The sequence below is a fragment of the Streptomyces sp. NPDC020780 genome (genome assembly GCF_044334475.1).
Taxonomy (GTDB): domain Bacteria; phylum Actinomycetota; class Actinomycetes; order Streptomycetales; family Streptomycetaceae; genus Streptomyces.
Genome location: NZ_JBIRTB010000004.1, coordinates 396,640 through 509,003, shown reverse-complemented (window position 1 = coordinate 509,003; position 112,364 = coordinate 396,640). Strand labels below are relative to the sequence as shown.

Annotated in this window: 103 protein-coding genes and 1 pseudogene (2 of these 104 only partly in view); 55 read left to right on the top strand and 49 right to left on the bottom strand. The window is 72.7% G+C overall.

Annotated features, from left to right (window positions below; genetic code table 11):
- Positions 1-234 carry the 5' portion of an NADPH-dependent 2,4-dienoyl-CoA reductase gene (locus tag ACH4VO_RS11005; protein ID WP_360990582.1) on the bottom strand. The gene continues 1,782 nt to the left of window position 1, outside the view, so only the first 234 of its 2,016 coding nucleotides appear in the window; the start codon lies at positions 232-234; its stop codon lies off the left edge, out of view.
- A 227-nt stretch (positions 235-461) separates the two neighbouring features.
- Here ACH4VO_RS11005 and ACH4VO_RS11000 point away from each other — a divergent pair, with 227 nt between their 5' ends.
- Both ACH4VO_RS11000 and ACH4VO_RS10995 read left to right on the top strand, forming a co-directional pair.
- Complete coding sequence (locus tag ACH4VO_RS11000; RefSeq protein WP_360990585.1) at positions 462-989, top strand: DoxX family protein; 528 nt, start codon at positions 462-464, stop codon at positions 987-989.
- Between the two features lie 79 nt (positions 990-1,068).
- Positions 1,069-1,911, top strand: a complete 843-nt coding sequence (locus ACH4VO_RS10995; protein ID WP_360990588.1) for a DUF1206 domain-containing protein — start codon at positions 1,069-1,071, stop codon at positions 1,909-1,911.
- A 144-nt stretch (positions 1,912-2,055) separates the two neighbouring features.
- On the opposite strand, the gene ACH4VO_RS10990 is transcribed toward ACH4VO_RS10995, so the two are convergent.
- Complete coding sequence (locus ACH4VO_RS10990) at positions 2,056-3,432, bottom strand: deoxyribodipyrimidine photo-lyase (protein ID WP_360990591.1); 1,377 nt, start codon at positions 3,430-3,432, stop codon at positions 2,056-2,058.
- On the bottom strand, positions 3,429-4,943 hold the full coding sequence (locus tag ACH4VO_RS10985; RefSeq protein ID WP_360990593.1) for an SDR family oxidoreductase: 1,515 nt from the start codon (positions 4,941-4,943) through the stop codon (positions 3,429-3,431). Before ACH4VO_RS10985 ends, ACH4VO_RS10990 begins: the two co-directional genes overlap by 4 nt.
- 205 nt (positions 4,944-5,148) lie before the next feature.
- Here ACH4VO_RS10985 and ACH4VO_RS10980 point away from each other — a divergent pair, with 205 nt between their 5' ends.
- Genes ACH4VO_RS10980 through ACH4VO_RS10965 form a run of 4 tightly spaced genes read left to right on the top strand, consistent with a single transcriptional unit; the run spans position 5,149 to position 10,140 of the window.
- Positions 5,149-6,621, top strand: a complete 1,473-nt coding sequence (locus ACH4VO_RS10980) for a polyprenyl synthetase family protein (protein WP_360990596.1) — start codon at positions 5,149-5,151, stop codon at positions 6,619-6,621.
- A complete protein-coding gene (gene crtI / locus ACH4VO_RS10975) occupies positions 6,615-8,138 on the top strand; it encodes a phytoene desaturase family protein (RefSeq protein ID WP_360990598.1) in 1,524 nt (507 codons plus the stop codon). The genes ACH4VO_RS10980 and crtI overlap by 7 nt, the downstream gene beginning before the upstream one ends.
- Positions 8,135-9,130, top strand: a complete 996-nt coding sequence (locus ACH4VO_RS10970) for a phytoene/squalene synthase family protein (protein WP_360990601.1) — start codon at positions 8,135-8,137, stop codon at positions 9,128-9,130. Before crtI ends, ACH4VO_RS10970 begins: the two co-directional genes overlap by 4 nt.
- Positions 9,127-10,140, top strand: a complete 1,014-nt coding sequence (locus ACH4VO_RS10965; RefSeq protein WP_360990604.1) for a DUF5914 domain-containing protein — start codon at positions 9,127-9,129, stop codon at positions 10,138-10,140. Before ACH4VO_RS10970 ends, ACH4VO_RS10965 begins: the two co-directional genes overlap by 4 nt.
- 230 nt (positions 10,141-10,370) lie before the next feature.
- Here the strand turns inward: ACH4VO_RS10965 and ACH4VO_RS10960 are convergent, their stop codons facing one another.
- The 3 genes from ACH4VO_RS10960 to ACH4VO_RS10950 are packed head-to-tail and all read right to left on the bottom strand — an operon-like array spanning position 10,371 to position 13,875.
- On the bottom strand, positions 10,371-11,915 hold the full coding sequence (locus ACH4VO_RS10960) for an FAD-dependent oxidoreductase (RefSeq protein WP_360990607.1): 1,545 nt from the start codon (positions 11,913-11,915) through the stop codon (positions 10,371-10,373).
- Positions 11,915-12,640 carry a methyltransferase gene (locus tag ACH4VO_RS10955; protein ID WP_360990609.1) on the bottom strand — a complete coding sequence of 242 codons (726 nt, stop codon included), beginning with the start codon at positions 12,638-12,640 and terminating at the stop codon, positions 11,915-11,917. Before ACH4VO_RS10955 ends, ACH4VO_RS10960 begins: the two co-directional genes overlap by 1 nt.
- Positions 12,637-13,875: a lycopene cyclase family protein gene (locus ACH4VO_RS10950; RefSeq protein WP_360990612.1), complete on the bottom strand. Its 1,239-nt coding sequence runs from the start codon at positions 13,873-13,875 to the stop codon at positions 12,637-12,639. The genes ACH4VO_RS10955 and ACH4VO_RS10950 overlap by 4 nt, the downstream gene beginning before the upstream one ends.
- A 193-nt stretch (positions 13,876-14,068) precedes the next feature.
- Here ACH4VO_RS10950 and ACH4VO_RS10945 point away from each other — a divergent pair, with 193 nt between their 5' ends.
- The 16 genes from ACH4VO_RS10945 to ACH4VO_RS10870 all read left to right on the top strand — a co-directional run bounded on the left by ACH4VO_RS10945 (position 14,069) and on the right by ACH4VO_RS10870 (position 33,050).
- On the top strand, positions 14,069-14,569 hold the full coding sequence (locus ACH4VO_RS10945; protein WP_360990615.1) for a MarR family winged helix-turn-helix transcriptional regulator: 501 nt from the start codon (positions 14,069-14,071) through the stop codon (positions 14,567-14,569).
- A 143-nt stretch (positions 14,570-14,712) separates the two neighbouring features.
- Positions 14,713-16,845, top strand: coding sequence for an MMPL family transporter (locus tag ACH4VO_RS10940; RefSeq protein ID WP_360990618.1), 2,133 nt, complete (start codon positions 14,713-14,715; stop codon positions 16,843-16,845).
- 324 nt (positions 16,846-17,169) lie between these two features.
- The gene (locus tag ACH4VO_RS10935) at positions 17,170-17,994 is read left to right on the top strand and encodes a SigB/SigF/SigG family RNA polymerase sigma factor (RefSeq protein ID WP_360991008.1); all 825 of its coding nucleotides are present in this window, start codon (positions 17,170-17,172) and stop codon (positions 17,992-17,994) included.
- Positions 17,995-18,301: 307 nt separating this feature from the next.
- Entirely contained in the window at positions 18,302-19,288 is a 987-nt protein-coding gene (locus ACH4VO_RS10930) for an NAD-dependent epimerase/dehydratase family protein (RefSeq protein WP_360990620.1), read from the top strand.
- 11 nt (positions 19,289-19,299) lie between these two features.
- On the top strand, positions 19,300-20,934 hold the full coding sequence (locus ACH4VO_RS10925; protein ID WP_360990622.1) for a carbamoyltransferase C-terminal domain-containing protein: 1,635 nt from the start codon (positions 19,300-19,302) through the stop codon (positions 20,932-20,934).
- Positions 20,931-21,923 (top strand): glycosyltransferase, encoded by a 993-nt coding sequence (locus ACH4VO_RS10920; RefSeq protein WP_360990625.1) that lies wholly within the window; start codon positions 20,931-20,933, stop codon positions 21,921-21,923. The genes ACH4VO_RS10925 and ACH4VO_RS10920 overlap by 4 nt, the downstream gene beginning before the upstream one ends.
- Positions 21,920-22,474 carry an HAD family hydrolase gene (locus ACH4VO_RS10915; protein WP_360990628.1) on the top strand — a complete coding sequence of 185 codons (555 nt, stop codon included), beginning with the start codon at positions 21,920-21,922 and terminating at the stop codon, positions 22,472-22,474. The genes ACH4VO_RS10920 and ACH4VO_RS10915 overlap by 4 nt, the downstream gene beginning before the upstream one ends.
- On the top strand, positions 22,471-23,478 hold the full coding sequence (locus tag ACH4VO_RS10910) for a glycosyltransferase family 9 protein (RefSeq protein ID WP_360990631.1): 1,008 nt from the start codon (positions 22,471-22,473) through the stop codon (positions 23,476-23,478). Before ACH4VO_RS10915 ends, ACH4VO_RS10910 begins: the two co-directional genes overlap by 4 nt.
- The gene (locus ACH4VO_RS10905; protein ID WP_360990634.1) at positions 23,475-24,437 is read left to right on the top strand and encodes a glycosyltransferase; all 963 of its coding nucleotides are present in this window, start codon (positions 23,475-23,477) and stop codon (positions 24,435-24,437) included. Before ACH4VO_RS10910 ends, ACH4VO_RS10905 begins: the two co-directional genes overlap by 4 nt.
- Positions 24,434-25,672, top strand: coding sequence for a glycosyltransferase (locus ACH4VO_RS10900; RefSeq protein WP_360990637.1), 1,239 nt, complete (start codon positions 24,434-24,436; stop codon positions 25,670-25,672). The genes ACH4VO_RS10905 and ACH4VO_RS10900 overlap by 4 nt, the downstream gene beginning before the upstream one ends.
- Positions 25,669-26,301 (top strand): SIS domain-containing protein, encoded by a 633-nt coding sequence (locus ACH4VO_RS10895; RefSeq protein ID WP_360990640.1) that lies wholly within the window; start codon positions 25,669-25,671, stop codon positions 26,299-26,301. The genes ACH4VO_RS10900 and ACH4VO_RS10895 overlap by 4 nt, the downstream gene beginning before the upstream one ends.
- A complete protein-coding gene (gene rfaE2, locus ACH4VO_RS10890; RefSeq protein WP_360990643.1) occupies positions 26,298-27,773 on the top strand; it encodes a D-glycero-beta-D-manno-heptose 1-phosphate adenylyltransferase in 1,476 nt (491 codons plus the stop codon). Before ACH4VO_RS10895 ends, rfaE2 begins: the two co-directional genes overlap by 4 nt.
- Positions 27,774-27,778: 5 nt before the next feature.
- On the top strand, positions 27,779-28,801 hold the full coding sequence (locus ACH4VO_RS10885; RefSeq protein WP_360990645.1) for a glycosyltransferase family 9 protein: 1,023 nt from the start codon (positions 27,779-27,781) through the stop codon (positions 28,799-28,801).
- Complete coding sequence (locus ACH4VO_RS10880) at positions 28,794-29,723, top strand: glycosyltransferase (protein ID WP_360990648.1); 930 nt, start codon at positions 28,794-28,796, stop codon at positions 29,721-29,723. The genes ACH4VO_RS10885 and ACH4VO_RS10880 overlap by 8 nt, the downstream gene beginning before the upstream one ends.
- A complete protein-coding gene (locus ACH4VO_RS10875; protein ID WP_360990650.1) occupies positions 29,720-30,616 on the top strand; it encodes a glycosyltransferase in 897 nt (298 codons plus the stop codon). The genes ACH4VO_RS10880 and ACH4VO_RS10875 overlap by 4 nt, the downstream gene beginning before the upstream one ends.
- Before the next feature lie 157 nt (positions 30,617-30,773).
- Entirely contained in the window at positions 30,774-33,050 is a 2,277-nt protein-coding gene (locus tag ACH4VO_RS10870) for a catalase (RefSeq protein WP_360990653.1), read from the top strand.
- A gap of 201 nt (positions 33,051-33,251) precedes the next feature.
- Here the strand turns inward: ACH4VO_RS10870 and ACH4VO_RS10865 are convergent, their stop codons facing one another.
- Complete coding sequence (locus ACH4VO_RS10865; protein WP_360990655.1) at positions 33,252-34,130, bottom strand: SDR family oxidoreductase; 879 nt, start codon at positions 34,128-34,130, stop codon at positions 33,252-33,254.
- A 69-nt stretch (positions 34,131-34,199) separates the two neighbouring features.
- On the bottom strand, positions 34,200-34,616 hold the full coding sequence (locus ACH4VO_RS10860; RefSeq protein ID WP_360990658.1) for a CBS domain-containing protein: 417 nt from the start codon (positions 34,614-34,616) through the stop codon (positions 34,200-34,202).
- Positions 34,617-34,807: 191 nt separating this feature from the next.
- On the opposite strand from ACH4VO_RS10860, the gene ACH4VO_RS10855 reads away from it, so the two are divergent.
- Positions 34,808-35,992: an alcohol dehydrogenase catalytic domain-containing protein gene (locus ACH4VO_RS10855; protein WP_360990661.1), complete on the top strand. Its 1,185-nt coding sequence runs from the start codon at positions 34,808-34,810 to the stop codon at positions 35,990-35,992.
- 105 nt (positions 35,993-36,097) lie between these two features.
- On the opposite strand, the pseudogene ACH4VO_RS10850 reads toward ACH4VO_RS10855, so the two are convergent.
- The 3 genes and pseudogenes from ACH4VO_RS10850 to ACH4VO_RS10840 form a co-directional block, all read right to left on the bottom strand.
- Positions 36,098-36,560 (bottom strand): annotated as a pseudogene (locus ACH4VO_RS10850) (NAD(P)/FAD-dependent oxidoreductase); the annotation flags it as partial.
- Positions 36,561-36,731: 171 nt separating this feature from the next.
- Positions 36,732-37,973, bottom strand: a complete 1,242-nt coding sequence (locus ACH4VO_RS10845; RefSeq protein WP_398440919.1) for an MFS transporter — start codon at positions 37,971-37,973, stop codon at positions 36,732-36,734.
- A 348-nt stretch (positions 37,974-38,321) separates the two neighbouring features.
- Entirely contained in the window at positions 38,322-38,891 is a 570-nt protein-coding gene (locus ACH4VO_RS10840) for a DJ-1/PfpI/YhbO family deglycase/protease (protein ID WP_360990664.1), read from the bottom strand.
- A 256-nt stretch (positions 38,892-39,147) separates the two neighbouring features.
- On the opposite strand from ACH4VO_RS10840, the gene ACH4VO_RS10835 reads away from it, so the two are divergent.
- Together ACH4VO_RS10835 and ACH4VO_RS10830 are read left to right on the top strand one after the other, a co-directional pair.
- Positions 39,148-40,191, top strand: coding sequence for an SDR family oxidoreductase (locus tag ACH4VO_RS10835; protein WP_360990667.1), 1,044 nt, complete (start codon positions 39,148-39,150; stop codon positions 40,189-40,191).
- On the top strand, positions 40,188-40,322 hold the full coding sequence (locus ACH4VO_RS10830) for a hypothetical protein (protein ID WP_360990670.1): 135 nt from the start codon (positions 40,188-40,190) through the stop codon (positions 40,320-40,322). Before ACH4VO_RS10835 ends, ACH4VO_RS10830 begins: the two co-directional genes overlap by 4 nt.
- Before the next feature lie 42 nt (positions 40,323-40,364).
- Here ACH4VO_RS10830 and ACH4VO_RS10825 read toward each other — a convergent pair whose 3' ends face one another.
- The 4 genes from ACH4VO_RS10825 to ACH4VO_RS10810 form a co-directional block, all read right to left on the bottom strand.
- Positions 40,365-40,751 (bottom strand): ANTAR domain-containing protein, encoded by a 387-nt coding sequence (locus tag ACH4VO_RS10825; RefSeq protein WP_360990672.1) that lies wholly within the window; start codon positions 40,749-40,751, stop codon positions 40,365-40,367.
- Between the two features lie 705 nt (positions 40,752-41,456).
- Complete coding sequence (locus ACH4VO_RS10820) at positions 41,457-42,530, bottom strand: YihY/virulence factor BrkB family protein (RefSeq protein WP_360990675.1); 1,074 nt, start codon at positions 42,528-42,530, stop codon at positions 41,457-41,459.
- 121 nt (positions 42,531-42,651) lie between these two features.
- Positions 42,652-43,086 carry a DUF2267 domain-containing protein gene (locus tag ACH4VO_RS10815; RefSeq protein WP_360990677.1) on the bottom strand — a complete coding sequence of 145 codons (435 nt, stop codon included), beginning with the start codon at positions 43,084-43,086 and terminating at the stop codon, positions 42,652-42,654.
- A gap of 401 nt (positions 43,087-43,487) precedes the next feature.
- Entirely contained in the window at positions 43,488-43,916 is a 429-nt protein-coding gene (locus ACH4VO_RS10810) for an Hsp20/alpha crystallin family protein (RefSeq protein ID WP_360991012.1), read from the bottom strand.
- Positions 43,917-44,044: 128 nt separating this feature from the next.
- Here ACH4VO_RS10810 and ACH4VO_RS10805 point away from each other — a divergent pair, with 128 nt between their 5' ends.
- Positions 44,045-44,683: a type III effector protein gene (locus ACH4VO_RS10805; RefSeq protein WP_360990680.1), complete on the top strand. Its 639-nt coding sequence runs from the start codon at positions 44,045-44,047 to the stop codon at positions 44,681-44,683.
- Between the two features lie 93 nt (positions 44,684-44,776).
- Complete coding sequence (locus ACH4VO_RS10800) at positions 44,777-45,178, top strand: DUF2267 domain-containing protein (protein WP_398440924.1); 402 nt, start codon at positions 44,777-44,779, stop codon at positions 45,176-45,178.
- A 34-nt stretch (positions 45,179-45,212) separates the two neighbouring features.
- Here ACH4VO_RS10800 and ACH4VO_RS10795 read toward each other — a convergent pair whose 3' ends face one another.
- Positions 45,213-45,629 (bottom strand): ATP-binding protein, encoded by a 417-nt coding sequence (locus ACH4VO_RS10795; protein WP_360990686.1) that lies wholly within the window; start codon positions 45,627-45,629, stop codon positions 45,213-45,215.
- A gap of 612 nt (positions 45,630-46,241) precedes the next feature.
- On the opposite strand from ACH4VO_RS10795, the gene ACH4VO_RS10790 reads away from it, so the two are divergent.
- Entirely contained in the window at positions 46,242-46,595 is a 354-nt protein-coding gene (locus ACH4VO_RS10790) for a MerR family transcriptional regulator (RefSeq protein ID WP_360990689.1), read from the top strand.
- A gap of 574 nt (positions 46,596-47,169) precedes the next feature.
- On the top strand, positions 47,170-48,270 hold the full coding sequence (locus ACH4VO_RS10785) for a glutamate--cysteine ligase (RefSeq protein ID WP_360990691.1): 1,101 nt from the start codon (positions 47,170-47,172) through the stop codon (positions 48,268-48,270).
- 298 nt (positions 48,271-48,568) lie between these two features.
- Here ACH4VO_RS10785 and ACH4VO_RS10780 read toward each other — a convergent pair whose 3' ends face one another.
- From ACH4VO_RS10780 to ACH4VO_RS10745, 8 genes are all read right to left on the bottom strand, one after another.
- Complete coding sequence (locus ACH4VO_RS10780) at positions 48,569-48,853, bottom strand: lipopolysaccharide assembly protein LapA domain-containing protein (RefSeq protein ID WP_360990694.1); 285 nt, start codon at positions 48,851-48,853, stop codon at positions 48,569-48,571.
- A gap of 520 nt (positions 48,854-49,373) precedes the next feature.
- Positions 49,374-49,913: a TetR/AcrR family transcriptional regulator gene (locus ACH4VO_RS10775; protein ID WP_360991015.1), complete on the bottom strand. Its 540-nt coding sequence runs from the start codon at positions 49,911-49,913 to the stop codon at positions 49,374-49,376.
- A 22-nt stretch (positions 49,914-49,935) separates the two neighbouring features.
- Positions 49,936-50,772: an alpha/beta hydrolase gene (locus tag ACH4VO_RS10770; protein ID WP_360990697.1), complete on the bottom strand. Its 837-nt coding sequence runs from the start codon at positions 50,770-50,772 to the stop codon at positions 49,936-49,938.
- A gap of 206 nt (positions 50,773-50,978) precedes the next feature.
- Entirely contained in the window at positions 50,979-51,947 is a 969-nt protein-coding gene (locus tag ACH4VO_RS10765; protein ID WP_360990700.1) for a hypothetical protein, read from the bottom strand.
- 268 nt (positions 51,948-52,215) lie between these two features.
- Positions 52,216-52,416 (bottom strand): hypothetical protein, encoded by a 201-nt coding sequence (locus ACH4VO_RS10760; protein ID WP_360990702.1) that lies wholly within the window; start codon positions 52,414-52,416, stop codon positions 52,216-52,218.
- Positions 52,331-52,696 carry an NAD(P)-dependent oxidoreductase gene (locus ACH4VO_RS10755; protein ID WP_398440918.1) on the bottom strand — a complete coding sequence of 122 codons (366 nt, stop codon included), beginning with the start codon at positions 52,694-52,696 and terminating at the stop codon, positions 52,331-52,333. The genes ACH4VO_RS10760 and ACH4VO_RS10755 overlap by 86 nt, the downstream gene beginning before the upstream one ends.
- A 91-nt stretch (positions 52,697-52,787) precedes the next feature.
- Positions 52,788-53,378: an HAAS signaling domain-containing protein gene (locus ACH4VO_RS10750; protein WP_360990705.1), complete on the bottom strand. Its 591-nt coding sequence runs from the start codon at positions 53,376-53,378 to the stop codon at positions 52,788-52,790.
- The gene (locus tag ACH4VO_RS10745; protein WP_360990707.1) at positions 53,375-53,749 is read right to left on the bottom strand and encodes a PadR family transcriptional regulator; all 375 of its coding nucleotides are present in this window, start codon (positions 53,747-53,749) and stop codon (positions 53,375-53,377) included. Before ACH4VO_RS10745 ends, ACH4VO_RS10750 begins: the two co-directional genes overlap by 4 nt.
- A 347-nt stretch (positions 53,750-54,096) precedes the next feature.
- On the opposite strand from ACH4VO_RS10745, the gene ACH4VO_RS10740 reads away from it, so the two are divergent.
- The 6 genes from ACH4VO_RS10740 to ACH4VO_RS10715 all read left to right on the top strand — a co-directional run bounded on the left by ACH4VO_RS10740 (position 54,097) and on the right by ACH4VO_RS10715 (position 63,333).
- Entirely contained in the window at positions 54,097-55,689 is a 1,593-nt protein-coding gene (locus ACH4VO_RS10740) for a DUF1254 domain-containing protein (protein WP_360990709.1), read from the top strand.
- 157 nt (positions 55,690-55,846) lie between these two features.
- A complete protein-coding gene (locus ACH4VO_RS10735; protein ID WP_360990712.1) occupies positions 55,847-56,035 on the top strand; it encodes a hypothetical protein in 189 nt (62 codons plus the stop codon).
- A complete protein-coding gene (locus ACH4VO_RS10730; RefSeq protein ID WP_360990715.1) occupies positions 56,019-57,452 on the top strand; it encodes a DUF1254 domain-containing protein in 1,434 nt (477 codons plus the stop codon). Before ACH4VO_RS10735 ends, ACH4VO_RS10730 begins: the two co-directional genes overlap by 17 nt.
- A gap of 11 nt (positions 57,453-57,463) precedes the next feature.
- Positions 57,464-58,141 (top strand): GAP family protein, encoded by a 678-nt coding sequence (locus ACH4VO_RS10725; RefSeq protein ID WP_360990718.1) that lies wholly within the window; start codon positions 57,464-57,466, stop codon positions 58,139-58,141.
- A 132-nt stretch (positions 58,142-58,273) separates the two neighbouring features.
- A complete protein-coding gene (locus ACH4VO_RS10720; RefSeq protein WP_360990720.1) occupies positions 58,274-59,821 on the top strand; it encodes a SulP family inorganic anion transporter in 1,548 nt (515 codons plus the stop codon).
- A 167-nt stretch (positions 59,822-59,988) separates the two neighbouring features.
- The gene (locus ACH4VO_RS10715; protein ID WP_360990723.1) at positions 59,989-63,333 is read left to right on the top strand and encodes a S8 family peptidase; all 3,345 of its coding nucleotides are present in this window, start codon (positions 59,989-59,991) and stop codon (positions 63,331-63,333) included.
- A gap of 209 nt (positions 63,334-63,542) precedes the next feature.
- On the opposite strand, the gene ACH4VO_RS10710 is transcribed toward ACH4VO_RS10715, so the two are convergent.
- The 7 genes from ACH4VO_RS10710 to ACH4VO_RS10680 form a co-directional block, all read right to left on the bottom strand.
- Positions 63,543-64,208, bottom strand: coding sequence for a hypothetical protein (locus ACH4VO_RS10710; RefSeq protein ID WP_360990726.1), 666 nt, complete (start codon positions 64,206-64,208; stop codon positions 63,543-63,545).
- Positions 64,205-65,722 (bottom strand): HAMP domain-containing sensor histidine kinase, encoded by a 1,518-nt coding sequence (locus ACH4VO_RS10705; RefSeq protein ID WP_360990728.1) that lies wholly within the window; start codon positions 65,720-65,722, stop codon positions 64,205-64,207. Before ACH4VO_RS10705 ends, ACH4VO_RS10710 begins: the two co-directional genes overlap by 4 nt.
- A 2-nt stretch (positions 65,723-65,724) precedes the next feature.
- Positions 65,725-66,408, bottom strand: coding sequence for a response regulator transcription factor (locus tag ACH4VO_RS10700; protein ID WP_360990730.1), 684 nt, complete (start codon positions 66,406-66,408; stop codon positions 65,725-65,727).
- A 555-nt stretch (positions 66,409-66,963) separates the two neighbouring features.
- Complete coding sequence (locus tag ACH4VO_RS10695; RefSeq protein ID WP_360990732.1) at positions 66,964-67,227, bottom strand: SHOCT domain-containing protein; 264 nt, start codon at positions 67,225-67,227, stop codon at positions 66,964-66,966.
- Positions 67,228-67,790: 563 nt separating this feature from the next.
- Complete coding sequence (locus tag ACH4VO_RS10690; protein WP_360990734.1) at positions 67,791-68,468, bottom strand: response regulator transcription factor; 678 nt, start codon at positions 68,466-68,468, stop codon at positions 67,791-67,793.
- On the bottom strand, positions 68,465-69,469 hold the full coding sequence (locus tag ACH4VO_RS10685) for a sensor histidine kinase (RefSeq protein WP_360990737.1): 1,005 nt from the start codon (positions 69,467-69,469) through the stop codon (positions 68,465-68,467). Before ACH4VO_RS10685 ends, ACH4VO_RS10690 begins: the two co-directional genes overlap by 4 nt.
- An 89-nt stretch (positions 69,470-69,558) precedes the next feature.
- On the bottom strand, positions 69,559-70,947 hold the full coding sequence (locus tag ACH4VO_RS10680) for a hypothetical protein (RefSeq protein ID WP_360990740.1): 1,389 nt from the start codon (positions 70,945-70,947) through the stop codon (positions 69,559-69,561).
- Positions 70,948-71,438: 491 nt separating this feature from the next.
- Between ACH4VO_RS10680 and panD the strand changes: the two genes are divergently transcribed.
- Both panD and ACH4VO_RS10670 read left to right on the top strand, forming a co-directional pair.
- Entirely contained in the window at positions 71,439-71,864 is a 426-nt protein-coding gene (gene panD / locus ACH4VO_RS10675) for an aspartate 1-decarboxylase (RefSeq protein WP_360990742.1), read from the top strand.
- Between the two features lie 45 nt (positions 71,865-71,909).
- Complete coding sequence (locus tag ACH4VO_RS10670; protein WP_360990745.1) at positions 71,910-72,266, top strand: GNAT family N-acetyltransferase; 357 nt, start codon at positions 71,910-71,912, stop codon at positions 72,264-72,266.
- Between the two features lie 546 nt (positions 72,267-72,812).
- Here ACH4VO_RS10670 and ACH4VO_RS10665 read toward each other — a convergent pair.
- The 4 genes from ACH4VO_RS10665 to ACH4VO_RS10650 form a co-directional block, all read right to left on the bottom strand.
- Entirely contained in the window at positions 72,813-74,201 is a 1,389-nt protein-coding gene (locus ACH4VO_RS10665) for a diaminopimelate decarboxylase (protein WP_360990748.1), read from the bottom strand.
- Between the two features lie 109 nt (positions 74,202-74,310).
- Positions 74,311-76,161, bottom strand: coding sequence for a helix-turn-helix domain-containing protein (locus ACH4VO_RS10660; protein ID WP_360990751.1), 1,851 nt, complete (start codon positions 76,159-76,161; stop codon positions 74,311-74,313).
- A gap of 26 nt (positions 76,162-76,187) precedes the next feature.
- Positions 76,188-77,630 carry an NADP-dependent phosphogluconate dehydrogenase gene (gndA, locus tag ACH4VO_RS10655; RefSeq protein WP_360990753.1) on the bottom strand — a complete coding sequence of 481 codons (1,443 nt, stop codon included), beginning with the start codon at positions 77,628-77,630 and terminating at the stop codon, positions 76,188-76,190.
- 239 nt (positions 77,631-77,869) lie between these two features.
- Positions 77,870-78,334 (bottom strand): DUF5709 domain-containing protein, encoded by a 465-nt coding sequence (locus tag ACH4VO_RS10650; RefSeq protein ID WP_360990756.1) that lies wholly within the window; start codon positions 78,332-78,334, stop codon positions 77,870-77,872.
- 378 nt (positions 78,335-78,712) lie between these two features.
- Here ACH4VO_RS10650 and ACH4VO_RS10645 point away from each other — a divergent pair, with 378 nt between their 5' ends.
- Entirely contained in the window at positions 78,713-79,843 is a 1,131-nt protein-coding gene (locus ACH4VO_RS10645) for a S1 family peptidase (protein WP_360991021.1), read from the top strand.
- 200 nt (positions 79,844-80,043) lie between these two features.
- On the opposite strand, the gene ACH4VO_RS10640 is transcribed toward ACH4VO_RS10645, so the two are convergent.
- Positions 80,044-80,433: a hypothetical protein gene (locus ACH4VO_RS10640; RefSeq protein ID WP_360990759.1), complete on the bottom strand. Its 390-nt coding sequence runs from the start codon at positions 80,431-80,433 to the stop codon at positions 80,044-80,046.
- Positions 80,434-80,804: 371 nt separating this feature from the next.
- On the opposite strand from ACH4VO_RS10640, the gene ACH4VO_RS10635 reads away from it, so the two are divergent.
- The gene (locus ACH4VO_RS10635; protein ID WP_360990762.1) at positions 80,805-82,217 is read left to right on the top strand and encodes a peptidoglycan DD-metalloendopeptidase family protein; all 1,413 of its coding nucleotides are present in this window, start codon (positions 80,805-80,807) and stop codon (positions 82,215-82,217) included.
- Here ACH4VO_RS10635 and ACH4VO_RS10630 read toward each other — a convergent pair.
- The 6 genes from ACH4VO_RS10630 to ACH4VO_RS10605 form a co-directional block, all read right to left on the bottom strand.
- Complete coding sequence (locus ACH4VO_RS10630; protein WP_360990764.1) at positions 82,187-83,395, bottom strand: DMT family transporter; 1,209 nt, start codon at positions 83,393-83,395, stop codon at positions 82,187-82,189. The genes ACH4VO_RS10635 and ACH4VO_RS10630 overlap by 31 nt on opposite strands.
- 614 nt (positions 83,396-84,009) lie before the next feature.
- Positions 84,010-84,465, bottom strand: a complete 456-nt coding sequence (locus tag ACH4VO_RS10625; protein ID WP_360990767.1) for an ATP-binding protein — start codon at positions 84,463-84,465, stop codon at positions 84,010-84,012.
- Positions 84,466-84,563: 98 nt separating this feature from the next.
- A complete protein-coding gene (locus tag ACH4VO_RS10620) occupies positions 84,564-85,007 on the bottom strand; it encodes a response regulator (RefSeq protein WP_360990770.1) in 444 nt (147 codons plus the stop codon).
- On the bottom strand, positions 85,004-86,641 hold the full coding sequence (locus ACH4VO_RS10615; RefSeq protein ID WP_398440923.1) for a CHASE3 domain-containing protein: 1,638 nt from the start codon (positions 86,639-86,641) through the stop codon (positions 85,004-85,006). Before ACH4VO_RS10615 ends, ACH4VO_RS10620 begins: the two co-directional genes overlap by 4 nt.
- Positions 86,642-86,676: 35 nt before the next feature.
- Positions 86,677-87,849, bottom strand: a complete 1,173-nt coding sequence (locus tag ACH4VO_RS10610) for a fused response regulator/phosphatase (RefSeq protein ID WP_360990773.1) — start codon at positions 87,847-87,849, stop codon at positions 86,677-86,679.
- 203 nt (positions 87,850-88,052) lie between these two features.
- Positions 88,053-88,949: an RNA polymerase sigma factor SigF gene (locus ACH4VO_RS10605; protein ID WP_360990776.1), complete on the bottom strand. Its 897-nt coding sequence runs from the start codon at positions 88,947-88,949 to the stop codon at positions 88,053-88,055.
- A gap of 246 nt (positions 88,950-89,195) precedes the next feature.
- On the opposite strand from ACH4VO_RS10605, the gene ACH4VO_RS10600 reads away from it, so the two are divergent.
- The 3 genes from ACH4VO_RS10600 to ACH4VO_RS10590 all read left to right on the top strand — a co-directional run bounded on the left by ACH4VO_RS10600 (position 89,196) and on the right by ACH4VO_RS10590 (position 92,871).
- Positions 89,196-90,647, top strand: coding sequence for an MFS transporter (locus tag ACH4VO_RS10600; protein ID WP_360990779.1), 1,452 nt, complete (start codon positions 89,196-89,198; stop codon positions 90,645-90,647).
- A gap of 171 nt (positions 90,648-90,818) precedes the next feature.
- Positions 90,819-92,306 carry an SDR family NAD(P)-dependent oxidoreductase gene (locus tag ACH4VO_RS10595; protein ID WP_360990781.1) on the top strand — a complete coding sequence of 496 codons (1,488 nt, stop codon included), beginning with the start codon at positions 90,819-90,821 and terminating at the stop codon, positions 92,304-92,306.
- A gap of 391 nt (positions 92,307-92,697) precedes the next feature.
- On the top strand, positions 92,698-92,871 hold the full coding sequence (locus ACH4VO_RS10590; RefSeq protein WP_360991034.1) for a hypothetical protein: 174 nt from the start codon (positions 92,698-92,700) through the stop codon (positions 92,869-92,871).
- Between the two features lie 105 nt (positions 92,872-92,976).
- On the opposite strand, the gene ACH4VO_RS10585 is transcribed toward ACH4VO_RS10590, so the two are convergent.
- Genes ACH4VO_RS10585 through ACH4VO_RS10575 form a run of 3 tightly spaced genes read right to left on the bottom strand, consistent with a single transcriptional unit; the run spans position 92,977 to position 95,785 of the window.
- Positions 92,977-94,413: a lipase maturation factor family protein gene (locus ACH4VO_RS10585; RefSeq protein WP_360990784.1), complete on the bottom strand. Its 1,437-nt coding sequence runs from the start codon at positions 94,411-94,413 to the stop codon at positions 92,977-92,979.
- Entirely contained in the window at positions 94,413-94,952 is a 540-nt protein-coding gene (locus ACH4VO_RS10580; protein WP_360990787.1) for a DUF1990 domain-containing protein, read from the bottom strand. The genes ACH4VO_RS10585 and ACH4VO_RS10580 overlap by 1 nt, the downstream gene beginning before the upstream one ends.
- Positions 94,949-95,785 carry a YndJ family protein gene (locus ACH4VO_RS10575; protein ID WP_360990789.1) on the bottom strand — a complete coding sequence of 279 codons (837 nt, stop codon included), beginning with the start codon at positions 95,783-95,785 and terminating at the stop codon, positions 94,949-94,951. Before ACH4VO_RS10575 ends, ACH4VO_RS10580 begins: the two co-directional genes overlap by 4 nt.
- 158 nt (positions 95,786-95,943) lie before the next feature.
- Between ACH4VO_RS10575 and ACH4VO_RS10570 the strand changes: the two genes are divergently transcribed.
- The 9 genes from ACH4VO_RS10570 to ACH4VO_RS10530 all read left to right on the top strand — a co-directional run bounded on the left by ACH4VO_RS10570 (position 95,944) and on the right by ACH4VO_RS10530 (position 106,484).
- Positions 95,944-98,010 (top strand): SpoIIE family protein phosphatase, encoded by a 2,067-nt coding sequence (locus ACH4VO_RS10570; protein WP_360990791.1) that lies wholly within the window; start codon positions 95,944-95,946, stop codon positions 98,008-98,010.
- Positions 98,011-98,177: 167 nt separating this feature from the next.
- The gene (locus tag ACH4VO_RS10565) at positions 98,178-99,533 is read left to right on the top strand and encodes a wax ester/triacylglycerol synthase family O-acyltransferase (protein ID WP_360990794.1); all 1,356 of its coding nucleotides are present in this window, start codon (positions 98,178-98,180) and stop codon (positions 99,531-99,533) included.
- Between the two features lie 140 nt (positions 99,534-99,673).
- Positions 99,674-100,690, top strand: a complete 1,017-nt coding sequence (locus ACH4VO_RS10560; RefSeq protein ID WP_360990797.1) for an aldo/keto reductase — start codon at positions 99,674-99,676, stop codon at positions 100,688-100,690.
- Positions 100,687-101,550, top strand: coding sequence for an amidohydrolase family protein (locus ACH4VO_RS10555; protein ID WP_360990800.1), 864 nt, complete (start codon positions 100,687-100,689; stop codon positions 101,548-101,550). The genes ACH4VO_RS10560 and ACH4VO_RS10555 overlap by 4 nt, the downstream gene beginning before the upstream one ends.
- Positions 101,551-101,608: 58 nt before the next feature.
- Entirely contained in the window at positions 101,609-102,469 is an 861-nt protein-coding gene (locus ACH4VO_RS10550; protein WP_360990803.1) for a DNA-formamidopyrimidine glycosylase family protein, read from the top strand.
- A 136-nt stretch (positions 102,470-102,605) separates the two neighbouring features.
- Complete coding sequence (locus ACH4VO_RS10545; protein ID WP_360990805.1) at positions 102,606-103,358, top strand: LytTR family DNA-binding domain-containing protein; 753 nt, start codon at positions 102,606-102,608, stop codon at positions 103,356-103,358.
- A gap of 63 nt (positions 103,359-103,421) precedes the next feature.
- Positions 103,422-103,784 (top strand): hypothetical protein, encoded by a 363-nt coding sequence (locus ACH4VO_RS10540; protein ID WP_360990808.1) that lies wholly within the window; start codon positions 103,422-103,424, stop codon positions 103,782-103,784.
- Positions 103,781-105,271: a cation acetate symporter gene (locus tag ACH4VO_RS10535; RefSeq protein WP_360990810.1), complete on the top strand. Its 1,491-nt coding sequence runs from the start codon at positions 103,781-103,783 to the stop codon at positions 105,269-105,271. The genes ACH4VO_RS10540 and ACH4VO_RS10535 overlap by 4 nt, the downstream gene beginning before the upstream one ends.
- Before the next feature lie 25 nt (positions 105,272-105,296).
- Entirely contained in the window at positions 105,297-106,484 is a 1,188-nt protein-coding gene (locus tag ACH4VO_RS10530; RefSeq protein WP_360990813.1) for a histidine kinase, read from the top strand.
- Positions 106,485-106,560: 76 nt separating this feature from the next.
- Here ACH4VO_RS10530 and ACH4VO_RS10525 read toward each other — a convergent pair whose 3' ends face one another.
- Entirely contained in the window at positions 106,561-107,085 is a 525-nt protein-coding gene (locus tag ACH4VO_RS10525) for a hypothetical protein (protein WP_360990815.1), read from the bottom strand.
- A gap of 112 nt (positions 107,086-107,197) precedes the next feature.
- Between ACH4VO_RS10525 and ACH4VO_RS10520 the strand changes: the two genes are divergently transcribed.
- The gene (locus ACH4VO_RS10520; protein ID WP_360990818.1) at positions 107,198-107,395 is read left to right on the top strand and encodes a zf-HC2 domain-containing protein; all 198 of its coding nucleotides are present in this window, start codon (positions 107,198-107,200) and stop codon (positions 107,393-107,395) included.
- Here ACH4VO_RS10520 and ACH4VO_RS10515 read toward each other — a convergent pair.
- Positions 107,329-107,898, bottom strand: a complete 570-nt coding sequence (locus ACH4VO_RS10515; RefSeq protein ID WP_360990821.1) for a sigma-70 family RNA polymerase sigma factor — start codon at positions 107,896-107,898, stop codon at positions 107,329-107,331. The two genes, ACH4VO_RS10520 and ACH4VO_RS10515, sit on opposite strands and share 67 nt — an antisense overlap.
- 256 nt (positions 107,899-108,154) lie before the next feature.
- On the opposite strand from ACH4VO_RS10515, the gene ACH4VO_RS10510 reads away from it, so the two are divergent.
- A complete protein-coding gene (locus tag ACH4VO_RS10510) occupies positions 108,155-109,354 on the top strand; it encodes a CapA family protein (protein ID WP_360990824.1) in 1,200 nt (399 codons plus the stop codon).
- Positions 109,355-109,387: 33 nt separating this feature from the next.
- Here ACH4VO_RS10510 and ACH4VO_RS10505 read toward each other — a convergent pair whose 3' ends face one another.
- The gene (locus tag ACH4VO_RS10505; RefSeq protein ID WP_360990827.1) at positions 109,388-109,849 is read right to left on the bottom strand and encodes a universal stress protein; all 462 of its coding nucleotides are present in this window, start codon (positions 109,847-109,849) and stop codon (positions 109,388-109,390) included.
- A gap of 164 nt (positions 109,850-110,013) precedes the next feature.
- On the opposite strand from ACH4VO_RS10505, the gene ACH4VO_RS10500 reads away from it, so the two are divergent.
- Positions 110,014-110,859 (top strand): polysaccharide deacetylase family protein, encoded by an 846-nt coding sequence (locus ACH4VO_RS10500; RefSeq protein WP_360990829.1) that lies wholly within the window; start codon positions 110,014-110,016, stop codon positions 110,857-110,859.
- A gap of 62 nt (positions 110,860-110,921) precedes the next feature.
- Here ACH4VO_RS10500 and ACH4VO_RS10495 read toward each other — a convergent pair whose 3' ends face one another.
- A complete protein-coding gene (locus ACH4VO_RS10495) occupies positions 110,922-111,584 on the bottom strand; it encodes a class F sortase (protein ID WP_360990832.1) in 663 nt (220 codons plus the stop codon).
- A gap of 326 nt (positions 111,585-111,910) precedes the next feature.
- Here ACH4VO_RS10495 and ACH4VO_RS10490 point away from each other — a divergent pair, with 326 nt between their 5' ends.
- Positions 111,911-112,364: the 5' portion of a hypothetical protein gene (locus ACH4VO_RS10490; RefSeq protein ID WP_360990835.1), read on the top strand. Its footprint extends 164 nt past the window's final position; only the first 454 of its 618 coding nucleotides appear in the window; the start codon lies at positions 111,911-111,913; the stop codon falls past the right edge of the window.

Here is a 112,364-nt window from a genome sequence, read left to right as displayed (position 1 = left end):
GGTGGTCATCTTGGCGCCGCCCGGGAAGGAGCAGCCCTGCTCGCAGGGCGCGATGCCCCCGGTGACCATGAGCCCCACCCCGCCACGCGCGCGGGCCGCGTAGAAGGCGGCCATCCGCTCGAAACCGCGCTCGACCTCCTCCAGGCCGATGTGCATCGATCCCATCAGCACCCGGTTGGGAAGGGTGGTGAAGCCGAGATCGAGCGGGCTCAGCAGAGTGGGGTACGGGCTCATGGGGGTCTCCTCGCGCGGTGTCGTCCTGCCAGTTGTAAACCACCGCTCCGAGTTTGTGCAACAAGTTGCACAATGACGTCGGTCGCACCCTAAGACCTGCTCGCGCAGTCGCCGCACGGGCGAGCCACGCATGGCGTAGCACCATCGCACCCCGCCGTCCCGGTCCGGCGAGAGTGGGTGCGTACGGCTGCGCACCGCCACCCGTCACTCGCCGACAGGAGACACCCATGAGGGCCCTCAACCGACGTGACCTCGGACTTCTCGTACTCAGGGTCGGTACAGGTGCCGTCCTCGCCGCCCACGGCAGCCAGAAACTGGCCGGCTGGTTCGGCGGCGGCGGTATCCAGGGCACCACCGCCGCGATGGAGGCCATGGGCTTCCACCCGCCCAGGCGCAGCGCCGTCGCGGCCGGGGTCGGCGAGGCCGGCAGCGGGATCCTGCTGGCTCTCGGCCTCGCCACGCCGACAGCGGGGGCCGCGGCCGCCGGCACGATGGCCGGTGCGGTGGCCGTGCACGCCCCGGCGGGATTCTTCGCGATGGGCGGCGGCTACGAGTACCCGGCGTTCCTCGGCTTCACCGCCGCCGCGATCGGCCTGACGGGTGCCGGCCGCTACTCCGTCGACCACGTCACGGGCCACCTCTTCGACAAGCCCTGGACCGTCGCCCTCGCGTTCACGGGCAGCGCCCTTGCCGCCGCCGCGGTCGTGGGCCGGCGCGCCAAGGGCCGGACCGCGGAGGACGCCGAGGAGGCCTGAGCCGACCTCGGAACGTCCGGATCGGTCCGGTCGGGGCCGGAGAGGGCATTGATCGCCCGTTCAGGGGAATCCGGCGTTCATGAATACGAACGCACTGACGGTGAACGGACGGAACCGGGCAAGAGGGGCGGCGAACAGCAGAGCCATGGAGGTGGGAGCCCGTGCGGGATTCGTCGCACGCGGGGTGATCTACCTCCTGGTCGGCGTGCTGGCCCTGCGTATCGCCTTCTCCGACGGCGGCGGGAAGCAGGCCGACCGCGGAGGAGCCATCGCGGAGATAGCCGACAAGCCCTTCGGCAGCGTCCTGTTGTGGGCGCTCGGTGCGGCCCTGGCCGCGATGTCACTGTGGCGCCTCTCCGAGGCGTGCTTCGGCCAGGCAGGCCCCGACGGCCGCAAGCCGGGCAAGCGGGCGGCGGCGGCCGGACGCGCCGTCTTCTACGCCTTCGTCGCGTACTCCGTGCTCTCCTACGCCGCCGGTGACCAGGGCAGTGGCAGCGGGTCGAGCGACCGGCAGACCGACGACGTCACCGCCCGGGTCCTGGGCTGGACCGGAGGCCAGTGGCTCGTCGGAGTCGCGGGCGCCGTCGTCACCGGTGCCGGGCTCTGGATGGCCTACCGGGCTGTCACCCGTGCGTTCCACAAGCGCCTGAAGCTCTCGGAGATGTCCAGGAAGGCCCGCCGCGGGGTCGACGTGCTCGGCGTGTTCGGCGGCACCGCCCGCGGTGTCCTCTTCGCGACGGCGGGCGGCTTCGCCGTTGCCGCAGCCGTCCGGCACGAACCGGGCAAGGCCAAGGGCATGGACGACACCCTGCGGTCGTTCACCGAGACCCCCGCCGGGCCCTGGCTGCTGGCCCTGATCGCGCTCGGCCTGGCCGCCTTCGGCGCCTTCTCCTGGGCCCAGGCCCGCTGGCGCAAGATCTGAACGGCGGACCGCCCTCCCCACGCCCCCGTCGACGGACCCGCCGACGAGCTCACCCCGACGACGGACCACGACGGGGCCACCGACGAGCCCGGCTCTACGGTGGACCGCCCATCGGCTCACCCGCCCCGTACGTGCGCGATCCGCTCAGTCGAGCCCTCGTGCGTCCCGGAACCGGGCCAGGCCCTCCGCCAGCCCGACCAGCGGTTCCGGGTAGCCCGCGCGGAGCCCGGCCGTGCGTACCTTCCACGGTTCGTGCACCGCGGCTCCCTCGATTCCCGCGAGCTCCGGGACCCAGCGGCGCACGTACACACCCTCCGGGTCGTAGCGCTTGGCCTGGACAAGGGGGTTCAGTACCCGGTTGGGCCGGCTGTCGGTGCCGGTGCCCGCCATCCACTGCCAGTTGAGCTGGTTGTTGGCGAGGTCGCCGTCCACCAGCAGATCCAGGAAGTGGCTGGCTCCGACGCGCCAGTCGACGTACAACGTCTTGACGAGGAAACTCGCCGTCAGCAGCCGCCCCCGGTTGTGCATCCACCCCTCGTGGCGCAGTTGGCGCAGCGCCGCGTCGACCAGCGGATATCCGGTGCGGCCCTCCTTCCACGCCTCGATGTCCTCCCGCGCCGACCGCTCGGTGCGCCAGCGGTCCCCCTTCGGGCGGTAGTCACTGTGGGCGGCCTGCGGCCGCGCGGCCAGGACCTGGTGGTGGAAGTCCCGCCAGCACAACTGCCGTACGAAGGCCTCCGCGCCCGGTCCGCCCGCAGCACGGGCCCGGTGGACCAGCTCCGTGGGGGAGAGCGTGCCGAAATGCAGATGCGGTGACAGACGTGAGGTGGCGTCACCCGCCAGGTCGTCCTGAAGGGCCTCGTACGCCCCGAGACCGTGACGGCACCAGCCGGCGAAACGTGCCCGGCCCGCCCGCTCCCCGCCCTCGGCGAGCCCCGCCGACACGCCCGCGACGCCCGCCCGGGCGGGCAGCGCCGCCGAAGCGGCCGCTTCCGGGACGCGTACGGAGCGGGGCGCGTCGAAGGGGGCCCGCAGCGGTGCCCCGGACCAGCGCCGGAAGTACGGGGTGAAGACGGCGAAGTGGTCCCTGCCCGCCCCCGAGGGCGTCACCTCGCCCGGTGGGACGGCGGTGATCACCGCGTCGTGCACGTACAGCCGGCATCCCCGTGCCCCGAGCGCCTCGCGCAGCCGCTCCTCACGGAGCCGGGCGTATGCGCTGACCCCGGCCGACATGTGCACGGCGTCCGCGCCGGCCGCGTCGACGACCCGGCAGACCTCGCCCGCCACGTCCCCCTGCCTGACGACGAGCCGGCCGCCGCGGTCGCGGAGCCCGGCGTCGAGATCCCGCAGGCAGTCGGCGAGGAACGCCCGCCGGTTCGGAACGGCGAATCCGGCACCCTCGACGGCGTCGTCCAGGACGAACAGGGGAACCACCTCGCCGGCCGACGCCAGGGCCGCGTGCAGAGGCGGATGGTCGTGCAGCCGCAGGTCCGACGTGAACAGGACGACCGCGGTGCTCACGACCGTGGCCGCGCGTCCTGCTCGCGGGCCGCCGCCCGGGCGATGTTGCGCGCCATCCCGCCGAAGACGACGGCGTGGAACGGCGACACGCTCCACCAGTAGGCGTGACCGAGCAGACCGGACGGATGGAACACCGCCCGCTGCCGGTAGTGCGACCGGCCGCCCGGCCCCTCCAGGGCGTACATCTCCAGCCAGGCGAGGCCGGGCAGCCGCATCTCGGCGCGCAGCCGGAGCAGACGGCCCGGTTCGATCTCCTCGACCCGCCAGAAGTCCAGCGAGTCCCCGACGCGGAGCCGCTCGGCGTCCCGTCGGCCCCGGCGCAGGCCGACCCCGCCCACCAGCCGGTCCAGCCACCCCCTGACCGCCCAGGCCAGCGGGAAGGAGTACCAGCCGTGGTCACCGCCGATGCCTTCGACGACCCGCCACAGGGCCTCGGGCGGGGCGTCCACGTCCAGCTCGCGCACATCCGTGTACAGGCTCCCGCCCGCCCAGTCCGGGTCGGTGGGCAGCGGATCGCTCGGAACGCCCGGGGTGGCCGCCGACGACCACCTCGTCGTCACCTTGGCCTCGCGGACCCGCTGCAGCGCGAGCGACATGGCCGTATCGAAGGAGGAGGGCTGCCCCGGGCCGTCCGGGACATAGCGCTCGATGTCGTGCTCGTGGCAGACGACCTCGTACCGCAAGGACTCCGCCAGCGGGCGCGCGATGGAGCGGGGGACGGGAGTGACGAGCCCGATCCAGTGACTGGACAGCCGTGGGGTCAGCACCGGCACCGGCAGGATCAGCCGGTGCGGCAGTCCCGCGATCCGCGCGTAGGCCTGCATCATGTCCCGGTACGTCGTGACGTCCGGCCCGCCGATGTCGAAGGCGCGGTTCACGTCCTCGGGCATGCGCGCACTGCCCACGAGGTAGCGCAGCACGTCCCGGACCGCGATCGGCTGGATCCGCGTCGACACCCAGCTCGGGGTCACCATGGCCGGCAGCCGCTCGGTGAGATACCGCAGCATCTCGAACGAGGCGGAACCGGAACCGATGATGACGGCCGCGCGGAGCACGGTCGTCGGCACGCCCGAAGCGAGGAGGATCCGGCCGACCTCGGCGCGCGAGCGCAGATGCGGTGAGAGCTCCTCCTCCGGCATACCGGCGGGGGTGAGCCCGCCCAGGTACACGATCCGGCGGACCCCGGCGGCACGTGCCTGCTCGCCGAAGATCCGGGCAGCCTTACGGTCCGTCTCCTCGAAACCGCGGCCCGCGCTCATCGCATGCACCAGGTAGTAGGCGACATCGATGTCCCGCATCGCCTCCCCGACGGACTCCGCGTCGGTCACGTCCCCCCGGACGATCTCGGCCTCGCCCGCCCACGGGTAGTCCCGCAGCTTCCCCGGGCTCCGCGCCAGACACCGCACCCGGTGACCGGCCTTCAGGAGCTCGGGCACCAGGCGGCCCCCGATGTACCCCGTCGCCCCGGTCACCAGGCACCGCAGACCCGCTTGCTCGCCGTCGTTTTCCATGGTCCTCCGCTCCGCCCCCAGGGGGAGCCCTCAGTTTTTCGCCCCCCACGCCCTCCAAGGGGCATTCCGCCCGGCGTGTCGCGCGCGTGCGCCGGGGTACGCGGAGGCTTCACACGATTGCGGGCCCGGTAACACCGGGGCGGAGCCGCCTGTTGTGGTCCCCTCGGATCACGCCCACCCACCGCTGCGACCCGAGGGACATGCGATGCGCCGTCACCCGACGGAGGACACCCCCTTCGCCGACGCCCGGCCGGGCCCGGAGAGCCGGGCCGTCACCGTGCCCGTACGCGCCGACGAGCAGGACGGCCACCCCGGGGACGGGCCGCACCCGGCGCCCCCGGCCGAGCACCTGGCGGCCGTGGACGCGGACGTAGCCGCGGCGGTACTGCGCACGGCCCGCACAGTCCTCGGGGAACGGCTGGGCAGGTCCGCCGCCGTCGACCCGGTCTTCGCGTGTGACGTCGCCGAACGGGTGGCGGAGTTCACGCTGGACGGCGGCAAGCGCCTGCGGCCCGCGTTCCTCTGGTGGGGCATGCGGGCCTGCGGCGGGCGGGCGGTGACGGCCGCGCTGCGACTCGGGGTCGCCCTCGAACTCATCCAGACCTGTGCGCTGGTCCACGACGACGTCATGGACGGCTCGGCACTGCGGCGGGGCCGGCCGGCCGTGCACGTGGGCCTCGCCGCACTGGCCCGTACGGCGGGGGACCCGGCGCGGGCCGAGGCGTTCGGCAGGTCCGCGGCGGTGCTCGTCGGTGACCTCGCCCTGGCCTGGGCCGACGACACCGTCGCAGACACCCCCATGGCCCCGGAGGTCCGCGGACGCGTGGGGGACGTCTGGCAGGCGATGCGCACCGAGATGGTGGCCGGCCAGTACCTCGACCTGCACGGTCAGATCACCCGCTCACGCTCACCGGAGCAGGCGCTGCGCGCGGCCTGCCTCAAGAGCGCGCTGTACACCGTGGAGCGCCCGCTGGCCCTCGGCGCGGCCCTGTCGGGCGCGGAGCGGGACACCGCCCGCGCTCTCTGCGCGGCCGGCCGCTGCGCGGGCATCGCCTTTCAGTTGCGTGACGACCTGACCGGGGTGTTCGGGGATCCGGCCGGCAGCGGCAAACCGTCGGGCGGCGACATCCGCGAGGGCAAGGCGACCTACCTGCTGGCCGTGGCCCGGGCACGCGCCGGGGAGGCCGGGGACCTGGAGGCCGTACGCCTCCTCGACGCGGTCGTGGGCGACCCGGGTCTCGCCGAGGACGAACTGGCACGGGTACGCGAGGTGCTGACGGCGACCGGCGCCCGCGCCGCCGTCGAGGACGAGGCGCGCCGGCTCGCGGAGCAGGCCGTACGGCACCTGGACGGGGCGGCGGTCGAACCCGACGCGGGCCGCGCGCTCGCCGCCCTGTTCGAGAACGTCGCCACGGGGCACCGGGAGAAGCGGCCCGCACCGCCGGGCCCAGTCCCGGGCGCCGGACCGACCGGAACGGGTGCGGCAGCCGCTGGAACAACCGGCACGTCCTCGGCAGCCGCTGGACCGACCGGCCCGGTGTCGAAAGCCGCCGGACCGACCGGAACGGCTGCGGCAGCCGCCGGACCGCCCCCCACGGCCCCCGCCGCCACCCGCCCGTCGTCCGGGCGCCGCGGGGATCCTGCCGTCCCGGCCGAAGGAGGGGAGCGCCGGTGCTGACCGTGAAAGGGAGAACAGACCACGTCGTGGTGATCGGCGCGGGCCTCGCGGGCCTCTCCGCGGCGCTCCACCTGCTCGGCGCCGGCCGCCGTGTGACGGTCGTCGAGCGGGACGACGCACCCGGCGGCCGGGCCGGGCGCCTGGATCTGGCCGGCTACCGCATCGACACCGGGCCCACCGTCCTGACCATGCCCACCCTGGTCGAGGACGCCTTCGCCGCGGTCGGCCACCACCTCGGCGACCGGCTGGAACTGGTGCCCCTCCACCCCGCCTACGGCGCACGGTTCGCCGACGGGACGCACCTGGACGTCCATACCGAGGCCGGCGCGATGGAAAGCGCGGTCGAACAGTTTGCCGGGCCCCGCGAAGCGGCCGGCTACCGCAGACTCCGGGCGTGGCTGGAGCGCCTCTACCACGTACAGATGCGCCGGTTCATCGACACCAACTTCGACTCGCCCCTCCAACTCCTCCACCCCGACCTCGCCCGCCTCGCCGCACTCGGCGGCTTCGGCCGGCTGGACGCGCGGATCGGGCACTTCGTCAAGGACGAGAGGCTGCGCCGGGTCTTCTCCTTCCAGGCCCTGTACGCCGGAGTGCCCCCGGCCCGGGCGCTGGCCGCCTACGCCGTCATCGCGTACATGGACACCGTGGCCGGCGTGTACTTCCCCCGCGGCGGCATGCACGCCCTGCCCCGCGCCATGGCGGCGTCGGCCGCCGAAGCCGGGGCGCGGTTCCTCCACGGACAGGCCGTCACCCGGCTGGAGCGCTCCGGCGACCGGGTCACCGCGGTCGTCACCGACCACGACCGCATCTCCTGCGACGCCGTCGTCCTCACCCCCGACCTGCCCGCCGCCTACCGGCTCCTGGGCCGCAGGCCCCGCCGCCCTCTCGCCCTGCGCCACTCCCCGTCGGCGGTCGTCCTGCACGCCGGCACGGACCGCACCTGGGCCGGACTGGGCCATCACACGCTCTCGTTCGGCTCCGCGTGGAAGCGCACCTTCCACGAACTCACCCGCGCGGGCACGCTCATGACCGACCCGTCCCTGCTCATCACCCGCCCCACCGCCACCGACCCCGGCCTCGCACCTGCGGGCCGACACCTCCACTACATCCTGGCGCCCTGTCCCAACACCGACATCGGCCCCGACGCGCGGGCATGGGGCGAACTGGCGCCCCGTTACCGCGACAGCCTGCTCACCGTGCTCGAGAAGCGGGGGCTGACCGGTATCGGCTCCGCCATCGAGGAGGAGTGCCTGGTCACCCCCGTCGACTGGACCGCCCAGGGACACGCGGCCGGGACCCCGTTCTCCGCCGCCCACACGTTCCCGCAGACGGGCCCCTTCCGCCCCCGCAACCTCGTACGAGGCGTCAGCAACGCCGTACTCGCCGGCTGCGGCACCACTCCGGGCGTCGGCGTGCCGACCGTGCTGATCTCGGGGAAGCTGGCGGCGGCGAGGATCACCGGACTCCGTCAGCACACCACACCCCGAGCCGCACAGAAAGGCACCTCCGCATGACCGCCCGCGAACTCGACGCGGCAGGCATCCGCGAACCGTCCCTGCGCGCCGCGTACACCGCCTGCCGCCGGCTCAACGCCCGCCACGGCAGGACGTACTTCCTCGCCACCCGGCTGCTCCCCGCCGACCGCCGCCCGGCCGTGCACGCCCTCTACGGCTTCGCCCGGTGGGCCGACGACATCGTGGACGACCTCCACAGCGGCGCCACCCCCCACGAGCGGGCGCTCGCCCTGACCCGCCTCCAGGAGCAGCTGGAGGCCGGGCTGCGCGGGGGCCCCACCCGGGAGCCGGTGATCCGGTCGCTCGCCCACACGGCCGCCACCCACGGCATCGAACACCGCCTCTTCACCGACTTCATGGCATCCATGCGCAGCGACCTCACGGTGACCGGATACGCCACCTACGAGGAACTGGGGCGGTACACGCACGGATCCGCCGCCGTCATCGGCCTCCAGATGCTGCCGGTGCTGGGCACGGTGGGCCCGCGCGCCGAGGCCGCGCCGTACGCGGCGGCACTCGGCGTCGCCTTCCAGCTCACCAACTTCCTCAGGGACGTGGGCGAGGACCTGGACCGAGGCCGCCTGTACCTCCCCGAGGACCTGCTCGCCGCGCACGGGGTCGAGCGGCAGCGCCTCGAACGGAGCAGAGCGACCGGGACCCGTGACCGGCGCGTCGACGACGTGCTGAGGGCCGCCGCCGCGCACAACCGCACCGTCTACCGGCAGGCCCTGCCCGGACTCGCCCTGCTCACCCCCGTGTCACGTCCCTGCATCCGCACCGCGTTCGTCCTCTACAGCGGCATCCTCGACGCGATCGAGGCGGACGGCTACGCGGTCCTCCACCGCCGGGCGGTCGTCCCGCGCCGGCGCCGTGCCGCTGTCGCCCTCGACGGACTCGTGCGTGCCCTGGCCGCCAGATCGGTCACCTCCGGGCCCGGCGGGCGGCGGCGTTCCGGCCCCCCGGTGCGGCGGGTGCACGGGGAGGCGGCGTGAGGCCGGAGGGCCGGAGGGGGCGCGGCCGCCTCCCCCTGCGGCTGCGCCCCGCGCCCGTCCCCTGGGAGAAGCAGCGCCCCACCTGGCAGGATGCCCGGCCCGCCCTGATCGCCGGGGCCCTCGCACGCGCCCAGGCCCGTCCCTCCGGGAACTGGTACGTCATCGGCGCCTCCCGGGCGGTCACCTCGGACCGTCCCTTCGGCCGCACCGTCGCGGGCGTCGAAGTGGTGGCCTGGCGCGATGCCGCGGGCAGGCTGCTCGCCGGCCCCGGCGTCTGCCCCCACCTCGGCGCCCCGCTGCGTGACAGCAGGGTCCGCTGCGGCACCCTCGTCTGCCACTGGCACGGACTGGCTCTGAACGGTGAGCCGTTCGCCGGCTGGGAGCCGCTGCCCGCCCACGACGACGGCGTACTGGCCTGGGTGCGGCTGGACTCCGTCGGCGGCGAGACACCCCTGGACCACCCGGTGGTCCCGCCGAGGCCGGAGGCGGCCGGCGCGGTCGACGCCGTGTACGGGGCGACCGGCGTCTGCGAACCCGAGGACGTCGTGGCCAACCGGCTGGACCCCTGGCACGGCGCCTGGTTCCACCCGTACTCCTTCGTCGACCTCACCGTGCTCGACCCGGACGCCGGCGACGACCCGGACGGCGAGGGCTTCGCCGTGGACGTGTCCTTCAAGCTGACCGGACGGGTCGTGGTCCCGGTGCGGGCCGTCTTCACCGCACCGGAGCCCCGCACGGTCGTCATGCGGATCGTCGAGGGGGAGGGACTGGGGTCGGTGGTCGAGACCCATGCCACCCCACTGGGAGACGACGGCACCGGCCGGCCGCGGACCCTGGTGACGGAGGCCGTCGTGGCCGCGTCCGACCGCCGCGGTTTCACCGTGGCCCGTGCGGCGGCGCCTGTGCTGCGCCCGCTGATGCGCGCCTGCGCGGGACGGCTCTGGCGGGACGACCTGGCCTATGCCGAACGGCGCTTCGAGCTCCGCAGCACGGGGCGCTTCCCGGGCTGAGCCGACGCCGCCGGCGGCGGCGACGGCGACGGCGGCCGACGTCGAGGGGGACACGGGTGAATCCGTGGAGAGCGGGGCGGAGGCCCCGGCGGAGGCGGCCGGCACCGAAAAGAGCGCGAGCCCGCCGAGACCCCCGGCGACCGAGACGGCCGCGCGTCTCGGCGGGCCGGCTGACCGGCCCCGGGATCGGCCCGTCGCCGCCCGCCGGTGCGTGGGCGCTCCCCGGCCGGTCAGTCCGTGCCCAGCCGGGCCAGCGCCCGCAGGGCGGCCGACCGTCCCGTCCGGGGAACCGTCCAGAGCGTCTGCCCCCGCACCCCCCAGCCCTCCAGAAGGGCGTTGGCGGCGAGGAATCCACTCGTCGCCGCCCGCTCCATCAACGCCACCGGAAGCCCCGTACGGACCAGATCGCCGGCCACCACCACCCGCGGGTCGGGCGTACGCACGGCGGGCCGGTCGGGATAGCCGCCCACCGGGAACAGCGGGCAGTCGGCCCGCCACTCGTGCCGTACGTCCACGAGGCGCGCCTCCCCGGTCTCCGGGTAGACCCGCCGCAGCTGGGCGACGACCTCCGCCTCGACGGCCGCGCGGTCCGCCCCCGGGTCCACGGCGTACGCGTGGAGTTCGACGACCGACCCGCCGCCGCGCCGCGACCACCGCGCCGCCTCGCCCTCCCACCGTTCCAGCACGCTCACGTTGTCCAGCGGGCCGTACCCGCTGGTGCCCAGGAAACCCGGCCGGTCCCGCGCCACCGGTCGGTCCAGCCAGAGACGGGACACCAGGAACGGCGGGGCCGTCCGCAGCCGCGCGATCCGCGCCCGCCAGCCCGCGTCGCCGAGCCCGGGAGAGGCGGCGACGACCTCGGTCAGCCCGCCGGTGTCCAGGGCGAGGACGACGGCGTCATGGCGCCGGGTCCGGCCGCCCGCGGTGACATCGAGTCCCGTGCCCGACACCGGGGCCACCCGCTCCACGGCGGTGCCGGTGCGCATCCGCACGCCGTGGCCTTCCAGATACCGCCCCAACGGCTCCCACAGCGCCTGCGGGAACGGCTCGTCCGGCACGTCGAACAGCAGGCCCTCGCTCGACCCGAGGAAGTAGATATGGAACATCAGGACGAGTTCGGCGGCGGACAGTTCCCGCGGGTCGGCGAAGAAGCTCCGCGAGAACACCTCGAAGGCCAGATGGTGCGCGGCCTCGGGGAAACGGATGCGGGTCAGGAAGTCGCGGGCGCTCGTCCGGTCGAGCCGGGCGTAGACCTCGGGGACCCGCACGTCCAGCAGGGGCAGCGCGGCCCGCGGATTCATCCGGAACAGGTCCCCCCAGCCGAAGGCAGGGCTGAGCGCGACGAAACCCAGCGCGCTCAGGGGCGGCGTACGCGGTACCCGGGCGAAGCTGTCGTACAGGCCGGAGCCGTGCCGCAGCGGATAGTCCGGCAGCGGTGTCAGCGTGGTGAGCCCCGGGTCCACCCGGCGCACCAGTCCGCGCAGGTTGTAGTACTGCCGGAAGAAGGCGTGGAAGCCCCGGCTCATGGTGGCTCCCGAGCCGTCGGCGAGCCGTACCGGCCATCCCGCGAGCCGCCCTCCCAGACCAGTTCCGCTCTCGTACAGCGTCACGCGCGCCCCGCGCTCGGCCAGGGCGGTGGCGGCCGACAGCCCGGCGATGCCGCCGCCGATCACGGCGACCCCGGGCGCGGCGCCCAGGAAGCGCGCCGCACCGCCCGGCGGCAGCAGGACCGCCGCCCGCCGGTCCCTGCCCCGTCGCGGCACCCCGCCCCTCATCAGAAGCCCGTGCCCGCGCCGGGCCCGCGCCCGACGAACGTATGGCAGATGCCCGTCTGCCAGCCAGGCAGCGGGAGCGCGCGGACCCCCGTGAAGCCCGCCCGGCGCAGCCGGCCGGCGAACGCCGGAGCCGTGTCGAACTCCAGGACGCTGCACCACAGATGGCGGTAGAGAGGACCGTCCCCGGCGAGTCGCCCGGCCGGCATCACGAGGGTCCGGCAGACCGCCGTCCGCAGGGCGCGGTGCGTCCTGCCGCCGGCGAGCGTGTACTCGTGCACGCCGATGCGGCCGCCCGGTGCGAGGAGGCGACGTACGCGGGCGAGGACACCGTCGGGGCCGCCGACGTTCCTGAAGAGGTATGCGGCGAACACCGTGTCGAAGGTGCCCCGCACCCCCTCGTCGGCCAGCCGCTCTGCCGGAGCATGCGCGAAGGACACGTTCTTGGGGCAGTCCTTGGCCGCCGCCCGCTCCAGCATCCCCGGGGAGGCGTCCACGGCCACGATGCCCGCGTGCGGGGTCGCTGCCAGCAGGGCCGCGGTCGAGGCGCCGGTCCCGCAGCCGAGGTCCAGCAGGCGCCTGCCCTGCCCGCCGTCCGCCAGGCCCAGCCGGCGTGCCGACCGGCGTACGGGGGAGTGAGAGCCCGTATTGACCGCGACGGGCCGGTCGCAGGAGACGGCGGCACGGTCGAAGGCGGTGGACAACTCGGCGTCGCGCAGGAGCGTCATCGGTCGGTCTCTTCCTGGTCGGACGTGCGGGGGAGGTGCGGGAACGGCACGGCGGGGCCGCGTCCTCGTGCGAGGAGAGGGAGTTCGGCGACGGTACGGAGCATGGGGAGTACGGGCGTCCGCACCCCGACGAGGAGGTCCTCGTGCAGGCGGCCGGTGCCGTCCAGGAAGCGCAGCAGCCGTTCCGCCGGGACCCTGCGGAAGAGACCCGGGAAGAAGTCGGCCCCGTGCACCCTGCCGCTGTCCAGTGCGCGCAGCATCACCGCGTCCATGGCCCGCGGCCACGCCTGGTACGGAGGCGGCACCCGTGGCGGGCGGCCGTCGCGCAGCCGCGCGGCGACGGTCCGGCTCTGCCGCTGCACGGCGGCGAAGGTGTAGCCCGTGGACGGCCGCGTCGCCCCGCCCGCCGTGCCGATGCGGAAGACCGACCGGCCCGCACGGTGCGGGAAGCGGCCGTCGGTCATGGGGATGACGCCGCGTTCGACGGCGGACACCGAGAAGGCACCCAGCCGGAGCACCTCGCCGGTGTAGTGCAGCAGGGCCCGCTCGTACTCCTCGGCACGCAGCACGCTGCGGGAGAACTCCGTGTACTCCACCAGGGCCTCGCTCGGCCCGAGCGGAAGCACGTAGCCGAACGACAGTCCGTGCGGCGGCTGCGGGGTCCGGAAGTCCATCAGATCGGCCACGGCGGGGTCGAACACCGGCCGTTCCGTACGGACGAACCAGCCCGTGAAGTGCTGGAGCAGCGTGGTGCGGGCCGGCGGGAGCCGCCCCGGAGGCCGCGAGTCGAAGACCCACGAGGCCCGCAGGACGAGCCTGTCGCCCCGGGCGTCGTGCGCGATCACCTCACCGCCGCCCGGCGCGTCGCGCACGCTCTCCACCGTCGCCTCGACCCTGCGGACGTTCGCCGCGGTGTCGAGCCGGGCGTTCACCAGTGCTTCGAAGGCGTCCGACCGCAGCATCTTGTAGCGCAGGCGCCCGGGTTCGGCCACCGTGGCCGCTCCCGACGCGTCCCGTACCCGCAGCCGCTCCCAGGAGGCCGACAGGACGGAGTCGTACTCCCCGCCCGGCGGCTCCCAGTAGCACCAGGTGCGCGGCGGTGGCCGCAGCGGGCCCGGGGGCGGGTCGACCAGGAGTACGGACGGCGACCCGGTGCCCGGCCCGGCACACAGCCGGTGGACGAGGCTCAGTCCGGCCGCACCGGCACCCACGACGACGATCTCCGCATGCGGCACGGCGCCCCCTTCTGTCCTGCGGACGGTGGCTCGGCGAGCGGGCCGTGGGGCCCGGGTGCTTACGGTGCCGATACTTCCCGAGCCGGGTGCCTCCCGGGTGCTCGCGACGCGCGGACAGAGAGAATTCGCCCGGCCGGTACGGTCGCGGCCGGCCGGGCCCGTGCGCCGGGGAGGGTGCGGGGCCCGCTCTACTATGGGTGCCGTGGACAGTGCTGACGCTCGCGGGGGAACCCACGCCGACCGATCCGCCGGAGCGGAGCTCCAGGCGCTCGCCGTCCAGCTGCGCCGGGTCAACGGCGAGGTCAACCGGCTGGTCCACGCCTTCGCCCACGCCCAGGGGCTGCACGCGACCGACGTACAGGCCCTCGCGGCCATCCTCGACGCCGACGCTCCATTGACACCCGGCCGGCTGCGTGAGCACCTCGGTCTGACGTCCGGTGCCGTCACGGCGTGCCTGGACCGCCTGGAGCGCTCCGGCCACGTCCGCCGCTCGCGCGAGAGCACCGACCGGCGCGTGGTGCACCTGTACTACGAGCCCACGGCCAAGGCGGCCGCGCGCTCGTTCTTCATGCCGCTGGCCGGCGCGGCTTCCCGGGCCCGGGAGGCCGCGGGACCCGGCGAGGTGGAGGCGGCGCTCCGCTTCCTGGGCCGCCTCAACGGCGAACTGTCCCGGATACAGGCCCCTCCCCGCTGAGGCCCCTTCAGGGCCCTCGCTGGACACCACCCCGCACAGCCACGCTAATCTATTTCAATCATTGAGATTCTTTGCTGTTGAAGGACCTCGTCGTCGAAGGATTCTTCGACGTCCGAAAGTCCCTCGGTCGACCTGGGAGCACAATGTCCACCGCACCGCGGTCGGTTCGCCGGCTGATCCCCGTACTTCTCGTCGTCGTCTGGCTCGCGCTCGGGGGCGCGTTCGGCTCCTACGCGGGCAAGCTCGGCGAGGTGGCCACCAACGACCAGGCCGCGTTCCTGCCGCAGAGCGCCGAGTCCACCCGGGTCATCGAGGAGCAGAAGGCCTTCAGCCGGCAGGAGAGCCTGCCGGCCATCGTCGTGTGGACCTCCCGGCAGGACGGCGGGAAGCTCGGAGCCGAGCAGCGGCAGGCGGCCACGGCCGCGCTCGCCTCGCTGGAGGGCGAGCCGGGCGTGACCGGCCGGGTGAGCCCCGCACTGCCGTCGAAGGACGGTCAGGCACTCGAAGGCGTCGTCCAGTTGCGGCCCGATCTCGGGGACGCGCTGCCGGACACCCTGGCGGCCGTCCGGGCGGCGGCCGACGAGGTGCCGGGGACGACGGCCCAGGTGGCCGGGCCTGCGGCCAGCCAGGCGGACCTCGCCGACGCCTTCAGCGGGATCGACAGCCTGCTGGTCGTGGTGGCGCTGGTGACCGTGCTGGTCATCCTGCTCCTGGTCTACCGCAGCGTGCTGCTGCCGTTGATCATCATCATCGGAGCCGTCTTCGCGCTCGGCGTGGCCTGCGCGATCGTGTACGTACTCGCCGAGCATGATGTCGTGCGTGTGGACGGACAGGTCCAGGGCATCCTGTCCATCCTGGTCATCGGCGCCGCCACGGACTACGCCCTGCTGCTCACGGCGCGGTTCCGCGAAGAGCTGATCCGCCACCGGGACCGCTGGACCGCCATGGGCGCGGCGCTCCGCGAGTCGGCGGGACCGATCGTCGCGAGCGCCGCCACCGTTGCCCTCGGCCTGCTCGCGCTCCTGCTCAGCGACCTCACCAACAACCGTGCTCTCGGCCCGGTGGGTGCCATCGGCATCGTCTGCTCCGTCCTGAGTGCCCTGACGTTCCTGCCCGCCGTCCTCGTACTGCTCGGCCGGACAGCGTACTGGCCTGCCAGGCCGAAGTCCGAGGAGGCGGGCTCCGGCTCCGCTTCCGGTCTCGGTTCCGCCGGCGTCTGGTCACGGATCGCCGCGATGGTCGACCGCGGGCCCCGGAAGGTCTGGGCCGTCACCCTCGTCGTGCTCGTGGCCTGCGCCGCGTTCGCACCGACGCTCAACTCGAAGGGCGTGCCCCTGAAGGAGATCTTCGTCAACGACGCACCGTCGGTCGCCGCGCAGGAGACGCTGAGCAAGCACTTCCCCGGCGGCTCGGGCACCCCGGCGGTCGTGATCGCCGACGCGGCCAGGTCCGCACAGGTGACGGAGGCGGTCCGCAGGACGCCCGGCGTTGCGGACGCCTTCCCGGTGACGGCTTCCGGCCGCCCCGGCCAGGGCGAACCGCTCGTCGTCGACGGCCGGGTCCGGATCGACGCCACCCTCTCGGACGCGGCCGACAGCGACGCCGCCAAGAAGACCGTCACGCGGCTGCGGGAAGCGGTCCACGCCGTGCCCGGCGCCCAGGCCCTGGTCGGCGGCTACACCGCGCAGCAGTACGACACCCAGACCACCGCCGAACACGACCGGAACATCATCGTGCCGGTGGTGCTCGTGATCATCCTGGTGATCCTCGTCGGCCTGCTCCGGTCCCTGCTCATGCCGGTGCTGCTCGTCGCCACCGTGGCACTCAACTTCCTCGCGACGCTCGGCATCTCGTCCCTGGTCTTCCGGCACGTCTTCGGCTTCAGCGGCACCGACTCCTCCGTCCCGCTCTACGGCTTCGTCTTCCTGGTGGCGCTCGGCGTCGACTACAACATCTTCCTGATGTCCCGGGTCCGGGAGGAGTCCCTGATCCACGGACCTCGCCAGGGTGTGCTCCGTGGACTGACGACGACCGGCGGCGTCATCACCTCCGCCGGTGTCGTCCTGGCGGCCACCTTCGCCGCCCTGGGCGTCATCCCCCTCGCCTTCCTGGTGCAGATCGCCTTCATCGTCGCCTTCGGCGTCCTGCTGGACACCTTGGTCGTCCGCTCGCTCCTGGTGCCCGCTCTCGTCAGGGACATCGGCCGGAAGGCCTGGTGGCCCGGGGCCCTCAGCCGTACCCCGGACGAGGGCGGGAAGGCGGAGAGTACGGCGTGAGAAGCCCACTGCGCCCCGTCCGTGACCCCGGGTCACGGACGGGGCGCAGTACCCGGGGCCGGTGCGGTGGCGTATGAGAGCCGCGCCGGCCCCGTCCGCGTCGACGCCCGGCCCCGCGCAGGTCTCCTCCGCCCTCCGTCCTCCGCCCTCCGCCCTCCGCCCTCCGCCGGCGAGCTCACCACACGCCGTGCACCCCATCGGCCGAGCGGACCCGCCGCGCCCGGCGCCATCCCGGCCGCCCGGCGAGCGGACACCGCCATCCTTTGTTTTCATCGCACTGGTGGTGGGGTGCGTCTGTGTACGGCGAGGAGTTGGGTGGCTCACATGTGTGCCGACGACCGGCGTGCCGACCCCGTCACCGCGGCGGCCTTCCAGCGCCTCGCCGCACTGTCCCCCGGTCCCGAGAGGGACCGGCTGCGGGACGACCTCATCCGGGCCTGGCTCCCCATGGCGTACCGCCTGGCCGGCCGCTTCCGCAACCGGGGCGAGTCCCTGGAGGACCTGCGGCAGGTCGCGGCGGTCGGGCTGGTCAACGCGGTCGACCGTTACGACCCCGGTCTGGGCAACGCGTTCGCCAGTTACGCCGTCCCCACGATCACGGGCGAGATCAAGAGGCACTTCAGGGACCGGGCCTGGTCGGTGCACGTGCCCCGCCGCGTCCAGGACCTGCGCAACGTCGTACGCGCCGCCCACGCCGAGTTGTCCGCGAAGGGCGGCACGGTGACGGACCGCAGGATCGCCGCGTACACCGGCCTGACCGATGAGGAGGTCCGCCAAGGCAGCGAGGCCCTCCACAGTTTCAGCACGCTCTCCACCGACGCGGACATCCCCGGCACCGACGGCGGTCGGTCCCTCGGCGAGAGCATGGGCCGGATCGACACCGGGTTCGATCTGGTGGTCGACCGTGAATCGGTGAAACCGGGCCTCCGGCGGCTCTCGGAGCGCGAACGCCACGTGCTCTACCTGCGCTTCTTCGTCGGTATAACGCAAAGCGCCATCGCCGCCGAACTGGGCATCTCCCAGATGCACGTCTCGCGCCTGATCAGCAAGTCCTGCCGCAGCCTGCGCGAGGGGGTCCTCAGGGAACGCGGGCCCGCCGAGGCCACGGGAGGCGCGCAGCGCCCCGTGCCGACCCGCGGGCGTCGCTGACCCGGCGCCGGAGCGACGAGTCCATTCGAGTGCAAACCGCTCACTCCCACCGCGTTCACCTGCGGTGATGCCCGCGATGGACGAAACAAGCAGAATGCGAGGTGTGAAGGCAACTGTCCTGGTTACCCGGCTGGCCGTGCCGTCGGGACCACGGCGGCCACGCGCTGAGCGGCACCCCGGACGGGTGCCGCCCTTCGCGGACCGATCCCGGAACACGAGCCGGTCACCCGGGCCGGGCAGGTCCCGCCGACCCCTCCGGGGGCGGGAGGCCCCCTCGCAGCGGACGAAAGGCCGTCCTATGACTTCCATGACGACACCGCCCCCGTGGCGCCGCGCCGTTGTCACCGGGGGCGCGGGTTTCCTCGGCTCCCACCTGTGCGAGCGGCTGCTGGATTCGGGAGTCGAAGTCGACTGCGCGGACAACCTGCTCTCCGGATCCAGCCGCAACATCGCCCATCTGGCCGGACGGCCCGGATTCCGCTTCGTGCAGTGCGACGTGTCCTCGGACACCCTGATCGCCGGACTGCCCGGCCCCTACGACCTGGTCCTGCACTTCGCGTGCCCGGCCTCGCCCGTGCACTACCTGCGCCACCCCCTGGAGACCATGGACGCCGGCAGTCTCGGCACCCGCAACTCCCTGGCGATCGCGCACCGCGACGGGGCGCGCTTCCTTCTCGCCTCCACCTCCGAGGTCTACGGCGACCCCCTCGTCCACCCGCAGCGCGAGGACTACTGGGGCAACGTCAACCCGGTCGGCCCCCGCAGCGTGTACGACGAGTCCAAACGGTTCGCCGAGGCCCTGGTCACCGCGCACGTCGGCGCCAAGGGGCTGGACGCCGGCATCGTACGGATGTTCAACACGTACGGGCCCCGGATGCGGGCCGACGACGGCCGGGCGGTCCCCACGTTCATCTCCCAGGCGCTGGCCGGGGAGCCGGTGACCGTGGCCGGTGACGGAAGCCAGACGAGGTCCCTCTGCTATGTGGACGACACGGTCGACGGCGTCCTGCTGGTGGCCGCGAGCCACGCGGTCCGGCCGGTCAACATCGGCGGCGGCGAGGAGGTCCCGGTCGCCGACATCGCCCGCCGGGTGATCGCCATGACCGGTTCCTCCTCCGCGCTCACCTTCGTCCAGCGCCCCGTCGACGACCCCGAACGGCGCAGGCCCGACACCACGCTGGCCCGCGAACTCCTCGGCTGGGAACCCCGGGTGAGCAGCGAGGAAGGCCTCAAACGCACCATCGCCTACTTCTCGTCCCTGCCCGAACCCACCGCGACGGCCCAGCGGCTCTGACGGAGGCTTCCATGCGCGTCCTCGGTATCAACGCACTCTTCCACGACCCCGCCGCCGCCCTCGTCGTGGACGGCAGGATCGTCGCGGCAGCGGAGGAGGAACGCTTCAGCAGGCGCAAGCACGGCAAGCGCCCCCTCCCGTTCTCCGCCTGGGAACTGCCCGAGCTGAGCGCCCGCTGGTGCCTGGAACAGGCCGGGCTGACCCCCGCCGATCTGGACGCGGTCGCCTACTCCTACGACGCGCACCTCTCCCGCCCGGCCGAGCAGCTGGGCCTCCACGACCCGTGGGACCACCTGCGTCAGGAGTACGCCCGGCGCGCCCCGGAGTTCCTCGCCGAGGCGCTGCCCGGACTCGACCCCGCGAAGGTCCGCTTCGTGGCCCACCACGTGGCGCACGCGGCGTCCGCAGGCCAGGCGTCCCCGTACCCCGACTGCGCGGTCCTCGTGCTCGACGGCCGGGGCGAGTGCGGATCCCACCTCGCGGGCCGCTACGTCAACCGCGAGCTGACCGTGCTGGCCTCCCAGGAGCTGCCGGACTCCGTCGGGCTGTTCTACGAGGACCTCACCCAGCATCTCGGATTCCTGCGCAGCAGCGACGAGTTCAAGGTCATGGCGCTCGCCTCCTACGGCAAGCCGCGTTTCAAGGACCGGCTGCGGGAGTACGTGCACGCCGACGGGGAGGGCGGCTTCCGGGCCCGGCCGGTCCCCTGGGCATCCCTCGTACCGGGCAGGGCGCCCGGCGCCCCCTGGACCCAGGAGCACGCCGATGTGGCCGCGAGCGCCCAGGAGTGCCTGGAGGACGTCATGCTCGACCTGGCCCGGTGGCTGCACGGCCGTACCGGCGAGGACGTCCTCACACTCGCCGGGGGAGTGGCACTCAACTGCGTGGCCAACACCCGCCTGTACCGGGAGAGCCCCTTCGGGCAGATCTGGGTCCAGCCGGCCGCCGGCGACGCCGGGACGGCCCTCGGCGCCGCCCTGCACGTCGCCAACGAGAAGGAGCCCGTCGCCCCGATGCCCACCGCGGCCCTCGGGCGCGGCTGGAGCGACGAGGAACTGCGCGGCCGGCTGGAGCGGGCGGCCGTGCCGTACGAGGAGCCCGAGGACATCGCCGAGACCGTCGCCGAGGAGCTCAGCCGCGACGGTGTCGTCGCCTGGTTCCAGGGCCGGTCCGAATTCGGCCCGCGTGCCCTCGGCCACCGCTCGCTGCTCGCCCACCCCGGCCGGGCCGAGAACCTGGAGCGGCTCAACGCGGTCAAGGGACGCGAGGAGTTCCGCCCGGTCGCGCCCATGGTGCTGGCCGACCGTGCGGCGGAACTCTTCGACGGCCCGCTGCCCAGCCCGTACATGCTCTTCGTCCACGAGGTCGCCGAGCAGTGGCGCGCCCGCATCCCGGCCGTCGTCCACGTCGACGGCACCGCCCGGATCCAGACGGTGGACGCCGCCTCGGAACCGCTCGTGGCCCGGATGCTCGATGCCTTCGAACGGCTTACCGGACTGCCCGTCGTCGTGAACACCAGTCTCAACACGGCGGGCCGGCCGATGGTCGACGACCCCCGGGACGCCCTGGAGTGCTTCGGCTCGGCCCCCGTCGACCTCCTGGCCCTCGGACCGTTCGCGGTCCGCCGGGCGAAGGCGTACGCATGAGCGCCCCGGAGTACGCGGTGGTCGTCCCCACCATCGGCCGCCCCTGCCTCGCCGACTGCCTGCGCGCGCTGGACTCCGCCGCCGGACCACGACCGGTCGAGGTCGTCGTGGTCGACGACCGTCCCGCGCCGGACGACGTCCTGCCCGTCGAGGCGGCCGGTGAACTCTGCGACCGCGTCCGCACCGTGGCCACCGGCGGCCGCGGTCCCGCCGCGGCGCGCAACGCCGGCCTGCGGGCCGTCACCGCGCCCTGGGTGGTCTTCCTCGACGACGACGTACAGGTGCTCCCCGACTGGGCGGACCGGCTCGTCGGCGACCTCGCGGCGGCGGACGCCCGTACCGGCGGCGTCCAGGGACGGCTCACCGTCCCCCTGCCCGGGGACCGCAGGCCCACCGACTGGGAGCGGGGCACGGCCGGCCTGGAGCAGGCCGCTTGGGCCACGGCCGACATGGCCTACCGGGCGACCGCCCTCAAGGAGGTGGGCGGCTTCGACGAACGGTTCCGCCGCGCCTTCCGGGAGGACGCCGACCTCGCGCTGCGCATGATGGACGCGGGCTGGACCCTGCGCCGGGGCGACCGCGTCACCCGCCACCCCGTCCGGCCCGTGGACCGCTGGGTCTCCCTCCGGGCACAGCGCGGCAACGCGGACGACGTCCTGATGAACCGCCTGCACGGCACCGACTGGTGGATACGGGCCCACGCTCCCCGGGGCCGGCTCCCCGCCCACCTGGCCGTCACCGGGCTGGCCCTGGCCGCCGCCGCCTGCGCGGCGGCCGGCCGCCGCCGCGCGTCCGCCGTCGCCGGAGCGCTGTGGGCGCTGGGCACGGCCGAGTTCGCCGCGGCCCGCATCGCCCCCGGGCCCCGTACCCGGGACGAGGTTCTCACCATGGCCGTCACCAGCGCCGCCATCCCGCCGCTCGCGGCCGGGCACTGGGCCACGGGCCTCGTACGGCACCGGAGGGTCCGGTCACGGGGAGGTGCCCGGTGAGCCCGACCGCACCACCGTACGGCCGGGTGTCCGCGGTCCTCTTCGACCGCGACGGCACCCTCGTCCAGGACGTCCCCTACAACGGCGACCCCGACCTGGTCAGGCTCCTGCCGGGGGCGCGCGAAGCGGTGGACCTCCTGCGCGCCGAAGGCATCGCCACGGGGGTGGTCAGCAACCAGTCCGGCATCGGCCGCGGACTGCTCCGCGAGGACGACGTGCTGCGGGTCAACGCACGGGCCGACGCCCTGCTCGGCACCCTCGGCACCTGGGTGTTCTGCCCGCACACCCCCGACGCGGGCTGCGCCTGCCGCAAACCGCGGCCGGGACTGGTCGTGGAGGCCGCCCGCAGGCTGGGCGTGCCACCGGCGGAGTGCGTGGTGATCGGCGACATCCGGGCCGACGTCCTCGCCGCCCGGGCCGCCGGAGCCCGCGGCATCCTCGTCCCCAACGACATCACCCTGCCCGCCGAGGTGGCGGCCGAACGGTGGACCGCGCCCGACCTCCTGACCGCCGTACGGCTGGTCCTGGACCGTCAGGAGGCCCGCGCATGAGGGCTCTGGTCACCCGGCTGGACAGCTTCGGCGACGTGCTCCTCGCCGGGCCCGCCGTCCGCGCGGTAGCGGCGCACGCCGCCCACGTCACCCTGCTGTGCGGCCCGCGGGGCGAACCCGCCGCCCGGCTGCTGCCCGGGGTCGACGACGTACTCGTGTGGGAAGCCCCCTGGGAAGGCGTACGGCCGCCGACGGTCGAGGAGGCCGGCATCGAGGCGCTGGCCCGGCGGCTGCGGGACGGCGCGTACGACACCGCGCTGATCCTCACCTCCTTCCACCAGAGCCCCCTGCCCACCGCGCTCCTGCTGAGGATGGCCGGAGTGGGCCGGATCGGGGCGGACAGCGTCGACCACCCGGGCACCCTGCTGGACGTCCGCCACCGGCGGCTCCCCGGACGGCACGAGGCGGAGGCCGCGCTGGACACCGCCGTCGCCATGGGTTTCGCGTCGCCCCGGGGCGACGACGGAAGGCTCCGGGTGCTGCCCTCGCCCGACACGGCCGCCCTCACCGGCAACGGCCCCTACGTCGTCGTCCACCCGGGAGCCAGCGCCCCGGCCCGCGCCTGGAGCCCAGGACGCTGCGCCGAGACAGTGCAGCTGCTCGCCGACGCCGGGCACCGCGTGGTGGTCACCGGCGGACCCCAGGAGACGTCGCTGACCCGGCGGGTGAGCGGATCGGCCGGTCTGGACCTCGGCGGCCGGACCGAGCCCCGCACCCTGGCCGGAGTCCTGCGCGGCGCCGACGCGCTCGTCAGCGGGAACACCGGCCCCGCCCACCTGGCCGCCGCGGTAAGCACACCCGTCGTCTCCCTCTTCGCCCCGGTCGTGCCCGCGGAACGCTGGGGCCCCTTCGGGGTGCCTGCCGTCCTGCTGGGCGACCAGTCCGCGAAGTGTGCCGACAGCCGCGCCCGGCACTGCCCCGTCCCCGGCCACCCCTGCCTCGACGAGGTCACGCCCCGGCGCGTGGTGCGGGCTGTCCGCGAACTCATCGAGGTGACCGCATGAACATCCTGATCTGGCACGTCCACGGCTCCTGGACCACCTCGTTCGTCCAGGGGCCGCACACCTGCCTCGTCCCTGTCACGCCGGACCGCGGACCCGACGGCCTGGGGCGGGCCCGCACCTGGCGGTGGCCGGACAGGGTGCGCGAGGTGAGCCCCGAGGACCTGCGGCGCAGCGACATCGACCTCATGGTCCTCCAACGGCCCCACGAGGTGGAACTCGCCCACGCCTGGACGGGCAGGCGTCCGGGCACCGACGTCCCGGCCGTGTACGTGGAGCACAACAGCCCGCACGGCCCGGCGGCGGACACCCGCCACCCACTGGCCGAGCGGGACGACATCCCCGTCGTCCACGTCACGCACTTCAACCGGCTGATGTGGGACACCGGGCGGGCCCCGGCCACGGTGATCGAGCACGGCATCGTCGACCCGGGCGCGCTGTGGACCGGCGAGGAGCCGAGGGCCGCGGTCGTGGTCAACGAGCCGGTACGCCGCGGGCGCACCACCGGGACGGACCTGCTGCCGGCCTTCTCGCGCGCCGCGCCCCTGGACGTCTTCGGCATGCGCACCGAGGGTCTCGCCGGGCACCTCGGGCTGCCCCCCGACCGCTGCCGGACGTGGGACCTGCCGCAGAGCGACCTCCATCCGGCCATGGCCCGCCGCAGGCTCTACCTGCACCCGGTGCGCTGGACGTCACTCGGCCTGTCACTCCTGGAGGCGATGTTCCTCGGGATGCCGGTCGTGGCCCTGGACACCACGGAGGTCCGCGAAGCGGTGCCGGACGGCACGGGAGTCGTCTCCAACCGGCCCGACGTCCTGGACGGGGCCATCCGCGCCTTCCTGGCCGACCACGGCCACGCCAGACGGGTCGGGGAGGGGGCCAGGGCCGCCGCGGTCGCCCGTTACGGGGTGCAGCGATTCCTGGACGACTGGGATCACCTGATGAAGGAGGTCACGCGATGAGGAACGCGACTCCAGCCCCCGCCCGCGTCGCCCTGGTCTCCGAGCACGCCAGCCCCCTGGCCGAGCTCGGCGGGCCGGACGCGGGCGGGCAGAACGTCTACGTGGCCCAACTCGCCGAACACCTCACGCGGCGCGGTCACGCGGTCACCGTCTACACCCGCCGCGACGACCCCGGCCTGCCCGGACAGGTCACCACGCCGGGCGGCTACCGGGTCGTCCACGTGCCCGCCGGACCGCCCACCCCGGTGCCCAAGGACGAACTCCTCTCCCACATGACGGAGTTCGGAGCCTTCCTCGCACGACTCTGGCGGTCCGGACCGCCGGACGTGGTGCACGCGCACTTCTGGATGTCGGGTACGGCGGCCCTGGCGGGCGTCCGGGGCCTGGGAGTCCCGGTCGTGCAGACCTACCACGCCCTCGGCACGGTCAAGAGGCGTCACCAAGGGCCCGACGACACCAGCCCGCCCCAGCGTCTGGCGCTGGAGGCGGCGATCGGGCAGGAGTGCAGACGGGTGCTGGCGACCTGCGCCGACGAGGTCGCCGAGCTGGCCGCCATGGGGGTGCCGCGCGAGCGGATCTCGGTCGTGCCGTGCGGCGTCGACCCCGTGCAGTTCTCGCCCGTCGGGGACGCCCGCCGTCCCGCGGCCGGACCCAGGCGCCTGCTGGCCGTCGGCCGGCTCGTACGGCGCAAGGGGTTCGACCGCGCGATCCGCGCGCTCGCCGAGGTGCCCGACGCCGAACTCGTCATCGCCGGCGGGCCCGAGGCCGCGCTGCTGTTCGCCGAACCGGAGGCCGAACGCCTGCGCAAGGTGGCCGAGGAGTACGGCGTCCAGGACCGCGTCACCCTGCTGGGCGCGGTGGCCCACGCCCACATGCCCCGCCTGATGTCCGGCGCCGACCTGGTGCTCTCGCTGCCCGACTACGAACCGTTCGGCATCGTGCCCATCGAGGCCATGGCCTGCCGCACCCCGGTGCTCGCCACCGCAGTCGGCGGCCACCTCGACACCGTGGACGACGGCGTCACCGGGGCCCTGGTCCCGCCCGACGACGACAGCCGCGCGCTCGCCGGCGTCATCAGAGGACTGATCGACGACCCGGAACGGCTGGCACGCCTCGGCGCGGCCGGCCGGGAAAGGGTCCTCGCCCACTACACCTGGGACCGGGTCACCGACGGCGTCGCCCGTGTCTACAGCGCCGTACGAGCCGCCCCCTCACTCTCGGGAGCAGTCCGATGAACGTCACCCCCGATGGTCAGCACTGCGACGACCTGATGGACGCCCTCGCCGCGTTCCGTGCCTCGTGCCCCGTGGTCCACCGCTGGGGCGCCGAACTCGCCCGGCGCCTCGGCGGCGGCGCCAGACTCCTCGTCGCCGGCAACGGCGGCAGCGCCGCCCAGGCCCAGCACCTGACGGCCGAACTGGTGGGGCGTTACCGCGACGACCGGCCGCCGTTCTCCGCGCTCGCCCTGCACGCCGACACCTCCTCCACGACGGCCATCGCCAACGACTACGGCGTGCAGGAGGTGTTCGCCCGTCAGACCTGTGCACACGGCCGGGCCGGCGACATCCTGATGCTGCTGTCGACCAGCGGCGCGAGCGCCAACCTGCTGGCGGCGGCGGCCGAGGCACACCGCATCGGCATGACGGTCTGGGCCCTCACCGGGCCCGCCCCCAACCCGCTCGAAGCGGCAGCCGACGAGGCCCTCTGCGTCGACGCCCCCGTCTCCGCGACGGTCCAGGAGCTCCACCTGGTGGCGGTGCACATGATCTGCGAGGCGTTCGACCAGGGCGTGGAACAGGCCGCCGGTGAGGCGGCGCGCAGACCCGCCCCCTCCCCCGCGCCGGTCGGGGAGGGCATCGCATGAACGGCCCCACGCCCCTGCTCGTCGTCGGGGACGCCCTGCTCGACCACGACCTGTCCGGCCACGCCGACCGGCTGGCCCCCGACGCCCCCGTGCCCGTGGTGAACGGCGCCCGCCGCACCACCCGGCCCGGTGGCGCGGCGCTCGCCGCCTGCCTCGGGGCGGCGGACGGCCGCGTGGTCACCCTCGTCACGGCGCTGGGCGACGACGAGGCGAGCCGGACGCTCCGGCGGCTGCTGGCGGGCCGCGTCCGGCTGATCGAGCTGCCGCTCACCGGCGAACTCCCCTGCAAGACCCGGGTCATGGCCCGCGGGGTGCCCCTGCTCAGGCTGGACGACGGCGACGGCCGTGCCGCCGCGGCCACCGAACAGGCGTACGCCGCTGTCGAGGAGGCCAGGGCCGTCCTCGTCGCCGACTACGGGCGCGGGGCGGCGGACGTCCTGCGCGACGCGCTCACCCGGGCCGCCGCGCGGGTGCCCGTCGTATGGGACCCCCACCCGCGCGGCGGACCGCCGGTGAAGGGGGTCCGGCTCGCCACCCCCTCGGCGGCGGAGGCCCGCGGCTTCGCCACCCCGGACGAGGCCCGGGGCCGTACGGTCCCGGACGGGACGCCGCAGGGCCCGCAGGCCGAGCTGCACCGCTCCGCCGCGGACGCCCGCCGGCTCATCCGCACCTGGGGCGTCACCTCCGTCGCGGTGACCCTGGGGGACCGCGGCGCGCTGCTGTCCCACGGGGAGGAACCCCTGCTGGTTCCCGCCCCCTGGACGGCCGACGGCGACGCCTGCGGCGCCGGCGACAGGTTCGCGGTGAGCGCGGCCGGACTCCTCGCCGACGACGCGCTGCCGGAGACCGCCGTCCAGGGGGCGGTGCGCGCCGCCACCCGGTACGTCTCCGACGGCGGCGCCCGGGCCCTGGCCTTCGGACCGGCCACCTCCGCACCGCAGCACACGGCCGGGCCGGACCCGGCGGGGGAGCCCCCCGCGCCCGACGCGGCAGGACTGGCCACCCGGGTCCGCGAGGACGGCGGCACGGTCGTCGCGGCGGGCGGCTGCTTCGACCTGCTGCACGCGGGCCACGTGGCCCTGCTGCAGGCGGCCCGGCGTACCGGCGACTGCCTCATCGTCTGCGTCAACTCCGACGCCTCGGTGCGGCGGCGCAAGGGCGGGACCCGGCCCCTCGTCCCCGTCGCCGACCGCGTCCGGGTGCTGCTGGCCCTCCAATGCGTCGACGCCGTCGCCGTGTTCGAGGAGGACACCCCCGAACGGCTGCTGGGCGAACTGCGCCCCCACATCTGGGCCAAGGGCGGCGACTACGCCCTGACCGAGCTCCCCGAGGCCACGCTGGTGCGGAGCTGGGGCGGACAGGTCGTGCTCCTGCCCTACCTCGACGGCCGCTCGACCACCGAACTCGCCGAACGGGCGGCCCTCGGCCCGGCCACCCGGCCCGCCGCACGGCCCCGCAGCGCCCGGAGTTGACCGCCATGCCCCCTCCGCGCACCCCGTCGCGCCCCCGTGTCCTCGTCCTGCGCGCCCTGGGCCTGGGCGACCTGCTCGCCGGAGTCCCGGCCCTGCGCGCGGTACGCCGCGCCTTCCCGGGCCACGAGACGGTCCTCGCGGTCCCGCAGGGGCTGCGGGCCGCCGCACTCGCCACCGGCGCCGTCGACACCGTCCTGCCCGCCTCGGCGCCCGGCCGCGGCGTGCCCGTGCTCACGGGCTGGACGGGTGAACCGCCGGACCTGGCGATCGATCTGCACGGCAACGGTCCCGAGAGCCACGACGCGCTGGCCGCGCTCCGGCCGCGCCGGCTGCTCTCGTACGCCCGTCCGGACCCGGCCGTCCCCGACCCGCCCCGCTGGCGCCCGGACGAGCACGAGCGGGAGCGCTGGTGCCGCTTCCTGCGGGCATACGGCATCGACGCCGAGGCGGACGACGTACGGCTGCCCCCGCCCTCCCACCCCTCGCCCGCCCCCGGGGCCGTCGTCGTCCACCCCGGGGCCGACGCGCCTGCCCGGTGCTGGCCCGCCGGCCGGTACGCCGCGGTGGTCCGGCGGCTGCGGACGGCCGGTCACCGGGTCGTGGTGACGGGGGGACCGGGCGAGGAGGCGCTGACCGCCATGGTGGCCGCCGGCGCGGGCCTCGGACCGGAGCACGTGCTGGCCGGCGGACTGCCGTTCGGTGACCTGTCCGCGCTCGTCGCGGGGGCCGCCTGCCTGCTCAGCGGGGATACCGGCCCCGCCCACCTCGCCGTCGCCCACGGGACACCCTCGGTGACCCTGTTCGGCCCGGTGCCCCCGCATCTGTGGGGGCCGCCGCCGGACCCGGCCCACACGGTCCTGTGGCACCCCGGGCCGCCCGGCGACCCGCACGGCACCACCACCGACCCCGCGCTCCTGCACATCGGCACCGACCAGGTGCTCACCGCCGTCCTGGAACACACCCGGCAGCCGCAACCGGACGCCCGCCCCGGGCAGGACGAGCGGGCGGAGGCGACCGGACATGTCTGAGGACACCGGAACGCCCGGCCGCCCCACCGGGGCCCGCACCACCGTCGCCATGATCACCCGGGACCGTGCGCACAGCGCCCTGCACACCCTGGACCGGCTGGCCGAACTGCCCGAGCGCCCGCCGGTGGTCGTCGTGGACAACGGCATCGACCCGGTGGTTACCGCGGCATTGCGGGCCCACCCCGTCGGTGCCGAGGTGCTCACGCCCGGGCACAACACCGGGGCTCTCGGCCGGAACCTGGCCGTGCGTCACGCGCGCACGCCGTATGTCGCCTTCAGCGACGACGACTCCTGGTGGGGCCCCGGAGCCCTCGGGCGCGCCGCCGCCCTGTTCGACGCCCACCCCCGCCTCGGACTGCTCGCGGCCCGCAGCCTGGTCGGCCCGGAGCAGGACGAGGACCCGGTCAACGCGCTGCTGGCCGGCTCCCCGCTCCCCGCCGAACCCGACCTGCCGGGCCGCCCCGTCCTGGGCTTCCTCGGCTGCGCGTGCGTCGTCCGCCGGCGCGCACACCTGGAGACCGGCGGCTATCACCCCCTGCTCTTCTTCGGCGCGGAGGAGACGCTGCTGGCCTACGACCTGGCCTCGGCCGGCTGGGGAGTGGTGTACGACCCCGCCGTCGTCGCCCACCACCACCCCGACCCCGGCGCTCGGCCCGGACGCTCCGCGCTCCTGCGCCGCAACGCGCTGCTCACCGACTGGCTGCGCAGGCCCGCGCACGTGGCCGTACGCCACACCGTGGGCCTGGCAGCCGCGGCGCTCCGGGGCGACCCGGGTGCGGCGACGGCACTGCGCGGAGCCGCCGTCAGGCTTCCCGCCGCGCTGCGGCAGCGGCACCGGCTGCCCGCCAGGGTCGAGCACGCGGTACGGCTCCTCGAACGGCAGGCGCACGCGGAACACGAACGGGAGGGTAGGGCCCGATGAGAGACAGCCGTACGACCGTCGTGGTGATCACCCGCGACCGCCGTCCCGAACTCCTGCGCACCCTCGGGCTGCTGCGCGCCCTTCCGGAACAACCCCGGGTGATCGTCACGGACAACGACTCGGCCGACGGCACGGCGGAGGCCGTCGCGCAGCTGTTCCCGGAACTCACCCTGCTGAGGCCGGGCCGCAACCTGGGCGCCGTCGGGCGCAACCTCGCCGTACGTCACGTGGACACCCCCTACGTGGCGTTCTGCGACGACGACACCTGGTGGGAGCCCGGATCCCTGCGGCACGCCGCCGACCTCCTCGACACGCGCCCGTGCCTGGCCGCCGTGACCGCCCGTATCGTCGTCGAACCGTCGGGGAAGGAGGACCCCGTCGTCGCCGAACTACGGGACTCCCCGCTCACCGGGCCCGACTGGCTCCCGGGCCCCGCCCTCGGATCCTTTCTCGCCGCCGCGACCGTGATCCGGACCGACGCCTTCCGTGCCGCCGGCGGCTTCCATCCCGGACTGTGGCTGGGCGGGGAGGAGGAACTGCTCGCCACCGACCTGCTCCGGCAGGGCTGGTGGCTCAGTTATGTGCCCGACCTGCTGATCCACCACGCGGCCTCCACGGTCCGGGACAGTACGGAGCGACGGACCCTGGGGCTGAGGAACACGCTCTGGTACACCTGGCTGCGCCGCCCGTGGGGGTCGGCCGTCCGGCGCACCGCCTACCTGCTGCGCACGGTGCCCCGGGACCGGGCGTCGATGCGGGCTTTCACACGTGCGGCGGCGGGCCTGCCCTGGGTGCTCAGACAGCGCCGGCCCGTGCCGCGCGAACTCGAAGCCCGGCTGATGCTCCTCGAGCGGGCCCAGCGCAGATCGGACGCGCGGAGGTATGTCGGGTGACGCTCCTTCCCTTCTGGCGTGATTCGTGTGATTTGTCGTGCGGAATGCGGGTACTGGGAGGCCTTCGGACCGACCGTGCCGCCGTACCCCTTGCCCCCTACTCCTGACGGGGCGTCACGGTCGCCAGGTACAGACGGCCCCCCACCTTTGGAGCGTCATGACCGAGAAGAACCCGCTGAAAGCCGCCGCCGAGAAAGCGGCTGACGCGCTGGGAGTCACCACCGGCCCCGAGGAGGGCATTCCCGGAAAGCCGGGCGCGCAGTCGCCCCCGGTCGACGAGCCGACCCGGCCGCGCGACCCGCTGCCGCCCAAGCCCGACCAGAGCGGACCGGAACCGGTGAGCCCCACCGGGCAGCGCACCGCCGCCACCCAGGCGGACATGGCCCAGTGCGGCCGGTACCTGACCACCGCACAGGGCGCCCGGCTGTACGACAGCGACCACTCGCTGAAGGCGGGCGCCAGGGGACCGGTCCTCATCCAGGACCACCACCTGCGCGAGAAGATCACCCACTTCGACCACGAGCGCATCCCCGAGCGGGTCGTCCACGCCCGGGGCGCCGCGGCGCACGGCGTCTTCCAGGGCTACGGAACGGCCGCGAGCGTGTGCAAGGCGGCCTTCCTCGGCAAGGGGGTCGAGACCCCCGTGTTCACCCGCTTCTCGACCGTCCTGGGATCGCGCGGCTCCTCCGACACGGTGCGCGACACCCGCGGCTTCGCGACGAAGTTCTACACCGACGAGGGCGTGTTCGACCTCGTCGGCAACAACATGCCGGTGTTCTTCATCCAGGACGCCATCAAGTTCCCCGACGTCATCCACGCCGGGAAGCCGCACCCGGACCGGGAGATCCCCCAGGCGCAGAGCGCCCACGACACCTTCTGGGATTTCGTCACGCTGCACACCGAGGCGACCCACCACACGCTGTGGAACATGTCCGACCGGGGCATCCCCCGCTCGTTCCGGACCATGGAGGGATTCGGCGTCCACACCTTCCGCCTGGTCGACGCGGACGGCGGCACCACACTGGCGAAGTTCCACTGGAAGCCCAAGCTCGGCGTGCACTCGCTCGTCTGGGAGGAGGCCCAGATCATCAACGGCGTGGACCCCGACTTCCACCGCAGGGACCTCGCCGACGCCATCGAGGCCGGCGCGTTCCCGCAGTGGGAACTGGGCATCCAGACGTTCCCGGACACCCCGGACCAGATGTTCGAAGGCATCGATCTGCTGGACCCGACGAAGATCGTGCCCGAGGAGATCGCCCCGGTCCAGCCGATCGGGCTGCTGACCCTCAACGCCAACCCGTCGAACTTCTTCGCCGAGACCGAACAGGTCGCCTTCCACGTGGGCCACCTCGTCCCGGGCATCGACGTCACCGACGACCCGCTGCTCGCCGGGCGCCTCTTCTCCTACCTCGACACCCAGATCACCCGGCTGGGCGGGCCCAACTTCGGCCAGCTGCCCATCAACCGCACCCACGCACCCGTCAACGACATGCTGCGGGACGGCATGCACCAGACGGCGGTGCACCGCGGGGTGGCGCCCTACCGGCCCAACTCGCTCGACGCGGGTTGCCCCTTCCTCGCCGGGGCCGACACCGGCGCGTTCGTCGAGACGCCGGTCACCGTGCCCGCGGCGAGCAAGGTCCGCGCCGCACCGGAGTCCTTCGCCGACCACTTCACCCAGCCGAGGCTGTTCTGGCTCAGCATGAGCGCGGTGGAGCGTGAACACATCGTCGACGCCTACACCTTCGAGCTCGGGAAGTGTTACGAGCAGGCGGTCAAGGAGCGGGGACTCAAGGTGCTCGCCAACATCGACCCCGAACTCTGCGCGCAGGTCGCCACCGGGCTGGGCCTCCCGGCCCCCGAGCCCACGGTGCCGCTCACGTCGCCGGACCCGAGCCCGGCGCTGTCCCAGGTCGGCAGGGTATGGCCGCGCGACGGCAGGATCATCGGGATCGTCGCGGGCGAGAACGGCGACCTGACCGGCGTGCGCACCGTACGCGCGGCGGTCCTGGACGCCGGGATGGTCCCTCTGGTCATCGCCCCGGCCGGCGGGGTGCTCGACGCGGACGGCGACCCGGTCACCGTCCAGCGCACCTTCGCGACCGCCCGTTCGGTGGAGTTCGACGCGGTTCTGCTCGCCGGTGCGCCCGGCCGGGGCAAGGACGCGTACGGCGCGCGGGACGCGAAGGCCGCGACGGCGGGCGCCGGGTCCTCGGCGACCGACCCCCGGGTACTTCTGCTGCTGCAGGAGGCGTTCCGGCACGGCAAGGCGGTGGGCGGCTGGGGCGGCGTCACAGCCGTCCTCGAGGCGGCCGGCGCGCCGGTCACCGCGCCGGGTGTGGTGACGGGCGACAGCGCGACCGCCGTACTCGACCAGACGGTCGAACTGCTCGGCGCGCACCGGGTCTGGGACCGTTTCCCGCCCGCTGTGTAGCGACGCCCGCTGTGTAGTCACGCCCGCGCTGGAGCCGCGTCCGCTGTGCGGCCGGCTCGGTCCCGCAGCCGGAACTACGGACCGCACGCGTGAGCCGCGTACCTCGGCGCCGGGAGCCAGTTCGGGCTTCCGGCGCCGAGGCCCTTCCGTGTCTCCTCGTGGGCCGGGTCCGCGGCGCGGCTGTCAGGCACCGGGCGGCGGTCACCGGGGCCCGCGGGCCCCGGACCGTTCCGCCGCTCTGCCGCCCGCGCCCAGCAGCCCCGTAGCCGAGAACTCCGAGCGCATCAGCTCCTGCCGGGCCAGCCGGGTGACGAGGCCGGGCAGCGCCCCGCGGACCGCCTGTACCCCCCGCATCCAGGCCGGGACGTAGACCGTGGGCGCACGTCGCTCGACCGCGCGCACCATACGGCCCGCCACCAGCCCGACCGGGTAGACCTTCCGGGCCGGCGGCGGCATGTGCGCGCGCAGTTCACGCAGCACCGCCTGCCTGTCGCCGCCGCGGATCATGTCGGTGTCGGTCCAGTTCAGATAGGCCGTTCCCACAGCGACCCCGCGCGGCGAGAGTTCGGCCCGCAGCGAGTGCGCGAAGAACTCCGCACCCGCCTTGGAAGCGCAGTAGGCGCTCATCAGCGGTGCCGAGCCGATGGCCGCCAGGGAAGCGACCTGGAGGTAGTAGCCGCAGGTGTCCAGCAGTTGAGGCAGGAACACCCGCGCGGTGACGGCACTGCCGATCAGGTTGACCTCGATGACGCGCCGCCAGGTGGCCGGGTCGGAGTCGACGAAGGGCCCGCCCTCCGCCACGCCCGCGTTGGCGACCACCACGGACGCCGGACCCAGCCGGCCGCGTACCTCTTCGGCGACCGCCGCCATCGCGGCGTCGTCCGTGACGTCCACACACCAGTGGTGCGAGGCCGTGGGGAGCGCGGCCGCGACTGCGGCGAGCCGTTCCTCCTCGAGTCCGAGCAGGGCCACGCGCGCGCCCCGGGCGGCCAGTTCCTCGGCGACGGCCGCCCCCACACCCCGGGCGGCACCTGTCACCACGGCCGTGCGGCCGCGCAGTACGTGTTCTCCAGCAGTCACGTGAACTCCTCGATGCCGGGGATGCTGCGGGACTCCGCGGACCCGGCCCAGGGGCGCGCGGACGGTGGATCAGCCGGAGGACAGCGCCTGCAGCAGGTCCCCGACCTGGGCGTCGGGCAGCGCGCGGGCCACATCCGCCTGGGCGACCATGCCGACGAGACGGTGTCCGTCGATCACGGGGAGCCTGCGGACCTTGTGGGCCGTCATGGTGCGCAGGATCTCGCCCGCGTCGTCGTCCGCACCGATGGTGACCGCCTCGCCCTGGGAGAGCTCACCGGCCCTCGTGTTCGCCGGGTCCTTGCCCTTGCCGAGCACCTTCACCACGATGTCGCGGTCGGTGAGTACGCCCTTGAGCTTGTCGTCCGTACCGCAGATGGGCAGCGCTCCGACGCCCAGATCGGTCATCCTGCGCGCCGCGTCGAGCACACTTTCCTGCTCGCCCACGCATTCCGCGCCCTCGGTCATGATCTCGCGTGCCGTTGTCACGATGACTCCCCTCACGGGTGCGGGCCCCCTTTCCGCCCAGGGCCCCGCGTGCCCACCGGGTACCCGGCAGCCCCGCCGCATAACGGCCCGGTCCGTCGGCGCACCCGGGGTTTGGGACAGGGCGCCGGGGGAACCCGGGACCCGTCCGCGGCGGCGCGGATCCCGGAACGACGTGGAAGGGGAGTTGCACCGTGCGCGCACTGACCTATCAGGGAAAGCGGGACGTCCGGGTCGAGACCGTGCCCGATCCCCGGATCCAGGATCCCGACGACATCGTCGTCAGGATCACCTCCACCGGCATCTGCGGCTCCGACCTGCACCTCTACGAGGTCCTCGGGCCCTTCCTCGACCCGGGGGACATCCTCGGCCACGAGTCGATGGGGATCGTCGAGGAGGTCGGTCCCGAGGTGACCGCCGTGGCCCCCGGGGACCGGGTCGTCATCCCGTTCAACGTCTCGTGCGGCCACTGCTTCATGTGCGATCAGGGGCTGCACTCCCAGTGCGAGACCACGCAGGTGCGCGAGCGGGGCACCGGTGCCTCCCTCTTCGGCTACACCAAGCTGTACGGGCAGGTGCCCGGCGGCCAGGCAGAGCTCCTTCGCGTCCCCTTCGGGAACCGGCTGCCGATCAAGGTCCCGCACGGCCCGGCCGACGACCGGTTCGTCTACCTGTCGGACGTGCTGCCGACCGCCTGGCAGGCCGTGGAGTACGCGGCGATCCCACCCGGCGGCACCGTGACCGTCCTGGGCCTCGGCCCCATCGGCGCCATGGCGGCCCGCATCGCACGGCACCGCGGCGCGAGCCTCGTCGTCGGCGTGGACCTGGTCCCGGAACGGCTGACCCGTGCCGCGGAGTACGGGGCGAAGTGCCTCGACCTGCGCAGGTACGGCAAGCACCTGGGCGACGCCGTACGCGACCTCACCGACGGCCGGGGCACGGACGCCGTGATCGACGCGGTCGGCATGGAGGCGCACGGCGCGCCCGTGGCCAAGGCCGCGCACTGGGCCGTCGGGCTGCTTCCCGACACCATCGGCGAACGTCTCATGGGCACCATGGGCGTCGACCGGCTCGCCGCCCTGCACGCGGCCATCGACATCGTGCGGCGCGGAGGCACGGTCTCGCTCTCCGGGGTGTACGGCGGAGCGGTCGACCCGTTGCCGATGCTCACCATGTTCGACAAGCAGATCCAGCTCCGGATGGGCCAGGCGAACGTGTGGCGCTGGGTGGAGGACATCCTCCCGCTGCTCACCGACGAGGACCCGCTCGGTGTCGACGACTTCGCCACTCACCGGCTGCCGCTGGAGGAGGGCCCCCAGGCCTACAAGACCTTCCAGGACAAGGCCGACGGCATGATCAAGACTCTGCTGATCCCCTGACGCCCAGGCCCGGCCCGTACGGCGGCCGACGGGCCGGGGCGGTTCTCAGGCGTCCTCGCCCAGCACGTCCACCTGCTCAAGGGGCTTGACCGCCGGCCCCTGGAGCACCGCCCCGTCGACGTCGGCGTGGGTCTCCGCCCGGAGTGCCTCGGCCGACGAGGGGGTGACGGCGTACGAGCAGGCGCGCACGTTCGAAGTCGCAGTCGATCCCCAGGTCGCCGACGATGCCGGCCACCCGCTCCACCGCGTCCTGCTGCGAGGCCGCGTACAGCCGGGCGCCCTCGGTGCCACGGGTCTCCCGCAGCCGCTCGTACACCAGTGAGTGCAGGGCCGACACCTTGGCGGTGGTGTAGCCGCTGACGCCCGCGGCGATGCGGTCGGCCTCCGGTACGGCCACGGTCCGGCCCGCACGGGCCGGCTCCCATGCGGTGCTCAGGCCGGCGATGCCGCCGCCCACCACCGCCACGTCCACCTCGATGTCCTCCGTCAGCGGAGGGTGTACAGGGGCGTCGGTGGTGTCCATCCAGAAGGATTCGTCGAATCCGGGCAGTCGGCGCGGGGCCGTCATGGGCTGCTCTCCCACCTCTCAGGTCGGCGAGCCTTGCGCCTGCCCGGCTCCGCGCCTGGAACACACCCCACGGTTCGCTGGGGGCCGTGGGACGCGTGCGGCCGTGTCCGGCAGCCGGCCCCGATGATCACACGCCCGGGCGACCGCGGCGGACCCCCGTCGCGTACCCGCTCACGAGGCCGGTACCAGCGTGCCGGCGGTCCGGGCGGCCAGGGCCGGCAACGGAACCGGTTCCAGGACGCGTCGGGTGGCCCGGCGGTGACGCAGCGCACCGCAGCCGACGGCGCCGGCTATCAGCAGTCCGCCGGAGACCAGGGCGCCCCGGGCGCCGGCGTACTCCAGCAGCAGACCCAGCAGGGGAGGGCCGGCCTGCCCCCACAGGGTGCTCGCGGTGCGCCACACCCCGAGCACCCGCCCCCGCATCTCGGGTGCGGGATCGGTCTGCAGCAGCGTGGCGCCCGCCGTGTCGGAGACGGACTCGACCACCGCCATGGGGACGACGAGCAGGATCAGCACGAACAGCCCGGGTGAGAGACCGGCCGCCACCTGCAGCAGCCCGCCGCACGCCGCCAGGACGGTGGAGACCGTCCCGAAATCGCTCTCGCTCGCGTGCAGCGGGCCGATGACCAGCACAGCGAGGGTCAGTTGGTAGTTCCGGCCGAACACGGAGCTCACGCCCGTGACGGCCGCGAGAGCGACGAGCCGGGGCCGCTTGAGGAAGTACGTCAGTCCGGCCCGCGCACCCGGCTCGTCCCCGGCCCGGGAACGGGCCACGCGCCGCTCGCCAGGCGAGGCCCCCGTGCGCGCGGCCTCCACGCCTGGCGGAACCGCCGCGGGTGCGGCGGCCCGGCCCTCGCGCCGCGCTCCGCGCACCGGACGCAGGAACGGGATGACGGCCGCGACGAAGAGGAACGAGAGCCCGTTCGCCACGTACGCCGACGCCGTACCCAGCGTTCCGACGGCGACGGCCGCCACCGCCGTACCGGCGAGCCGGCCCGAGCTGTGCACCACCGAGCCGAGGGCGATGGCTGACGGCACGTCGCGGGCGGGAACCAGGTCGTTGCCGAGGAGGGCCGTCGCGGGGCCGTCGATCGTGTTCACGATGCCCGTGACGGCCGCCAGCAGGAGCAGCAGCGGCATGCTGAGGAGATCACCGGCCATGAGCGCGGCCGTGGTGAAGGCGATCGCACCGAGCACCACCTGGCTGACCGCCGCCGTGAGCTTGCGGGGCCACCGGTCGACCGCCGCGCCACCGAGGACGCCGAGCAGCAGGCCGGGGCCCGCCTGTACGGCGAGCGACAGTCCCGTGGCCGCCGCGGAGCCCGTGATCTGCAGCACCAGGAGGTTCTGCACGGTGAGCTGCATCCAGGCGCCGGCGTTCGACACGAGGTTGGCCACGGACCACCAGCGCATGCTGGGGCTCCGCAGACACCGCCATGGGTTCCTGTCGGCGGAGTGGCCGGCAGCGGCCACCGGTTTCCGGAAGCGGGCAGCGGTCGGGAAGGAAGGAACAGGCACGGCACGAAATCTCCGACGAGGGCAGGGGAGAGACACACGTCGGGCTGTGAGAGCGGTGCAGTGGGTGCCTCGGTGCCGGGCAGGGGCCGTTCAGATACTCAGGCCGTCTGCCTTCCGGCACCACATCCTCCCAAACGCCTCCCTGCCGCGGGAGACGCCTGGAGCGGCGGGGCGCTCGGCCCCGCCGCTCCAGCCCTCAACTCCTTTGGGGCGAGGGCGTATACACCTCACAGGTGGTGTTCCTCACACGGCGGCGCGCTCGAGTGCCGCGTCCGTCTCGCGCAGGAAGTCGTCCAGGTCGCCCGGGTTCCGGGAGGTGATCAGCTTCCACCCGCCGCTGCCGTCCGTGACGACGGGCTCGTCGACCCAGTGGCCCCCCGCGTTCCTGATGTCGGTGCTCAGCGAGGAGTAGGAGGTCAGCTTCTTGTCCCGTACGAGATCGGCCTCGACCAGGGCCCACGGCCCGTGGCAGATGGCCGCCACCGGGCGCCCGGAACTCGCGAACGACCGGACGATCCGCACCGCGCTGTCCTGGCCGCGCAGGGTGTCGGCGTTCAAGGTGCCTCCCGGGATGAGCAGGAGGTCGTACGCGTCCACGTCCGCATCGCCGAGCGTGACGTCCGGCTTGACCTTCTCGCCGGGGTCCTTGTCACCGACGAGGGTCTCGATGTCGTCCGCCGAGACCGCCGCCACGTCCACGACGGCGCCCCAGCCGCGAAGGTGCTCCAAGGGCACCGTCAACTCGTCCTGCTCGACACCGTAGTTCGTGACGATCGCCAGTACCTTCCGCACACCCACTTCGTTGTCATCCATCACAGGCCCCTTTCCGGAAACAGTTCGGCCGCACACATCCGGCCGTATACGTCCTGACGTCGTGGGTTCCCGCAAATCCGCCGGGTATGCGACCGGCCGCCGCACGGGAGGCGACGCCGGGACGAAACCGGGCGCAGGTTTCTTCCCCCGCGCGCTGGATACCCGAGCGACACCACGTCGCGGCCGGCAGCACCCGCGTGCGGGGAGAACCGTCCCGGGCCGGCGGCCGGACCTTCACGGAGGAAGCGAGCTCAGCATGACCATCAATCCGTCTTCCGGTGCACGCGTCGTGGTGACCGGAGCGACCGGCAACGTGGGCACGAGCGTCGTCCGTGCCCTGGCGGCCGACCCCCGGGTCGGATCCGTCCTCGGCCTGGCCCGCAGGCGGCCACGGATGGCCCTCGCCGGTGTGGAGTGGGGCACGGCGGACCTCTCCCGCCCGGACAGCTCCGCCACGCTCGCCGGCCTGCTGCGCGAGGCGGACGCGGTGGTCCACCTGGCCTGGCGGTTCCAGCCGACACACGATCCGGTGGTCACCTGGCGGAGCAACGTCCTCGGCTCCCTCCGGCTCTTCTCCGCCGTGGCGGAGGCGGGCGTCCCCGCCCTCGTGCACGCCTCGTCCGTCGGCGCCTACTCACCGGGGCCGAAGGACGAGCCCGGAGTCGACGAGGAGTGGCCGACGCACGGCTGGCCGGACGCGGCGTACTGCCGGGAGAAGGCGTACCTGGAGCGGGTGCTCGACACCTTCGAGCTGCGGCATCCGGAGATCAGGGTGGTCAGGATGCGGCCCGGCTTCCTGTTCAAGGAGACTGCGGCCAGCGAACAGCGGCGCATCTTCGGGGGACGCTACCTCCCCGGCCCCCTGATCCGGCCGGACCTGCTGCCGTTCGTACCCGACCTGGACGGTCTCCGGTTCCAGGTGCTGCACACCGACGACGCGGCGCAGGCGTACCGGCTCGCCGCTCTGGGCGACGCGCGCGGGCCCTTCAACCTGGCGGCCGACTCCGTGACGGACGCCCGGCGCCTGGCCGGCCTGCTGGGCACCCGCGTCGTACGCGTGCCGAGGTCTCTGGTGCGTATCGCGCTGTCCGCAGCATGGCGGGCGCACGCCGTCCCGGCCTCCCCGCACCTGTTCGACGCCGTCCTGAGGCTGCCGGTACTCGACTCAGGCCGGGCCCGTACGGTCCTGGGCTGGCAGCCCGCGTACACCGCCGACGAGGCTCTGGCCGCCTTCCTCCGCGGTGTGCGACGCGCAGGCGGCGAGGACACGGCCCCACTGGCCGGGAAGCAGGTGGGATGACAGCCGACCCCGCCCCGGAAGCGCTCACCACGAACGCCGGCCCCTCGGCCGTCGTGGGGGCCACGGACCGTGACGAAGTCTTCCAGGAGCTCGCCGCGGGCCTGTGGTCCGCCGCACGGTTCCTCGGCTGAGCCGCCGTACGGGGTTTTCCCGCCCCGGCTCGGCGGGCCGGATCAGCCCGCGAGGGTGTGCTTCATCGCGGCTCGGAGCGCGTCACGGGTCGCCGGGGGGAGAGGCGTGCCGTGGAAGCTGTCGACGAGCTGATGCGCGAGGTCGCGCAGTTTGGTGTTGCTGTTCTGGGAAGCGTGGACGAGAGTCTGCCAGGCCTGTGGAGCCGTACACGGACCCACCGCCATGAGGATGCCCCGCGCGGTGTCGATGACCGGACGCGAGGCGATCGCGGTGCGCAGGCCTTCGACCTCGCTGCGCAGAGCCGCCACCTCTCCGTCCGGCGGCGGCTCCTCGGCATGCTGGTGGTCCGCCGGCGCGGGCCCGGCCCGCTCGGCGGCGGCCGGAGCCACGGGGGTGCGGGTGCCTTGCCCTTCGGTGTGCTCCGCCATGTCTGTTCCTCTCCCCCGTCCTCGCGTCGCTGCTGCGGTCGTGCCTGCGCTTACGGGTTCCGTCTGCCCACCAGTGTTCCGCTCAGTCGGGTCCGGGGCAGCTCGAGCGGCACCTGCGCAGATGGCGAGGGGGAAGCGTGGTGACGCGCCTGCCAGGGGACCGGCCGCGGCGCCATCGCACGGAGCATAGGGCGGGAGGCCTGTGGTGCCTCCACGACACGCCAGGACCGAACCGCCGGCGGGGCGCTCCGCCGGCGGACATCAGCGGTTCCGCCAGGTTGGCCCCGGGGCGCGTCAGGCGGCGCGGTCGGCGGTGCGGTCCGGCCGGCTCGCAGCGGCCCTGGCCGGTGCTCCGGACCGCGTCGGAGGCAGTACCAGGCGCAGGTGACGTTTCCGAGCGTGGCGGGGCGGGCCGGTGGGTCCCAGGAGACGCTCCTCGTAGCCGTCCAACAGCAGGAGGAGGACGAGCAGGAATGGCGGCATGAGCAGTGCTACGACCAACACGGCAGGTGCGTCCCCTCTGTCCCGGCGCTTTCTGTCCGGGTTGCCGGACGGAGCGGAGGTAGCGCGGTGCGAGGTGAAGATGGTGTGACCGTCCGGCGGAATCGACGGCCCGGCCGCGTTTTCTGGGCCGGACGATACGGCTGTGGCGGCTGTGCTTCCTGGGCCGTTGTGGCAGGGTGCCGTCGTCACCGCTCGACCTCGTCAGTCGAGCCGTCGCCGGTCCTCGTCGGTCCACTTGCGGGTGTCGCGCGGTCGGACGTACGGCTCGGACTCCTTCGGGTGGCCGCCGGCGATGGCCCGCTCCCGGGCGAGTTCGGCGTCGAGTTCGAGGCCGAGGAGGATGGCGAGATTGGTGATCCACAGCCACACCAGAAAGATGATCACCCCGGCGAGGGCTCCGTACGTCTTGTTGTAGGAGCCGAAGTTGGCCACGTAGACCGCGAAGCCGGCGGAGGCCACGAGCCAGATCACCACGGCGATGAAGCTGCCGGGAGTGACCCACCGGAAGCCGCGGCCCTCCACGTTCGGGGCGGCCCAGTACAGCAGGGCGATCATGAGGGTGACCAGGATGACCAGGACCGGCCATTTGGCGATCGACCAGACCGTCATAGCGGTGTCCCCGACACCGAGCGCCGTGCCGAGCTGCCGGGCGATTCCTCCCGAGAGGATGACGATGAGCGCGCTCACGCAGGCCATGACCATCAGGGCCACGGTCACCCCGACGCGGACGGGCAGCACCTTCCAGGCGGGGCGGCCCTCGGGCAGGTCGTAGACGGCGTTGGACGAGCGGATGAACGCGGCCACGTAGCCGGAGGCGGACCAGATCGCGCCCAGGAAGCCGACGATCGCCAGGGCCGTGCCGGTGCCGGAGCTGCCCTGGAGCTGGGTGACGGCGTTGGTGATGACGTCGCGGGCTGCCCCGGGGGCCAGCTTCTGGATGTTGTCGAGGACCGTCTTCGTCGCACTCTGCCCCGCGAGGCCCAGCAGCGAGACGAGCGCCAGCAGGGCGGGGAAGAACGCGAGCACGCCGTAGTACGTCAGAGCCGCGGCGCGATCGGTCAGCTCGTCGTCCTTGAACTCCTTGAGGGTGCGGCGGAGCACGTGGCCGAAGGACTTCTTCGGCAGGTCGGTCGGCTTGTCCGGGGCGGCCTCCTCCGTCCTCCGGCTGGGCCCGGCGCCGGCCCCGGGCGGCGGTTCGGTCCCGCCGCCCGCCCGGTGGCTCTCCGTGAGGGAGCCTTCCTCGTGCTTCCGTCGCTGCGCGTCGTCATGGTTCATGCAGTCCGGGTATCCCCTCGCGCCGAAAGAAACCCGCCGGTGCGGGGACGTGCACCGGACCGCGCCGGGTGCCGAGTCCCGGGCGTGACAGCGTCCGGGACACGGCACCCGGCACCGCGTATCAGGCCGCCTGGGTGAGCTCGGCGCGCCCGAAGAGGAGTGCGTAGCCCGGAGGGAGCCTGCGCAGGACACGTGTCATGAGTTCGGGGCCGGCGAGGTCGGCGACGGTGGCAAGGACGGACCCGGTGTCCCAGCGGGTGGTGGCCAGGGTGGCGCCCGAACGGGTGGCGAGGTCCTTGACGAAGCCCCATCCGGTGAGGGGCTCGAGGTCCGGGATCTCGGCCGTGAGGACGCGGGCCGCCTCCACGGGCAGGCGGGCGGCCAGGTCGACGCGTTCCTCGCCGGTCAGCTGCCGCCCCAGCCCGGCGAGAACCAGGCGGACCGCCTCTTCGGCCCGCTCCCTGGTGGGATAGGCGCCGTCGTAACGCACCTTCTCGAGCACCTGGTCGAACGTCATCGCGGGCACGGGCCGGACCGCCTCACGCTGGATGGACATCGCTGCGGTTGTCGCCTTTCTCGGAATGAGGGAAGTGGGCAGATGTGGGCCTGGCAAGGCCTTGCCGGGCACGGCAGGGGCTGGCTGCGGCAGGGTTGGGTGCGGCAGAGTCGGGTGCGGACGCGGCGTGCGGGACCCGGCCCTCGGATCCGCCGCCGGGGCCACGCGGGCCGGGGTGGCGGATCGGGGCGGCCGGGCTCCGTATCCCGGTCTCGCGGTGCGTCATCACCCCGTGCTTTCCGGTCGGCGGAGACCGGGAGCCGGCAGGAGAGCACGGCGGTCCGGCTGCGGAGTGGGGCCCCGGAGGCGGCGACGGACGGGGCAGGCCGCTCGCCGCCCCCGCCCCCGCCGCCGCCCCGCATCTGTGCGTCCGGACCGCCGTCCTGCGGCGGGGCTCCGGGTCAGCCGAAGATCTGCTTCTGGGAGGAGCCGCCGACGGTGATCTTCCGGGGCTTGGCGCGCTCGGCGATCGGAATGCGCAGGGTCAGGACGCCCGCGTCGTAATCCGCCGCGATGTGCTCGGTGTCCAGCGTGTCGGCCAGCACGATCTGGCGGGAGAAGACGCCCAGAGGCCTCTCCGAGAGCTCCATCTGCACGTCCTCCGCCTTCGGAGTCGGCCTGCGTTCGGCCTTGACCGTCAGCATGTTCCGCTCGACGTCGATGTCGATCGCGTCCGGGGGCACGCCCGGAAGGTCGAATGCCACGACGTACTCGTCGCCCTCGCGATAGGCGTCCATCGCCATCGCGGACGGCCGTGTCCACGTGCCGGAGCTGGTCAGCTGCTGGGCGAGCCGGTCGAGCTCACGGAAGGGGTCGGTGCGCATCAACATCATGAAACACCTCCAAAGGGTTCGGGCAGTTGCTGCCAATGCGCTTCACTGATTTCGTTGTAACATGTCATCCAATGGATGACAAGCGAGCAGTCATCGAATGGACGACAACACGGGGAGGGTGCGCCGTGACAGCAGCTGACCAGCCGATCTCCCGTACGGCGGAAGGGCAGGGACCGTCCCCCTTCCTGGCCGCCGCGGCAGCCCTGGAGGCCATCGAGGTCGCCGTCCGCGCCGCTGGGCGCGCTGACGCCGACGAGTCCGGCGGGCGCACGGGGGCGGAGCGGGCTCTGGCTTCCCTGCTGCTCCTGCGCGAGCTCCGCGAGCAGCTCGCGGGATGGGAGACGGGGCTCATCGAGACGGCCCGCCACGCGGGAGCCAGCTGGGCGGAGCTCGCGCACCCCCTCGGGGTCGCGAGCCGCCAGGCCGCCGAGCGCCGCTATCTGCGGAACCGCCCCGGTCCCGCCGGCACCACCGGCGAACAGCGCGTGCAAGCCACCAGAGAGCGCCGTGCGGCCGACCGGAGCCTCACCGCCCGGGCCCGGGACAACGCCGCCGGCCTGCGTCGGCTCGCCGGGCAGATCGCGACTCTCGCCGACCTCCCGGCGACCGCCAGGGGCCCTGTCGGCCACCTGGACGCGGCCCTCGCCCACGACGACCCGACGGTGCTCATCGGCCCGCTGCGGGCCACCCGCCCCTACCTGGCCGCATCACACCCCGACATCGTCGCCCAGCTCGACGCCCTCACGGGGGACTCTCACGGGTGACGGCCGGGAGGCGGGCGAGGAGTGCGACCTGAGCGTCGCCCCCGGCGGACCGCCGGGTCGCGGCGCGTGACCGAAGAGGAGGAAGCTGTGTCTGTGCAATGGGACGCGTTCCTGTCAGCAGTGCAGGACCGGGGTGCATACCGTTCCAAGGACGAGGCCGAACGGGCCTCCCGCGTCGTGCTCGCCCTGCTCGGGGCCCATCTGGTGGGACAGGTGCGGTCCGAGCTGGCGGCCCGGCTCCCCGAGACGTTCGCCCTGGTGCTGCTCAACCCCCTGCAGGCCCACGAACCGCTCCCGCCGGAACGGTTCGTCCGGGCCACCGCGGCGTGGATCGAAGGGGCGACCGAACAGACCGCCGCCTGGGACGTCAGCGCCGTGCTCAGTGTCGTCGCCGACACCGCCGGCGACGAGCTGACGAACGAGCTCCTGCTCCAGCTCCCCGGAGGCTACGACCTGCTCTTCGGGCGCCCGCAGGGGGCCGGTACCCGCCGGTGAGCGGGCGGGCGGCCCGTAGCCGTAGCCGTGGCCGTCAGCGCGGCAGACGGACGTGGATGGTCTTCCCGCCGTCGGGGCCCCCGGTGACGGCCACGCCGGAGGCGAGGCGGCGGATCATGTGCCAGCCGCAGCCACCGGTGCCGCCGTTGAGGTCCGGTGCCCGCTCGCGTGGCGCGAGGGGGCTCGGGTCGCTGACCGCGATGTGAACGGCGTCCGCGGTGGTGCCGAGCCGCAGGGTGAAGCGGCCTCCCCCGTGGCGCAGCGCGTTGGTGGTCAGTTCGGATACCAGCAGGGTGAGAGTCTGCGCCGTCTCGGCGGTCGGCCGCAGCTCGATACTCTCGGCGAAAGCCCGCGCCGCGTCCCGGGCGCGTGCGATACCCGCCGGTGTGTCGTCCCGGACGGCGACGCGGTATGAGGATGCGGCCGGGACCGTGGTCGTGGTCTCGATCATGCTTAACACCCCGTCCTTTTCGGTTATGGCCGTTCTCGGCGTGTGCCCGCCGGGACGGGGCATCACTCCCCGGGCTCGCTCTTCCGGGCGTCCATGAGGAAGAACCTCACCTCCTTGCCCCAGAGAAAATCTGTCGCGGTGAAGGTAGACATTGACGTCTGCGCGGACTAGCGTCTTCCTCGTAGCCAAGAAATCTTCAAGGCGCGGCAGACACGAACTGCCGTGTCGGCGGATCGAGTGACATGCGGAACGGCAGCGGAGCGGCGGGGCCGGAAACGGTGGGTCCCCTCACTGGCTGCCGGGCCGAGCGTCCCCAGGGGGCGCACCGGAAGTGCCGCCGGAACCACAAGCGCAACCGATCGAACAACGAGGTAAGGAGCACACGCCATCAGGATGGCCCGGGCAGCGCACAGACCGCCCGGGTACCGCAGGCCCCAGAACGGAAGGTGGTCCCCGGTCACGCATTCGCGATCCCCGCACTTCCGCCCCCGAGGCGGAGCAGCGGACAGAGAGTAAGCCGGTGAGAACCGCCGGCAGATGGTGTTGAAAGCTCGGGGCCCGGGTGCCGTTCGGCACTCGGGCCCCTCGATGCGTCCCCGGAAGAATAGGTCTGTGCCCCCTCGCAGTGCCCATCCCGCCCACCCCCTGGACGACGATCACTATCCCGCCTACACGATGGGCCGGGCCGCCGACATGCTCGGCACCGCCCCCGGCTTCCTCCGCGCCCTCGGCGACAACGGCCTGATCACGCCGCTGCGTTCCGAAGGCGGCCACCGCCGATACTCCCGCCACCAGCTGCGCATCGCCGCGCGGGCGCGGGAACTGGTGGACTCCGGCACGCAGATCGAAGCCGCCTGCCGCATCGTCCTTCTCGAGGAGCAGCTCGAGGAAGCCCACCGCATCAACGAGGAACTGCGCTCCCACCCCCGGTCGAACAGCACGTCCGGTGGCGTCCAGGCCCGGTGATTCCCGGGCCGTCGCGTGTGCCCCCGGGCAGCCGGTGCTCCACCGCCCCTCCGCGCCGAGGCGTGCCCTCGGCACGGAGCGTGCGTGTCGCGCGGCACCCGACGCTCGGGGCCCTGGTGAAGAAGGCGGCCGGCGCGTCGATGCCGGGCGGGTGACACCGCTGTGGCCGGCACCCCGCGCCGGAGCGTCACGGTGCCCGCGGTCGGCGTGCGGCATCCGTGCGGTCGGCACGTGCCGGCGGAGGGGCGCAGGCGACCCAGCGGCTGGTCGAGTCCGCGCCGGAGGAAGTCGAGGAACCCCTCGGGGTCCGGCCCCGCGTTCTGCATGACCAGCCTGTCGAAACCGGCGTCGGCGCACATACGGGCGGCCGTCACACACCGCTCCGGTTCGGGCCCGCAGGCGCGGTGGGGCGGCCTTGTCCGGTGGCGGGCGCGGTGGGTGGCCACCGTCACCCGGCTGCGGCGTGCCGGATCCTCGGCCGGACCAGCAGCGAGAACACCGGCCGCTCAGCGCACCCGCCCGGAACAGCCGTGTCGCGCGCCGATCCTGTGGGACGAGACCTGACACTGACCCGATGGAACCGGTCACCATCGGAGTGGAAGAGGAATACCTGCTGCTCGACGCCGAGACCGGGCTGCCGGTCGCCGCGGGGGAGCAGGTGCGGGCCGCCGCGGGAACGACGGCGATCCTCGGCGAGGACGAACTGCGGACGGAGCTCCTGCAGGTGCAGGTCGAGGCGGCCACGCCCGTCTGCGAGGAGCTGCAGGAGGTCGGAGGCCATCTGCTGCGCCTCCGGCTCGCCCTCGCTGCCGCGGCCGAAGCGCAGGGGTGCCGGCTCGCGGCCTGCGGCACCCCGCCCCTCAGAGGTGCCTCCTCCGCTCCCGTGACCGCGGAGGCGCGTTACCGGGCCATGCGGTCGCAGGCACCCCAGCTGGTGGCCGAGCAGTTGGTCAACGGCATGCACGTGCACGCGTCCGTACCGGACCGTGAGGTCGGTGTGGCCGTGCTGAACCGGCTGCGGGGCTGGCTCCCCGTCCTTGTCGCCATGTCGGCGAACTCGCCGCTGTGGGACGGGCAGGACACGGGGTTCGCCAGCTGGCGCACGGTGATCTTCGATCGTTGGCCCGTCAGCGGCCCGCCGCCCGCCTTCCGGGACGCCGCGGACGAAGCCGGGCGGATCGAGACGCTCCTGCGGAGCGGGATCATCGGCGACACGGGGCAGTTGTACTGGCAGGCCAGGCTCTCCGACCGCTACCCCACCGTCGAAGTACGGTGCTGCGACGTCCAGCTCAGGGCGGACGAAGCCGTCATGTTCGCCGGGATCGTGCGCGCACTCGTGGCCACGGCCGTCCAGGAGGCGGCGGCGGGAACGCCCGCGCCCGGCAGCCACCCGGAGGTGCTCCGGGCCGCGACCTGGCAGGCCGCGCGGCACGGGCTCAGTGGACACCTGATCACGGCGACGGGGGAGCGCATCAGTGCCGGAGACGCGGTCGCGCGCCTGATGGAGCACATCACGCCTTCCGTCGACGCGGCCGGTGACACCCGAGAAGTCACCGCACTCGTCCACCGGCTCCTCCGCCAGGGAACACCGGCCGACCGCCAGCGACGGGCACTGGTGGACGGCGGTCTCACGGCGGTGACCGACCTGATCACCGGCGAGACCACCGCGCAATGACCGCCGCCCCGGCCGGGTGAGCACACCGGTGGCGGTGTCGAGGTCGGCGAGGATGCCGGTGACCCATCGATCGGCGTGGTACTGCTCGATCAGTACTGCTCGATCGCGTCGCCGAGATCCGCCAACCCGGTCCCCACGGGCACCGCCTGCGCCGTCCCGACGCCACGGGCAGCGGGCGCGGCACCGACGGTCCCGAGTCGGGGATGACGACGGCCGGTGCGGGGACGGTCCCGCAGCACGCGGCGAGGTGCCGTGACTGCTGACCCCGCTCGCCTTGTCGGGAGGTGCGGGACAGCCCTCAGGCGCGCCTGCTCCGCCTGTTCCTCATGCTGTACAGCAGGAGAGCGCCGCACAGGCAGCCGAGCACGAACATGAGCAGGAGTGCCAGGTACTGGGGCATGGTGACGACGGGAATCACCAGCCGGATCCTGATCTCCTGGGTGTTCTCGGCGATGAGGACGATGGCCAGGGCCGCCAGCACCAGCGTGGTGATACGCGAGGGCGTCAGTACGGAACCGCGCTCGCCGCCCCTGCGGCCATGGGCCGGGTCGCTGGGACGCCGTGGGGTGTCTTTTCGGCTCATGGTGCCAGGATCAGCCGCTCGGACCTCCGGCACTTCCCCGAGCGCCGCCACTCGGGTGACGGCCCTCCGGCCGATCACCGGCACCATCCGGGTCCGTGAGCTGACCGGCGGGTACGGCACGGACCTGGCCCTGGAGGGGTCGGCCACCTGCCCGCCTGGCAGGTCCTCGGCGCCGTCCGCTCCTGGCGGCATCATCAGCCGCGCCGGCGGCCGTAGTACGACGGGGCCCCGATCGGCTTCGGCAGCTTCCTCCGTCACACCGTCCGGCCGGCGGACCGGTCCCGTGCAGATCTTCGACTTCGCTGACGGTCTGGACGGTGTGCCGGGCTGCCCACCAGCGCATGGCCGGCCGCATGAGTCCGAAGGTTCTCGTCAGGTCCTGGCCCGGGCGCCCGCTCCGCGCGCTCCGGGGGACCTCATTCCCCCTGGGTCAGCCCCACCGGGTCGTGACCCAGGTCTGCCACCTCTGTCCCACTCGCCCCGGGCGCCGACGGCACGACCGTCAGGGCTGAGACGACCGTCACGGCCGGACGGCGCGCAGGCCCCGGTCGGCGAAGTCGATCAGCCACTCGAAGCTCTCGTCGACATCGGCGCTCCACTGGAAGCCGTGGGCCGCCTGGAGCGTGGCGAATCCGTGGCAGAGGCTGCGCAGCATGCGCAGGGCGTGGTCCAGGTCGGGCTCCGCTACCTCGTAGCCACGCAGGACAGCCATGAACGCGTCGAGCAGCCGCCGGCCGGCGGTGGCCAGCGGATCGTCCGGGCCGGCCGGCTCCATGCCGATCGTCGCGGCGTACCGACCGGGGTGCTCCAGGACGAACGCGCGGAAGGCTCGGGCCGCAGCGGCCAGGGCGTCGCGGCCCGCGTATCCCTGGACCGCGCCGCCCACGGCGTCGGCGGCCTCGCCCAACGCCAGCGCGGCGATGCGCCGGTTCAGGTCCGCCTGGCCGGCCACGTGCTTGTACAGGGACGGGGTGCGCACGCCCAGCCGCTCGGCCAGCAGCCCCATCGTCAGCTGGGGGAGGCCCACCTCGTCGGCGAGGGCCGCGCCGGCGGCGACCACGGCCGCCGGGTCCAGACCGGCCCTAGGCACGAGCGGGCTCCGACCGGAGGAAGGCGAGCACCAGGGAAACCACCTGGTCGGGGAACTGGTCGTGAGGGTAGTGTCCGGCGCCCTCGATCATCTCGAGGCGTCCGCGGCCGGCCGGCAGGGCGTCGACGACCGCCGAACCCTCGGCGTGCGGGTCGGCCCAGTCGGGGTCGAGTGTGCCCATCACGACCAGGACCGGACAGCGGACGCTGCCCAGCTGCGCACCCGCGTCGGTCGGGGCGCTGCCTCCCATGCCCCGCATGGCCTTCATCCGGCCCGGCTCGCGCAGCAGGGAGTCGAAGCGGGCGAGCCGCTCCGCCCAGTCGGCGGGCTTCACACCGGGGTAGGCCAGGTCGAGGTAGGAGCGCCAGAGGCGAACGCTGCCGAACGCGGCGGTGCCGAGCAGCCGCAGCATCCCCTGCCGATAGCGTTTCACCCGCAGGTCGCCGAGGCGGACGGACTGCTTGCGGGTGAACGGCGCCAGCTCGACGACCGCGGAGACCAGGGAGGGCTCCTGCGCCGCAGCGATCGTGGCGGCGCCACCGGAGACCGAGTGACCGACGAGCACGGCCGGGCCGCCCAGGTGGCGGATCACGGCGAGCAGGTCGCCGGCGAGTGCGGTGCGGCTCCAGGTCTTCCAGTCGGCGTCGGACTCGCCGCATCCGCGCAGATCGACGGTGGCGACCCGATAGCCGGCCGCTGCCAGCGGCGGGACCACGGCACGGTACGCGGCGCGGCTGTCGCCCATGCCGTGCGCGAGAACGATCAGGGGGCCGGACCCCGTCACCTCGTAAGCGAGTGTGCCGCCGTCGACGGCAAGGTACTCGGTCATGGCATCCTCGATCTCGGTAGGTTAATCACGTTAGCTTCCAGCGAATCGCGTTAGCCAAAAGCTAATCTTATTAACCACGGGTGTCAATGCCGCCGAGTCCGCGTCGCGATGCGGGGTGAGATGGGGGCGCCTCAGGTGTCGCGTCTCCGGGTGCGCGGCGATGTCGTCCGGGCGCGGCGTTCGCAGCCGCAGCCGCACGCGTCCGGTCAGTGTCCGTGGCCGGCCTTCTCGTGTTCCTCCGCATCCTCGGCCGGCTCGGCGTTCACGGCCGCTTTTCCCGCCTCGACCGTGAACGCGGCGGTGTGGACCTTGCCCTCGTGCCGGAAGTCGAGGAAGAGCCGGTAGGTGCCCACGCTCGGCGCGGTCGCGGTGAAGGAGACGCGCGGGCCGGGCTTCGTGGTGCCGTCGCCGGGTTCGCCGTCGGGGTGGACGTGCAGGTAGGCGAGGTCGCCCGAGCGCAGGGCGACGAGGTGGCCGTACGCGCCGAGGTACGGTTCGAGGTCGGTGACGGGCTTGCCGCTCCTGGTGACCGTCAGTCCGAGCCGGCCGCTCCGTCCGGGACGCAGGCCTCCGGCCAGGGTGACCTCGTAGCCGTCCACCTTCGCGGTGGCGGCGGGGGCGGGCACCGCGGCGGGAGCGTAGGCCCCCGACACGGCGAGGTCGGCTCCGAGTGTCACGCTCTCGGCGTCCTTCACGGCGGGCTCGAAGTCGGCGAAGGCCCGGTAGGCCCCGGCGGTGGGCAGGTCCGCGGACGTGGTCCAGGTGCCGTCGGCGGCGCGCGCCGGGTGCAGGTGGCGGTAGACGGTCAGATCCCGCGAGGCGACGATGAAGTGCAACTCCTTGCCGTGCTCGCGCCGGTAAGCCGTGACCTTGCGTCCGTCGGCGTCCTGGATGGAGAAGCGGAGCCGCGTGGATTTCCCGCCGGTGACCCGGGAGGTTTCCAGCGCGAGCGTGTAGCCGCCTTCGGAGACTTGCAGCCCGCCGACCGGAGCGGCTTGATCCCCGTCCTGTCCGTGCCCTTCGGCGGGCGTCTCTTCGCCCGGCCCGTGACCCTCGTGTGCCGCGGTCTTCTCGCCCCCGACGAGGGGATCGACGCCCTTGCCGACGCCGTACGCCGTGCCGAACGTCGCGGCGAGCGCGGCGGCGAACGCCGTGATCTTCAGGCCCGTGTTCATGGCATGCCTTCCTGAGGACGCGAGCCGCTCGGGAAGCGGCGACTCCCGGAAAGTCAGCATACCCCCCTAGGGTATGGCGTCAACAGGGGAAACCATCACGCCGTCCGGCCTCAGGCACGGGAAGCGGCCGGACGGCGCCACGCCCTGCGGAGTACCGGTGTTGATGACGTCTCCGGGCTCCAGTAACCAGATACTGCGACAGATGGTGCACCGGGTGCGCCACGCTGAAGATCATGTCCGCGGTGTAGATGGTTCCGGCGGGCGCGGCTCAGTGCAGGCGGGTCGGCGCGTCCACGGTGACCGCGTGAACGGGGGGCCGCCCGGCCAGCAGGCGCAGCACCTCGCCGGCCGCACTGGCACCGAGCCGCTGCCGGCACTCGACGCTACCCGCCGCCTGATGGGGCGTCAGCAGCACGTTCGGCAGGGCACGGAACGGGTGGTCCCGCGGCAGCGGCTCCGCGTCGAACACGTCGATCGCCGCATCGAGCCGCCCGACCGCAGTTCGGCGAGCAGTGTGCCTCCTCGTCGACCAGCCACGACCTGGCCGTGTTCACCAAGCCCGCCCCGTCGGGCATCAGCGCCAGCTGTCCGGCGCCGATCATCCGGTGGGTCCGTTCGGTCACCGGCGCGTGCACGGCCACGATCCGGCTGCGCGACAGCGGTGTGTCCAGAGGGACGGACTCCACACCGAGCTCCGCGGCGTCCACCTCCGACAGGAACGGGTCGGTGACAGCGACCCGCGCCCCCATGGCCCGCAACATCGCGATGTACGCCCGCCCGGTACGGGGCGATCCGGCTGACAAGCCCCCGGCCCGGAACGGTGTGCCGCGACCAGGTCTCTCAGACGCGGCGGGTCCGCCAGAGCCACACCGCCGTGCCGGCCAGCAGGACCAGCGTGAGCAGGTTGGCCACGAGGGACGGAGTGCCGGCCGGGCCGCCCGCGAGGTTCCAGGTGGTGATGACGGCGGTCGGCAGGACGGCGGTCAGCAGTACACCGCTGGTCTTCTGGACGGTGGTCCAGTGGACCGAAGTGCACAGGAGTACCGCGCCGGTGACGCGGAACAGGACACCGAACAGCGGACCGGGGAGGTCGGGGAAGACCATCATGAAGGGCAGCGAGAGGGTGAGCATCAGGAGCGGGACCAAGGGGTGCACCTTGCCCCGCCGGGCCGGTGTGCCGGTATCGCCGGGGCCCGCAGCCGCGCCGGTGGTGCTCCCCGCCTCGGCCAGCGCCGTCGCCGCGATCGTGCGGGGGTCACCGAGCTCGGCGAGGATCTCGCCGATCGCCGCGTCGGGGCGTTCGGCGCGCGTCACCTCGATGTGTTCGGCGAGGTCGGCCAGTAGTTCCTGGCGGCGGTCGGCAGGCAGCGCGGATCCCTCGCGCTCGACCGCGGAGAGGTAGTCGCGTACGGGATCGGAAGAGGTCTTCATGCGAGGTCTCCGGGTGAGGGATGGGGAGTGGTCAGGAAGGCGTCGACGGCGTCGCGGAAGCCGGGCCAGACGCGGGCGAACTCGTCGAGCGCGGCACGCCCGCTGTCGGTGAGCGCGTAGTAGCGGCGGGGCGGCCCGGAGGTGGATTCCTGCCAGGTGGTGGTGACCAGGTCGTCGCGGCGGAGCCGGGAGAGCAGCGGGTACACCGTGCCCTGGCTGGTTGCCAGGGCACCGGAGTCCTCCAGAGCGTGGAGGAGTTCCACGCCGTACCGGGGACGGTCCCGCATCAGGGCGAGTACGCAGTACTCCAGCACGCCCTTGCGTAGCTGGGCCGCTGCCCTGGCCTGCTTGGTCGAGTCGCCTGGTTCCATGCGATACAAGATACCTGGTTGAGCAAGCACATGGGAACGGGGGAGTGGTTGCCGGTTCCTGGCTGGTTGCCGGGGTGTGCTTCCGGGGCCCTGGTCCTGGCCTTGGCCCCGGCCAGGAGAGCCCGCTGTCCGGCCTCCGCCAGGTCCGGGGCTCCGAGCTACGAACGCCGGGATCACGGCTTCTTCCTGGCGGGAACCGTGCGCGAGAGCCGGTGCGCGGGGCCGGTGCACGCCGAGCCACCGCCCGCCCGGCCTCGATGCCCTCCACCGGCCCACGTGCAGTGGTGGCCGCGAGGGGGTCGGCTCATAGTCCAATGGACGCGCTTTCCCGAGAACGGAGAGATTCCGTGCAGCGAGCCGAGCAGCTCTCCTCCCAGGTCCTGGAGTCGATCTCGACCCCCGAACAGGTCGAGACGCACCTGGGCACTCTGCGATTCCCGTTGGGTGTGCCCACCGACGAGACCGCCGACCGCCTCTACGACCATCTGGACCATCTGGACGGCGTTCGCGCGTTCCTCGACGCCTACTCCGGCGTCAACGTGTGGGCGGCCCGCAAGGGCTTCCTGGAGGCAGGGGTCGAGGACCACGACGTTCTGCTCTTCTCGGAGTTCATGGACTCCGCATCGCTGGTGCTGACCGGAAACGCCGACACCGTCTACTTCCTGAGCTTCCTCGACCTGACCGAGGGGCCGGTGGTGGTGGAGATGCCGCCCCTCACTCTCAGCTTCGTGAACGACCTGTGGTTCCGCTGGGTCGTCGACCCGGGCATGCCCGGACCTGACCGCGGAACCGGCGGCGCCTACCTCTTCGTACCGCCGGGCTACCAGGGCCCGCTCCCCGAAGGCGGGTTCTTCACCCACCGGGTCCTCACCACGCGGCTCATCCTGGCCGGGCGGGCGTTCCTGGAGGGCGGCGACCCGACACCCGCCGTCGAGCGCATCAAGGAGCGCCTGCGCATCCATCGCTACGTGCCGGGCCAGTACGGGACCAGCATCGGGGAGATCGTCACCGGCGGCACGGCCCCGCCGCTGCCGTGGACCGCGGAGACCTGGAGCGCCGCGTTGCACCGGCCCGATCCGCCGCGTTTCGTCGAGGCGTCCGGACTGCCGGTGAACATGGTCCCGCCCGCGGACGAGACGTACTTCGACCTCGCGAACGAGCTGGTGCAGGATCAGCCGGCCGAGGCACTCGATCCGGAGATCGCCGGTCCGCTGGCCGCGGTCGGGATCGTCAAGGGCAAGCCCTTCGAGCCGGACGAACGGATGCGGAAGATCCTCACCGAGGCGGCCGCGGTCGGCAACGCCACCGCCCGTACGCTCGCCTGCCGTCCGCGCCCGGCCGAGGGGGCGCACTTCTACGGGACCTCCTCCCAGTGGGTCAACGGCCTGCTCGCGTCCGGCTACGACTTCATGACCCCGCCCGCGGACGTCACCGAACGCGGCGTCGAGCCTCGTCCGGTCAGCGGCGCCCGGAAGCTGAACCTGCGGTCCTGGTGGTGGTACCTGGCCGTGGGCATCAGCCCGACGTTCGCCACGCGGCTGACCGGTGTCGGCTCGCAGTACCTGTTCTCGTTCGCGGACCGGGAGGACCGGCCCCTCGACGGCGCCAGGCGCTACCGGCTGGTGCTGCCGCCGGACATTCCCGCCGCCCGGTTCTGGTCGGTCACCGTCTACGACAACCAGACGCGGTCGATGCTCGACACGCCGCAACGGTTCCCACGGGCGGGAAGCCAGGGCTACCCGACCCCGGCGGCGGTCCCCCAGGGGGACGGCTCGACCACGGTGCACTTCGGGCCCGACCGGCCCGACGGCGTGCCGGAAGGCAACTGGATCCAGACCACACCGGGCAAGGGATGGTTCGTGGTCCTGCGGCTCTACAGTCCCCTGCAGCCCTTCTTCGACAAGACCTGGCGGCCGGGCGAGATCGAGTCGGTGGAGTGACCTCGCGCGGTGATCCCAGAGCGTCACGGTCCGGACATCCGAGGTGGCCATGGGCACGACCCCGCCAGGGAGTCGGAACGACGGTCCCGCGAAGCGGGCGATCGTCGAGTGCGTGACGTCCGCGGCGGCGGAAGGGTCTCCGGGCTACGTTCCGCCGATGGGCCGGGTCGCCGTGTTCGGCAACGACGGCATCCGGTGGGTCGAGAAGCCCGCGCCGGTGCAGACGGCGTTCGTCCTCGGCGGACTCACCGAGCGGAGCGGATCCATGGTCAGGGTCAAGAAGGACTGGAACGCGGTTCACACGGTACGACCCACTCAGGAGGAAGCCAGTGCCTCACGTCAGTGACGCCCCCAGCCCCGGCACATCGCCCGAGGCCCTCGCTTCGATCACCTGCCCGGACCGGCTCCAGACGGTCTTCGGAGCGATGGACTTCTTCGACGGCATGCCCCTGCCCGACTCGGTCACCCGAAGCTACGACACGCTGGACCTGCTGCGCGGGATCGAGGCGTTCCTCAACTGCGTACCCGGTGCCTCCATGGTGGCGATGCGACGCGGGCTGAGAAGCCTCGGCATCGACTCCCGCACGATCGGCTACACCGCCCCGCGATGCACCTCCGCACCGGTGCTGCTCACGGGCAACACGGAAACCACCTACGGGATGACCTTCCTGGCGCTCGACGAGGACGGGCCCACCGTGATCGAGGCGCCGGGGAACTCGCTGTGCATCGTCAACGACATGTGGCAGCGCTACGTCACCGACATGGGCATCGCCGGGCCCGACAAGGGAGAAGGAGGCAGGTACCTCTTCCTGCCTCCGGGCCACGAGGGCGACGTTCCCGACGGATACTTCGTCGTGCGGCCGGCGACGTACGCCTCCTGGGTGCTGCTGCGGGCGCTGGGGGGCACGGAGAGCCTGCTCACGGCGCGGATCTACCCGCTCGCGGACGCGGCGGACCCACCCGAGCAGCGTTTCGTCAACTGGGCGGAATCCGACTTCAACACCGTCCACCCGAACGACTTCTCCTTTTTCGAGGAGATCGACACCATCGTCCAGGCGGAGCCGCCCGAGTCGCTCGATCCCGAGCGTGCCGGTCAGCTCGCCGCACTCGGCATCCGGCCCGGCAAGCCCTTCCGGCCGGACGACCGCATGCGCGCCATCCTCGACGCCGCCGCCAGGACCGCCTCCGGGCTCGTACGGACACTGGCCTTCAAGCCACGCGACCCGGGCTTCTACCACTATCCGGACCGATCGTGGAAGACCCCTTTCCCTACGCACAGTTACGAGTTCCTGTCGGCGGAGGGCGCCCGCCTGCTGGACTCCCGGGCGGTGTTCTACTACTTCGCCGCCGCCGCCTCGCCCGCGATGGTGACGGCCGCCGTCGGCGCCGGGTCGCAGTACGCCTACACGGCGGAGGATTCCACGGGCGAGTGGCTCGACGGCGGAAGGAAGTACACGCTCACCCTGCCGAGCGGCATCCCGGTGAAGAACTTCTGGGCCGTCAACGTCTACGACCCCCAGACCCGGTCGCTGCTGCGCACGGACCACCCCTACCCCAGCGTCAACAGCCTCTCGGAAGACGTCCGGTCCGAGAGCAACGGCGACACGGTCATCCACTTCGGCCCGACCGCGCCGCAGGGCAAGGAGGCGAACTGGGTCCAAACCGTACCGGGCAAGGGATGGTTCGCGATGGTACGGCTCTACGGGCCCCTCGAAGGCTGGTTCGACAAGAGCTGGCGGCCCGGCGAGATCGAACCGGCGTGAGGCAGGCGGCCGTGGGTGAGGCGATCGGTCAGATTCTGCCCTACGGTGTCGCCGTGGCGCTGAGTGCGTTCCCGATCATCGGCGTGGTGCTGATGCTCGCCACCCCCAGGGCGCGCTCCAACGGGCCTGCGCTGCTCCTGGGCTGGGCCCTCGGCCTGGCCCTGGTCGGCACGATCGTGCTGCTGGTCTCCGGCGGCGCCGGCCCGGGCGACCAGGGCCGGCCGGCCGACTGGGTCAGCGCGCTCGACCTGGCACTCGGCGTCCTGCTGCTGTGGGTGGCAGTGAAGGAGTGGCGCGGCCGGCCGCGCGGCGACGAGGAGGTGACGTTGCCGAAGTGGATGAAGACGGTCGACTCGTTCACCCCGGTCAAGGCGCTGGCACTGGGGATGGCACTGTCCTCGATCAACCCGAAGAACCTGCTGCTCTCGATCGCTGCGGCGTCGGCGATCGCGCGCACGGACACCTCCGCCGGCGCACAGGCTGTGGCACTGGGGGTCTACGTGGTGCTCGGGGCGCTCGGGCCCGGAACGCCGGTCGTGCTCTACTTCGTCCTCAAGGAGCGCTCGAAGCACATCCTCGACGGTCTCAAGCTCTGGATGGAGCGGAACAACACGGCGATCATGGCCGTGATCTGCCTGCTCTTCGCCGCGAAGTTGGTGGGCGACGCCGTCAGTGATCTCTCCGCGTGAGGGTGGACATGCACTGGCTGTTCCCCTCACTGCGGGGTTACCGGCGGCGGTGGTTGGGCCGGGACGTGCTGGCAGGGATGACCGTGTGGGCGGTGCTCGTGCCCGAGGCGCTCGCCTACGCGACGATCGCCGGTGGTCGGCCTCTACGCCGCCCCCGCGGCTCTGCTCCTCTACGCCGCCCTCGGTAGTTCCAGGCATCTGGTCGTCGGGCCGATGGCGGCGACGGCGGCGCTCTCGGCGGCGGTCGTCGGAGGCGTCGCGGGCGGTTCGAGCGCCCACTTCACCGCGATGACGGCGGCGCTGGCCCTCACGGTGGGCCTGGCGGCGCTCCTGGCGGGACTGCTGCGCCTCGGATACCTCGCCAACTTCATCTCCGAGCCCGTGCTGAAGGGCTTCATCGTCGGCCTGGCACTGACGATCATCGCCGGTCAGTTGCCGAAGCTCTTCGGTGTCGAGGGCGGGTCCGGGAACGTCTTCGAGAAGATCCGGGCCCTGATCACACACCTCGGAGGAACCAGCGGCCTCACCGTCCTGGTCGGTGTCGGGAGCCTCGTACTCATCCTCGTCCTCAAGCGGGTCGCCCCGAGGACGCCCGCCTCCCTCATCGCGGTGGCGCTGGGAACCGCGGCGGCGGCGGTCTTCGGCCTGGAGAATCATGGTGTCCAGGTCGTCGGCTCCGTCGAGGCCGGCCTGCCCTCGTTCGGCTTTCCCGACGTCTCGCTCGACGAACTCGGCGACCTTGCCGCCGGGAGCGTCGGCGTGCTGCTCGTCGCCTTCGCCGAGGGGCTCGGAGCAGCGAGGAACTACGCCTCCCGCGGCCGGTACGAGGTCGACGCCGACAGCGAGTTGATCGGGCTCGGGGCCGCCGGCCTGGGCGCCGGTCTGTCCAGCGGCATGGTCGTCAACGGCAGCCTTTCCAAGACCGCCGTCAACTGGTCGGCGGGCGCGCGTACCCAGCTCTCGGGCATCTTCGCGGCCGCCCTGACCGTGGTCACCCTCCTCTTCCTCACCGGCCTCTTCGAGAAGCTCCCCGAGGCCGTACTCGCGGGCGTGGTGATCGCGGCGGTGGTCGAGCTGGTCGACATCCCCTCGCTGGTCTCTCTCCACCGCGTCTTCACCCGCAGGCTCGGCCAGGCCTACGGCGTCGCCGCGCGGCCCGATTTCCTCGCCGCGATCGCGGCGATGCTCGGCGTGATGGCGTTCGACACGTTGCCCGGCCTGTTCATCGGCATCGGGGTCTCCCTGCTCCTGCTGCTCTACCGCTCCTCGCGCCCGCACATCAGCGAGCTGGGCCGCATGCCCGGGGAGGGGCACTTCGCCGCGCTCGACAGACACCCCGGGAGCCACCGGATCCCGGGTGTGGCCGTGCTGCGCGTCGAGGCCGGCATCTACTTCGCCAACGCCGAGCGCATCCGGTCCGAGGTCCGAGGGGCTGCCGCGCGGAAGGAGGTGACGGCGGTCGTGCTCGACGCCGAGACGGTGCCCTTCATCGACGTCAGCGCGGTGCACATGCTCGACGACCTGGCCGAAGAACTCGAGACCCTCGGGGTCCGGCTCCTGCTCGCCCGCGACACGGGACAGGTGAGGGATGTGTTGCGCACGGCCGAAGCCAGGGCGGAGTTGAGGCGCGTGTATCCCACCGTACGGGCGGCGGTCGACGCGGCCGGAGCCCGCACCTGAGCTCGGCCGGCGGCGTCGCCGTTCCGCACGGCTGTTACACAACGATCATTGAGTGCGCCGGAACGGCCCCTGAATACTTCGGAGCCCGGGGTCGTACGCGTATCCGAACGCGTCCCCGTGCGGGCCGGGCCTTCGCCCGCCCGATCCACTCCTGAGCAGGGACAATCTTGCGTAGACGATCAAAGAAGGCGTACGCCGTCGCCGCTGCGGCCGCCGTCGCCCTGACCGCGGGCATGACCGGCCCGGTATCGGCGAAGACCGGCGTTCCGGACACGACGTCCCCCGTCATCGCCAAGGACGTGACGACGGACGGCAGGGTCGTGCACACCGTCACCCTGATCACCGGCGACCGGGTCCACGTGGACTCCCGTGGCCGGGTCGGTGGCATCGAGCGGGCGAAGGGCCGGGAGGACATTCCCTTCTTCACCGAGACCCACCAGGGCCGCACCTACGTCGTGCCGCGCGACGCCCGGCGGCTGATCGCCGACGGCACACTGGACCGGCGCCTGTTCGACATCACCGGACTCTCCCGTCCGGACAGCCGCAAGGCCAACCGGGCCGGACTCAAGGTGATCGTCGGTTACCGGGGTCCGGCGGCCGAGACCGCCCGCGCCGAGGTGCGGTCCGCCGACGGCACCACGGTCCGCCGGACTCTGTCGGCTCTCCACGCCGACGCCGTCACCAGTGCCGGGGTCACCGACAGCACGGGTTCTCTGTGGGACGCCCTGACCCGGCAGCAGGGCGACGGTTCGGCGGCCACGACCGCCGGTATCGCACGGATCTGGCTGGACGGCGTACGAAAGGCGACGCTGGACCGCAGCACCGGCCGGATCGGCGCCCCGGCGGCCTGGGCCCGCTCGTACGACGGCAAGGGCGTGAAGATCGCCGTCGTCGACACCGGAATCGACGCCACCCACCCGGACCTGGCGGGCCGGGTGGTGGCGGAGCGGAACTTCAGCGCCTCCCCCGACGCCCGTGACCGGGTCGGACACGGCACCCACGTGGCCTCGGTCGCGGCCGGTGCGGGGACCAAGGACACCCGGTTCAGGGGCGTGGCGCCCGGGGCCGAGCTGATCAACGCCAAGGTGCTGGACGACCGTGGCTCCGGTGACGACTCAAGCGTCCTCGCGGGTGTCGACTGGGCCGTCGCCCAGGGCGCCGATGTCATCAACATGAGCCTGGGCGGTCCCGACACCCTGGGGATCGACCCGCTGGAAGCCCAGGTCGACAAGGTCTCCGCAGAGAAGGGTGTCCTGTTCGCGATAGCAGCAGGCAACAGCGGGCCGGGCCGGGGCACGATCGCGTCGCCAGGCAGCGCCGACGCGGCCCTGACGGTCGGCGCCGTGGACGACGACGACCAAATCGCCGACTTCTCCGGCGTCGGGCCCCGCACCGGGGACGGCGCCGTCAAGCCCGACATGACCGCGCCGGGCGTGGACATCACGGCGGCTGCGGCGGCGGGCACCGGGGCACAGAACCCTCCCGGATACGTCAGCCTGAGCGGTACATCGATGGCGACCCCGCACGTCGCGGGCGCCGCCGCGATCCTCAAGCAGAAGAACCCCTCCTGGACGGGCGCACAGATCAAGTCCGTCCTGACGGGCTCGGCCAAGGGCGGCTCCCACTCGGTCTTCCAGCAGGGCTCGGGCCGGCTCGCCGTCGACCAGGCGATCGACCAGACACTCGTCTCCGAGCCGGGCTCGCTCAGCCTGGGCACCCAGCAGTGGCCCCACACCGACGACACACCGGTGACCAAGCAGGTGAAGTACCGGAACAACGGCACGGCCGACGTGACGCTCGACCTGTCACTGGCCGAGCCCACCGGCGGCGACGGGCAGCCCGCCCCGGCCGGGTTCTTCACCCTTGGGGCGCAGCGCATCACGGTCCCTGCGGGCGGTGAGGCCGCGGTGGACCTGACGGCCGACACCCGGCTCGGCGGGACGGTCGACGGGTCGTACTCCGCCACGGTCGTCGCGTCCGGAGGTGGCCGGAGCGTGCGCACCGCGGCAGCGGTGGACCGGGAGAGCGAGTCGTACGACGTCACGTTCAAGACGATCGGACGGGACGGTGCGGCCAGCACCTCCTGGCAGGCCGACCTGAAGGGCTACCGCGACTCCGCCGCGAACCAGCGGTTCTTCCCGGATCTGTCGTCGGGCTCCACCACGGTACGGCTGCCGCGCGGGACCTACAGCCTCGCCGCCGACATGCTGGTCGACCCCACGGCCCCGCGCAAGGGCGCCGATCTGATCCACAACCCGCAGCTCACGGTGACCGGTCCCACCACGGTCACTCTCGACGCCCGGACCACGCGGCCCGTGACCATCAAGGTGCCGGACGCCACCGCACGCTCCACGCGTGCCGGAATGATGTACACCCTGAACACGCCCGAGACCTTCATCATCGAAGGGGGGGAGTTCGGCAGCTTCGACAACCTGCGCACCGCGTACCAGGGCCCCACGATGGACGAGGGCTCCCTCACCCAGCAGTGGTCCGCGAACTGGGAGCGGGACACCACCGAGTACAACGTCCTCACCGGCGGCCCGGTCCGGGAGCTCGCCACCGGCTACAGCAAGACGTACACGGCCCAGGACATGGCCCTGGTGAAGGCGAGGATCGGGTCCTCCGTACCCGGCGTGGACGGCGCGCTCGCGGCGCACGGCATCCTGGACTTCGGCGGCGGCGTCGAAGCCCTCTACTCCGTGCAGTCGGCACCGGGAACCCGCAACGTGTACGTGTCCACGGCCGAAGGGGCCGCCTGGAACATCGTCGCCGGCGTACTGGGCGAGGCGGACGCCGGAGGCTACCGCGGCTTCGACTCGGCGTACGACCTCGGCGAGCCGCAGCGGTTCACCGCGGGGGTGACGTACACCGAGAACTTCAACGTCGGTGTCCTGGGCCCGCGGATGAACGCGAACGAAGGGATCGTGCGCGACGGCGACACGATCCGTGGAGCGTTTCCACTGGTCAGTGACGGGGCAGGCCATGCCGGGTTCGTCCGGTACGCGAGCGCGAGCACCACGATCCACCGCAACGGCGAGCTGTACACGAGGAAGGATGCGGCCCTCGACCAGGAGCCGTTCACACTGCCGCCGGAAGCCGCCACGTACAAGGTGGCGACCACGATCCACCGGAACGCCGCGTTCAACCGTGCCGGGACCCGGATCGACGCCTCGTGGACCTTCGACTCGGCCCACACCGAAGGCGCGACCGGACTCCCGGTCTCCACGGTCCGCTTCCTGCCGAAGCTCGCGTGGGACTCCACCGTCCCGGCAGGAGACGTCCAGACCGTCCCCGTCACGGTGCAGGGCGCGGCGGCCGGCGCCAACCTGAAGACGCTTCGGGTCCTCGTGTCGTACGACGGCACGAACTGGCTGTCCGTTCCGGTCGTGGCGGGCAGGATCACGGTACGCGCCCCGGAGAAGGGCAAGGCGATCTCACTGCAGGCCGTGGTCACCGACAGGAGTGACAACCGGTCGACGGTCACGATCCACAACGCCTTCTTCGGCAGGTGAGGCAACACCGGACCGGAACCCCCCTCGAGGGCACGGGGACGTGCGAGCGGATGACATTCCTACGTGCGGGACACGGCCCCGGGTAAGTTGACGAGTTGACGAGAGCGGCCCGCCGGAAACGAAAGGTTCCGGCGGGCCGCCGCATGGCCCTGCGGGTGCGCCGGAGCCCGATCCGGCCGGCGCAGCCCTCGTACGCCTTCCGGCACAGCTCACCGGGCCGGTACCGGAACCGGTCGGACGGGACACCCGGCCGGGGGGAGGCGCCCCTCCTGCCCGGCCAGGGTCACGGACACCGCCCCGTTCGCGTGTGCCGCGTACGCGGCCGTGCAGACGAGCTGGTCGCGGGCGGGAACGGACAGCCGGGTCACCCGCAGGCGCAGCACGACCTCGACGGTGAGCCCGCCGCTCACGACCCGGTCCGCGACGGATGCCGCACCGGGCAGGGAGGGGGCGTTGCGCAATCCGGCCCGGCGCTCGGCCTTGTCCGGCCCTGCCAGCAGGGCGGTGACGGCTGCCAGTGGCGAGACGGACCCGCTCATCTCCCCGCTCCCCAAAGGCGAACCACCGCCGCCGTCCCCTCCGCGCGACCCGTCGGATGAGGCCGACGAATCGTCCGGCCCCGAGGAGCCCGGGACACCGCTCCGCCACGCCGAATCGACGTTCCGGGGCACAGGCAGCAGTTCGTCGTCCGGGGAGAGGAAGAACAACAGCACACGTCCCTCGCGCGGGGGAAGCAGATCGGCGACAGCCGGTCTGCCGGCCTCCACCACGGCCGTCTCCTGGATACCGCACCCCACGAGCGGACCCACGCCCAGCACCAGCAGGGCGGCGCGCCGGAACGCCCGGCGCGTACCGCGGAACGCCGGCTTCCTCATGAAACGGCCTCCGATCGGTCGCGACTGTCCGCCGGCCACTCGCCCCCGTGCGCGGACGCCGGACCGTCCGCCGCCCCGCACCAGGACGCCGGCCCGTCGAAGGGCAGCTCGAGGGTGAACAGCGCGCCACCGCCGGGGGCGTTCTCCGCGCGGATCGTGCCGCCGTGCAGGTGTACGTTCTCCGCGGTGATCGCAAGCCCGAGCCCACTCCCCGACGACCGGGAACGAGCGGCGTCCGCCTTGTAGAAGCGGTCGAAGACGTGCGGCAGCGCCTCCGGTGCGATCCCGGGCCCGCTGTCGCGCACCTCGATGATCAGCACGCCGTCTCCTGCCGACAGCCGAACCGTGACCGGCTCGCCACCGTGGCGAAGGGCGTTGCCGACCAGGTTGGCCATGATGACGTCGAAGCGGCGCGGATCGAGGCGGATCCGGAGCCCGTCGGGCAGCTCCGCCCGGACCCGGCCCAGCCACTGCCTGCCGGACAGGGTGCTGCGCACGGCCTCGGCGGCGTCCACCTCGTCGGCGTTGAGTTCCGCCGCGCGGGCGTCGAAGCGGGAGATCTCCATCAGGTCCTCCACCAGTACGGCCAGCCTGCCGGTCTCGAAGCTGATCAGCCGCACCGCGCGGGCGGTCTCCGGGTCGAGTGTCCCGGCGTCCTCGTCCACGACGTCCGTCACCGCGAGCATCCCGGCGAGCGGGGTGCGCAACTCGTGCGACACATCGGAGGCGAAGCGCCGGGCCCGCACCCCCGCGTCCCGCAACTCCTGCACCGAGCGCTCGAGTCGGGCCGCCGAATCGTTGAACGTCCGTGCCAGGTCGGCCATCTCGTCCCGGCCGTGTACGGGGATACGGGTGTCGAGCCGCCCGCCGCCCATCGACTGTGCGGCGCGCCGTAGTTCACGGACGGGGCGCAGCACGCTCCGCGCCGCGAGCAGCGCGGGCACCAGGGCCACGGCAAGCCCCGGCAGCGCGCCGTCGCGGGCAGCGGTCACCAGGGCGTCGATGTCCACCTCCTCGTTCGTCATGGGCATCACCGCGAAGAGAACCAGGCCGCTCGGCACCGCGTCCCCGCCCGCGACGACGCGGGTCATCACCGGCATGGCGATCGTCAGATACGCGGTTCCGTCCTTGACGACCCGTTCGAAGCTGCCGTGCGGCGAGGTGAGCGCCGTGCGACGCAGCTCCGCTGTCACAACACCGGAGACGGGCCGGTCACCCGAGGAGGCGCGCAACGAGCCGTACTCGGCGAAGACGATCCACGGATGCGGTTTGGCGCGTGCCGCGATGTCGTAGAGGTCCCACCGCAGCGACTCCGGGTCCAAGGGCAGACCGGGGACGAACCGCTCGACCTCCTCCCGGAAGGAGGCGACGGCTGTGTCCTGCGCACGCACGAGGACGGCGCTGCGCGCCTCCCGGTAGGTCAGTGCGGCGGTCGTGACGGCGCTGACCGCGGCCACCAGCAGGAACGCGATCACCAGCCGGGTCCGTAGCCCGAACGCGGCGGTCGCAGGCATCCTCACAGCGGACCGAAGCGGTAGCCCGAACCCCGGACGGTCTGGATGTACCGAGGCGCGGGGGAGGGGTCTTCGATCTTGGCGCGTAAGCGGCGCACGCAGGCGTCCACCAGACGGACGTCACAGTGGTACTTGTGCTCCCATACCTCTTCCAGGAGCCTCTGCCTGCTGAAGACCTGTTCCGGCGCCGCCGACAGGTGCAGCAACAGCTTCAGTTCGGAGGGCGCGAGGGCGACGCAGTCGCCCGACTTGAGCACGGTGTGAGCGGCACGGTCGACGGCGAGTTCACCGTGGTACTCAACGGCCGGTCCCGCGTCGACCGACCTTTCCGCGCGGCGCAGCACGGCACGGAGGCGGGCCTCGATGACCTCGGTACGTGCGGGCTTGACGACGTAGTCGTCCGCACCCGCCTCCAGGCCGAGCACGATGTCGGTGTCGTCACCGCGCGCGGTCAGCATGATGATCGGCAACTGGCTCGTCCCGCGCACCCCTTCACACACCTGGACGCCGCTCATGGCGGGCAGCATCAGGTCGAGCAGGAGGAGGTCGGGGCGAAAGGCGCCCAGTGCCTCCAGTCCGGCCTCACCGGTCGCGACGGCGAGGACCTCGTGCCCGCGCCGCCGCAGCCCGAGCTCGACCCCCTCGCGCACCGAGGGGTCGTCTTCGATGAGGAGGACGCGTGGCATGGCGGGTCTCCAGGGTCGGGGGGATGGCGGAGTCGTGGGAGTTCGGCGACTGAGCTGCGCGGTGAGAGCCGAAGGCCGGATGCCCGCGTCGGCGATCCGCCCACGCGTACGCGCCTCCGCTCAACCGGCGCCCCGCGTCAGCGTGGACGGCGCGGACCTGTCCGCCCCGGCCCGTCGGAGAGCCGGCCTGGCGTCGCGTTGGCCGCGGTCAGCCGAGCGGAACCCGCGCCGACCGCGCCGACAGGAGGGCGGCTCCGTCCCGGCCCTGTGACGATCCACCCGGCGCGGGGCCGAGAGGGATGGAGGTGGGCACGGGGCATGGACGTACTCCAGGAGTGAGGCAGCGGCCCCCATACTCCCAGGCGTAGGTGAACTCCCTTCCTGCGGTGCGGTGCGGTGTGGTGCAGTGCGGTGCAGTGCGGAGCAGTGCGGGCAGGCGCAGGCCCGGGCGGACATCTTCGGCGCCGAGCGCGTACGTGCCGTCGGTGCGCTTGTCGTTCATCACGGGCCTTCTGCAGCGGAAGGCGTAGAGGCCGCAGCCGGGGCGGCCGGTTTCTACTTCGCGGGGAAAGGGTCGGCGCGCAGCGTACTCAGGCGGCGCCGGTACTCCTCTTCGTCGATCTCCCCGCGGGCGAACCGCTCGTCGAGGATCTGCTGCGGTGTCGGTGCGGCGGGGGTGTGGGTGTGTTCGTGGGGTTGATTGGCGGTGCGGAGGACCAGCACAAGGGCTGTGATGATCAGGGCCCAGAACAGGACCATGCCGACCGACATCCCGAACCAGGCCCATCCGTTCATGCCGTGGGCGTACCAGAACATCATCGCCACTCACCTGCTTCGGTCAGTCGGCGACCGGGCGCTGAATGGGCTCCCGGGACTTCTTGCCTTCCTCGACTCCATTGTCCCTCCGCCCGGTGCGACGGCCCGGGGCAGGGCGGTTCAGGACCGGTGGGCCCGTTCAGCCCCCTACCGCGCAGCAGGGGTGGTGGCGCAGGCCGGAGAGCGACCCGCGTCTGAGCCGGTCATCGCCGCCGCGGCCATGGCGCTCAGCTCGCTGTCGGCGGTCACCGACGCCTCCCGGCTGCACCGCCGGCACACCCAGCCGCTGCCTCAGGCCGAGCCCGCCCGCGTCCAGCCCCGTGTCGAGCCCGCCGCCGACCGAGCCCCGGCCCACGACAGGGCCATCACGGCAGGCCTTGGGCACCACCGCCCCGCCTCCCCCGACGGCGACAGCGTGGTCACGGACCCGGTCTGCGGGATGCAGGTGGACAAGGCGACCGCCGCGCACCGCCAGACCGAGCACGGCGCCCCTACTTCTGCCACCCACTGCGCCGCCACGCTTCACCCGGGGCGCGCCGTGGCGGTGAACGCGCCGGTTCTGCGCGTCAACCGTCGAGGTTCGGTCGCACAAGGCCGCTCTGGTAGGCGATCACGACCAGTTGGGCCCGGTCGCGGGCGTTGAGTTTGGTCATCGCGCGGGAGGTGTGGGTGCGTACGGTCAGGTGGCTGAGGACCAGCTGGTCGACGATCTCGTGGTTCGACTTGCCCAGCGCGGCCAGTGCCACGACTTCACGTTCGCGCTCGGTGAGCAGGGTGAGACGTTCCGGTGCGGTGAGAGGCACGCTGTCGGCCGGGGAGGCCAAGAAGCGGGTGATCAGTGCCCGGGTGGCCGTAGGGGAGAGGAGGGCGTCTCCCGCTGCCACGGTGCGGATGCCCGTCAGTAGGACGTCGGGGCCGACGTCCTTGCCAAGGACGCCGCTCGCCCCGGACCGCAGGGCGATGGCGACGTTCTCGTCGTTCTCGAACGTGGTGAGGATCAGGACCCGGGTGCTCGACAGCCCGGTCCGGGCGCAGATGTCGGCCGTGGCCGCCAGCCCGTCGGTGCCGGGCATGCGGATGTCCATGAGGGCGACGTCGGGACGGTGCTCGAGGGTCAGGTCCACAGCCTGCTGCCCGTCGGCTGCCTCCGCCACGACCGTCATGTCCGGGTCGGAGTCGATGAGGATGCGGAAGGTGGCGTGGAGTAGCGCCTGGTCGTCGGCGAGCAGGACGCGGATGGTCATGAGGTGCTCTCCTCGGAGCCGGGAAGGGGAAGCGCGCAGGCGACTTCGAAACCGCCTTCGGGCCGCGGCCCGGCGTGGAACGTCCCGCCTGCCGCCAAGGCACGTTCGCGCATGCCCAGCAGCCCGAAGCCACGGGCGTCGGCAGCAACCGAGGAAGGCTCTCCGGCTTCGTTGGTGATGGTGAGTGTCAGGTAGGGGGCGGTGTAGTCCAGCCGGACCCGTGCGGAGGGTGTGGCGGCGTGCTTGGTGACATTGGTCAGGGCTTCCTGGACGATCCGGTAGGCCGTGAGGTCCATGCCGGGCGTGAGTGCTTGTGGCTGGCCCTCGCGGGTGACGGAGACGTCCAGGCCCGCTGAAGCGCAGGTCTCGACGAGTTGTGGCAGCTGGTCCAGACCCGGTGCGGGAGCCAGCTCCTGGGAGTCGGTGTCCTGACGCAGCAGGCCGACGGTGGCCTTGAGCTCGCGCAGGGCCGAGGCGGTCACTTCCGGCAACTTCTCGATCATGGCGATGGCCTGGTCGGGACGGGTCCGGGCCAGATGGGCGGCGGTGCCGGCCTGGGCGTTGGCGAGCGCGAGATGGTGGGCGACCACGTCGTGCAGTTCGCGTGCGATGCGCATGCGCTCCTGGATCACCCGCCGGCGGGCCTCCTCGTCCCGCTCCTGGCCGGCGTGCTCGGCGCGGGCGATGGCGTACTCGCGGCGCACGCGCACGTAGCTGCCGAAGGAGGCGACCATCAGGACCCAGGCCGCCGGATTGACCAAGCCGATGATCCACTCGTGCGGAGAGTCCGTGATGAAGCCGGTGAGCGCGATTCCGGCCGCGGCCGCGAGGGCGCTGCACCAGGTGGTCCCGCGATCAGGACGCAGACTCACGGTGTACTGCGCGACCAGCATCGGCCCCATGAGCAGCGGCGTCTCTCGTTCGCCACCTCCAACGGCGGACTTCTTCGAGCGGGCCGGGCTGGTCCGGCGGTCGACCAGGTTCTCCAGGGCTCCGGTCACCGCGAGTCGAGGCCCACGCTCTTGGCCGTCATGTGATTTGGGCGTCCGCCCAGAGGCCGTACGGACGGAGCTGTCGTCTCAGAGGCGCGTCAGCGAGACGAGCACGCGCAGGGTTCCTCGTTCTGCCCCGGCAGCAGTCGCAGGGCGAAGACGGAGCCGTCGGCGTGGACGGAGACGGGGCCGCCCCAGTCCTTGTCGAAGGTGAGGCGGGGGCGGACGCCGCGGCTCGCGTGGACAAGGGCGCGGTACTTGTCGACGTAGCCTCTGGCGAGAAGTCTGAAGACCTCCTCCTCCACGCCGGAGAACGCCTCGACACGGGGGCCGTTGAGGCGGAAGACGTGGTCGGTGCCGACGTACTCGTTGCGGAAGATGGTGTGGGCGGCGTCCTGGATGCTCATGCCGGCCGCGTGTTCGAGGCCGGTGAAGCGTTTGCGGCCCTGCCGGTCGGTCAGGTGGCGGGCGGTGGCGTGGCCGGAGCCGGTGAAGGCCATGAGGCCCGCCGCAGTGGTGTGGGCCAGGGACTCCTGGAACCAGGCGTAGTCCTTCGGCTGCACGTGGCAGCCCCGTACGGGCTCCGGTGCTACCAGGCCCCCGGCTGGCGGATGAATGTCCGGCATCACGTTCGCCTGGAACGGTGGGGCGTTCCGGTCCGCTTCCCGGCCCGCTGCCGGGGACAGCCGCCCACCACTGCCCGGTGACTGGAGGGCGTGGACGGTCATCGTGCCGCTGTCCGTCGGGAGCTGCGTGCTGAACAGCAGGCTGGGGGTCTCGTTCCACGCGCCGATGTGGACCGCTTCGGCGTGGGCCGAGGCGGAGGCCAGTTGCTCGGCGGAGGTGGCCGAGTCGCTGTGGTTGCCCTTGCAGGCGAGGGGGATGACGAGGGGCGGCTCGCCCGGCCGCCAGACCTCGGCGAAGTACTGGGGCCGGTAGCGGTACTTCACCTTCTCGCCCTTGTCCCGGCTGGTGAGGGCCCAGCCCGCGCGTAACGCCGTGTCGGCGGGGACGATTGTCACCGAATGGTCGGGGAAGCGGCTGCGCAGCATGTGCTCGGTGAGCGTGAGTGCGAAGCCGATGCCGAGCTCGCCGGACTGCAGCGACTTGTAGTGGTCCGCGATGCGGTGGCCTTCGTCGGTGAGGCCGAGGAAGGAGTCACGACCGCCGGCCAAGGCCTGGGTGTACTTGAGTGCGCCCCAGTGCTCCGCCAGCCCCCGGCCCGCCCCTCGCCACGACAGTGCAGTGGCCCGGGCGAGGGTGTGGAGCACGTCCCAGAGGGTCACTTCGAACTGCCGGGGCAGCTCCGTCGGCAGGATCGGGACGAGGGCGGGCTTCCGGCGGAGCGGCTCGTCCTCATTCTCCTTGCGCCTCTCGTTGTCCGCCGCGATAGCGGCCTTCACCTTCCCGACGAGCGCGTCGTCGGAGTGGACGGAGACGCTTGAGGGTTGGGTCAGGTTCTGGAGCACTTCCTCGGTCGGCTTCAACAGCTCTCCTTAACGGTCTGCAACGGCGGTTCGCCATCGGCTGGACCGTACGGAAGGGAGGAGTAGCGCACGCAAGTGCGCAGGGGCGCGTGACCTGGACTTCGCCTCGGGCGGGAGGCGGGCAGCGAACCGGCGTGCGGGGCGGTCGAGCGCCGACGGGCCGAGGGCAGAAGGGACCGTGTTCCACGAACCGGAGCGATCACGGTGCCCGACAGGTCGGTGCGTGGAGCACGTCGTCCGTGGGCAGAGTGGCCTCCCGCATCTTTGATGGCGCATCAGGTAAGTCAGCATGCGGTCAGCATGAGTCGCCGGACTTTCCTGGAGGATTGCGTGAACAGACGCCGGTGCGGCGCGAAAGCCCAGGCGTGAAGCCGTCTCGCCCGAGCGGAGCGATGTTCCTCACAATGCTCGACCGGCGTGTCCCGGTGTACAGTCGACACCGCCCTTGACCTGCAGAAAGCTGGCAGGGAGCCGTCTCCTGGGAGTCCAAAGTGCTGCGTACTCTGTTCAAGTCCAAGATCCACCGGGCCACCGTCACCCAGGCCGACCTGCACTATGTCGGTTCCGTGACGGTCGACGCGGATCTGATGGACGCGGCCGACCTGCTGCCCGGCGAGCTTGTCCATATCGTGGATATCGACAACGGTGCCCGGCTCGAGACGTACGTCATCGAGGGGGAGCGGGGCTCCGGCGTCATCGGGATCAACGGAGCCGCCGCCCACCTCGTGCACCCCGGTGATCTGGTGATCCTCATCAGTTACGCCCAGGTGGAGGACGCCGAAGCCCGCACCTTCACGCCGAGCGTCGTGCACGTCGACGCGGACAATCGCATCGTGGCCCTGGGTGCCGACGCGTCGGCACCCGTGCCGGGTTCCCGTACGGAGCGCAGTCCGCACGCGGTGCCGACACAGGGCTGACCCGGCCGTTTCCCCATCCGCGTCCACCCACCAAGGGAGCACACCATGGCAGCAGAGAACATGTCGGTGGAGATCCGCGACGACCGCGAACACGGCAAACTGGTGGCGTACGAGGACGGTACGGCCGCCGGAACCATCGCGTACTTCGTGATGTACCCGGAGCCCGGCGCCCTGGTGGCCGTCCACACCGTCGTCAAGCCGGCGTACGAGGGGAAGGGCATCGCGGGCGCCCTCGCCCGGGAGTTCTACACCATGGCGGCCCGCGAGGGGGTACCCGTCGTTCCGCTGTGCCCGTACGTCGCGAAGTGGGCCACCCGTCACCCCGAGCAGGCCCCCGAGGCTCCGGAGGAACTGGTCCGGGGCGCGCAGCGGCAGCTCGAGTCGCACCCTGAGCTGCTCTGATACCGGTCAGGGGCACGGGGCCGGGCGGGAGTGACCGCGTACGGGACCGGGCACGGTCTCACGTATGGACTCGGCAGGCGCGGGCAGCCGCATCGGGAGACGGTGGAGATGCGACCATCTCGATCCGCTCGTACCTTTGTCTGCTGTTGGAGGCCCGAGATGACCCATCCGATTCCCGACCCGGTACCGCCCCCGCCGGCCCCGCCCGTGCCCGGCCCGCCGTCGCCGGTGCCGACGCCGCCCGCGCCGGAGCCGGCACCCGTGCCCTCCCCGCCGCCCGGCCCGCCGCAGCCGGTGCCGCCCGGCCCGGCACCGGATCCGATTCCGCAGCCGCCGAGCCCGAACCCGGAGCCCGTACCGGAGCCGGAACCCTCGCCGCAGCCTGCGGGCTGAGCCCTCCGCAGACTGTCTGACGGCCGGAGCCGGGTGTTCCCGCCCCCGCGCCGGTCCAGTCGTGCGCCCGGCCGGGCCTTCCGCCGAGCCGCGCGGGCCGCCGGTGCCCAGGTCCCTCCCGGCCCGGGAAGGGACGGCCAGGAGCGCCCGGCCTCAGGGAGCGGGCCGGCGGCCCGCCAGCGCCGTCAGCGCGTCCGCGTGGTCCAGCCCGCTCTCTGTCGCCACGGAGTCCAGGGACTGCGCGTCGCGCACCGGCGCGAAGCGCAGTCCCTCTCCGTCCGGACCGCACGAGAAGCCGTACACGGCGGGCCGCGGAAGGCTGTTGTAGGCCCACGGGGTGGAGAAGTAGTACGCGCCGGTGTCGTACAGGACGACGAAGTCGCCCTCCCGGATCTCGGGCAGTTCCCGGCCGTGAGCGACCACGTCCCCGGCGAAACAGCAGGGCCCCGCGACGTCCTGGACCATCGGCGGCCCGCTCCTGGGGCGTCCGTCCCCGTCGAACACACCGACCCGGAGCGGCCAGGCGTCGGGCATGAAGACCGTACGGGTGGCGATCTGTGCTCCGGCGTGGGTGAGCGCGATGCGCCGGCCACCGGCGTCCTTCGTGTACTCCACGCGCGCCCCGATGAATCCGTTCTTCGCCAGCAGGGACCTGCCGAACTCGGTGACCAGGTGGTAGCGGCCGTCGAAGAGGCCGGGAGCCGCCGTCCGGAGCGCGGCCACGTAGTCCGCGAAGGCGGGACGCACCTCGTCGTCGGCGAAGTTGACCGGCAGCCCGCCGCCGATGTCGATACCTGTGACCTGCTGGGCACCCATCGCCGCGTTGATCTCCTCGGCCAGCCCGTACGTCTCGGCGATGCCCTCGGCGATGAGTTCCGGCGGGCAGCCCTGGGACCCCACGTGGGTATGGAGCCGGGTCAGCCAGGGACGCTCCGCGAAGGCCTGGACGACCTGTTCCCGGGCGCCCGGATCGCGCAGGGCCACACCGAACTTGGAAGTCGCCGTCGCGGTGCTCATCGCCCCGATGGAGCCGCTTCCCACCTGCGGATTGACGCGCAACCCGAGTACGGACGCCGAGCCCGGCGAGCGCAGTTCCCCGATCCGGCGGAGCTCGCCCGGACTGTCGGCGTTCACCGCCACACCGAGCGCCAGCGCCAGCCGCAACTCCTCCCGGGTCTTCGCGGGCGAGTCGAGCACGATCCGCTCCGGGGCGAACCCCGCCTCGACGGCGAGCCGCAGCTCGCCCGGGCTCGCCACCTCGCAGCCCATGCCGCAGTCGGCGAGTAGCCGCAGCACCGGGACGAGGGAAGCGGCCTTCGCCGCGAAGGTGTGCAGGACGGGTACACCCGGAACCGGGGCGAAGGCCTCGTGCAGCGCGGTGACGGAGTCCCGGACACCGTCCACGTCGAGGAAGCCGGCCACGGGCTGCCGCTCGCCGAGCAGTCCGTCCGCCACGGCCCGGCGGACCGCCTCGGCGAACCGGCCCGCGCGCGGGCCGGACGGGGGATGTGCCGCGCCTGCGGCACCGGTCGTCGATGTCATACGGCGAGAGTCGGTGATGGGAGCCCCCCGGGTCTTTGTCGCGAAGGACAAGACTGGCGGCAATCTCCGTCCGGACGCACAACTCCCGGACGAACGTGCCGCCCGGCGGTCACACGTCACCCGTCAGGCGCACCGCGAGCGTGAGCAGCAGCCGGGTGTCCGGGTCGTCCAGATCGACGCCGAACCGCTCCCGGGCACGACGCAGGCGGTACCGCAGCGTATTGGGGTGGACGACGAGCCGCCGTGCCGCCCGCACCACGTCACCCGAGGCGTCGAGATACGCGGCCAGCGACCGCACCAGCACACCGCCGGCCGCGAGATCGGTGCGTACGAGATCGTGTACCGGGCCCGTGCCCGAGTCCCACAGCGGCCTCACCGCGTCCAGGGCGCGCAGGACGTCGAGCCCCGGCCCGGCCTCCGCGGGCCCCGCGTGCGACAGCGCGGGGCTTGGCCCGCCCCGCCGTTCCCGCTCGCGCAGCACGCGCACCACCAGACCGGCCTCCTCCCGGGAGACGGCGGCTTCGGCGGGGGACGGGACCACGCGCCCGGCCCCGGCCCGGACGGGCACCCCGCCGGGCAGGGCGGACGCCAGGCCGGCCAGTTCCCGGGCGAGGCCGAGCACCTCGCGTTCCTGACCGCCGCCACGCAGGGGGAACAGCACGAGCAGCCGCTCGGCCTCACGCAGCACCAGGACACCGGAGCGGTACGAAGAGGCCTGTAGGGCCAGCACGTCCAGCGTGCGCCGGATCCCCGACCCCGCACCACCTGCCGGCGTCTGCGGGCCCTCGGGAGGCGGTGGCGCGTCGGGCGGCCGCGATGCGCAGGACAGGGAGAGTCCCGCGCAGGCCGACTGCGGGTCCTGGGACGGTGGCGCACCACCGTCCGGCGGCGACGCACCACCGGTGGGCGGCTGCGTGCCTCCGGCCGGTTCCGGCCCTACGCCTCGCGCCGGATCCTGCCCCGAGGCCCCGGCCGGCTCCGCGATCACCACCGCGCACGGGGTCTCGGGCGCCAGCCCCAGCGACCACGCGTGCGTGCGCCCGTCACCCTGTCCGTACAGCAGGCCGCGCAAGGCGTCGTCCCGGCGGCGTACGGCTCCGCTCTCCCGCAGCCGGTGCCGGATCAGGAGCGGGGCGGCGGCCGCGGCGGCCCGCCGCAGCGCGTCCCCGGCATGCGGCGAGAGGCTGCGGCCGTCCGCCGCCGCCCAGATCGAGCCCAGTACCTCGGGGCCGTTGCGGACGGCGACGACCAGACGCTCGGGGCTGTCGCCGTCGGCGGGCCGGCGGATCACGTCCCGGGAAGTCCACAGCGCCCGCAGCACCCCGCTGCGCCGCAGTTCCGCGATCCGCCACTCGGGCACCCGGCCGCCCAGGATCGTGGACCGGCGTACGCCGTCGGCCTCCGGAAGGGTCGCCGAGTGGGCCAGCACCCGGAACGAGGTGTCCTCGATGGTGATCGAACCCCCCGTACGCGCGGCGATGGCGGCGGCCAGCTCGTCCAGACCGTCGCCGTAGGGGTGGGCGTCCCCTCCGGCGTCCGGGGTGCCCGCCGCGGCGAGGGCCAGGGCGGAGCGCAGCAACGCGGCGGTGTCGCTCCAGTCCGTCCACGCCGCCCTGGCCAGCAACGCGATCCCCGACTCGGCGGCCGCGGCCAGGACTTCCGGAGCCGCGGGTGCCCCCTCCGTTTCCCGCAGCACCACGGCGCAGGCACCGCTGCGGGCCGCCTCCCGCACGGCCGGCGCCGCGTCCGCGCAGGCGGCGGGCGGACCGACCGCCAGCACCACCTGCGCACCGGCGGCGTGCCCCGCCGCCGCCTCGTCGCCGAAGACCACGCCCCGTACCGCCACGTCCCGCCCGGCGGGAGCAACGAGCAGCCGCAGCGTGCCCGCGTCGTCGTGGGCGAGGAGCCGGCGGAGCGTGGTCCTGGGAGCCGGTTCGCCGGGAGGCGGGCTGCTGGTCACCGGCCGAGCATACGAGGACCGGCCGATCAGCCGGCGGCGACCTCCGACCTGTCGCCGCCCCACAGCGTGTGGAACGAGCCGTCCCGGTCGGTGCGCCGGTAGGTGTGGGCGCCGAAGAAGTCGCGCTGGCCCTGGGTGAGCGCCGCGGGCAGCCGGTCGGCGCGCAGCCCGTCGTAGTACGAGAGCGCCGCCGCGAAGCCGGGGGTCGGCACCCCCTGCCGTACGGCTTCGGCGATCACCGTGCGCCAGTCGTCCTGCGCCGCACCGATCTCCTCGGCGAACCGCTGGTCGGAGAGGAGGCTCAGCAGGTCGGGCCGGCTGTCGTACGCCGCCCGGATGCGGTCCAGGAAGGCCGCGCGGATGATGCACCCGGCCCGCCAGATCGATGCGACCGCCCCGAGGTCGATGTCCCAGTGGTACGCCTCGCTGCCTGCCCTGATCTGGTGGAACCCCTGCGTGTAGGACACGATCTTGGAGGCGTACAGGGCCTGCTCGACCCGATCGGCGAAGGCCGCCGCCTCCTCCTTGCCCAGCGGGGTGGTCGACGGGCCGGGCAGGCCGCGTGCCGCCTCCCGCAGGTCGGCGTGCCCGGACAGGGAGCGGGCGAAGACCGCCTCGGCGATGCCGGACACGGGCACGCCCAGGTCGAGGGCGATCTGCACGGTCCAGCGTCCGGTGCCCTTCTGCTCCGCCCGGTCCTGCACGACGTCCACGAACGGGGAGCCGGTCCCGGCGTCCGTGTGGGCGAGCACCTCGGCGGTGATCTCGATGAGGTAGGAGTCCAGCCGCCCGGTGTTCCAGCTGCGGAAGGTGTCCGCGATCTGCGCGGGGGAGTAGCCCGCGACGGCGCGCAGCAGGTGGTAGGCCTCCGCGATGAGCTGCATGTCGGCGTACTCGATGCCGTTGTGGACCATCTTCACGAAGTGACCGGCGGCGTCCGGCCCGATGTGGGTGGTGCAGGGCGTCCCGTCCTTCGCCTCGGCCGCGATCTTCTCCAGCATCGGACCCAGCGACGCGTAGGACTCCGCCGAGCCGCCCGGCATGATGCTCGGCCCGTTCAGCGCCCCCTCCTCGCCTCCGGAGATGCCCACGCCGACGAAGTGGATCCCGCGCTCACGCAGTTCCCTCTCGCGGCGCCGGGTGTCCTCGAAGTGGGCGTTGCCGCCGTCGATGATGACGTCACCCTCCTCCATGAGCGGGGCGAACTCCTTGATCACGGCGTCGGTCGGCGCCCCGGCCTTCACCATGATCATGAGGCGCCGGGGGCGTTCCAGAGCGGCCACGAACTCCTCGGGGGTGTGCGCGGGGACGAACGCGCCCTCGTCGCCGAACTCCTCGACCAGGGCGTCGGTCTTCGCGGTGGTGCGGTTGTGCACGGCCACGGTGAAGCCGTTGCGGGCGAAGTTACGGGCGAGGTTGCGGCCCATGACCGCCAGGCCTGTGACGCCGATCTGCGCTGTGCCGCTCATCTGTGTGCTCCTGCTGTCCGGGGCGGGGTGAAAGGGGGAGGGGTGTGACGGAAAAGAGGCGTGAGGGACGGATGGGAAAGGGGGAGTGGCCGGAGAGGCGGTGGGAGGACGTGTGGCCGGAAGGAAGGGCCGGTCAGGGGTACGTCGTGGCGGGAGCCGTGCGCTCGGTACCTCCTCCGCGCGTCCTCTGCGGCGCACAGCGGTTGCGTACCTGCGCTTGCCCTCGCCTCGGGGACCGGTCAGTACCTCTGCTCATCCCCTTCCTCGGGGATCACATGCATGGCCGCCTCCTCCGCCGAGGCCGCGGCACCGTCGATGCCGACGTCCTGTGCGGTGAGCGTGGCCTCGACGTGGCCGTCGCCCTGCTGGGTGAGCCGCCCGGCGCGGTCCGTGCCCACTTCCGTGTCGTAGAGCTCGCCGTCACCGCCCGCGAGATCCCCCAGACCGTCGCCCGGGGAGCCGGCGCTCTCGGGGACCTCCCTGGTCAGACGGGTGGCGAGTGATTCGCGGGCGTGCTGCTCCGACGCGGTGGTGCCCTCGTCGTCGACCGCCCACGGCCGTTCGGGCGGTGAGTATCCCTCGTCGAGGACGTCGGTGACCCCGGACGTGTCCAGGGTGTCCTCCAGGTCGAGCAGGTCGTCCCGGTCGAAGGCCTCCGGTTCCTGGGGCTGGTAGACGTCGTCCCCTCGGTCGGTGTCGGTCATGGTGCGTCCTTTCCGGTCCGGTGCGGACGGCGTGCCGCCGTGTCGCGGGGCGCCGTGGTCGCTCACGCCCCTTTCCGTGTCCCTGTACGCAATTCCACTCCGGTCCCGGGAGGGACGCAACGGAAGCCCCGTCCCACGGCCCGCCGGCACCGAACCGGGACGGTGTCACCGGGATCACGACGCACATGTCCGGTACGTCCTGGGTCCGGTGGCGGCCCGGCGATCCGTCCTGTCATTGGCATGGACCTGCCTAGCCTGACTCCACTACAGTCCCTGGGAGCAGCCTGAGAGCGCTCTCAGAGCGATCTCAGGTGCTTTCTGTTCCACCCCCACGAAGCTGGAACAACAGAAGGGGCACTCCCCGTGAGACACACGACGATGGTGCGGACCGGTCTGTCCGCCCTGCTCATCCTCGGCACCTGGGCCGCCGCCGGCCTCACCCAGGCCTCCGCCGCGGACGCTCCCCCCGCCGGACCGCAGGCGTCCGCCGGCCTGATCTCCGCGATGCAGCGGGACCTGGGACTGACGCAAGGCCAGGCGGAGGCGCGGCTGACCGCCGAGAAGGCGGCGACCGCCCTACAGGGCCCCGCGCGGAAGGCGGCCGGTTCCTCCTTCGGAGGCTCGTGGTTCGACTCCGGCAGTGGGAAGCTCACGGTCGCCGTCACGGACCACGAGGCCGCCCGTTCCGTGCGCGCGACCGGTGCCGAGGCCCGGCTGGTCGACCACACCGCCCGGCAGCTGGACGCGGCGAAGAGCCGGCTGGACGCACTCACCGCGCCCAGCGGCGTCAGCAGCTGGCACGTCGATCCGCAGGCGAACACCGTCGTGGTGAACGTCGTCGCGTCGGAGCGCCGTGACAACGATGTCCGTGCCTTCGTCGCTAAGGCCCGGCAGGCCGGCCCGGTCACCGTGAAGCAGACCGCCGAGGCCCCGCAGACGTTCGCCGCGGGGACGGTCGGCGGTGACCCGTACTACACGGGCAACGTCCGCTGCTCCATCGGCTTCTCCGTCCACGGCGGCTTCGTCACGGCCGGGCACTGCGGCCAGGCGGGCGGGGCGGTCAGAGGATGGGACGGCTCGGCCATAGGCAACTTCCAGGGCTCGTCCTTCCCCGACAACGACTACGCCTGGGTCAACGTGGGCAGCGGCTGGTGGACCGTTCCGGTCGTCCTGGGCTGGGGTACCGTCTCCGACCAGCTGGTACGCGGATCCAACGAGGCCCCGATCGGCGCCTCGATCTGCCGGTCCGGCTCCACCACCCACTGGCACTGCGGCAAGGTCCTGGCGAAGAACGAGACCGTGAACTACAGCCAGGGCGCGGTCCATCAGATGACGAAGACCAGTGTGTGCGCCGAACCGGGCGACTCGGGCGGCTCGTTCATCAGCGGTGACCAGGCGCAGGGAGTCACCTCGGGCGGCTGGGGCAACTGCAGCGGCGGCGGCGAGACCTGGCACCAGCCCGTCAACGAGATCCTCAACCGCTACGGACTCACGCTGCACACCGCCTGAACCGCCACCGCCGGGACCCGGTGACCCCGACGGTGCGTGACCGGTCTGCTGCGGTACCGGGGCCCCGGTACCGCAGCAGACCTCCGGGGCCTTGCGGAGGACGCGTACGCCCCCGCCCGGGTGGAGTGCCCGGCCCGGCCTCTCGGCCCGGTGCCTCCCGGCTCCCGACCCCGGCACGCTCCGCCTCGGAGCTGGCTGAGCTAGAGCGAACCCTCGGGGCCCTCCTCCTCGCCGTCGTCGTCGGAGCTGAGCTCCTCGGCGCGCAGTGCGAGGTCCTGGAGCACGTCGGCGGAGGTCACGTCCTGCTGGCCGGAGTCGTGGATCTGGGCGAGCGCGATGAAAGCCAGGGTGAACGCTCCGACCAACTGCTCGACGGCTCCGCCGACTTCACGGCCTACCAGGGCGGCCATCTCCTCGACACTGGCATCGGCGGGAATGGCGATGTGCGGCATCGTCTCGTTGAGGAGGGTGGTCACGATACTGCCGCCCGCCTCCGGATCGCCCCCGTTCATGTCCTCGGCCTGGCGCTGCATCTCGCCCGCCTCGGTCAGGATGCCGATTACTCGCTTGAGGACTTCGCTCTGCTCCATACGGTGAGCATATGTGTACCTGCCGCCCGCACCGGATCGGCTGCCCGCACCGTTCACGTGCTCGATCGCTCAGGCCGTCAGGTGACGCCCGGCCGACGCACGGCGCCGGGCCGGAGCCCTGCACCAGCTCCTGGTACCGCCGCTCCCTAGGTGGACGAAGGTGGACGAAAGCAGGCCGCGCGTGCGAGCGGAGCCGGGCGGGCCGCGTGCGCCCGGCGCGAGCGGGGCGCGGATCGAGCGCGCGAGAGGCGCGCGAGGAGCGCCGGACGCACCCGCAGTGCGGGATCGGGGCGGCCCACTTGTCACATCCCTTTGCCTCCCCATAAGTTGACGCCTGCGACGTGTCCTAGAGCCAGTGGGGGAGCCAAGTCATGGCCGCGAACGGACGGCACCGCAGATATCAGCCCAGCCTGATCAACCGTGCCTCGCTCACGGTGACGGCGGGCGGCGCGGGTCTCGCGCTCCCGCTCCTCGCGGCCGCCCCGGCGGGCGCCGCCTCAGCCGACGTGTGGGAGAAGGTCGCCGCCTGCGAGTCGACCGGTAACTGGCACATCAACACGGGTAACGGCCACTACGGCGGCCTGCAGTTCACCGGCTCGACCTGGGCCGCCTACGGGGGCACCGCCTTCGCCGCCCGCGCCGATCTGGCGACCCAGGAGCAGCAGATCGCCGTCGCCGAGAAAGTGCTGGACGGGCAGGGGCCGGGGGCGTGGCCCACGTGTTCGGTGCGGGCGGGCCTGACCCGCGGAGGTGACGCGCCGGACCTCGCTCCGCAGTCACAGCGCAGTACGCCGGCCGGCGAGGCGAAGGCCCAAGGGGCGAGGGACAGGGCCGCCGCGGACAGAGTCGCCGAGGCCGGGGCCGCGTCCGCGCCTTCGGAGGCCACGCGGGGCCGTACCGGTCAGGCGGCCGCGCCGGCGAAGTCCGTACCCGGCGAGCGGGACGCGTACACCGTGGAGCGCGGCGACTCCCTGTCCGGCATCGCGTCCGCCGAGCGGGTACAGGGCGGCTGGCAGCGCCTGTACGCCGCGAACCGCTCCGTGGTCGGCACGGACCCCGACCTCATCCTCCCGGGGCAGCGTCTCAGCCTCGACGTCGCCAAGGCGCCGAGCACGGCAACAGGAGCCCCGAAGCGGAAAGAGGCCTCCGGGCCCGCCGCGCGGCCCGAGACCAAGCCGGCGCACCAGACGGAGCGCACGCGCGAAACCGCCCCGGAGCGCACCGCGAGGCCCGCTCCCGAGCGCACGCGCGAAGCATCCCGGGAGCGCACGCGCGAAGCCGCCCCGGAGCATACCGCGAGGCCCGCTCCCGAGCGCACCGCGAAGCCCGTCCCGAAGCAGGCCTCGAAGCCCTCGGCCAAGCCCAAGGAAGCCAGACAGCACTCGGGCTACACCGCACCCGTACAGGCGAGCACCGGCACCCCGTACCACCAGGCGGGTTCCTGGTCGAGTGGCTACCACACGGGCGTCGACTTCCCCGTCCCCACCGGCACCTCGGTGAGGGCCGTGGCTTCCGGGACGGTCGTCTCGGCCGGCTGGGCGGGGGCGTACGGCTACGAGATCGTCATTCGGCACAGCGACGGCAAGTACAGCCAGTACGCGCACCTCTCCGCGCTCAACGTGCGCGAAGGCCAGCAGGTGAGCAGCGGTCGGCGGATCGCGCGCTCGGGCTCCACGGGAAACAGCACCGGCCCGCACCTGCACTTCGAGATCCGGACCGGCCCCGGATACGGCTCCGACATCGACCCCCTGACCTACCTGAGGGCCGGCGGCGTCAATGTCTGAACGGCCCCGCCGGTTTCGGTGACCCCGCCGTTGTCGGTGCTCCGGTCACCTAAGTCGCCCCGGCGCCCCGATCCCGTGGTGGAAGGCCTCTCGCCGAACTCCACCCGCCCACCACCGTGCCCCCGCGTCAGGGGCAGGGACACTCCCGTCGGCGCGGGAAACGGCGCCGGCTTCTCCGTCTTCCGTCGGGACGGCGGCTGTTTCCCGGGTTCGGGCAGCGCCCTCGCGGCCGGACCACCGGCCGTGCTGTCCACGGTCCGCACCAGGGTTGCCGCCCCCGGGGAGCGCGTCTCCGCGTCCGTGTCGGCGGGGACGCGCCTCTCCGAGCCGGCCTGCTCCGCCGCGCGGCGCTCGGCCCCCACCCGCTCCGTGGTCAGCAGGACCAGCCCGGCCGCCGCCAGCGCACCGCAGGCCGACGCGAGCAGGGTCCCCGTCACGCCGTAGCGGAACTGCTCCCCGAACAGGGTGATACCCACCCCCGCGGCCACCACCGGATTCACCACGGTGACGGTCGCCAGCGGAGCCGTCAGCCCCGCTCCGCGGTAGGCGGCCTGGGAGAGCAGCAGGCCGGCAGCGGCCAGGGCCGCGATCACCAGCAGGGTCGGCAGACCCGAAGTCACCGAACCGGACGTCCACTCGACCGCCACCGTCTTGGTGAACACCGAGGCGATACCGAACGCGATGCCCGCGCCGGTGGCCAGCACCACGCTGCGCAGCATCGGACGGTGCAGGCTCCGCGCGAGCACCAGCACGACGGCGACCGCACCGGCCGTCGCGGTCGCCAGCATCAGCTGCTCGGGACCCGCCAGTGTGCGCGAGCCCGGGTTCCCCGTGAGAGCCAGCAGCCCGGCCAGTCCGACCGTCGCCATGACCGCGCCGCGCCAGGCCGTCCGGCCCGCCCTGCGGCGGACGAACAGCGCCGCCATCGGCAACGCGAACACGATTGTCAGTGCGCCCAGCGGCTGGACGAGGCTGAGCGGACCGTAGGCCAGAGCGACGACGTGCAGCAGTGCGCCCCCACCGTTCAGCGCGACCGCCCCCCACCAGACGGCGTTGCGCAGCGGTGCGTACGGACGGCCGTCGCCGGCCGCGGCCACGCGCTCCTGGACGATCGCCCCGGCCGCGTAGGCGACCGCGGAGACCAGTGACAGGAGCACGGAGAGCGCGAGAGAACTCATGTAGACCACGATGTCCTGTCGAGGCCGCCGAGTCGTCGTCCCTGAGACGGCGATCCGGCGTACTGCTCCGGTAGTACGTACGTCACTCCCGGGTCCTCCTACCGACGGTAGTCCCGCATCCGCCGGACGTCAGAAGATGCGGTGCCCCGGCGTACGGGGAGCCGCCGGACGACTGCTCCCCGTGACCCGCGGACCGGCCGGACGGGGCCTTGCGTGCAGGTCATGCACCGGCACGCCGGGCCCCGGCCGTTCTGTCACGCCGGGCCCGGCGACCCGTACACGGCCCCGGAGGATCGGCCACCCTCCGGTACGCGCCCTGCCGGCGCGATGCCCGGGCAGAGGGCCGCCGTTCCGGGCCACGACGCCGGCGGCCGGCGGTTCCGCGAGCGGGCGTGATACCACCACCGGATCCTCGACGCCTGGACCGGCTCCCCACTGATCCCGCGACGACCGTGGGCGAGGGACGGGCCGACGACCGTACCCCTCCTGGGACGCCGACACCTGCCACCCGCAGCACCCGCCCGGCCTCATCGCCCCGTACGCCTGCCGGGAACGCGGCGGCGCCCGCCGTCGGACCAGATGTCCGGGGACGGGCGCAGGGGGCACGCGTGCGTTCAGGTACTGAGCTGGAACTCCGCCCGGATGCGCTTGCCGACGGGCACCCGTTCGGCCGTGACCCGGTCGCAGAGCGCGACCACGATCTCCATGCCGTGGCCACCGAGGCGGTCCGGGTCGGGTGAGTAGAGGACGGGCAGGGCCGTGCTGCTGTCGTACACCGTGACGCTGATGCGCTCGGCGTTGCCCTCCAGCTCGAGCATGTACGGTCCGTGGCTGTACCGGTCGGCGTTGGTGATCAGTTCGCTGACCGCCAGCATCAGATCGCTGCGGGTGTGCTCGCCGAGCACCGCCAGCCACTCCGCCGCCAGCCGCACCAGAAAGCGGTCGGCCAGCGCGCGTGCCTGTGCGATGCATCCGGGCTCGCCGTCGAACACCTCGGCGGTGAGCAGAACATCCGTGGACGCCAGCCCCCGGCAGGGGTCGTCCGGCCGTGAGGTGGCCTGATCGTTCATGTGCTCCAGCCAAGGCGCCGCAGGGTGGTCGTACCGACCTTTTCTCGCCGATCGTCTACCCGCGTCGAAAGATCCCACTCCAGGAGACCTGGATGATTTTACGCACGCCCGGGCAGCCGGACCACGCTGACGAAGAAGTCGTCGATCTGGCGCACCGCCCCGATGAACTGCTCCAGGTCCACGGGCTTGGTGACATAGGCGTTGGCGTGCAGTTTGTAGCTGCGCAGGATGTCCTCCTCCGCGGAGGACGTGGTGAGGACCACCACCGGGATGAGGGCCAGTTCCGGGTCCGTCTTGATGCGTTCCAGCACCTGCCGGCCGTCGTACTTGGGCAGGTTGAGGTCGAGCAGGACGAGATCGGGGCGCGGTGCGTCGGCGTACTCGCCCCGGCGGTAGAGGAAGTCCAGCGCCTCCTGCCCGTCGCGGACGACGTGCAGGGTGTTGCGGATCTTGTTGTCCTCGAACGCCTCACGGGTCATCAGCTCGTCGCCGGGGTCGTCCTCGACGAGCAGGACCTCGATGGGTTTGACCGGGTCGTTCACGCGGGCTCTCCGGAACTGGAGTTGAGCACGGCGGGCGCGAGCAGCTCGGCCGTGGTGTGGGTGGGTGCCTCGGGGAGTACGGGCAGGGTGAAGTGGATCAGCGTACCCTCGGCGGGTTCCGGGTCCAGCCAGATCCGGCCACCGTGGAACTCGATGATCTTACGGCAGAGGGAGAGCCCGATGCCCGTACCCTCGTACTCGTCCCGGGCGTGCAGGCGCTGGAAGATGACGAAGACCTTGTCGGAGAACTCCGGCGCGATCCCGATGCCGTTGTCCGCGACCGTCAGATGCCAGTCGTCGCCCTCCCGGACGCAGCCGACGGTGATCCTGCACGGCACGTCGGGTCGGCGGAACTTGACCGCGTTCCCGATGAGGTTCTGCCAGATCATGGTCAGCGATGTCGAGTCGCCGAGCAGCTCCGGCAGCGGGTCCTCGCGGACGACGGTGGCGCCGGCCTCCTCGACGGCCAGGGTGAGATTGGACAGTGCCCGGTCGAGCGAGCGTTCCAGATCGACCGGCTTCCAGCTCTCGTGGACCCGCCCCACCCGGGAGAAGGTCAGCAGGTCATTGATGAGTACCTGCATCCGCTTGGCGCCGTCGACCGCGAAGTCGATGTACTGCTTCCCGCGTTCGTCGAGCTCCGTGCCGTACCGCTTCTCCAGCAGCTGGCAGAAGGAAGCCACCTTGCGCAACGGCTCCTGGAGGTCGTGCGAGGCCACGTACGCGAACTGCTCCAGCTCCGCGTTGGAGCGCCGTAGCTCCCCGGTCTGTTCGGCCAGCAGCGTCTCCCGCTCCTGGGACTCCGCGAGCTCCGCGACGAGCCGACGGCGCATGTCCTCCACCGCCGAGGCCACCGCTCTGACGTCCGAGGGGCCGTGGACCTCGATCCTGCGGTCGAACGCGCCCGAGCGCACCCCGCTCGATGCCGTGGCCAGCCGGCTCAGCGGCCGGCCCACCACGCGGTGCAGCAGCAGACTGAGCGAGACGACCGTCAGCACGAAACCGATCAGGAGCGCGACGAGCACCCGGTCGCGGGTGGTACGGGCGTCGTCGAGCTCGGCACGGACCTGGTCGCGTGCGGTGCTCAGGTCCTGCTGCTGGACGGTGTAGAGCGCGCGCAGCGTGTCGAACTCCGCCTTGCTCCGCCGGACGGGGAGAGACGCCTCACCGGCCGGTCCGCCCTCACGCCCCGCGGCGATCAGCGGCTCCGCCCACCGGGTGCGCCACTGCCGGGAGGCCTCCTCGATCCGGTCCAGGTCCCCGGCGAACGGCTGCTCGTCCCCGACCAGCGCGCGCACACGGGCCAGGTGCAGCCGCTCGGCCCGCATCCCGGCCTCGTAGGGTTCCAGGAACGAGGTGTCACCGGTGAGGGCGAAACCGCGCACGCCGGTCTCCTGGTCGAGCAGCGCGTTCTGCAACTGGAACGACGACGAGCGGGCGGGCTGGATCCGGTCCACCAACTCCGTGGTCCGGTCGGAGATGCGGGAGAGGACCAGCCCGCCGACGACGAGGCACCCGCAGACCACCAGGACGAAGCCCGCCAGGATCAGGTGGACCCAGTTCTGCACCGACAGCCGGGCGAACACGCCCGGCCGGCCGGCGGAGCCGTCGACGGCCCCCTCGGGCCCTGCCACGACCGGGTCCGGCCGCGCCGCGGCCTCGGTGGCGCTCACGAGTCCGCCCGCCAGCCGAGGTGGAGGACGGCGACGTCGTCGGCCAGTCCTCCGTACGGGGCGGCGCTCTCCGTGGCACCCGCGACCAGCGCGTCCACGAAGGCGCGGGGTCCCAGATCGGCGTACCTCTCGGCCATCGCCAACAGTCCCTCTTCGCCGAGCCGCTCCTGCGGGCCCGTACGGCCTTCGAACAGGCCGTCCGTGAACAGGACGAGTTCACTGCCCGGAGGCAGCTCCAGCTGCGTGAGCGTCCAGCGTCCGACACCCGGCATCAGGCCCAGGGCCATGCCCACGTCGGGCTCCACCCAGCTGACGTCCGTGCCGCGCCGAAGAAGCAGCCCGGGGTGCCCGGCCCGCGCGATGTTGACCCGGTCCCTGCTCGCCGGGAAGACGAGGGTGGTCACCGTGGCGAAGACGTGGGGGTCCGACCGCTCGGCCGCGAGTATCCCCTCCAGGAGGCGGATCTTCTCCAGCTGGGAGACCCCGGTCAGTACGGCCGTGCGCCAGGCCACCCGCAGACAGACGCCCAGGGCGGCCTCGGCCGCACCGTGCCCGGACACGTCGCCGATCACGGCGTGCACCACACCGTCGTCCGTCTGCACGACGTCGTAGAAGTCACCGCTCAGCAGCCCGTGCGCCCGGCCGGCCTCGTAGCGTGCGGCGACCTGGAAACTGTCGTCCTGCAGCAGCGGGATGGGCAGCAGCGCTCGCTCCAGGCGCGCGTTCTCCTGAGCTATGAGCTGGCTGGCCCGGATCGCGGCGGCCGACCGTTCGGCGTGCTTGCGCTGCAGTGCGTAGCGCACCGCGCGGCCCAGCGCCTCAGGGTCGAGCCGGCCCTTGACGAGGTAGTCCTGTGCGCCGTGCGCGACCGCCGACAGACCGGTCTCGGACTCGGCGAGGCCCGTCAGGACGACGATGGCTGCGTCCGGGGCGGACTCGACCAGCTGACGTACCGCGTCGAGGCCGTGCACATCGGGCAGGTGGAGGTCGAGCAGCACACAGACCGGGGTGGGGCAGGTCTGCAGGAACCGCCGCGCCTCCGCCAGCGTCTTGCACCACGTGAGCGCGGACTCCAGCTCGCTGTCGCTGAGCATCTCCTCGACGAGCAGGGCGTCGCCCGCGTCGTCCTCGACCAGGAGCAGGGAAGCGTCGACGTCCCAGAAGGACATGTCGCCAGCGGCTTGCTGTTCCGGAATCCCCACGGGCTCCAGAAGCCGCGCAGAAGCGCCCGGCGGCAATTCGACCACGCTCCACACTCCCTCGGACGGACGACGCGTGCCACCCCGCGCCGTAACGCCGTGAAGCATATGTGACCGAGGCCCGGCGCTCCGCCGGGCCTCGGTCGATCTGTTCTGGGACAAGGTGTGCAAGCTCAGGCTTCGACGCACATGCCTGCGCGCAGACGCTGCACGATCCTGCTGAGCAGCCGCGACACGTGCATCTGAGACACACCGAGCTCCGCGCCGATCTGGGCCTGCGTCATCTCCTGGCCGAAGCGCATGCGGACGATCTTCCGCTCGCGGTCGTCCAGCTGGCGCAGCAGCGGAGCCAGGGCGTGCAGGTTCTCCACACTCTCCATGCCGGGGTCCTCCTCACCCAGCACGTCGGCGTACGCCCGCTGGTCGCCGCCGGAGTCGCTGTCGGCGCTCGGGGTGTCCAACGAGCCCGCGGAGTATCCGTTGGCCGCGACCAGGCCCTCGATGATCTCCTCCTCGGGGAGATCCAGATGCGCGGCGAGCTCCGCGACCGTGGGGTCGCGGTCGAGCTCGGACGACAGCTGCTCCTTGGCCTTCGCGAGCTCGACCCGCAGCTCCTGCAGCCGGCGGGGGACGTGCACGGACCAGGTCGTGTCGCGGAAGAACCGCTTGATCTCACCGACGATGTACGGCACGGCGAATGTGGCGAATTCCACCTCTCGCGAGAGGTCGAACCGGTCGATGGCCTTGATCAGGCCGATCGTTCCCACCTGGATGATGTCCTCGGCGTCGTCACCGCCGCGGTTGCGGAAACGCGAGGCGGCGAACCGCACCAGCGAGAGGTTCATCTCGATCAGGGTGTTGCGCGCGTACTGGTACTCGTGGGTTCCCTCTTCGAGGACCTGCAGCCGGTCGAAGAACAGCTTCGACAGGGCGCGGGCGTCCTGCGGGGCAACCTTGCCCGCGTCCTCGATCCACGGAAGCGCGGCCTCGTCCGAACCGGTACCCACCTCGTCGCACTGCGCAGCCGCGGTGCCGATCGTTTCGGTGGTTCGCACTGACATGGCCGTCATGGTGTCGCCCTCCCTGAATCCGGTGTACGCACCGGCACCTGCCCGTCCTTTCGGAAGTCATGCCTCCTCATCGCGGAACTTCTTCTTCTGTGTTGCCCGGACCGACTGCTTTTCCCCGGGCCGACCCCTTCGACAGAGTGCTTTCGTAGCTTTCGTGGGCATTTGTCCACCCTATTTCACGGTCGGTGTGTGAGGAGCGCCTCATTCCGGGCACGTGTGGGGTTCCCGGGAACGGAAGGAGAGGACATGAGCGACAGCGGCGCGGCGGGACTGCACACCGTCACCACCCGGATCCCCGCGCGACTTGACCGGCTGCCCTGGTCCCGATGGCACTGGATGATCGTCATCGGACTCGGCACCGTCTGGATCCTGGACGGCCTCGAAGTCACCGTCGTGGGCAACATCGCCAGCAGGCTCTCCGAGGACGGCAGCGGACTCGCCATCAGTGACGCCCAGGTGACCGGCATCGCGGCCGCGCTGTACGTCGCCGGGGCCTGCTCCGGCGCGCTGGTCTTCGGCTGGCTGACCGACCGCTTCGGGCGCAAGAAACTCTTCCTCATCACCCTCGCCGTCTACCTGGCGGCTACCGCCCTCACCGCGATCTCCTTCTCGGCCTGGTGGTTCTTCCTCTTCCGCTTCCTCACCGGCTTCGGCATCGGCGGGGAGTACGCGGCGATCAACTCCGCCATCGACGAGCTGATCCCCAGTAAGTACCGGGGCCGGGTCGACCTCGTCATCAACGGCAGCTTCTGGCTCGGAGCCGTGGCGGGCTCCCTCCTCTCCGTGGTCGCCCTGAACACCGGCATCTTCCCCAAGGATCTCGGCTGGCGGCTCACCTTCGCCCTCGGTGTGGTCCTCGGGCTCGTGATCCTGCTGGTGCGCCGCCACGTACCGGAGAGCCCACGCTGGATGGTCATCCACGGCCGGGACCGGGTAGCGGAGGAACTCGTCGACGGGGTGGAGCGTGAGGTGGAGTCGGAGACGGGCGGGAGCCTGCCTCCGGCCGGGTCCTCCATCACCGTCCGGCAGCGCAAGAGCATCGGCTTCGGGCTCATCGCCCGTACCGTCTTCCGCTCCTATCCCAAGCGGGCGGTCCTCGGGCTCGCGCTCTTCATCGGGCAGGCCTTCCTCTACAACGCCATCACCTTCGGCTTCGGCTCGATCCTCGTGAAGTTCTTCGACGTCCCCAGCGGCGCCACCGGCTACTACTTCGCCGTCATCGCGTTCTGCAACTTCCTGGGACCGCTCCTCCTCGGCCGCCTCTTCGACACCGTCGGACGCAGGCCGATGATCGCGGGGACGTACATCCTCTCCGGCCTGCTGCTCTTCGGTACCGCGGGGCTGTTCGGTGCCGGGGCTCTGACCGCCGTCACGATGACGGGCTGCTGGTGCCTGGTCCTCTTCGTCGCCTCGGCCGGCGCCAGCTCCGCCTACCTGACCGTGAGTGAGATCTTCCCCATGGAGACCCGGGCGATGGCCATCGCCTTCTTCTACGCGGTGGGCACCGCGGCGGGAGGGATCACCGGCCCCCTGGTCTTCGCGGACCTGACGCAGAGCGGAGTGGTCGGCGACACCGTCCTGGCGTTCTGCGTCGGGGCGGGCCTCATGGTGGCCGCCGGACTGGTCGCCCTCTTCTTCGCGGTGGCAGCCGAGCAGAAATCCCTGGAGGAGATCGCCACCCCGCTGTCGGCGACCTGACGGCGCGGCGCGGAGCGAGGCGGGCCCGGCGGCCGAACGGAGCAGCTCCGGAGTCGTGGCAGACTTGACCGGGGCACTCGGCCCATGGCGCGCCGGCCCTCGCCGGCTCCCGGCCGGACCTCCTCCCCACGCCCGGCGGCGGCGCGAGTGACGAGTGACAGAGGAACGGCAATGACGGTGACACAGGACAGCCCTGAGCGCGCTCCCGGAATCGACGAGTTCGGTCCCGGAATCGACCCGGAGCGGCTTGCCGTCTGCCTCAGTGTGCTCGACGAACTGGACACCATCGAGGTCGACCACCCGGACGCCATCGCCGTGCGCCGGGCCACCGCGGGCATCTACCGCACGGTGAAGCAGCGCCGCCGACAGGAGCGCCGCGCCGCGAAGACCGCCCACGACAAGGCGGTCACCGAGGCGACCGCGACCGGCTCCGCCGAGCGCATCGACGACGAGACCCAGGGTGTGCTGCCCTCGTCCTCGGCCACCGCCGAGATCGCGGGCGTACTCCAGCGCCCCAGGTCCTGCTACATCTGCAAGACCCGGTACGTAGAGGTCGACGCCTTCTACCACCAGCTCTGCCAGCCGTGCGCCCAGGAGAACCGCGCCCGCCGCGACGCCCGCACCGACCTCACCGGGCGCAGGGCGCTGCTCACCGGCGGCCGGGCCAAGATCGGCATGTACATCGCGCTGCGGCTGCTCCGCGACGGAGCTCACACGACGATCACCACCCGCTTCCCCAACGACGCCATCCGCCGTTTCAAGGCGATGCCGGACAGCGACGAGTGGATCCACCGGCTGAAGATCGTCGGGATCGACCTGCGCGACCCCGCCCAGGTGGTGGCGCTGGCCGACTCGGTCGCCGCCGAGGGGCCGCTGGACATCCTGATCAACAACGCCGCCCAGACGGTCCGCCGCTCCGCGCAGGCCTACAGCGAGCTGCTGAACGCCGAATCCGCCCCGCTGCCCGCGGGTGCGCTGCCGGCCGCCGAGGTCATCGGGACGTTCGGCAGCGGCACCGTTGACCGGGTCGCCGCCCTGCCGGCCGCCCGCAAGGAGGGTCAGGGGCTCAGCGCCCAGGAGGTCACCGACCTGGCGCTGGTCACGGGTTCCGCCTCACCGGCCCGCATCGCCGCCGGCACGGCGATCGACGCGGGCGGACTGGTGCCGGACCTGCACGACACGAACAGCTGGATCCAGACCGTCGAGGAGGTCGAGCCGATCGAGCTCCTCGAGGTCCAGCTCTGCAACTCCACGGCCCCCTTCATCCTGATCAGCCGGCTCCGCCCGGCGATGGCGCGGGCTGCCGAGCGCGCCTATGTCGTGAACGTCTCCGCCATGGAGGGTGTGTTCAGCCGCGGGTACAAGGGCGCGGGCCACCCGCACACCAACATGGCCAAGGCCGCGCTGAACATGCTGACCCGCACCAGCGCCCAGGAGATGTTCGAGAAGGACCGCATCCTCATGACGGCCGTCGACACCGGCTGGATCACGGACGAGCGCCCTCACCCGGACAAGATCCGCCTCGCCGAGGAGGGTTTCCACGCCCCGCTCGACCTCGTCGACGGCGCCGCCCGCGTCTACGACCCGATCGTGCGCGGTGAAGCGGGCGAGGAACTGTACGGCTGCTTCCTCAAGGACTACGCGCCTGCCGGCTGGTGACCTCCGGCCGCCGGCCGTGGCGGCGGCCCGTCCCCACGGGCCGGCGCCACGGCCGTGGGATCCGGTGATCCGGGGCCGCCGGGATCCGGGGGGCAGGTGATCAAGCGGTGGCACGTGAGCCCATTGGCTGAAAGTGACCCAGGCCACACGTTCTGTCGAGCAGGATGCCGCTCATTTGGTTACTCTGAAGTGAACGGACGCCACCAAGGGATCCACGAAACTTCCTCGGCCGTCCTGGGACAGGTCTGTAAGCAGGCCGCCGTCCCGCCCCGTACCGGCGCCACCGCGACCGAACTGTTTCTGCCCCTGCCCCGTAAGGGTGGGCGATACACGGTTCTCACCGCCGCAGCGTCGCCAAGCCCCGGGGTTACGCGACACAAAGGAGTCCGCGGTGACACCTGAGATGACACAGAGCGAGCAGCGCCCGGCCGAACTGACCGTGGAGCGGGCCCGCAGACCCGAGAAGCTCCGCAACATCGAGGTGTGGGCACGGTCGGCGCCGATCAGGCTCGCCGGCTACGAGGACGATCTGGCCGAGCCGCACATCCTGCCCGGCATCGACTGACCGTTCCCGCCCCGAGGCGCCAGACCGAGTTCCGGCCCCGCATCGGCGGGGGCCGGAGCCGTCGTCCTGCTTGAGGGCCGAGCCGTGGTCACGCCCGCGGTGTCGTCAGGGCGGCCCCGGCCGCCGGAGCGGGGCCGGCAGGGACGCGGGCCGCATGAAGTCCCGCACATAGGTCCGGTTCCACCAACGTCCGGTGGCCCGCATCTCCCGCAGGTCCGTGAACGTGTAGTGGAAGACCCTGGCCCGGACATGGACCGGCGGGGCGTCCGGGAACGGGTTGTGGCGCAGCAGCCGCAGGGTGTCCCGGTCGCCCCGGAGCAGCCGTTCGGTGAAGGGCCCGAACCAGGAGCGGGCGTACGCGGGGGAGAGCGCCGCGAACCACATCATCCAGTCGAGCCGCAGGTGGTACGGGGCGAACTGGCGGGGCAGCCTGCGTGGATCTCCGGGTTTACCGCGGAAGCCGTACTCGCGCCACCGGGTGCCCGCGTGGACGACCGGTTCGTCGGTGCCCTCGACCACGACCTCCAGGCGCACCCGGCTGACGCTCCCGAACGCTCCGTAGGTGTTGACCAGGTGCAGCGGATCGAACGACCGGTTCATCACCTGCCGGCGGGAGAGGAGGTTGCGGGCGGGCCGGTAGCTCAGGACCAGGACGAGGACGGTCACCCCGACGACCACCACCTCGTACCAGACCGGCGGGGCGGCCCCCGTGGGCGCGGGGCCGGCCAGAGGGGACCAGTCGATCACCGAGAGGGCGATGACGATGGTCAGCCAGTTCAGCCAGGCGAAGTTCCCCGACAGCACCAGCCAGAGCTGGGTGACCACCATCAGCCCCGCCGCCGCGCTCGCCAGCGGTTGCGGGGTGAACAGCAGGAAGGGCACCGCGAGCTGGGTCACGTGATTCGCGGCCACCTCGACCCGGTGCGCCGGTTTCGGCAGCCGGTGGAAGAACCAGCTGAGCGGTCCCGGCATCGGCTGGGTCTCGTGGTGGAAATCGAGGCAGGTGAGCCGCCGCCAGCACGCGTCCCCGCGGATCTTGATGAGCCCGGCGCCGAACTCCAGCCGGAAGAGCAGCCACCGCAGGAGCCACAGCACCAGGACCGGGGCGGCCGTCTTCCCGTTGCCGAGGAAGACCGCGAGGAAGCCGGTCTCCAGGAGCAGGGACTCCCAGCCGAAGCCGTACCAGACCTGGCCCACCTGGACGATCGAGAGGTACAGCACCCACGGCACCGCCCACAGCGCCATCGCCCCCCAGAGCGGCAGGTAGCCGTCGAGGCCGGCGACGAGGGCGACCGAGACGGCCGCGCCCGTCCAGGCCACCCCGGCGAAGAAGCGGTCGGAGTAGTGCAGACGGAACAGGCCGGGAGCCGCCTGCCAGGGTGTGCGGCTCAGCAGCTCGGGCACGGGCAGCATGCCCCGGGCGCCGATCAGGGCCCGGAACTGCAGGGCCGCGGAGAGGAACGCGACCAGATAGATGACGGCGAGCGAGCGCTGGAAGACCAGCCTGCTCAGCCAGTAGCCGTCCGCGGTGAACCAGTCCATCACCGACCAGTATCAGCCCGGCCCGTCGCCTGCGCCGCCGACACGGCCCCGCGCAGCACCCTGCCGAGCCGGCGGGCGTACCAGCGCTGGACCAGCGGCACCACGGGACCGGCCAGGCGCGTGTACCAGGCGTGGGGGCGGGAGAACGCCATGACCGTGAACCACACCGTCCCGTCGTCCGCGAGATCCACGACGAAGCTCTCCTCGCCGCACTCGGGATGCCGCGCCCGGGTGCCGTAGGCGAAGCCGGTGCGGTTGTGCTCGTACGCGGTCCAGACGACTTCGCAGGCGGCGGTGAAGCGCAGCGGACCGACGCCGATCGACACCTCGACCGTGCCGCCGGCCGAGGCCCGCTCGGCCGACGCGTTCACCCGCGCCCCGGCGGCGCGGTGCATGCGCCACTCGGTGACGGCGGCGCCCGCGGTCTCGAAGGCCGCCCGGCCGCGGCCGACCGCGGTCCGGTGGTGCAGGTGGTGGTAGCCCTCGGGCAGCGGCCCAAGACGGGTCGCGCCGACTTCCGGGTAGGTCAGGTTGCTCATGCGGTCCTGCTTTCCGAGGGGGCGGGGTGGTGGAGGCGGCGCCACGCGAACAGTGAGCAGAGCGCGAAGCCCAGCGCGTTGCCCAGTCCGTGGGTGGCGGCCATCCAGGTCAGGGTGGGGTGCGGAAGTCCGGTGGCTTCGCCGAGTGCCCAGCTCAGCGCCAGCACCATGGTGACCACGAGGACGGCGGCGGAGACAACGAGCAACGCCCGGGTGGCGCGGTCCCGGCCGTCGGCGCGTGCCGTGCGCCAGGTCAGCAGGGCGACCGCCCACATCCCCGCGGTGAGCACGCCGGCGCCCGCCAGTTCGGCCCAGTCCCCGACGAAGTAACCGCCGAGGACCAGCAGGGTGCCCAGCGGCACGCTCAGGGCCGCGAACCGGCCCCCGGCCCCGTCCCCGGCGCGGCAGACGAGACCCGCGACGAGTGCGGCGGCGAAGCCGGCGAAGTGGAAGTGCGGCACGGTCAGCGCGAGGATGCCCAGCTCGAAGCCGAGGAGTTCGTGGCCCGAGCGTTCGGCGACGAGGGCGAGCGCGGCGACCGACGGGGTGGCCAGGGCCGTCAGGAGCGCGATCTCCGCGGGGCGCACGCTGCGGGTCCTCGCCACGCGGAGCGGTGCGTGCGCGGCCAGGAGGACCGTACCCAGGGCGTAACACAGGGCGAGTGCGGTGGCGGCGCCTCCGCGCGGCAGCCAGAGCGAGGCGGCACCCGGCACCGCGAAGTACGGCCACAGGCGCCGTATCCGGTCGAGTGCGGGATCGCCGACGAGCCCGAGGCCCGTCGGTACGACCACCAGCATGCCGAGCATCACGATCAGTCCGACCAGTACGGACACCGTGCCCCCATCCCCACGTCGTCCCGCGTCGGTCCATGACCGTACGGGAAACTGAACGCGTTCAATTGTTGCCGCCCCAAGACTAGAGGCTTACTTGAACGCGTTCAAGGCGGGTCGTTCGGTCGAGGAATGGGGCAAATGGTGGCAGAGTTGCGCACATGGATGATCGGGTAGCGGGTGCCCTGTCGCTGCCGGACGACTGGCCCGCCCACCCGGACCTCAGCCTGGCCCTCAACCGCATGGGCAGCTTCGACTGGGATCTGGACAGCGGCCTCCTGCACATGGACCAGCCCGCCCTCGAGGTGTTCGACCTGCGCCCCGACGAGTACGACAACCGCCCCACGTCGCTCGCCCTGCGGGTCCCGGCCGACGAGGCCGTGCGGCTGGACCACATGGTCTCCGAGGCACTCAAGGGCGGTCGCAGCAACTATGGCGCCTACTTCCGCAGGACCCGGAGCGACGGGACCCTGTGCTGGACCCATACCCAGGGCTTCATCCGCCGGGACGGCACCGGCAGGCCCCGTCGCATCATCGGTATCGTCCGCGACGCGACCCAGGAACTCGCCGACTCCACAGCCCGCCGGACCGTGGACCAGGAACGCCGGCGCCGTACCAGCCTGGTCGAGGGCACCACGGCCGCCCTGGCCCACGCGCGCACCGTCCAGGACGTCACCGACGTGCTGAAGAACTCCCAGGGGCTGGCACACCTCGGCGCCACCAGTCTCGTCATGGGCCTCCTGGAGTCCGGGCGCATCCACCTGGTGGCGGACGGCCCCGAGGGGGCCTACGTACCCGGCACCCGGTTCACCCGCACGGACGAGGACTACCCGATGAGCGAGGTGATCCGCACCCTCACGCCCCGCTTCATCGAGTCGGCCGAGGACTTCGCGACCTCGTACCCCATCCTGTGGCCCCACATCAGCCATCTCGGCATCACGGCCGCCGCCTATCTGCCGCTCATCGCCCAGGCCCGTCCGATCGGCGCGCTCGGCCTGCTCTACGGCAACAAGGCGGGCTTCACGGCCGACGAGCGCAACCTCCTGGTGGCGCTCGGCAGTTCTATCGCCCAGAGCCTGCAGCGGGCCATGCTCTACGAGCAGGAACACGATCTCGCCGAAGGCCTCCAGCAGGCGATGCTCCCGCGCCGGATCCCCGAGGTGGCCGGCGCCCAGGTCGCCGTCCGCTACCGCTCGGCGCGACTGGGGCGGGACATCGGCGGCGACTGGTACGACATCATCCCGCTGCCCAACGGCCGCGTCGGGGCCGTCATCGGTGACGTGCAGGGCCACGACACGCACGCCGCAGCCGTCATGGGACAGCTGCGCATCGTGCTGCGCGCCTACGCCGCCGAGGGGCACAATCCCGCCACGGTCATGGCCAGGGCCTCCGTCTTCCTCCATGAACTCGACACCGACCGCTTCGCCACCTGCACCTATGCCGAGGTGGACCCGACCACCGGGGTACTGCAGCTGGTACGGGCCGGGCACGTCGAACCGCTCGTACGGGAGACCGGCGGAAGCTGCCACAAGCTGACCACCGAAGGGGGGCTGCCGCTGGGACTGTCCGCCGAGTTCGGTCAGCTCGAATACCCCGTCAACACCGTGGACCTCGACCCCGGCCAGACCATCGTCCTGTACACCGACGGGCTGGTGGAACTCCCGGGCGAGGACTTCGACGAGGGCATGCGGCTGCTGACGGCGATGGTGAGCGACGGGCCGCACGACCTCCAACGGCTGGCCGACCGGCTCTGCGAGGTCGTCGACGAGCGCGGCGGCGACGACGACGTCGCGGTGCTGCTGCTACGCCGCAGTTCCGCCTACCCGCCCCACCCGGGCGGCCGCCTCCAGCAGCACGTGGCGCAGAACGACCCGGAGGCCCTGACGTCGTCCCGCCACATGATCCGGGCGGCGGTGCGCGCCTGGGGTGCGAAGGACCGCGCGGACGAGGTCGAGCTGGCGGCGGACGAGCTGATCACCAACGCGCTGATCCACACCGACGGCGGCGCGATCGTCACCATCCGGATGCTCACCGGCGCCGGGCGGCGCCTGCGGGTCGACGTCGAGGACCGGTCCAGTGCCCTGCCGCGCCGCAGGGACGCGGGCGAGTCCGGCGTCTCGGGCCGGGGCCTCATGCTCGTCGACCTCCTGGCCGACATCTGGGGAGTGGAGTCACGCGGCAACGGCAAGTGCGTGTGGTGCGAGTTCGTCATCCAGGACCACGTCTGAGCGGGCCGCGGGCCCGCCGTGCCGCATGCGGCCGGGGGAGGCCGACAGGGTCCTCGCTTGCGCGCCTGAGATTTTAACAGTACGTAACATGTCCATGCTTGTCCGTAACCGACCATCAGGGATTGACTGCGATCCCGCAGTTCTCCTGTTGATGACGCGAGGCCCCATTGAGTACCGAGCTACTGGCACCCCTTGATCTGGCTTTCTGGCACCTCGAATCCGACACCCACCCGATGCACCTCGGTGCGCTCGCGGTCTTCTCCCCGGTGCCCTCGGTCGCCCCGCAGGACCTGCTGGACCTGCTCGGCGCCCGCGCCGCCGCCATTCCGCGCCTGCGGATGCGGGTGCGCGACGTGCTGCTGCCGGTGGGCGGCGCGGCCTGGTTCGCCGACAAGGACTTCGACGTGCACCAGCACGTCAAGCGGGTGGTGCTCGACGGCGGCGACTTCATGACCGAGGCCACCCGGCTCGCCGGTGAACTCATGGAGCAGCCCCTCGGACGGGGCCGGCCGCCGTGGCAGATGTATCTGCTCGACAGTTCCGGGGACGGGCCGTTCGCGGTGCTCGTCAAACTCCACCACGCCCTCGCGGACGGGATGCGGGCCGTCGCCATCGGTGCCGGCATCTTCGACCAGATCGCCTCGGCGGGTGCAGGCCGCCCGGCGCGGCGCCGGGCACCGCTACCCCCGCGCCCCTGGCCACCCGGCCCGTACGAGGTGGCGGGCATGGCGCTGGACCGGATCGGGGACGTCGGCCGGGCGCTCGGCGTGGGCGCCTCCGTCGTCCGGGCCAGCCGCCTCGACCTGCGCGGTACGACCGCCCTGACCGCGAGCTCCAGCGGCACCCGGCGCCTGGCCACCGCGGACCTCGACGCCGGAACGGTTCAGCGGATCCGGCGGGCCGAGGGCGGCACCGGCAACGACGTGCTGCTCGCGGTGGTCGCCGGAGCGCTGCGCCGCTGGATGCTCGAACGGGGCGAGCGGCTCCCCGGTGCAGACCCTCGCGCGCTGGTCCCCGTCTCCCGGCGCAGACCGGGCGGCGCGACCACCGGCAACCGGCTCTCCGCCTACCTGCTCGGCCTCCCGGTGGGCGAGCCCGACGCCCGGGAGCGGCTGCGGCGGGTACGCACGGCCATGGACCGCAACAAAGCCGCGGGCCCGATGCGCGGCGCGGGCGCCGTCGCCGTACTGGCCGACCAGCTGCCCGCGCTGGCCCACCGGTTCGGCGCGCCGCTGGCCGGGAACGCGGCCCGGATGCTCTTCGACATCCTGGTCACCAGCGTGCCCCTGCCACGCTCGGCGCTCTCGCTCGGCGGCTGCCCGCTGCGGGCCGTCTACCCGATGGCGCCGCTCGCCCGGGGGCAGGCGCTGGCGATCGCCCTGTCCTCGTACGGCGGGCAGGTGCAGGTCGGTCTCGTGGCCGACGGCAAGGCCCTGCCGGATCTCGGCCGGTTGGCGGCCGCGGTCCACGACGAGCTGCGTGCCCTTGGCGCACTCGTCCCCTCGGTGCCCGCTCCGGCCTGAGGGCGTTCCGCCGGCAGAGGTCGGACTGATCGCCGCACGTTTCCCTGACACCGCCCTGCCGACGGGCTTGACGGCCCGGAGTGATCCGATGAATATTCTGTCCCGACGATGAACGACCACCTGGCGAGGGCGGCACTGGCATGGAGCGCAACAGGCTCGGGCGCAGCGCGGTGGAGATCACCGAGCTGTCCTTCGGCGCGTCGGCCATAGGCAACCTCTTCACCCGGGTCTCACCCGGGCAGGCCGCCGCCGCCGTAGACGCGGCGTGGGAGGAGGGCGTTCGCCACTTCGACACGGCCCCGCACTACGGGACCGGGTTGTCCGAACGCCGCCTGGGCGAGGCCCTGCGCGCCCACTCCAGGGACACCTACACGGTGTCGACGAAGGCCGGCCGGCTGCTCGAGCCGCTGACGGCCGCCGAGGCGGCGGCGTCCGGCGGGCTCTCGGAAGGGTTCGACGTACCCCACACCCACCGCCGCCGCTGGGATTTCAGCGGGGACGGCATCCGCCGGAGCATCGAGGAGAGCCTCGAACGGCTCGGCCTCGACCGCGTCGACGTCGTGTACCTCCACGACCCCGACGACCACGAGGAATCCGCCTTCCGGGAGGGTTACCCGGCGCTGGAGAAGCTCCGCGCCGAAGGCACGGTCGGCGCCATCGGCGCCGGCATGAACCGGACCGCGATGCTCACCCGCTTCGTGCGCGACACCGATGTCGACGTCGTCCTCTGCGCCGGCCGCTTCACGCTCCTGGACGGGAGCGCCCTGGACACCCTGCTGCCCGAGGCCGCCACGCGGGGGCGCAGCGTCGTCGTCGGAGGCGTCTTCAACTCCGGGCTGCTCGCCGACCCGCGGCCCGGAGCGACGTACGACTACGCCGCGGCCCCCGACTCCCTGCTCGACCGGGCCCTGCGCGTCAAGGCCGTGACGGAGAGGCACGGCGTCCCGCTCCGGGCCGCCGCGCTCCACTATCCGCTGCGCCACCCGGCCGTCGCGGGTGTCCTGGTCGGCCTCCGCTCCGCCGACGAGGTGCGCGACGCCGCCACCCTGCTCCGCACGCCCGTGCCCGAGGCGCTCTGGGACGACCTGCGCGCCGAGGGGCTGCTGGACGAACGGTCCCTCCCGGCGGCGGACGACCGCCCGGGAGCCGGCACATGACGGAGCCCCTGCCGGTCGTCGACGCCCACCACCACGTCTGGGACCTCGCCGTACGCGACCAGGACTGGATCAGGGGCGCACAACTCGCCCCCATCCGCCGTACCTTCACCCTCGCCGACCTGGAACCCGAGGCCCGCGCCGCCGGTGTGGGAGCCACCGTTCTCGTGCAGACCGTCACCGTCCCCGAGGAGACCCCCGAGCTCCTCGCCCTCGCCGCGGCCCACGACCTCGTCGCCGGCGTCGTCGGCTGGACCGATCTCACCGCTGCGGACATCGCCGACACCCTCGCCGGCCTGCGGGCCCTGCCCGGCGGCGACCGGCTCGCCGGTATCCGCCACCAGGTCCAGAGCGAACCGGACCCCGAGTGGCTGCTGCGGCCCGACGTCCTGCGCGGTCTCCGGGCCGTCGCGGCCGCCGGCCTCGCCTACGACCTGGTCGTCCGCCCGCCCCAACTTCCCGCCGCTGCCCGTGCCGCGGCGCTCGTGCCAGGGCTCACGTTCGTACTCGACCACGCGGGCAAACCGCCGGTGGCCCGGCAGCGCACGCAGCCGTGGGCCGCCGGACTGCGGGCCCTGGCCGCACTGCCCAACACCGTCTGCAAACTCTCCGGCCTGGTCACCGAGGCCGACCCGCGCTCCTGGACCGTCGACGACCTGCGCCCGTATGCCGACACCGTGATCGACGCCTTCGGCCCCGGACGGCTGATGTTTGGGTCCGACTGGCCGGTGTGCCTGCTCGCCGCTCCGTACGCAGGTGTCCTGGAGGCGGCGCGGGCGCTCACCGGCCGCCTCGGCGAGGAGGAACTGCGGTCCGTCTTCGCGGGCACCGCCCGCCGTGTCTACGGCCTGGGGACGACCTGACCTCGCGCAGTACGCCGTCCGGCAGGCATCCGGCGGGCCGCTGCGGCAGGCTGGTGTCATGCCCGAACTGCCGGAAGTCGAAGCCCTGCGGGACTTCCTCGACGACCACCTCGTCGGCAAGGAGATCGCCCGCGTCCTGCCCCTCGCGATCAGCGTCCTCAAGACGTACGACCCGCCGCTCACCGCCCTGGAGGGCGCGACCGTCACCTCCGTGGCCCGCCACGGCAAGTTCCTGGACATCGGGGCCGGAGACCTCCACCTGCTCGTCCACCTGGCCCGGGCCGGCTGGCTGCAGTGGAAGGACGGCTTCCCCGCGACCCCGCCACGGCCGGGCAAGGGCCCTCTCGCCCTGCGTACGGTCCTCGCGGGCGGCGACGGCTTCGACCTGACCGAGCGGGGTACCACCAAGCGCCTCGCCGTGCACCTGGTGCGCGACCCGGCCGAGGTGCCCGGCGTCGCGCGCCTCGGGCCCGACCCCCTGGCCGACTCGTTCGACCGGGAGGCATTCGCCCGGCTGCTCGGCGGGGTGAACCGGCAGATCAAGGGTGCCCTGCGGGACCAGTCGCTGATCGCGGGCATCGGCAACGCCTACAGCGACGAGATCCTGCACGTCGCGAAGATGTCGCCCTTCAAGCTGACCACCCGTCTCGGCGACGACGACATCGCCCACCTGTACACGGCCCTGCGCACCACACTCCAGGACGCCGTGGAACGCTCCCGGGGTATCGCGGCCGGACAGCTCAAGGCCGAGAAGAAGAGCGGCATGCGCGTCCACGGCCGCGCCGGACAGCCCTGCCCCGTCTGCGGCGACACCGTCCTGGAGGTCTCGTTCAGCGACTCCTCCCTGCAGTACTGCCCCACGTGCCAGACCGGCGGCAAGCCCCTCGCCGACCGCCGTCTCTCCCGCCTGCTCAAGTAGCCGACCGGGTCCTCGCCGCCGGCCGGCGGTGGCTCCGGCGCCCTGGCGGGATCCTGAGAGGGCATGCCCCGGGTACGCGGCGGCCCCGTGGACCACCGAGGCCACCGTGCTCCGGTAAGCCCTAAACTCCGGCCTCATGCTGCGCGTACTGGCCGTCGACGACGAAGAGCCCGCCCTGGAGGAACTCCTCTACCTCCTGCGTGCCGACCCCCGCATCCGGAGCGCGGAAGGGGCCACCGGGGCCACCGAGGCGCTGCGCCGCATCGGTGGCGCCGTCGACGCCGGGCCACAGGATCCTGCGGCCATCGACGTCGTCTTCCTGGACATCCACATGGCCGGCCTCACCGGACTCGACGTGGCGCAGCTCCTGGCCGGGTTCGCCGCGCCGCCGCTCATCGTGTTCGTCACCGCCCACGAGGGCTTCGCCGTACACGCGTTCGACCTCAAGGCCGTGGACTACGTGCTCAAACCCGTCCGCCGCGAGCGCCTGGCCGAAGCCGTACGCCGCGTCGCGGAACAGGTCGGCGAACGCTCCGCGCCCGTCCACGACGCGGCGGCCGACCAGATCGCGGTCGAGCTCGCCGGGGTGATCCGGTTCGTCCCGGTCGAGGACATCGCGTACGCCGAGGCGCAGGGCGACTACGCCCGGCTGCACACCGCCACCGGCAGCCACCTCGTCCGGATTGCGCTCACCACCCTGGAGGAGCGCTGGCGCTCCCGGGGGTTCGTACGCATCCACCGCCGCCACCTCGTCGCGCTGAACCGCATCGACGAGCTACGGCTCGACGCGGGCAGCATGAGCGTCCGCATCGGGGAGGCGCACCTCGCGGTCAGCCGTCGCCACACCCGCGCCCTGCGCGACCTCCTGATGCGGCAGACCGGCCGCTGACCTGCGCCTACCCCGCCGCCGCCCCTTCCCAGGCGGCCCTCGCGCCGCCTACACTCCGAGCCCATGTCCGCAGAGAGCACGCCCCGGCGTGAAGTGGTCACGGGGGAGCCGCGACGGGTGCGTCCGCTGCCCCGCTACCGTGCCCAGTCGGAGATCGACGAGCAGACGGCACTGGGCGGCGCCTACGTGCGCTCGCTGATGCGCAGTCAGCTCCGCGTCGGACTTACCGCCTTCACCGTGCTGGCCCTCGTGGCCGGCACCCTGCCCCTCGTCTTCGAGGCCCTGCACAGCAACGCCGTCGTCTGGGCGGTGCTCGGCTTCGCCACCTATCCGCCGCTCACCCTCACCGCCTTGTGGTACGTACGCCGGGCGGAACGTAACGAGCGCGACTTCGCCAGACTCGTGGAAGGCCGACCCGCACCGTGAGCAGCCCCGCCCACCCGGCACCGGTGGTGGCGGTCGCCCTCGTCGTCCTCGCCACCGTCCTCGTCGGCGGCTTCGGGTTGCGGATCTCCCGCACCACCTCCGACTTCTACGTCGCCTCCCGCACCGTGCGGCCCCGGCTCAACGCCGCGGCGATCAGCGGCGAGTACCTCTCCGCGGCCTCCTTCCTCGGCATCGCGGGCCTCGTCCTCGTGCACGGCCCCGACATGCTCTGGTACCCGGTCGGCTACACCGCCGGATACCTCGTGCTGCTGGTGTTCGTCGCCGCCCCGCTGCGCCGCTCGGGGGCGTACACCCTGCCCGACTTCGCCGAAGGGCGGCTGGAGTCGCGGCAGGTGCGCCGGCTGGTCAGCGTGTTCGTGGTCGGCGCGGGCTGGCTCTATCTCGTCCCGCAGCTCCAGGGCGCCGGGCTCACCCTGAAGATCCTCACCGGAGCGCCGGGGTGGCTCGGCGACGCCCTCGTCGCCTCGGTCGTGGTGCTCGCCGTCGCGGCGGGCGGGATGCGCTCGATCACCTTCGTCCAGGTCTTCCAGTACTGGCTGAAACTCACCGCGCTCCTCGTCCCGGCGATCTTCCTGGTGCTGGCCTGGCGCGGTGACGGACAGCCCCGCGTCAGCTTCGACGACCAGGTGTCCGCCTTCCGCGCCGACCACCCGCTGTACGCGACGTACGGCCTGATCGTGGCCACCTTCCTCGGCACGATGGGCCTGCCCCATGTCGTGGTGCGCTTCTACACGAGCCCCAACGGCCGCGACGCCCGCCGGACGACCGTCGCGGTCCTCGCCCTGGTCGGCACGTTCTACCTGCTGCCGCCGGTGTACGGGGCGCTGGGCAGGCTCTACGCCCCCGAACTCATCCACGGGGGCGACTCCGACGCCGCCGTCCTGCTGCTGCCCGCCCGGGTGATCGGCGGCCTCGGCGGGGACCTGCTCGGCGCGCTCGTCGCGGGCGGCGCGTTCGCCGCGTTCCTGTCCACGGCGTCCGGGCTCACCATGGCCGTCGCCGGAGTGATCACCCAGGACGTCCTGCCCTCGCGAGGCGTACGGCACTTCCGGCTGGCCACCGTCCTCGCCGTCGCCGTGCCGCTGGCAGGTTCGCTGCTGGTCGGCCGGGTGCCGGTGGCCGACGCGGTCGGCATGGCGTTCGCGGTCTCCGCCTCGTCGTTCTGCCCGCTCCTCCTCCTTGGTATCTGGTGGCGGCGGCTCACTCCGCCCGGGGCGATCGCCGGACTGCTGCTGGGTGGCGGCTCCGCGCTGCTGGCCGTGGCGATCACCGTCAGCGGCGCGGTGCGGCCGCCGGGCTGGCCGCACGCCCTGCTGGCCTGGCCCGCCGTCTGGTCCGTACCGGTCGGTTTCCTCGCGATGATCCTGGTCTCGCTGGCCACCCCGGGGCGGATACCGCCGGGCACCAACGCCGCCATGTCCCGCTTCCACCTACCGGAAGCACTGACCTCGGGGAGAGGGCGATGACCGACTTCCCTGCCGGAGGCGGGCGATGACCGGGGCCGGGATCGCCGCCGTAGCCGTGCTCACCCTGCTCCTCTTCGGTACCGGCTTCCTGCTGGGCCGCACGGCCCGGCCGGTGCGCACCAGCGACGTGGGCACCCCCGTCGAACACGCCACGTTCGAGACCCTGCACACCGCCTCCCTGGCCGCCCCGCCGCTGCGCGCCGGGCTGACCGAGGAGAGTGCCCGCAGATCGGCCCGCAGGCTCCGCTCGCTGCTCGGCACCGACGCTCTCTGCCTCACCGACCGCGACCGGGTGCTCGTGTGGGACGGCGAGGGCGACCACCACGGCAAGGACGTGATGCAGCAGGTCCGGGCACTGCTCTCCAGCGGCCGGGACACCGCGTTCCACAGCGACTGCGGGGACCTGGACTGTCCGCTCCGCTGGGCGGTCGCCGTCCCGCTCACAGTCGACCACCGGGTGCTCGGGACGCTCGTGGCGTACGCCCCCCGGGAATCGGCCGTGCTCGCCAGGGCTGCCGGGGAGGTGGCCCGATGGGTCTGCGTACAGCTGGAACTCGCCGAACTCGACCGTTCCCGCACCCGGCTCATCGAGGCCGAGATCAAGGCGCTGCGGGCCCAGATCTCGCCGCACTTCATCTTCAACTCGCTGGCCGCCATCGCGTCCTTCGTACGTACCGACCCCGAGCAGGCACGGGAACTGCTGCTGGAGTTCGCCGACTTCACCCGCTACTCGTTCCGCCGGCACGGCGAGTTCACCACGCTGGCCGACGAACTCCACTCCATCGACCAGTACCTGGCGCTCGTCCGGGCCCGGTTCGGCGAACGGCTGTCCGTGACCCTGCAGGTCGCCCCCGAGGTGCTGCCGGTCTCCCTGCCGTTCCTCTGCCTCCAGCCCCTGGTCGAGAACGCGGTCAAGCACGGGCTGGAAGGCGCGGTGCGCCACAGCCGCATCACCATCAGCGCACTGGACGCCGGGGCCGAGGCCGAGGTCGTCATCGAGGACGACGGCACCGGGATGGAACCGGGGCGGTTGCGGCAGATCCTGCGCGGCGAGGGCGGTGCCTCCACCGGGATCGGCCTGCTCAACGTGGACGAGCGGCTGCGGCAGGTGTACGGGGACGACTACGGGCTCGTCATCGAGACGGGGGCCGGAGCCGGCATGAAGATCACCCTGAGGCTGCCCAAGTACCGTGCGGGCGTCCACGGGTCATGACGCGGCGGGCGGCCGGGCGGAGAGGAACGCCCGGTGCCCCGGCGGCTCGGGCCCGAACCGCGGGGCACCGGGAGGCTCAGTACAGATGGACCGCCAGATGCCCCAGCGGCAGTCCGAGCTGCCAGGCGGGTGTCCACACCTGCACCTCGCCGTCCTGCTCCTCCGCCACGTGCTCCCGGCGCGGCGCACCGATCGCCTCCAGGTCCGCCGCCAGCAGTTCGGTCTCCTCCAGCCACCGCCACGCCGCACGCGCCAGGGCCAGATCGGGGTCCGGCTCCCCGTCCCGGGCCCCGGGCAGGGCCCGTGCGTCCAGTTGCTCGCACACCCACTGCCGCCAGGGCGTGCCGGATGCGGTGAGCAGCCGCAGCTCGTCCACCCCGGCCGCAGCCAGCGCGCCCGGGGCCGCCGTACCGGGGAGGGGGGCCGCCCCGGCGAGGAAGACCGTCAGGGCGAGGGCGTCACGTCCCGCGCGGTACTCCGGCGTCGCCGGCTCCATCAGGTCACCGGTCATGAGTACCTCGTCCGCGACGTACTCGGCGTACAACCAGGCCATCGGGACCAGCAGCCCGCCTCCGGTGGTGTCGTGATGTTCGGGACGCATCCCGTCTCGCCTCTTTCCTCGACTCGGCCCGGGGGGTTCACGCAGCATTGAACCGGGGGCGCGTCCCCCGCGTGGGCAGAAGGGCAGGATCCGTCGGGAGATACGAGGTGTGATGACCGCCGACCGCGGTGACGACCCCCACGTCGTGCGGCTGCTGGGCGCGTACGTGCTCGATGCCCTGACCTCGGACGAGACCGGTCCCGTAGCCCGGCACCTCCAGCGGTGCGACCCCTGCGCCGCCGCCTACGTGGAGGTCGCGGACGCCGTGTGCCTGCTCCCGCTGCTGGACGAGGAGGACCTGCTGGAGTAGCCGGGCAGGTTGCGCGAGAGCAGCCGCAGCGCATAGTACGAGCGGGACTTGACGGTGCCCGCCGGTATGCCGAGGACCCGGGCCGTCTCGCCGACGCTCAGCCCGCGGAAGTAGATCTGCACCAGCACCGCACGGTGTTCCGGGCTCAGCGTCCTGACGGCCTCGCGCACGTCGAGCGCGCGCACCGCCGCCTCGGCGGTGTTCTCCCGGGCGGGGGCGCTCTCCAGGACCGCGTCGCTGACCTCCGGGGGCCGGGCCTGACGGGACCTGCGGGCGTCGATGGCCAGGCGCCTGGCCACGGTGAAGAGCCAGGGGCGCATCGAGTCGTACGGGGCGTCGAAAGCCTCCGGGTGCTGCCAGGCACGGACCAGGGTCTCCTGCAGCAGGTCCTCCGCCCGCTGGCGGTCACCGAAGGTCAGCCCGAGGAGGAAGTGGAACAGGGCCGGCCCGTGCTCCCGCTGCAACTCCGCGAGGGCCCGTTCATCGGTTGTCGCCGTGGTCATCGTGCACGTCCTTTCCCGAGGAGGCCCCAGCCGCCTCGCTCCACCTGGCGTATACGAACGCATCGGGTGGCCGGGGAACAGGCGGTGCACCGAGGTGTGCGGCGAGCGGTCGCACGGAGCGGCGAATGGTGCGGTGAACGGTCGGGAGACAGCGATACGACCGATTCAGGTACTTGAGCACCTTTGTCCTTGACTCGCCGGTATGTATATATGTCTATTCGGATGGCCGAAATCATCCCAACCAGGAGTCGCGCAGATGATGCAACACATCCGACCCGCCACGGTGCTCGCCGCCGCCGCACTGCTCGCCGCAACAGCCTGTACCGGCCAGGCCTCCGCACCGCCGGGGTTCGCGGGGCGGCAGGCATCCGCTGATCGCGGAGCGGGCGGCGGGGGAGCGGACGATGCGCGTGCCTTCACCCTGCTGGCCTCGGGCGACGTCCTCCCGCACTCCTCGGTCATCGACCGCGCGGCCGCCGACGCCGGCGGAAAGGGCTACGACTTCCGCCCCATGCTCAAGGGCGCCGCCCCCCTGGTCCGCGGTGCGGATCTGGCCATCTGTCACATGGAGACGGTCTACGGGAAGAAGGGGGGCCCTTACACGGGCTACCCGTCCTTCCGCTCGCCGCCCGAGGTGGCGACGGCCCTGCGTGCCACCGGATTCGACTCCTGCTCCACCGCCTCCAACCACACCCTGGACGACGGGGCCGAAGGCATCGGACGCACGCTCGACGCGCTGGACCGGGCGGGCGTCGCCCACGCCGGCTCCGCCCGCTCCGCGGCCGAGGCCCGCCGTCCGGCCGTGCTCACGGCCGGCACGGGCAAGAAGGCGGCGAAGGTCGCCCACCTCGCGTACACCTACGGCACCAACGACATCCCGCTCCCCGACGGGCAGCCCTGGGCCGTCAACCTGCTCGACAAGGACCGGATCCTCGCCGACGCCCGCGCGGCCCGGCGTGCGGGCGCCGACGTCGTCGTCCTCTCCCTGCACTGGGGCACGGAGTGGCAGGAGGCCCCCGACGACACACAACGGGATCTCGGCCGCGAGCTGACGGCCTCCGCCACCGCGGGACGCCCGGACATCGACCTGATCGTAGGCACCCACGCGCACGTTCCCCAGGCGTACGAGAAGGTCAACGGCACCTGGATCGTCTACGGCATGGGCGACCAGATTGCCGGCGCCATGATCGACGACGAGGGAGCACCCGCCCCGCGCGGCAACGAGAGCTCCATGGGCCGGTTCACCTTCGCCCCGCCCGACGCACCCGGTGGGCGCTGGAAGGTCACGAAGGCCGAGTTCCTTCCCCAGTGGTTCGACCCCGAGGCCGGGCGCGTCACCGACCTCGACGACCCGGCGGACGACGGCAGGGACCGCCGCCGGGAGATCCTCGACCGCATCAGCGCCGTCGTGCTCAGCCGGGGCGCCGCGCAGGACGGTCTCGTCAGGGGGAAGTGACCCGGGGCGAGACGGGCCCGGGGGTGCCGGGCATCACGGCACGACGGTGACCGGCCACCGTCCGGCCTTCACCAGCCGTACCGCCACCGATCCGATGAACCGGTGCCCGGCCGACTCCGACGCGCCGACCACCACCGCGTCCGCCTTCAGTTCGTCCGCCGCCGTCACGAGTCCGTTGTAGGGGTCGCCGCGGAAGGTGTGGAACTCCCATCGGACGTTCCACGTGTCCTTCAGTCGCTCGGCCGACGTCCTGATCTCGTTCACCAGCCCCTCGGCGACCTCCCCGGTCGCCTCGGCCACCGGGGCTCCCAGAGCGGCGCCGGCTGAAAGCACCGGCTGCACGTAGACGAGGGTGAGCATCGCGTTCTGGCGGCGGGCGAGGCCCGCCGCGTACGCGGCTGCGCGCATCGAGGAGTCGGACCCGTCGATGCCGGCGACGATCACCTTGGGCCCGTCCGTGCCGCGCTCGAACCGGTGTTGTTGCTGGTCTGTCACGGCCACGAGGTTAGCCGCTCGCGTCGGCCGCTTGCGTCCCGGGCCGCCTGCCCGCCCGGAAGGCCCCGCCGGACACCGCGCGGCACTCGCCCCATCGGGTGCACCTCGCCCCTTCCCCGGTGTGGTCGGCGGGCCCGCGGCCGACTCCGTGCGAGCAGTTGGTCATGAAATATGATCAGTTCCCCGTCGGGCGCCGCCCCCTTCTGCGTCTCGCCCTCGCGCTCGGGGCCGCCACCGCTGTCCGCGTGGTCGCCGCCGACCCGGCCCGTACCCCCGTCCGACCCGGCGGCGAGCCGCTTGCCGCGGCCGCCGGCCCCCCGGCGCGTACGCGGGCCGGAGGCGCGGCCTACCGGCTGAGACCCATGACCGGGCACGCCGCCCCCCGTTTCCGGCCCGCGGCGCCACCGGTGCGCACCCGCCCCTTCGAGGAACTGCCCGAACTCGGGCACGACGCCATGGTGCTCAGTTTCGACGACGGTCCCGACCCCCGGTACACGCCGGACATCCTGGCCACGCTGCGCAGGTACGGCGTCCGGGCGATGTTCTTCGTCTGCGGCTGGATGGCCACCGGCCACCGTGACCTGCTGCGCGAGATGGCGGACGACGGGCACGTGGTCGGCAACCACTCGTGGTCCCATCCGCTGATCCCCGGGCTCTCCCGGCGCGCGATCCGTGACGAGCTGGGCCGCACCAGCGACGTGATCGAGCGGACGCTCGGCGCCCCACCCCTGTGGTACCGCGCTCCGTACGGTGCCTGGAACCGGCACTCCTTCGAGATCGGCGCGGCGATGGGCATGGAGCCGATGGCCTGGACCGTCGACACCTTGGACTGGACGCGGCCGGGAACCGGCACGATCGTCCGCAGGGTCGAGCGGGGCGCCGCGCCCGGCGTCGTGGTCCTCTCGCACGACGCGGGTGGCGACCGGTCCCAGAGCGTGGAGGCGCTGCGCCGGTATCTGCCCTCGCTGATCGCGGACGGCTACCGGCTGACCGTCCCGCACCGCAGCTGACGACGGGCGCAGGGGGCGCCGGCCCGCACGGCCGGCGCCCCCTGGAGTGCCGTGGGCCGCGGTTACCGCGTGTCGACAAGCCGGGCGAAGACCACCACGTTCCCGTCGTACCCGCCGGCCTTCGTGTAGCCGCCGCCGCAGGTGATGACCCGCAGCTCGGCGTACCCGGTGTCGCCGTAGACCCGGGCGCCGGGGAAGTCGTCCTTGTGGAAGACCTCGACGCCGTAGATCTCGAACACCGCCACCCTGCCGTCGTAGCGCTCCACCTCTACCTGCCGGCCTTTGCTCAGAGAGCCCAGACCGTAGAAGACGGCGGGGCCCGCCAGGTTGTCGACGTGGCCGACCACCACGGCCGTCCCACGCTGCCCCGGAGCGATGCCGTTCTGGTACCAGCCCACGAGATTCGGGTCCTGAGCGGGAGGGGCCTCGATCCAGCCGGCCGGGTCCAGGTTCACGTCGACCACGGGCGCGTCGACCTGGATCGACGGGATCTGCACGCGCGAGGCCGGGGCGTACGGGAGCGGCTGGACCGGATCGCCGGCGGCGGGGGCGGCCGTGGCCGGGTCCTGCGGGCCGGCCACGGAGGCCGCGGCGGCGGGCTGCGGCGGCCCGGCAGAGGTGTCCACGCCGTTGCGCATCAGGGCGACGCCCGTGAGCAACACCAGGGCGATCGCGCCCCAGGGTGTACGTCTTCTGCGCTCGCCGCCCCACTGGTCCCGGCCCATGGTTCTCCCTTCGTCGCGACATCGCACAGGCTAGGTGCGCTCGGCAGGGGCGGCGATCGGGGACGGGCGAACGGGTGGCGGGCCGGGCGCCTGCGGAAGAGGGCTCTGCTCTTCGGAGTAATGAGCGGATAAAAGTTCTGACGGTCCGTGACCTGCAGATCCGTCAGATCGACGACACGAAAGACGGCGTGTCGGCTCACCGGGGTGGAGCAGTACCGACGTGCGACGGTCGCCGTCTGTGGTGAGGGTTCGTCATGGGATGCGTTCTCGTCCAATGATCCCGGAGAACAAGACTCCGGGGCGCGCTTCCCGCTGGAGGTTCAACGATGCGTGCTTCACGCGCTCTCGCGGCGACCGCGACCGCATGCGCGGCGGTCGGGCTCGCTGCCCCGCTGGCCGCTGCGGGCGGCGGCCCGGGCAGCAATCCGAGCAACATTCCGACCAATGTCACCGTCCACCCGTCCTCGGTCCACCAGGGTGCCACCATGCAGGTGAGCGCCGAGGGCTGCGGCCGCTCCGGCGGCAAGGTGTGGTCGAACGCGTTCCCGACGGTGAACCTGTCCCCGGGCCGGGTCGGCTACGCCACGGCGCACATCCGGCACAACGCGACCCCAGGCCACTACAGCCTGTCCGTGAAGTGCAACGAGAGCGACAACAACTTCGGGAACGGCGGTGACGGCGGCGCAGGCGGCGACGGCGGTGACCGGGGCGAGGCCGGAGACCGGGGCAACGGTGGTGACCGCGGCAACCGCGGGCATGAGACCGACCTGGTGGCGACGG

What these genes read in the sequence shown, in the direction of transcription:
- ACH4VO_RS10875 (WP_360990650.1), top strand. Translation starts at nt 29,720, where the DNA reads ATGAGAGACAGCCGTACGACCGTCGTGGTGATCACCCGCGACCGCCGT.
- ACH4VO_RS10840 (WP_360990664.1), bottom strand. Translation starts at nt 38,891, where the DNA reads ATGGATGACAACGAAGTGGGTGTGCGGAAGGTACTGGCGATCGTCACG.
- ACH4VO_RS10900 (WP_360990637.1), top strand. Translation starts at nt 24,434, where the DNA reads ATGAGGAACGCGACTCCAGCCCCCGCCCGCGTCGCCCTGGTCTCCGAG.
- ACH4VO_RS10985 (WP_360990593.1), bottom strand. Translation starts at nt 4,943, where the DNA reads ATGGAAAACGACGGCGAGCAAGCGGGTCTGCGGTGCCTGGTGACCGGG.
- ACH4VO_RS10785 (WP_360990691.1), top strand. Translation starts at nt 47,170, where the DNA reads ATGGAACCGGTCACCATCGGAGTGGAAGAGGAATACCTGCTGCTCGAC.
- ACH4VO_RS10545 (WP_360990805.1), top strand. Translation starts at nt 102,606, where the DNA reads ATGCTGCGCGTACTGGCCGTCGACGACGAAGAGCCCGCCCTGGAGGAA.
- ACH4VO_RS10605 (WP_360990776.1), bottom strand. Translation starts at nt 88,949, where the DNA reads ATGACGGCCATGTCAGTGCGAACCACCGAAACGATCGGCACCGCGGCT.
- ACH4VO_RS10995 (WP_360990588.1), top strand. Translation starts at nt 1,069, where the DNA reads ATGAATACGAACGCACTGACGGTGAACGGACGGAACCGGGCAAGAGGG.
- ACH4VO_RS10845 (WP_398440919.1), bottom strand. Translation starts at nt 37,973, where the DNA reads ATGCGCTGGTGGTCCGTGGCCAACCTCGTGTCGAACGCCGGCGCCTGG.
- ACH4VO_RS10665 (WP_360990748.1), bottom strand. Translation starts at nt 74,201, where the DNA reads ATGACATCGACGACCGGTGCCGCAGGCGCGGCACATCCCCCGTCCGGC.
- ACH4VO_RS10650 (WP_360990756.1), bottom strand. Translation starts at nt 78,334, where the DNA reads ATGACCGACACCGACCGAGGGGACGACGTCTACCAGCCCCAGGAACCG.
- ACH4VO_RS10710 (WP_360990726.1), bottom strand. Translation starts at nt 64,208, where the DNA reads ATGAGGAAGCCGGCGTTCCGCGGTACGCGCCGGGCGTTCCGGCGCGCC.
- ACH4VO_RS10815 (WP_360990677.1), bottom strand. Translation starts at nt 43,086, where the DNA reads ATGTCCATCCAGCGTGAGGCGGTCCGGCCCGTGCCCGCGATGACGTTC.
- ACH4VO_RS10750 (WP_360990705.1), bottom strand. Translation starts at nt 53,378, where the DNA reads ATGAAGACCTCTTCCGATCCCGTACGCGACTACCTCTCCGCGGTCGAG.
- ACH4VO_RS10895 (WP_360990640.1), top strand. Translation starts at nt 25,669, where the DNA reads ATGAACGTCACCCCCGATGGTCAGCACTGCGACGACCTGATGGACGCC.
- rfaE2 (WP_360990643.1), top strand. Translation starts at nt 26,298, where the DNA reads ATGAACGGCCCCACGCCCCTGCTCGTCGTCGGGGACGCCCTGCTCGAC.
- ACH4VO_RS10630 (WP_360990764.1), bottom strand. Translation starts at nt 83,395, where the DNA reads ATGAGTTCTCTCGCGCTCTCCGTGCTCCTGTCACTGGTCTCCGCGGTC.
- ACH4VO_RS10585 (WP_360990784.1), bottom strand. Translation starts at nt 94,413, where the DNA reads ATGGACTGGTTCACCGCGGACGGCTACTGGCTGAGCAGGCTGGTCTTC.
- ACH4VO_RS10640 (WP_360990759.1), bottom strand. Translation starts at nt 80,433, where the DNA reads ATGGAGCAGAGCGAAGTCCTCAAGCGAGTAATCGGCATCCTGACCGAG.
- ACH4VO_RS10520 (WP_360990818.1), top strand. Translation starts at nt 107,198, where the DNA reads ATGACCGCCGACCGCGGTGACGACCCCCACGTCGTGCGGCTGCTGGGC.
- ACH4VO_RS10610 (WP_360990773.1), bottom strand. Translation starts at nt 87,849, where the DNA reads ATGTCCTTCTGGGACGTCGACGCTTCCCTGCTCCTGGTCGAGGACGAC.
- ACH4VO_RS10670 (WP_360990745.1), top strand. Translation starts at nt 71,910, where the DNA reads ATGGCAGCAGAGAACATGTCGGTGGAGATCCGCGACGACCGCGAACAC.
- ACH4VO_RS10635 (WP_360990762.1), top strand. Translation starts at nt 80,805, where the DNA reads ATGGCCGCGAACGGACGGCACCGCAGATATCAGCCCAGCCTGATCAAC.
- ACH4VO_RS10755 (WP_398440918.1), bottom strand. Translation starts at nt 52,696, where the DNA reads ATGGGGGCGCGGGTCGCTGTCACCGACCCGTTCCTGTCGGAGGTGGAC.
- ACH4VO_RS10885 (WP_360990645.1), top strand. Translation starts at nt 27,779, where the DNA reads ATGCCCCCTCCGCGCACCCCGTCGCGCCCCCGTGTCCTCGTCCTGCGC.
- ACH4VO_RS10870 (WP_360990653.1), top strand. Translation starts at nt 30,774, where the DNA reads ATGACCGAGAAGAACCCGCTGAAAGCCGCCGCCGAGAAAGCGGCTGAC.
- ACH4VO_RS10745 (WP_360990707.1), bottom strand. Translation starts at nt 53,749, where the DNA reads ATGGAACCAGGCGACTCGACCAAGCAGGCCAGGGCAGCGGCCCAGCTA.
- ACH4VO_RS10955 (WP_360990609.1), bottom strand. Translation starts at nt 12,640, where the DNA reads ATGACGCTCCTGCGCGACGCCGAGTTGTCCACCGCCTTCGACCGTGCC.
- ACH4VO_RS10795 (WP_360990686.1), bottom strand. Translation starts at nt 45,629, where the DNA reads ATGATCGAGACCACGACCACGGTCCCGGCCGCATCCTCATACCGCGTC.
- ACH4VO_RS10515 (WP_360990821.1), bottom strand. Translation starts at nt 107,898, where the DNA reads ATGACCACGGCGACAACCGATGAACGGGCCCTCGCGGAGTTGCAGCGG.
- ACH4VO_RS10920 (WP_360990625.1), top strand. Translation starts at nt 20,931, where the DNA reads ATGAGCGCCCCGGAGTACGCGGTGGTCGTCCCCACCATCGGCCGCCCC.
- ACH4VO_RS10780 (WP_360990694.1), bottom strand. Translation starts at nt 48,853, where the DNA reads ATGAGCCGAAAAGACACCCCACGGCGTCCCAGCGACCCGGCCCATGGC.
- ACH4VO_RS10880 (WP_360990648.1), top strand. Translation starts at nt 28,794, where the DNA reads ATGTCTGAGGACACCGGAACGCCCGGCCGCCCCACCGGGGCCCGCACC.
- ACH4VO_RS10940 (WP_360990618.1), top strand. Translation starts at nt 14,713, where the DNA reads ATGTCCACCGCACCGCGGTCGGTTCGCCGGCTGATCCCCGTACTTCTC.
- ACH4VO_RS10770 (WP_360990697.1), bottom strand. Translation starts at nt 50,772, where the DNA reads ATGACCGAGTACCTTGCCGTCGACGGCGGCACACTCGCTTACGAGGTG.
- ACH4VO_RS10580 (WP_360990787.1), bottom strand. Translation starts at nt 94,952, where the DNA reads ATGAGCAACCTGACCTACCCGGAAGTCGGCGCGACCCGTCTTGGGCCG.
- ACH4VO_RS10825 (WP_360990672.1), bottom strand. Translation starts at nt 40,751, where the DNA reads ATGGCGGAGCACACCGAAGGGCAAGGCACCCGCACCCCCGTGGCTCCG.
- ACH4VO_RS10980 (WP_360990596.1), top strand. Translation starts at nt 5,149, where the DNA reads ATGCGCCGTCACCCGACGGAGGACACCCCCTTCGCCGACGCCCGGCCG.
- ACH4VO_RS10645 (WP_360991021.1), top strand. Translation starts at nt 78,713, where the DNA reads ATGGTGCGGACCGGTCTGTCCGCCCTGCTCATCCTCGGCACCTGGGCC.
- ACH4VO_RS10530 (WP_360990813.1), top strand. Translation starts at nt 105,297, where the DNA reads ATGACCGGGGCCGGGATCGCCGCCGTAGCCGTGCTCACCCTGCTCCTC.
- ACH4VO_RS10495 (WP_360990832.1), bottom strand. Translation starts at nt 111,584, where the DNA reads ATGGGCCGGGACCAGTGGGGCGGCGAGCGCAGAAGACGTACACCCTGG.
- ACH4VO_RS10925 (WP_360990622.1), top strand. Translation starts at nt 19,300, where the DNA reads ATGCGCGTCCTCGGTATCAACGCACTCTTCCACGACCCCGCCGCCGCC.
- ACH4VO_RS10690 (WP_360990734.1), bottom strand. Translation starts at nt 68,468, where the DNA reads ATGACCATCCGCGTCCTGCTCGCCGACGACCAGGCGCTACTCCACGCC.
- ACH4VO_RS10625 (WP_360990767.1), bottom strand. Translation starts at nt 84,465, where the DNA reads ATGAACGATCAGGCCACCTCACGGCCGGACGACCCCTGCCGGGGGCTG.
- ACH4VO_RS10595 (WP_360990781.1), top strand. Translation starts at nt 90,819, where the DNA reads ATGACGGTGACACAGGACAGCCCTGAGCGCGCTCCCGGAATCGACGAG.
- ACH4VO_RS10500 (WP_360990829.1), top strand. Translation starts at nt 110,014, where the DNA reads ATGAAATATGATCAGTTCCCCGTCGGGCGCCGCCCCCTTCTGCGTCTC.
- ACH4VO_RS10835 (WP_360990667.1), top strand. Translation starts at nt 39,148, where the DNA reads ATGACCATCAATCCGTCTTCCGGTGCACGCGTCGTGGTGACCGGAGCG.
- ACH4VO_RS10935 (WP_360991008.1), top strand. Translation starts at nt 17,170, where the DNA reads ATGTGTGCCGACGACCGGCGTGCCGACCCCGTCACCGCGGCGGCCTTC.
- ACH4VO_RS10560 (WP_360990797.1), top strand. Translation starts at nt 99,674, where the DNA reads ATGGAGCGCAACAGGCTCGGGCGCAGCGCGGTGGAGATCACCGAGCTG.
- ACH4VO_RS10960 (WP_360990607.1), bottom strand. Translation starts at nt 11,915, where the DNA reads ATGAGGGGCGGGGTGCCGCGACGGGGCAGGGACCGGCGGGCGGCGGTC.
- ACH4VO_RS10945 (WP_360990615.1), top strand. Translation starts at nt 14,069, where the DNA reads ATGGGTGCCGTGGACAGTGCTGACGCTCGCGGGGGAACCCACGCCGAC.
- ACH4VO_RS10700 (WP_360990730.1), bottom strand. Translation starts at nt 66,408, where the DNA reads ATGCCACGCGTCCTCCTCATCGAAGACGACCCCTCGGTGCGCGAGGGG.
- ACH4VO_RS10820 (WP_360990675.1), bottom strand. Translation starts at nt 42,530, where the DNA reads ATGAACCATGACGACGCGCAGCGACGGAAGCACGAGGAAGGCTCCCTC.
- ACH4VO_RS10830 (WP_360990670.1), top strand. Translation starts at nt 40,188, where the DNA reads ATGACAGCCGACCCCGCCCCGGAAGCGCTCACCACGAACGCCGGCCCC.
- ACH4VO_RS11000 (WP_360990585.1), top strand. Translation starts at nt 462, where the DNA reads ATGAGGGCCCTCAACCGACGTGACCTCGGACTTCTCGTACTCAGGGTC.
- ACH4VO_RS10910 (WP_360990631.1), top strand. Translation starts at nt 22,471, where the DNA reads ATGAGGGCTCTGGTCACCCGGCTGGACAGCTTCGGCGACGTGCTCCTC.
- ACH4VO_RS10735 (WP_360990712.1), top strand. Translation starts at nt 55,847, where the DNA reads ATGGGCCGGGTCGCCGTGTTCGGCAACGACGGCATCCGGTGGGTCGAG.
- ACH4VO_RS10525 (WP_360990815.1), bottom strand. Translation starts at nt 107,085, where the DNA reads ATGCGTCCCGAACATCACGACACCACCGGAGGCGGGCTGCTGGTCCCG.
- ACH4VO_RS10555 (WP_360990800.1), top strand. Translation starts at nt 100,687, where the DNA reads ATGACGGAGCCCCTGCCGGTCGTCGACGCCCACCACCACGTCTGGGAC.
- ACH4VO_RS10930 (WP_360990620.1), top strand. Translation starts at nt 18,302, where the DNA reads ATGACGACACCGCCCCCGTGGCGCCGCGCCGTTGTCACCGGGGGCGCG.
- ACH4VO_RS10540 (WP_360990808.1), top strand. Translation starts at nt 103,422, where the DNA reads ATGTCCGCAGAGAGCACGCCCCGGCGTGAAGTGGTCACGGGGGAGCCG.
- ACH4VO_RS10810 (WP_360991012.1), bottom strand. Translation starts at nt 43,916, where the DNA reads ATGTTGATGCGCACCGACCCCTTCCGTGAGCTCGACCGGCTCGCCCAG.
- ACH4VO_RS10705 (WP_360990728.1), bottom strand. Translation starts at nt 65,722, where the DNA reads ATGCCTGCGACCGCCGCGTTCGGGCTACGGACCCGGCTGGTGATCGCG.
- ACH4VO_RS10550 (WP_360990803.1), top strand. Translation starts at nt 101,609, where the DNA reads ATGCCCGAACTGCCGGAAGTCGAAGCCCTGCGGGACTTCCTCGACGAC.
- ACH4VO_RS10510 (WP_360990824.1), top strand. Translation starts at nt 108,155, where the DNA reads ATGATGCAACACATCCGACCCGCCACGGTGCTCGCCGCCGCCGCACTG.
- gndA (WP_360990753.1), bottom strand. Translation starts at nt 77,630, where the DNA reads ATGAGCGGCACAGCGCAGATCGGCGTCACAGGCCTGGCGGTCATGGGC.
- ACH4VO_RS10570 (WP_360990791.1), top strand. Translation starts at nt 95,944, where the DNA reads ATGGATGATCGGGTAGCGGGTGCCCTGTCGCTGCCGGACGACTGGCCC.
- ACH4VO_RS10600 (WP_360990779.1), top strand. Translation starts at nt 89,196, where the DNA reads ATGAGCGACAGCGGCGCGGCGGGACTGCACACCGTCACCACCCGGATC.
- ACH4VO_RS10765 (WP_360990700.1), bottom strand. Translation starts at nt 51,947, where the DNA reads ATGAACACGGGCCTGAAGATCACGGCGTTCGCCGCCGCGCTCGCCGCG.
- ACH4VO_RS10905 (WP_360990634.1), top strand. Translation starts at nt 23,475, where the DNA reads ATGAACATCCTGATCTGGCACGTCCACGGCTCCTGGACCACCTCGTTC.
- ACH4VO_RS10970 (WP_360990601.1), top strand. Translation starts at nt 8,135, where the DNA reads ATGACCGCCCGCGAACTCGACGCGGCAGGCATCCGCGAACCGTCCCTG.
- ACH4VO_RS10695 (WP_360990732.1), bottom strand. Translation starts at nt 67,227, where the DNA reads ATGATGTTCTGGTACGCCCACGGCATGAACGGATGGGCCTGGTTCGGG.